This window comes from Staphylococcus sp. GDB20D11A (assembly GCF_016893255.1).
In the GTDB taxonomy this organism is placed as follows: Bacteria; Bacillota; Bacilli; order Staphylococcales; family Staphylococcaceae; genus Staphylococcus; species Staphylococcus aureus.
In genome coordinates this window covers 1-115,343 of record NZ_JAFEPJ010000009.1, presented here as the reverse complement: position 1 = coordinate 115,343, position 115,343 = coordinate 1, and the positions used below count along the sequence as shown (strand labels likewise).

109 protein-coding genes, 2 pseudogenes and 2 riboswitches (1 of these 113 running past the window's edge) are annotated in these 115,343 nt (G+C 32.3%); of the genes and pseudogenes, 40 read left to right on the top strand and 71 right to left on the bottom strand.

The features are described from left to right. A protein-coding gene (locus JV528_RS07065; RefSeq protein WP_000160435.1) for a CBS domain-containing protein crosses the window boundary here: on the bottom strand, nt 1-233 show its 5' end (the start). 1,066 nt of this gene lie to the left of the window's left edge; the window shows 233 of its 1,299 coding nt (coding positions 1-233); the start codon lies at nt 231-233; the stop codon falls past the left edge of the window. A gap of 204 nt (nt 234-437) precedes the next feature. Between JV528_RS07065 and JV528_RS07060 the strand changes: the two genes are divergently transcribed. After that, complete coding sequence (locus JV528_RS07060) at nt 438-851, top strand: universal stress protein (RefSeq protein WP_000277602.1); 414 nt, start codon at nt 438-440, stop codon at nt 849-851. 445 nt (nt 852-1,296) lie between these two features. On the opposite strand, the gene JV528_RS07055 is transcribed toward JV528_RS07060, so the two are convergent. After that, nucleotides 1,297-1,986 carry a metal-dependent hydrolase gene (locus tag JV528_RS07055; protein WP_000777191.1) on the bottom strand — a complete coding sequence of 230 codons (690 nt, stop codon included), beginning with the start codon at nt 1,984-1,986 and terminating at the stop codon, nt 1,297-1,299. A 174-nt stretch (nt 1,987-2,160) separates the two neighbouring features. Here JV528_RS07055 and JV528_RS07050 point away from each other — a divergent pair, with 174 nt between their 5' ends. Then, nucleotides 2,161-3,216 (top strand): M24 family metallopeptidase, encoded by a 1,056-nt coding sequence (locus JV528_RS07050; RefSeq protein ID WP_000161665.1) that lies wholly within the window; start codon nt 2,161-2,163, stop codon nt 3,214-3,216. A 78-nt stretch (nt 3,217-3,294) separates the two neighbouring features. Here JV528_RS07050 and JV528_RS07045 read toward each other — a convergent pair whose 3' ends face one another. Together JV528_RS07045 and ald are read right to left on the bottom strand one after the other, a co-directional pair. Further along, the gene (locus JV528_RS07045) at nt 3,295-3,408 is read right to left on the bottom strand and encodes a hypothetical protein (RefSeq protein ID WP_041201407.1); all 114 of its coding nucleotides are present in this window, start codon (nt 3,406-3,408) and stop codon (nt 3,295-3,297) included. 123 nt (nt 3,409-3,531) lie between these two features. Then, nucleotides 3,532-4,650 (bottom strand): alanine dehydrogenase, encoded by a 1,119-nt coding sequence (gene ald / locus JV528_RS07040; protein WP_000690011.1) that lies wholly within the window; start codon nt 4,648-4,650, stop codon nt 3,532-3,534. Nucleotides 4,651-4,790: 140 nt separating this feature from the next. On the opposite strand from ald, the gene JV528_RS07035 reads away from it, so the two are divergent. Then, nucleotides 4,791-5,291, top strand: coding sequence for a universal stress protein (locus tag JV528_RS07035; RefSeq protein WP_000634176.1), 501 nt, complete (start codon nt 4,791-4,793; stop codon nt 5,289-5,291). Nucleotides 5,292-5,536: 245 nt separating this feature from the next. On the opposite strand, the gene JV528_RS07030 is transcribed toward JV528_RS07035, so the two are convergent. The 7 genes from JV528_RS07030 to ezrA all read right to left on the bottom strand — a co-directional run bounded on the left by JV528_RS07030 (nt 5,537) and on the right by ezrA (nt 13,694). Further along, on the bottom strand, nt 5,537-6,739 hold the full coding sequence (locus JV528_RS07030; RefSeq protein ID WP_000040069.1) for an acetate kinase: 1,203 nt from the start codon (nt 6,737-6,739) through the stop codon (nt 5,537-5,539). Nucleotides 6,740-6,826: 87 nt separating this feature from the next. Beyond that, a complete protein-coding gene (locus JV528_RS07025) occupies nt 6,827-7,774 on the bottom strand; it encodes a class I SAM-dependent methyltransferase (RefSeq protein ID WP_204177432.1) in 948 nt (315 codons plus the stop codon). Between the two features lie 122 nt (nt 7,775-7,896). After that, nucleotides 7,897-8,391, bottom strand: a complete 495-nt coding sequence (gene tpx, locus JV528_RS07020) for a thiol peroxidase (RefSeq protein ID WP_000136262.1) — start codon at nt 8,389-8,391, stop codon at nt 7,897-7,899. 97 nt (nt 8,392-8,488) lie between these two features. Next, the gene (locus JV528_RS07015; protein WP_000365324.1) at nt 8,489-9,259 is read right to left on the bottom strand and encodes a sulfite exporter TauE/SafE family protein; all 771 of its coding nucleotides are present in this window, start codon (nt 9,257-9,259) and stop codon (nt 8,489-8,491) included. 43 nt (nt 9,260-9,302) lie between these two features. Beyond that, entirely contained in the window at nt 9,303-10,526 is a 1,224-nt protein-coding gene (thiI, locus tag JV528_RS07010; RefSeq protein WP_000872667.1) for a tRNA uracil 4-sulfurtransferase ThiI, read from the bottom strand. Further along, entirely contained in the window at nt 10,526-11,674 is a 1,149-nt protein-coding gene (locus JV528_RS07005; RefSeq protein ID WP_078061152.1) for a cysteine desulfurase family protein, read from the bottom strand. The genes thiI and JV528_RS07005 overlap by 1 nt, the downstream gene beginning before the upstream one ends. Before the next feature lie 325 nt (nt 11,675-11,999). Continuing rightward, nucleotides 12,000-13,694, bottom strand: coding sequence for a septation ring formation regulator EzrA (ezrA, locus tag JV528_RS07000; RefSeq protein WP_000244863.1), 1,695 nt, complete (start codon nt 13,692-13,694; stop codon nt 12,000-12,002). Nucleotides 13,695-13,830: 136 nt separating this feature from the next. On the opposite strand from ezrA, the gene JV528_RS06995 reads away from it, so the two are divergent. Both JV528_RS06995 and rpsD read left to right on the top strand, forming a co-directional pair. Further along, nucleotides 13,831-14,295, top strand: coding sequence for a GAF domain-containing protein (locus tag JV528_RS06995; RefSeq protein WP_000207847.1), 465 nt, complete (start codon nt 13,831-13,833; stop codon nt 14,293-14,295). Between the two features lie 243 nt (nt 14,296-14,538). Next, nucleotides 14,539-15,141 carry a 30S ribosomal protein S4 gene (gene rpsD / locus JV528_RS06990; protein WP_000090512.1) on the top strand — a complete coding sequence of 201 codons (603 nt, stop codon included), beginning with the start codon at nt 14,539-14,541 and terminating at the stop codon, nt 15,139-15,141. Nucleotides 15,142-15,356: 215 nt separating this feature from the next. Here rpsD and JV528_RS06985 read toward each other — a convergent pair whose 3' ends face one another. After that, complete coding sequence (locus tag JV528_RS06985) at nt 15,357-16,100, bottom strand: glycerophosphodiester phosphodiesterase (RefSeq protein WP_000174276.1); 744 nt, start codon at nt 16,098-16,100, stop codon at nt 15,357-15,359. A 79-nt stretch (nt 16,101-16,179) separates the two neighbouring features. Between JV528_RS06985 and JV528_RS06980 the strand changes: the two genes are divergently transcribed. The 4 genes from JV528_RS06980 (at nt 16,180) to JV528_RS06965 (ending at nt 19,681) form a co-directional block, all read left to right on the top strand. After that, nucleotides 16,180-16,626 (top strand): OsmC family protein, encoded by a 447-nt coding sequence (locus JV528_RS06980; protein WP_000553924.1) that lies wholly within the window; start codon nt 16,180-16,182, stop codon nt 16,624-16,626. 114 nt (nt 16,627-16,740) lie between these two features. Continuing rightward, nucleotides 16,741-17,901 (top strand): pyridoxal-phosphate-dependent aminotransferase family protein, encoded by a 1,161-nt coding sequence (locus tag JV528_RS06975; RefSeq protein ID WP_204177433.1) that lies wholly within the window; start codon nt 16,741-16,743, stop codon nt 17,899-17,901. Continuing rightward, a complete protein-coding gene (gene serA / locus JV528_RS06970; protein ID WP_000808840.1) occupies nt 17,888-19,492 on the top strand; it encodes a phosphoglycerate dehydrogenase in 1,605 nt (534 codons plus the stop codon). The genes JV528_RS06975 and serA overlap by 14 nt, the downstream gene beginning before the upstream one ends. A gap of 93 nt (nt 19,493-19,585) precedes the next feature. Next, nucleotides 19,586-19,681: a hypothetical protein gene (locus tag JV528_RS06965; protein ID WP_031761395.1), complete on the top strand. Its 96-nt coding sequence runs from the start codon at nt 19,586-19,588 to the stop codon at nt 19,679-19,681. Here JV528_RS06965 and JV528_RS06960 read toward each other — a convergent pair. From JV528_RS06960 to JV528_RS06950, 3 genes are all read right to left on the bottom strand, one after another. Beyond that, nucleotides 19,642-20,772, bottom strand: a complete 1,131-nt coding sequence (locus JV528_RS06960) for an HAD family hydrolase (RefSeq protein WP_000721713.1) — start codon at nt 20,770-20,772, stop codon at nt 19,642-19,644. The genes JV528_RS06965 and JV528_RS06960 overlap by 40 nt on opposite strands. A gap of 106 nt (nt 20,773-20,878) precedes the next feature. Next, on the bottom strand, nt 20,879-22,345 hold the full coding sequence (gene nagE, locus JV528_RS06955; protein ID WP_000276354.1) for an N-acetylglucosamine-specific PTS transporter subunit IIBC: 1,467 nt from the start codon (nt 22,343-22,345) through the stop codon (nt 20,879-20,881). A gap of 127 nt (nt 22,346-22,472) precedes the next feature. Next, nucleotides 22,473-23,090, bottom strand: coding sequence for a lysophospholipid acyltransferase family protein (locus JV528_RS06950; RefSeq protein ID WP_000287588.1), 618 nt, complete (start codon nt 23,088-23,090; stop codon nt 22,473-22,475). A 171-nt stretch (nt 23,091-23,261) separates the two neighbouring features. Between JV528_RS06950 and JV528_RS06945 the strand changes: the two genes are divergently transcribed. After that, nucleotides 23,262-24,536: a S1C family serine protease gene (locus JV528_RS06945; protein WP_001279341.1), complete on the top strand. Its 1,275-nt coding sequence runs from the start codon at nt 23,262-23,264 to the stop codon at nt 24,534-24,536. 93 nt (nt 24,537-24,629) lie between these two features. Here the strand turns inward: JV528_RS06945 and tyrS are convergent, their stop codons facing one another. Next, nucleotides 24,630-25,892 (bottom strand): tyrosine--tRNA ligase, encoded by a 1,263-nt coding sequence (gene tyrS / locus JV528_RS06940; RefSeq protein ID WP_204177435.1) that lies wholly within the window; start codon nt 25,890-25,892, stop codon nt 24,630-24,632. A 380-nt stretch (nt 25,893-26,272) separates the two neighbouring features. Here tyrS and JV528_RS06935 point away from each other — a divergent pair, with 380 nt between their 5' ends. Beyond that, nucleotides 26,273-27,178, top strand: coding sequence for a transglycosylase domain-containing protein (locus JV528_RS06935; protein ID WP_000184373.1), 906 nt, complete (start codon nt 26,273-26,275; stop codon nt 27,176-27,178). Here JV528_RS06935 and JV528_RS06930 read toward each other — a convergent pair. Together JV528_RS06930 and harA are read right to left on the bottom strand one after the other, a co-directional pair. Further along, nucleotides 27,158-27,250, bottom strand: a complete 93-nt coding sequence (locus JV528_RS06930) for a hypothetical protein (RefSeq protein WP_041201409.1) — start codon at nt 27,248-27,250, stop codon at nt 27,158-27,160. The genes JV528_RS06935 and JV528_RS06930 overlap by 21 nt on opposite strands. A 133-nt stretch (nt 27,251-27,383) precedes the next feature. Further along, the gene (harA, locus tag JV528_RS06925) at nt 27,384-30,056 is read right to left on the bottom strand and encodes a haptoglobin-binding heme uptake protein HarA (RefSeq protein ID WP_001032784.1); all 2,673 of its coding nucleotides are present in this window, start codon (nt 30,054-30,056) and stop codon (nt 27,384-27,386) included. Between harA and JV528_RS06920 the strand changes: the two are divergent. Then, nucleotides 30,055-30,144: pseudogene (locus JV528_RS06920) on the top strand (hypothetical protein). The gene harA and the pseudogene JV528_RS06920 sit on opposite strands and share 2 nt — an antisense overlap. Nucleotides 30,145-30,388: 244 nt before the next feature. Here JV528_RS06920 and JV528_RS06915 read toward each other — a convergent pair. Together JV528_RS06915 and acsA are read right to left on the bottom strand one after the other, a co-directional pair. Next, entirely contained in the window at nt 30,389-32,056 is a 1,668-nt protein-coding gene (locus JV528_RS06915; protein WP_000149395.1) for a formate--tetrahydrofolate ligase, read from the bottom strand. 439 nt (nt 32,057-32,495) lie between these two features. Beyond that, entirely contained in the window at nt 32,496-34,202 is a 1,707-nt protein-coding gene (gene acsA / locus JV528_RS06910) for an acetate--CoA ligase (protein WP_204177436.1), read from the bottom strand. A 168-nt stretch (nt 34,203-34,370) separates the two neighbouring features. On the opposite strand from acsA, the gene JV528_RS06905 reads away from it, so the two are divergent. Both JV528_RS06905 and JV528_RS06900 read left to right on the top strand, forming a co-directional pair. Then, complete coding sequence (locus JV528_RS06905) at nt 34,371-35,003, top strand: N-acetyltransferase (RefSeq protein WP_204177439.1); 633 nt, start codon at nt 34,371-34,373, stop codon at nt 35,001-35,003. Nucleotides 35,004-35,027: 24 nt separating this feature from the next. After that, nucleotides 35,028-36,197: an acetoin utilization protein AcuC gene (locus JV528_RS06900; protein ID WP_065315680.1), complete on the top strand. Its 1,170-nt coding sequence runs from the start codon at nt 35,028-35,030 to the stop codon at nt 36,195-36,197. 97 nt (nt 36,198-36,294) lie between these two features. Here the strand turns inward: JV528_RS06900 and ccpA are convergent, their stop codons facing one another. The 12 genes from ccpA to JV528_RS06840 all read right to left on the bottom strand — a co-directional run bounded on the left by ccpA (nt 36,295) and on the right by JV528_RS06840 (nt 49,831). Beyond that, complete coding sequence (gene ccpA, locus JV528_RS06895) at nt 36,295-37,284, bottom strand: catabolite control protein A (protein WP_204177441.1); 990 nt, start codon at nt 37,282-37,284, stop codon at nt 36,295-36,297. Nucleotides 37,285-37,356: 72 nt separating this feature from the next. Beyond that, nucleotides 37,357-37,470, bottom strand: coding sequence for a hypothetical protein (locus tag JV528_RS06890; RefSeq protein ID WP_001803513.1), 114 nt, complete (start codon nt 37,468-37,470; stop codon nt 37,357-37,359). Between the two features lie 353 nt (nt 37,471-37,823). Further along, nucleotides 37,824-38,915, bottom strand: a complete 1,092-nt coding sequence (locus JV528_RS06885) for a bifunctional 3-deoxy-7-phosphoheptulonate synthase/chorismate mutase (protein WP_000066380.1) — start codon at nt 38,913-38,915, stop codon at nt 37,824-37,826. 457 nt (nt 38,916-39,372) lie between these two features. After that, nucleotides 39,373-39,456: a hypothetical protein gene (locus tag JV528_RS06880; protein WP_031789490.1), complete on the bottom strand. Its 84-nt coding sequence runs from the start codon at nt 39,454-39,456 to the stop codon at nt 39,373-39,375. A gap of 155 nt (nt 39,457-39,611) precedes the next feature. Further along, complete coding sequence (locus tag JV528_RS06875; RefSeq protein WP_204177443.1) at nt 39,612-40,976, bottom strand: hypothetical protein; 1,365 nt, start codon at nt 40,974-40,976, stop codon at nt 39,612-39,614. 73 nt (nt 40,977-41,049) lie between these two features. Next, entirely contained in the window at nt 41,050-41,541 is a 492-nt protein-coding gene (locus JV528_RS06870) for a DUF948 domain-containing protein (RefSeq protein WP_000383814.1), read from the bottom strand. A gap of 73 nt (nt 41,542-41,614) precedes the next feature. Further along, nucleotides 41,615-42,928, bottom strand: coding sequence for a UDP-N-acetylmuramate--L-alanine ligase (gene murC, locus JV528_RS06865; protein ID WP_000150169.1), 1,314 nt, complete (start codon nt 42,926-42,928; stop codon nt 41,615-41,617). A 23-nt stretch (nt 42,929-42,951) separates the two neighbouring features. Beyond that, nucleotides 42,952-46,776, bottom strand: coding sequence for a DNA translocase FtsK (locus JV528_RS06860; RefSeq protein WP_065315678.1), 3,825 nt, complete (start codon nt 46,774-46,776; stop codon nt 42,952-42,954). 20 nt (nt 46,777-46,796) lie between these two features. After that, on the bottom strand, nt 46,797-47,393 hold the full coding sequence (ytpR, locus tag JV528_RS06855; RefSeq protein WP_001048371.1) for a YtpR family tRNA-binding protein: 597 nt from the start codon (nt 47,391-47,393) through the stop codon (nt 46,797-46,799). Between the two features lie 28 nt (nt 47,394-47,421). Next, nucleotides 47,422-48,279 (bottom strand): DUF1444 domain-containing protein, encoded by an 858-nt coding sequence (locus JV528_RS06850; RefSeq protein WP_065315677.1) that lies wholly within the window; start codon nt 48,277-48,279, stop codon nt 47,422-47,424. Nucleotides 48,280-48,378: 99 nt separating this feature from the next. Continuing rightward, nucleotides 48,379-48,690, bottom strand: coding sequence for a thioredoxin family protein (locus JV528_RS06845; RefSeq protein WP_000811163.1), 312 nt, complete (start codon nt 48,688-48,690; stop codon nt 48,379-48,381). Nucleotides 48,691-48,754: 64 nt separating this feature from the next. Then, nucleotides 48,755-49,831: a M42 family metallopeptidase gene (locus JV528_RS06840; protein ID WP_001024574.1), complete on the bottom strand. Its 1,077-nt coding sequence runs from the start codon at nt 49,829-49,831 to the stop codon at nt 48,755-48,757. An 86-nt stretch (nt 49,832-49,917) separates the two neighbouring features. On the opposite strand from JV528_RS06840, the gene JV528_RS06835 reads away from it, so the two are divergent. After that, nucleotides 49,918-50,229 (top strand): PepSY domain-containing protein, encoded by a 312-nt coding sequence (locus JV528_RS06835; protein WP_165624795.1) that lies wholly within the window; start codon nt 49,918-49,920, stop codon nt 50,227-50,229. Between the two features lie 124 nt (nt 50,230-50,353). On the opposite strand, the gene JV528_RS06830 is transcribed toward JV528_RS06835, so the two are convergent. The 8 genes from JV528_RS06830 to JV528_RS06795 all read right to left on the bottom strand — a co-directional run bounded on the left by JV528_RS06830 (nt 50,354) and on the right by JV528_RS06795 (nt 59,207). Continuing rightward, the gene (locus tag JV528_RS06830; RefSeq protein ID WP_000689582.1) at nt 50,354-51,196 is read right to left on the bottom strand and encodes a YtnP family quorum-quenching lactonase; all 843 of its coding nucleotides are present in this window, start codon (nt 51,194-51,196) and stop codon (nt 50,354-50,356) included. Between the two features lie 467 nt (nt 51,197-51,663). Further along, nucleotides 51,664-52,308: a tRNA (guanosine(46)-N7)-methyltransferase TrmB gene (gene trmB, locus JV528_RS06825; protein WP_001266157.1), complete on the bottom strand. Its 645-nt coding sequence runs from the start codon at nt 52,306-52,308 to the stop codon at nt 51,664-51,666. 14 nt (nt 52,309-52,322) lie between these two features. Further along, nucleotides 52,323-53,114, bottom strand: coding sequence for a phosphotransferase family protein (locus JV528_RS06820; protein ID WP_000434769.1), 792 nt, complete (start codon nt 53,112-53,114; stop codon nt 52,323-52,325). A gap of 550 nt (nt 53,115-53,664) precedes the next feature. Further along, entirely contained in the window at nt 53,665-54,513 is an 849-nt protein-coding gene (gene dat, locus JV528_RS06815) for a D-amino-acid transaminase (RefSeq protein WP_000411089.1), read from the bottom strand. A 3-nt stretch (nt 54,514-54,516) separates the two neighbouring features. Then, complete coding sequence (gene sapep, locus JV528_RS06810; protein ID WP_000265407.1) at nt 54,517-55,926, bottom strand: Mn(2+)-dependent dipeptidase Sapep; 1,410 nt, start codon at nt 55,924-55,926, stop codon at nt 54,517-54,519. A gap of 488 nt (nt 55,927-56,414) precedes the next feature. Further along, the gene (locus tag JV528_RS06805) at nt 56,415-56,837 is read right to left on the bottom strand and encodes a YtxH domain-containing protein (RefSeq protein WP_001051855.1); all 423 of its coding nucleotides are present in this window, start codon (nt 56,835-56,837) and stop codon (nt 56,415-56,417) included. 16 nt (nt 56,838-56,853) lie between these two features. Then, nucleotides 56,854-57,549: a pseudouridine synthase gene (locus JV528_RS06800; protein ID WP_001217116.1), complete on the bottom strand. Its 696-nt coding sequence runs from the start codon at nt 57,547-57,549 to the stop codon at nt 56,854-56,856. Further along, complete coding sequence (locus JV528_RS06795) at nt 57,546-59,207, bottom strand: putative polysaccharide biosynthesis protein (RefSeq protein ID WP_000004344.1); 1,662 nt, start codon at nt 59,205-59,207, stop codon at nt 57,546-57,548. Before JV528_RS06795 ends, JV528_RS06800 begins: the two co-directional genes overlap by 4 nt. Nucleotides 59,208-59,613: 406 nt before the next feature. Between JV528_RS06795 and JV528_RS06790 the strand changes: the two genes are divergently transcribed. Continuing rightward, nucleotides 59,614-60,882: a BaiN/RdsA family NAD(P)/FAD-dependent oxidoreductase gene (locus tag JV528_RS06790; protein ID WP_000284996.1), complete on the top strand. Its 1,269-nt coding sequence runs from the start codon at nt 59,614-59,616 to the stop codon at nt 60,880-60,882. Between the two features lie 116 nt (nt 60,883-60,998). On the opposite strand, the gene sasC is transcribed toward JV528_RS06790, so the two are convergent. The 4 genes from sasC to JV528_RS06770 form a co-directional block, all read right to left on the bottom strand. Further along, nucleotides 60,999-67,556 carry an LPXTG-anchored aggregation protein SasC gene (gene sasC / locus JV528_RS06785; RefSeq protein ID WP_204177684.1) on the bottom strand — a complete coding sequence of 2,186 codons (6,558 nt, stop codon included), beginning with the start codon at nt 67,554-67,556 and terminating at the stop codon, nt 60,999-61,001. A 327-nt stretch (nt 67,557-67,883) separates the two neighbouring features. Then, nucleotides 67,884-68,195 carry a rhodanese-like domain-containing protein gene (locus tag JV528_RS06780; RefSeq protein ID WP_000836469.1) on the bottom strand — a complete coding sequence of 104 codons (312 nt, stop codon included), beginning with the start codon at nt 68,193-68,195 and terminating at the stop codon, nt 67,884-67,886. 21 nt (nt 68,196-68,216) lie between these two features. Next, complete coding sequence (leuS, locus tag JV528_RS06775) at nt 68,217-70,634, bottom strand: leucine--tRNA ligase (RefSeq protein ID WP_014532646.1); 2,418 nt, start codon at nt 70,632-70,634, stop codon at nt 68,217-68,219. Between the two features lie 287 nt (nt 70,635-70,921). Further along, nucleotides 70,922-72,103: an MDR family MFS transporter gene (locus tag JV528_RS06770; RefSeq protein WP_204177685.1), complete on the bottom strand. Its 1,182-nt coding sequence runs from the start codon at nt 72,101-72,103 to the stop codon at nt 70,922-70,924. Between the two features lie 109 nt (nt 72,104-72,212). On the opposite strand from JV528_RS06770, the gene mnmL reads away from it, so the two are divergent. After that, entirely contained in the window at nt 72,213-73,166 is a 954-nt protein-coding gene (gene mnmL / locus JV528_RS06765) for a tRNA modification radical SAM protein MnmL/YtqA (protein ID WP_086039760.1), read from the top strand. Continuing rightward, nucleotides 73,163-73,726: a tRNA 5-(aminomethyl)-2-thiouridylate-methyltransferase MnmM gene (mnmM, locus tag JV528_RS06760; protein ID WP_204177686.1), complete on the top strand. Its 564-nt coding sequence runs from the start codon at nt 73,163-73,165 to the stop codon at nt 73,724-73,726. Before mnmL ends, mnmM begins: the two co-directional genes overlap by 4 nt. A 119-nt stretch (nt 73,727-73,845) precedes the next feature. Here the strand turns inward: mnmM and JV528_RS06755 are convergent, their stop codons facing one another. The 3 genes from JV528_RS06755 to JV528_RS06745 all read right to left on the bottom strand — a co-directional run bounded on the left by JV528_RS06755 (nt 73,846) and on the right by JV528_RS06745 (nt 75,766). Next, nucleotides 73,846-74,247, bottom strand: coding sequence for a transcriptional regulator, SarA/Rot family (locus tag JV528_RS06755; RefSeq protein WP_000757543.1), 402 nt, complete (start codon nt 74,245-74,247; stop codon nt 73,846-73,848). Between the two features lie 569 nt (nt 74,248-74,816). Continuing rightward, nucleotides 74,817-75,644, bottom strand: a complete 828-nt coding sequence (locus JV528_RS06750; protein ID WP_000266096.1) for an alpha/beta fold hydrolase — start codon at nt 75,642-75,644, stop codon at nt 74,817-74,819. Nucleotides 75,645-75,646: 2 nt separating this feature from the next. After that, nucleotides 75,647-75,766: a hypothetical protein gene (locus tag JV528_RS06745; RefSeq protein ID WP_014937042.1), complete on the bottom strand. Its 120-nt coding sequence runs from the start codon at nt 75,764-75,766 to the stop codon at nt 75,647-75,649. 111 nt (nt 75,767-75,877) lie between these two features. Between JV528_RS06745 and JV528_RS06740 the strand changes: the two genes are divergently transcribed. Further along, complete coding sequence (locus JV528_RS06740) at nt 75,878-76,879, top strand: proline dehydrogenase family protein (RefSeq protein WP_001196355.1); 1,002 nt, start codon at nt 75,878-75,880, stop codon at nt 76,877-76,879. Nucleotides 76,880-77,000: 121 nt separating this feature from the next. Here JV528_RS06740 and ribH read toward each other — a convergent pair whose 3' ends face one another. The 5 genes from ribH to JV528_RS06715 form a co-directional block, all read right to left on the bottom strand. Then, entirely contained in the window at nt 77,001-77,465 is a 465-nt protein-coding gene (ribH, locus tag JV528_RS06735) for a 6,7-dimethyl-8-ribityllumazine synthase (RefSeq protein ID WP_001008551.1), read from the bottom strand. Nucleotides 77,466-77,477: 12 nt separating this feature from the next. Continuing rightward, on the bottom strand, nt 77,478-78,659 hold the full coding sequence (gene ribB, locus JV528_RS06730; RefSeq protein ID WP_001159035.1) for a 3,4-dihydroxy-2-butanone-4-phosphate synthase: 1,182 nt from the start codon (nt 78,657-78,659) through the stop codon (nt 77,478-77,480). Between the two features lie 10 nt (nt 78,660-78,669). Continuing rightward, on the bottom strand, nt 78,670-79,302 hold the full coding sequence (locus JV528_RS06725; RefSeq protein ID WP_000493886.1) for a riboflavin synthase: 633 nt from the start codon (nt 79,300-79,302) through the stop codon (nt 78,670-78,672). A 6-nt stretch (nt 79,303-79,308) separates the two neighbouring features. Continuing rightward, on the bottom strand, nt 79,309-80,352 hold the full coding sequence (gene ribD / locus JV528_RS06720) for a bifunctional diaminohydroxyphosphoribosylaminopyrimidine deaminase/5-amino-6-(5-phosphoribosylamino)uracil reductase RibD (protein ID WP_000077341.1): 1,044 nt from the start codon (nt 80,350-80,352) through the stop codon (nt 79,309-79,311). A gap of 126 nt (nt 80,353-80,478) precedes the next feature. After that, nucleotides 80,479-80,614, bottom strand: a riboswitch (FMN riboswitch). A gap of 221 nt (nt 80,615-80,835) precedes the next feature. Beyond that, on the bottom strand, nt 80,836-82,335 hold the full coding sequence (locus JV528_RS06715; RefSeq protein WP_001261686.1) for an FAD/NAD(P)-binding protein: 1,500 nt from the start codon (nt 82,333-82,335) through the stop codon (nt 80,836-80,838). Between the two features lie 521 nt (nt 82,336-82,856). Here JV528_RS06715 and JV528_RS06710 point away from each other — a divergent pair. The 3 genes from JV528_RS06710 to arsC are packed head-to-tail and all read left to right on the top strand — an operon-like array spanning nt 82,857 to nt 84,876. Further along, the gene (locus JV528_RS06710) at nt 82,857-83,171 is read left to right on the top strand and encodes an ArsR/SmtB family transcription factor (RefSeq protein WP_000221190.1); all 315 of its coding nucleotides are present in this window, start codon (nt 82,857-82,859) and stop codon (nt 83,169-83,171) included. Then, entirely contained in the window at nt 83,171-84,463 is a 1,293-nt protein-coding gene (gene arsB, locus JV528_RS06705; protein WP_000989108.1) for an arsenite efflux transporter membrane subunit ArsB, read from the top strand. Before JV528_RS06710 ends, arsB begins: the two co-directional genes overlap by 1 nt. Nucleotides 84,464-84,480: 17 nt before the next feature. Further along, on the top strand, nt 84,481-84,876 hold the full coding sequence (gene arsC / locus JV528_RS06700; RefSeq protein ID WP_000163240.1) for an arsenate reductase (thioredoxin): 396 nt from the start codon (nt 84,481-84,483) through the stop codon (nt 84,874-84,876). Between the two features lie 349 nt (nt 84,877-85,225). Here the strand turns inward: arsC and sagB are convergent, their stop codons facing one another. Together sagB and JV528_RS06690 are read right to left on the bottom strand one after the other, a co-directional pair. Then, a complete protein-coding gene (gene sagB / locus JV528_RS06695; RefSeq protein WP_204177687.1) occupies nt 85,226-86,080 on the bottom strand; it encodes a peptidoglycan release complex glucosaminidase SagB in 855 nt (284 codons plus the stop codon). Between the two features lie 275 nt (nt 86,081-86,355). Next, nucleotides 86,356-86,580, bottom strand: a complete 225-nt coding sequence (locus JV528_RS06690) for a hypothetical protein (protein ID WP_000384171.1) — start codon at nt 86,578-86,580, stop codon at nt 86,356-86,358. A gap of 198 nt (nt 86,581-86,778) precedes the next feature. Between JV528_RS06690 and sigS the strand changes: the two genes are divergently transcribed. After that, on the top strand, nt 86,779-87,249 hold the full coding sequence (gene sigS, locus JV528_RS06685) for an RNA polymerase sigma factor SigS (protein WP_000671045.1): 471 nt from the start codon (nt 86,779-86,781) through the stop codon (nt 87,247-87,249). Between the two features lie 112 nt (nt 87,250-87,361). Next, a complete protein-coding gene (locus JV528_RS06680; protein ID WP_001153740.1) occupies nt 87,362-87,805 on the top strand; it encodes a competence protein ComK in 444 nt (147 codons plus the stop codon). Here JV528_RS06680 and JV528_RS06675 read toward each other — a convergent pair. After that, nucleotides 87,792-88,235 carry a hypothetical protein gene (locus JV528_RS06675; protein ID WP_001030469.1) on the bottom strand — a complete coding sequence of 148 codons (444 nt, stop codon included), beginning with the start codon at nt 88,233-88,235 and terminating at the stop codon, nt 87,792-87,794. The genes JV528_RS06680 and JV528_RS06675 overlap by 14 nt on opposite strands. A 297-nt stretch (nt 88,236-88,532) precedes the next feature. Between JV528_RS06675 and sdpA the strand changes: the two genes are divergently transcribed. Beyond that, entirely contained in the window at nt 88,533-89,168 is a 636-nt protein-coding gene (gene sdpA, locus JV528_RS06670; protein ID WP_001168909.1) for a CPBP family intramembrane glutamic endopeptidase SdpA, read from the top strand. Between the two features lie 436 nt (nt 89,169-89,604). Here sdpA and JV528_RS06665 read toward each other — a convergent pair whose 3' ends face one another. Beyond that, on the bottom strand, nt 89,605-90,318 hold the full coding sequence (locus JV528_RS06665) for a transaldolase (protein WP_001096494.1): 714 nt from the start codon (nt 90,316-90,318) through the stop codon (nt 89,605-89,607). 257 nt (nt 90,319-90,575) lie between these two features. On the opposite strand from JV528_RS06665, the gene JV528_RS06660 reads away from it, so the two are divergent. From JV528_RS06660 to JV528_RS06650, 3 genes are all read left to right on the top strand, one after another. Beyond that, a complete protein-coding gene (locus tag JV528_RS06660) occupies nt 90,576-90,878 on the top strand; it encodes a hypothetical protein (protein WP_000091445.1) in 303 nt (100 codons plus the stop codon). 255 nt (nt 90,879-91,133) lie between these two features. Then, nucleotides 91,134-91,499: a fluoride efflux transporter CrcB gene (gene crcB, locus JV528_RS06655; RefSeq protein ID WP_001200552.1), complete on the top strand. Its 366-nt coding sequence runs from the start codon at nt 91,134-91,136 to the stop codon at nt 91,497-91,499. After that, complete coding sequence (locus JV528_RS06650) at nt 91,496-91,849, top strand: fluoride efflux transporter FluC (protein ID WP_000623483.1); 354 nt, start codon at nt 91,496-91,498, stop codon at nt 91,847-91,849. The genes crcB and JV528_RS06650 overlap by 4 nt, the downstream gene beginning before the upstream one ends. 249 nt (nt 91,850-92,098) lie before the next feature. Here the strand turns inward: JV528_RS06650 and JV528_RS06645 are convergent, their stop codons facing one another. The 3 genes from JV528_RS06645 to metK form a co-directional block, all read right to left on the bottom strand. Next, nucleotides 92,099-92,932: an aldo/keto reductase gene (locus JV528_RS06645; protein ID WP_000453296.1), complete on the bottom strand. Its 834-nt coding sequence runs from the start codon at nt 92,930-92,932 to the stop codon at nt 92,099-92,101. Nucleotides 92,933-93,143: 211 nt separating this feature from the next. Beyond that, nucleotides 93,144-94,052, bottom strand: a complete 909-nt coding sequence (locus JV528_RS06640) for a nuclease-related domain-containing protein (RefSeq protein ID WP_000366165.1) — start codon at nt 94,050-94,052, stop codon at nt 93,144-93,146. A 124-nt stretch (nt 94,053-94,176) separates the two neighbouring features. After that, nucleotides 94,177-95,370, bottom strand: coding sequence for a methionine adenosyltransferase (gene metK, locus JV528_RS06635; RefSeq protein WP_000933822.1), 1,194 nt, complete (start codon nt 95,368-95,370; stop codon nt 94,177-94,179). 105 nt (nt 95,371-95,475) lie between these two features. Next, nucleotides 95,476-95,586, bottom strand: a riboswitch (SAM riboswitch). Between the two features lie 154 nt (nt 95,587-95,740). Here metK and pckA point away from each other — a divergent pair. Further along, nucleotides 95,741-97,333 (top strand): phosphoenolpyruvate carboxykinase (ATP), encoded by a 1,593-nt coding sequence (pckA, locus tag JV528_RS06630; RefSeq protein WP_000109907.1) that lies wholly within the window; start codon nt 95,741-95,743, stop codon nt 97,331-97,333. A gap of 294 nt (nt 97,334-97,627) precedes the next feature. Here pckA and JV528_RS06625 read toward each other — a convergent pair whose 3' ends face one another. Both JV528_RS06625 and ytkD read right to left on the bottom strand, forming a co-directional pair. Continuing rightward, nucleotides 97,628-98,374 carry an alpha/beta hydrolase family protein gene (locus JV528_RS06625; RefSeq protein WP_014532648.1) on the bottom strand — a complete coding sequence of 249 codons (747 nt, stop codon included), beginning with the start codon at nt 98,372-98,374 and terminating at the stop codon, nt 97,628-97,630. A gap of 4 nt (nt 98,375-98,378) precedes the next feature. Then, entirely contained in the window at nt 98,379-98,852 is a 474-nt protein-coding gene (gene ytkD / locus JV528_RS06620) for an RNA deprotection pyrophosphohydrolase (RefSeq protein ID WP_000672018.1), read from the bottom strand. Nucleotides 98,853-98,917: 65 nt separating this feature from the next. On the opposite strand from ytkD, the gene yidD reads away from it, so the two are divergent. Next, a complete protein-coding gene (gene yidD / locus JV528_RS06615; RefSeq protein WP_000718107.1) occupies nt 98,918-99,175 on the top strand; it encodes a membrane protein insertion efficiency factor YidD in 258 nt (85 codons plus the stop codon). Here the strand turns inward: yidD and menC are convergent. From menC to JV528_RS06600, 3 genes are all read right to left on the bottom strand, one after another. Beyond that, a complete protein-coding gene (menC, locus tag JV528_RS06610; protein WP_000778510.1) occupies nt 99,172-100,173 on the bottom strand; it encodes an o-succinylbenzoate synthase in 1,002 nt (333 codons plus the stop codon). The two genes, yidD and menC, sit on opposite strands and share 4 nt — an antisense overlap. A 4-nt stretch (nt 100,174-100,177) precedes the next feature. Next, nucleotides 100,178-101,656 carry an o-succinylbenzoate--CoA ligase gene (gene menE / locus JV528_RS06605; RefSeq protein ID WP_000348386.1) on the bottom strand — a complete coding sequence of 493 codons (1,479 nt, stop codon included), beginning with the start codon at nt 101,654-101,656 and terminating at the stop codon, nt 100,178-100,180. 158 nt (nt 101,657-101,814) lie between these two features. After that, nucleotides 101,815-102,270, bottom strand: coding sequence for a DUF4909 domain-containing protein (locus JV528_RS06600; RefSeq protein ID WP_072460539.1), 456 nt, complete (start codon nt 102,268-102,270; stop codon nt 101,815-101,817). Between the two features lie 302 nt (nt 102,271-102,572). Here JV528_RS06600 and JV528_RS06595 point away from each other — a divergent pair, with 302 nt between their 5' ends. The 6 genes from JV528_RS06595 (at nt 102,573) to JV528_RS06570 (ending at nt 107,268) form a co-directional block, all read left to right on the top strand. Next, a complete protein-coding gene (locus JV528_RS06595) occupies nt 102,573-103,223 on the top strand; it encodes an excalibur calcium-binding domain-containing protein (protein ID WP_078061111.1) in 651 nt (216 codons plus the stop codon). Nucleotides 103,224-103,303: 80 nt separating this feature from the next. Then, nucleotides 103,304-104,299: a DUF4352 domain-containing protein gene (locus tag JV528_RS06590; protein WP_000070664.1), complete on the top strand. Its 996-nt coding sequence runs from the start codon at nt 103,304-103,306 to the stop codon at nt 104,297-104,299. A 75-nt stretch (nt 104,300-104,374) separates the two neighbouring features. After that, entirely contained in the window at nt 104,375-105,001 is a 627-nt protein-coding gene (locus tag JV528_RS06585; RefSeq protein WP_000669034.1) for a hypothetical protein, read from the top strand. A 40-nt stretch (nt 105,002-105,041) separates the two neighbouring features. After that, nucleotides 105,042-105,383 carry a DUF3969 family protein gene (locus JV528_RS06580; RefSeq protein ID WP_000627544.1) on the top strand — a complete coding sequence of 114 codons (342 nt, stop codon included), beginning with the start codon at nt 105,042-105,044 and terminating at the stop codon, nt 105,381-105,383. A 100-nt stretch (nt 105,384-105,483) separates the two neighbouring features. Then, nucleotides 105,484-106,056, top strand: coding sequence for an SAV1803-related protein (locus JV528_RS06575; protein ID WP_000414210.1), 573 nt, complete (start codon nt 105,484-105,486; stop codon nt 106,054-106,056). Between the two features lie 375 nt (nt 106,057-106,431). Continuing rightward, on the top strand, nt 106,432-107,268 hold the full coding sequence (locus JV528_RS06570; protein WP_204177690.1) for an ATP-binding cassette domain-containing protein: 837 nt from the start codon (nt 106,432-106,434) through the stop codon (nt 107,266-107,268). 806 nt (nt 107,269-108,074) lie between these two features. On the opposite strand, the gene JV528_RS06565 is transcribed toward JV528_RS06570, so the two are convergent. Then, nucleotides 108,075-108,521: a DUF1433 domain-containing protein gene (locus JV528_RS06565; protein ID WP_000747806.1), complete on the bottom strand. Its 447-nt coding sequence runs from the start codon at nt 108,519-108,521 to the stop codon at nt 108,075-108,077. Nucleotides 108,522-108,971: 450 nt separating this feature from the next. On the opposite strand from JV528_RS06565, the gene sprA1 reads away from it, so the two are divergent. Beyond that, on the top strand, nt 108,972-109,067 hold the full coding sequence (gene sprA1 / locus JV528_RS06560; RefSeq protein ID WP_001801861.1) for a type I toxin-antitoxin system Fst family toxin SprA1/PepA1: 96 nt from the start codon (nt 108,972-108,974) through the stop codon (nt 109,065-109,067). 122 nt (nt 109,068-109,189) lie between these two features. Next, the gene (locus JV528_RS06555) at nt 109,190-109,291 is read left to right on the top strand and encodes a hypothetical protein (RefSeq protein WP_001791232.1); all 102 of its coding nucleotides are present in this window, start codon (nt 109,190-109,192) and stop codon (nt 109,289-109,291) included. Here JV528_RS06555 and JV528_RS06550 read toward each other — a convergent pair. The 4 genes and pseudogenes from JV528_RS06550 to JV528_RS06535 form a co-directional block, all read right to left on the bottom strand. After that, nucleotides 109,277-109,456: pseudogene (locus tag JV528_RS06550) on the bottom strand (transposase); the annotation flags it as partial. The gene JV528_RS06555 and the pseudogene JV528_RS06550 sit on opposite strands and share 15 nt — an antisense overlap. A 187-nt stretch (nt 109,457-109,643) precedes the next feature. Then, entirely contained in the window at nt 109,644-110,018 is a 375-nt protein-coding gene (locus tag JV528_RS06545) for a DUF1433 domain-containing protein (protein WP_000695817.1), read from the bottom strand. Next, a complete protein-coding gene (locus tag JV528_RS06540) occupies nt 110,008-110,388 on the bottom strand; it encodes a DUF1433 domain-containing protein (protein WP_001035978.1) in 381 nt (126 codons plus the stop codon). The genes JV528_RS06545 and JV528_RS06540 overlap by 11 nt, the downstream gene beginning before the upstream one ends. A 207-nt stretch (nt 110,389-110,595) precedes the next feature. Beyond that, nucleotides 110,596-111,036 (bottom strand): DUF1433 domain-containing protein, encoded by a 441-nt coding sequence (locus tag JV528_RS06535; protein WP_000759945.1) that lies wholly within the window; start codon nt 111,034-111,036, stop codon nt 110,596-110,598. Nucleotides 111,037-111,080: 44 nt separating this feature from the next. Here JV528_RS06535 and JV528_RS06530 point away from each other — a divergent pair, with 44 nt between their 5' ends. Both JV528_RS06530 and JV528_RS06525 read left to right on the top strand, forming a co-directional pair. Beyond that, nucleotides 111,081-112,694, top strand: a complete 1,614-nt coding sequence (locus JV528_RS06530; RefSeq protein WP_204177692.1) for a lipase — start codon at nt 111,081-111,083, stop codon at nt 112,692-112,694. A 14-nt stretch (nt 112,695-112,708) separates the two neighbouring features. Next, nucleotides 112,709-113,008 (top strand): WXG100 family type VII secretion target, encoded by a 300-nt coding sequence (locus tag JV528_RS06525; RefSeq protein ID WP_000095391.1) that lies wholly within the window; start codon nt 112,709-112,711, stop codon nt 113,006-113,008. A 236-nt stretch (nt 113,009-113,244) separates the two neighbouring features. On the opposite strand, the gene JV528_RS06520 is transcribed toward JV528_RS06525, so the two are convergent. Both JV528_RS06520 and JV528_RS06515 read right to left on the bottom strand, forming a co-directional pair. After that, nucleotides 113,245-114,423: a restriction endonuclease subunit S gene (locus JV528_RS06520; RefSeq protein WP_000072562.1), complete on the bottom strand. Its 1,179-nt coding sequence runs from the start codon at nt 114,421-114,423 to the stop codon at nt 113,245-113,247. Beyond that, nucleotides 114,416-115,343: type I restriction-modification system subunit M (locus JV528_RS06515; RefSeq protein ID WP_204177694.1), on the bottom strand; the 928-nt coding region annotated here is incomplete at its 5' end. The genes JV528_RS06515 and JV528_RS06520, both read right to left, overlap by 8 nt.

Below are 115,343 nucleotides of genomic sequence, written 5' to 3'. Positions count from 1 at the left end.
TTGACAATTTCATTAAAAGTTAAATGTTCAATTTCATTACGATTACGTTTTTCGATTCGAACCGTACCAACACGATCTATCGTTGCGACCATGCCCATTTTATCAGCATCTTTAATTGCACGATATGCTGTCCCTTCGGATACGTTTAAAAATTTAGCGATTTTACGCACCGAAATTTTAGAGCCTATAGATAACGATTCAATATAATCTAAAATTTGTTCATGTTTTGTCATTCTTTACCTCTTCTTTTCGAACAGTATTAACTACATTATAACTTTATTTTGGATAAAAAGCATTGAAGTGAAATGAAATAATGATCGTTTCACCTATTTTATTTTTTGAAAATATACAACAAACACTAAGATCACAAAATCTTTAATTTTAAATGGAAAAATCCATTATTATTTATTAGAATGTAAGTGAGGAGGGATGTACTAATGTATAAAAATATATTACTTGGTGTAGACACTCAGTTAAAAAATGAAAAAGCACTAAAAGAAGTGTCTAAATTAGCTGGCGAAGGTACAGTCGTAACAGTTTTAAACGCAATCAGCGAACAAGATGCTCAAGCATCAATTAAAGCAGGTGTTCATTTAAACAAACTTACTGAAGAACGAAGCAAGCGATTGGAAAAAACACGCAAAGCTTTAGAAGATTATGGTATTGATTATGACCAAATAATTGTTCGTGGTAATGCAAAAGAAGAACTATTAAAACATGCTAATAGCGGTAAATACGAAATTGTTGTTTTAAGTAACCGTAAAGCAGAAGACAAAAAGAAATTTGTACTTGGAAGTGTCAGCCACAAAGTAGCAAAACGTGCGACTATCCCTGTATTAATCGTTAAATAAAATTTTTATCCAGAATCACAAATAATCTTTCAATCATGATGCAGTCTCAAACGACTGAGTAAACACAAGAAATGATTATGACTGTGGTTCTGGTTTTTTTATATTATTCACTAACTAACCAACAACTTGTATCAAACAAAACCATTTTGAACCAAAAACATAATCAATATCATAACCCAGCAGGAGTTGACTATAGGGCCCCAACATGGAGAATTTCGAAAAAGTCAGCTTACTATAATGTGCAAGTTGGGGTGGGCCCCAACATGGAGAATTTCGAAAAGAAATTCTACAGACAATGCAAGTTGGGCTGGGTCCCAACATAGAAGCTGACGGAAAAGTCAGCTTACAATATCAGTAGAATATAAAAACACTCACTAAAAATATGCGGACGATAACTTCCACATAGATTAGCGAGGTGTTTTTTAGTGTAAAATCTATATTCTATTTAAAACTGAACAGATTCACCTGGTTTTAAAATTTGCACGTCCCCTACATTAACAGCATCTTTAAATTGTTGTGGATCTTGTTCGATTAATGGGAATGTATCATAATGAATCGGTACAGAAATTTTTGGTTTAATAAATTCATTAATAGCATAACTTGCATCATCAATACCCATCGTAAAATTATCTCCAATTGGTACAAAACATACATCAACTGGATGACGTTTCGCAATAAGTGACATATCACTAAACAGACCTGTATCACCAGTATGATAAATTGTTTTTCCTTCAACTTCAAACACGATACCCATTGGCATACCTAAATAAACTGGAATACCATTTTCATGTGTAAAACTTGAACTATGAAATGCTTGAACAAATTTAACGCTTCCGAAATCAAAGTTTGCTTTACCACCAATATTCATACCATGAACATTTTCAACACCGTGATATGAAGAAAGATAGTCAGCCATTTCTGCACTTCCAATTACTGTTGCTCTTGTTTTCTTTGCTAGTTCCACAACGTCACCAAAGTGATCAAAATGACCGTGCGTTAAAACGATATAGTCTACCTGCACTGTTTCAATATTCAAATCACACTTAGGGTTATTTGATATAAACGGATCTACGATAACCTTTTTGTTGTTCCCTTCTAAATAAATCGTTGATTGACCATGAAATGATAACTTCATTTGAGCATCCTCCTATCAATTGCTATATAAATTTAGTACCCTTTTGCCACTTAATTATAACAAATTCTCAAATTTTAAAAATTGAAAATCTAGTTAATGTATTAGCTCGATTTTGAAATCTAATAATAATTGGCATAAAATGTAAGTAATATTATGTTGAGGAGTGTTTATAAAATGACAAAAATATCAAAAATAATAGACGAACTGAACAATCAACAAGCTGATGCAGCATGGATTACAACACCGTTGAATGTATATTATTTTACTGGATACCGTAGCGAACCCCATGAAAGATTATTTGCATTATTGATTAAGAAAGATGGTAAACAAGTACTATTTTGTCCAAAAATGGAAGTCGAAGAAGTCAAAGCATCACCTTTCACAGGTGAAATCGTTGGATATTTAGACACTGAAAATCCTTTTTCACTTTATCCTCAAACAATCAATAAATTACTAATTGAAAGCGAGCACTTAACAGTAGCACGCCAAAAACAATTAATCTCTGGTTTCAATGTCAATTCATTCGGAGATGTTGATTTAACAATCAAACAATTGAGAAATATTAAATCCGAAGATGAAATTAGCAAAATACGTAAAGCTGCTGAGTTAGCAGATAAGTGTATCGAAATAGGTGTTTCTTATTTAAAAGAAGGTGTGACTGAACGTGAAGTAGTCAACCATATTGAGCAAACTATCAAACAATATGGCGTCAATGAAATGAGTTTTGATACGATGGTTTTATTTGGAGATCATGCCGCATCACCCCATGGCACACCAGGAGATCGCAGATTAAAAAGCAATGAGTATGTACTATTTGATTTAGGTGTAATTTATGAGCATTATTGTAGCGATATGACACGTACCATCAAATTTGGTGAACCTAACAAAGAAGCACAAGAAATTTATAATATTGTATTAGAAGCAGAAACATCTGCAATCCAAGCAATTAAACCTGGAATACCTTTAAAAGATATCGATCATATCGCTAGAAATATTATTTCAGAAAAAGGTTATGGTGAATATTTCCCTCATCGCTTAGGTCATGGTCTAGGATTACAGGAACATGAATATCAAGATGTTTCAAGTACTAATTCTAATTTGTTAGAAGCTGGCATGGTTATTACAATCGAACCAGGTATTTATGTACCAGGTGTTGCAGGTGTAAGAATTGAAGATGACATACTTGTCACTAATGAAGGATACGAAGTATTAACACATTACGAAAAATAAGGAGTGGGACAAAAATGAAAAGCTTGTTACAAGCGCATTCTCATTCAGTCAAACACTGCCAATACAACATTGTAGCGCCTAGGACATAAATTTTTGTCCAAGTCTAAATGCAATATATAACAAACAAGCTAGAAACACATATGCAGGTACGTTCATCAGTAACATGTAATGAATCAAATCAATATCATTCATGTTCGATGAATTCTTCGCATTGTTTCTAGCTTTAATGTATCATTATTTAATTTTAATAACCAAGGAGATGATAACGTCATTCTTTAGTACGCTGTAATCCATTCCCTTTTCATTAAATTCAAATTATAATTGTAATGCTTCTTCTACAGATTTATATTCCATTTCAAATGCCTCTGCAACACCTTTATTGGTTACGTGACCTTTGTAAGTATTTAAACCTAATGATAATGGTTGATTTGATTTAAATGCTTCTCTATACCCTTTATTAGCTAGCATGAGCGCATAAGGTAGCGTAGCATTATTTAAAGCTAACGTCGAAGTACGCGGTACTGCACCTGGCATATTTGCAACTGCATAATGAACCACACCATGCTTAATATATGTAGGATCATCATGTGTCGTAATTTTATCAGTTGTTTCAAAAATACCGCCTTGATCAATAGCAATGTCAATAATAACTGACCCATTTTTCATTTGTTTAATCATGTCTTCTGTTACAAGTCTTGGCGCTTTAGCACCTGGAATTAAAACTGCACCTATTACTAAATCACTTTGTTTAACATACAACTCAATATTCAACGGATTTGACATAATTGTATGTACACGTCCACCGAATAAATCATCTAATTGTTGTAAACGCTTTGGATTAACATCTAAAATCGTAACATCTGCACCTAGTCCTAGTGCAATTTTAGCTGCATTTGTTCCTGCTTGACCACCACCGATAATAGTTACTTTACCTTTAGGTACTCCTGGAACGCCACCTAGTAGAATTCCCATACCACCATTAAGTTTTTGTAGGAACTCTGCGCCAACTTGAGCGGACATTCTTCCTGCTACCTCACTCATTGGTGATAACAATGGTAAAGATCGGTCTGGTAACTGCACAGTCTCATATGCAATACTAATTACTTTTCTATCTATCAAAGCTTGTGTTAATTTTTCTTCATTTGCTAAATGAAGATAAGTGAATAATACAAGCCCTTCTTTAAAATATGGATATTCAGATTCAAGTGGTTCTTTAACTTTAATAACCATATCCACATCCCAAACTTTTGCTTGTTCAGGAACAATCTCAGCACCTGCTTCTTTGTAATCTACATCTTCAAAGAACGATCCTGAACCCGCATTTGTTTCCACTAAAACAGTATGCCCACTTTCTACTAAAGCGTGCACACCACTTGGTGATAAACCAACACGATTTTCATTATTTTTAATCTCCCTTGGTATACCAATTTTCATACCATCCACCTCCATAATCATCTTAACGCGAACATTTTGAAAGCGCAATCAAAAATCCACAAAATTGTAAAGGTTATTACACTGACTTTTCCGAAAATTGTGGTAAAATATAATTAAGAAAGAACAAGGAGGCACTTACTATGATTACTTACAAAAATATTTTAATCGCAGTTGACGGTTCACATGAAGCGGAATGGGCATTTAACAGAGCAGTTGGTGTTGCTAAACGTAACGATGCGAAGTTAACAATTGTGAATGTAATTGATTCAAGAACATATTCTTCTTATGAAGTTTATGATGCTCAATTTACTGAAAAATCTAAGCATTTTGCAGAAGAATTATTAAATGGTTATAAAGAAGTAGCTACTAACGCTGGTGTTAAAGATGTAGAAACGCGTCTAGAGTTTGGCTCTCCTAAATCTATCATTCCTAAAAAGCTTGCACATGAAATTAATGCAGACTTGATTATGAGTGGTACATCAGGCTTAAATGCCGTGGAAAGATTTATTGTTGGTTCTGTATCAGAATCTATCGTTCGTCATGCATCATGTGACGTGTTAGTTGTTCGTACTGAAGAGTTACCAGCAGACTTCCAACCACAAGTTGCAACAACTCAATTACGTGAAAAATATCAAAATTAAATATAGATGATCATTAGATAACTACTTGATCATTATGAACCAAGTGCAACTGTCTGCACTTGGTTTTTTTATTGTTTATAAATAAAACTCATTTAATAATGTTTTCATAATCTTCTTTGACTACTCAATTTTTAAGATATTTGTGAAAAGAGACATTACACTAGTTAATTTTCAAACAATACAAAAAGCGTCTACCTCCTACATATAATTGTAGCGGAGATAGACGCTTAATATTTATTAAAAAATTATTTTAAACCACCGAATGTCATAACATCACGGGCAATCATGCTTTCTTCATCTGTTGGAATAACGACAACTTTAACTGGTGAATGAGGATAGTTAATAAATCCTTCTTTACCACGTAGTAAGTTTTCATTTTTCTTAGGATCCCAGTAAACACCCATAAATTCTAAGCCTTCAAGAACTTTCGCACGAATTTCAACTGAGTTTTCACCGATACCTGCTGTAAATACGATAACATCAACACCATGCATTCTCGCAGCATATGATCCAATATATTTGTGAATTTTAGAAGCAAATACATCTAAAGCCATTTGTGAACGTGCTTTACCTGATTCAGCTTCTTCTGATAAGTCACGTAAATCACTAGATGTACCTGATAATCCTAATAAACCTGATTCTTTGTTTAAGATTTCCAATACTTGTTCAGCAGTTTTACCAGTTTTTTCCATTATAAATGGAATTAAAGCAGGGTCAATATTACCAGAACGAGTACCCATTGTTACACCAGCAAGTGGTGTGAAGCCCATTGATGTATCAATAGATTTACCGCCATCGATAGCTGCAATTGATGCACCATTACCAATGTGACATGAAATAATACGTAAATCTTCAATTGGCTTATCTAACATTTCTGCCGCTCTTTGTGATACAAATTTATGGCTTGTACCATGGAAACCATACTTACGAATGCCATAATCTTTATAATAATGATATGGCAAGCTATATAGATATGCTTTTTCAGGCATTGTTTGATGGAATGCTGTATCAAAAATTGCCACATGAGGGATATTTGGTAATAATTTACGGAAAGCACGAATACCCATCAAGTTAGCTGGGTTGTGAAGCGGTGCTAATTCGCTTAATTCTTCAATTTCCTTTTCAACCTCATCAGTAATAGCTACTGATTCAGGGAATTTTTCACCACCATGTACAACACGGTGACCTGTTCCATCGATATCGTTAATATCATTAATAATATTGTGCGCTTTAAAAGCATCCAACATGATATCAACTGCCTCAACGTGATCCTTGATATCTTGTACTGTTTTAACTTTTTCCCCGTTGACTTCAATTGTAAAAATTGAATCCTTCAATCCGATTCTTTCTACTAAACCTTTTGTTACTAATTCCTCTTCAGGCATTCTAATTAATTGAAATTTTAATGATGAACTACCAGCATTGATAGCCAAGATTAATTTTGACATAAGTAATGATCCTCCATCGTTTGCTTTTTATACTATTTCATTTCTCATTTTATCATTCATACAGTTTTATGACTATACTATTACAGATTATTTTTTAGGACGATTTGTGTCCATCCACTGATTTAACTCTGTCATAAATCCTTGAAATTGTGAAGGATTTTTGAAATCAGGAATATTTGCCAATAATACTTCAACTGGCTTTGTTTCACCCGATTTTTTCTTTTGTAAAATTAATATAGATTTTCGCGCTTTTTCATTTTTAAATAAAGTTGGTGGTAAATTTAAAAATGCTTGCATCTCTGTCTCTGTTGCAATATATTTTTCAAGCTGTTTTACATGCTCGCCTGTAAAAATATTACTTGGTACCACTAGAAAGGCATATCCAGCATCTTTTAATGCATTTATTGCTTGTTCTATTAATAAATAATGTGAATAACTATGTCCTTCTTCGAAACCTAGCTTAAACTCCTTACTTCTTTCATCAATTGGATAATAGCCTACTGGAAAATCACCAATAACGATATCTGCTTCTTCTAACGGTAGTGGCATAATGGCATCTTGAGGATACACATCGAAAGGAATTTCTAAGAAGTTTGCTAAATGTACACTAACACGTGATAAAACTGGATCAACTTCAATTAAATGATGCATAACCGCAATTTCAGGTAACACTTCTTTTACAGTAGCACTTAAATGACCGGCACCACTTGCAATATCAACAATATGTAATTCTTCTTGGTTGTTCATAAAACGCTCAACTAAAAATCCTAGTATCAAGCCAATTGAATCTGGTGTAATTTGATGATTTGCTCGTATCTTTTCTTCCTGCATTAAACTTAAATATGCAAATTGGAATGCTTTACGTCGATCTTGTAACGTCGATTGTTCTAACAATCCTCTTTCATTGGTATATACTTGTTCCATTGCTAGTCCAAGATTTTCAATAAAACTTTGGCCATTTTCATTATTTAATGTTTTAGCTTTTTCATCTAATGTATGAAACAAGCGTTCCATAATTGTTTGTTGTTCTGCCATATTCGTCCCTCTCCAATAAAAAGTGCCCATAGGTCTTAGCAATCATAGAAAACAATTCTATTTTAATGCTGTTGACAACGATGGACACGATGTATACATTTTAAGATTTATCTCTTTAATGATTAAATATTTTTGTATGCAGTTAAAGCAGCATCAAAATCAGGGAAATCAGTACCTTCACTAACGATTTCTTTATAAACCACTTTATTATCTGCATCTAATACAAATACTGCACGAGCTAATAAGCGAAGTTCTTCCATAACAACGCCATAGTTTTCACCAAATGATAAGTCACGGTGGTCACTTAATGTAATGACATTGTCTAAACCTGCTGAAGCGCACCATCTTTTTTGTGCGAATGGTAAGTCTGCTGAGATTGTAAGCACAATCCCCTCTTCTTTAGAAGCTTCAGAGTTGAATTTGCGAGTCTGCTGATCACAAACACCTGTATCAATTGATGGTACCACACTAATTAATTTCTTTTTACCAGCATAATCTGCTAATGTTACTTGATTTAAGTCATTATCTAACACTGTAAAATCAGATGCAAAATCACCTTCATTAATTTGTTGACCTTTTAAGTGGATTGGTCCACCTTTGAATGTTATTTCAGTCATATACTTGACCTCCTGCATTTTAAAATTCTAACTACATCATACGACAATTTATGGTTTGATTACAATTTTCATGCTTTAATCAAAAGCAAATTTAATTTTATACAAATTGTTGAATATAATCAAAAGCATTTTTTAAAATTAAAATCGCAGTAATAATAATAAATAATACTTTTACATAGCCAACACCTTGTTTGATAGCAAAATGAGCCCCAGTATATGACCCAGCAATCATGCTTGTAGCCATAATTAAGCCTATTACATAATCTACTTGTCCTAATACCATAAATAATACAAGCGCACCTATATTAGAAGCAAAGTTCAAAACTTTAGCATTTCCTGCAGCACTTAAAAAATCAAAACCAAAGACTAACAATACAAAAAGCATAAATGAACCTGTTCCCCCACCTACAAATCCATCATAAAAGCCGATTAATATAAAAAGTGCTGCAAATAGTATGGCTTTCTTAAATGTAAATTGAGTAAACGTACGTGTATTGCCCCAATCTTTTTTAAGTAATGTGAATATAAACACCGACGAAAGTGCAATAATGATTAAAGGTTTCAATATTTGTGACGGAACCATCGTTGCAATATATGCTCCACATGCAGATGCCAAAAATACAAAACCAAATAATTTGGCAACAACATATAAGTCCACTTTACCGGACCTTATAAACTTTATCGTACTAGTTAAAGAACCAAATGAACTTGCCAATTTGTTTGTACCTAAAGCCACAGATGGTGGTAGACCGATTGCTAATAATGCTGGCGTAGAAATTAAACCTCCACCCCCTACAACCGAATCTATAAACGCCGCGATAAAACCAAATAAAATTATGATTATAATCATCGTTAAATTCAAATCCATAGTTTAACATCCCCTTATGTTTAAATTTACTCTAGGATTTTATTTATAAAAAGTCGTTTATTAATTGGTTTGTTTGCTGTTCTTTAATAGTTTTATAATCACTTGTTATTTCAAGTGTTTCAATATTTTCAACAGCACGATTAATCATCTCTTCAAAATCAAAGACACTTTCATATTGAACTACCTTTTCAAAGTTTGGTTCGGTTACTGGATTTTTAGGGGTGAAAATTGTACAACAATCTTCAAAAGGTTGAATAGATGTTTCAAATGTACCAATTTCTTTCGATTTAATAATAATTTCTTCTTTATCGTAAGTTAATAAAGGGCGTAATACAGGGGTAGACGTTACATTATTAATTGCATACATGCTATGAAGTGTTTGACTTGCTACCTGCCCTAGGTTTTCACCATTTACAATAGCTAAAGCCCCTATTTGATGTACTAATTTATCAGCAACACGCATCATCATACGTCTCGTTGAAGTCATTGTATATCTTGGATGTACAACTTTATTTACCTGTTTTTGCAATTCTGTAAATGGTACAATATGCAATTTAATTGGTCCAACACGTTCAGCTAAAATACGTGTCAATTCAATAACTTTTTCTTTTGCTTGATCACTTGTAAATGGTGGACTATGGAAATGAATCGCTTCAATTGTTACACCACGTCTCATCACTTCCATCCCAGCAACTGGTGAGTCTATGCCTCCTGAAAGCATTAGCAACGTTTTACCACCTGTACCTACTGGTAAACCACCAGCACCAGCTACCACTTCTTCATACATATAAATTGCATCTAATCTAACTTCTACTCTAATTTCATGATCTGGTCGTTTAACATTCACTGAAATATTGTCGAAGTGCTTCAATACTGCACCACCCAATTCACGTTGTAATTCATACGTATCCATTGGGAAATTTTTATCGGCACGCTTCACATCAATTTTAAATGTGCTGTTTTCTTCAAATTGCTGCGCAAATTTAATTGCCGCTGCACTCATTGCCTCTAATGTTTTTTCTACTTTTAATACCGGACTAATAGATTTGATACCGAAAATTTTTGATAATCGATATGTTATTTCATTTATATCTGCATGGTCTTCAAGTTCAATATACATACGATCTCGTTTGCCTTTAACGACAAACCCATCAAGTCCTTTTAATGACTTATTTACATTATTTCTTAATTGATTTACAAATTTCTTTCTATTTGAACCCTTTAATGTTAACTCCCCGTATCTAACAAGCAAGTGATCATACTTCATTATTTTAGCAACTCCTTAATTTCCTCATAAATGATGATAAATATTTCTTTAAACCTTGCTATATCTTCTTTGGTTGTAGTAGCCCCAAATGATAATCTTATACTACCTTCAATAGACTTGTCTGATAATCCCATTGCAGCCAATACTTCATTTAATTTATTACGTTTAGATGAACAAGCACTTGTTGTAGAAATCATAATATCGTATTTTGAAAATGCATTAACTAATACTTCACCTTTTACACCAGGAAAACTAATGTTTAAAACGAATGGTGAACCTGAAGTTGAAGAATTAATATAAACTCCATGATATTTATTTAAAAATTGACGGACGTCATTATTTAACTCAGTAACAAATGCATTCAATGCTTCAAGGTTTTCACTTGCCATTTTCATCGCTTTAACCATAGCAATATCATTTGGCAAATTAACTGTTCCACTTCTAACGCCATATTCTTGACCGCCACCTTGAATGATTGGCTCAATATTTTGAATATGATTAACAAGTAAGACGCCTTGACCTTTTAACCCATTAAATTTGTGGCCACTTAAACTCACGCTATCTACATTTGTTAAATCCATAGCTACTTTACCAAACGCTTGAACCGCATCTACATGAAAATGTGCTTTAGGATAATTTTTTAACGTTTCAGCCATCTTTGGAATGGGTTGAATTTGACCTGTCACATTATTTACATACATACATGTTACTAAACCGACTTTATCGGACATTAAATCGTTAAAATGTTGCAAATCAATCGTGCCATCTTTTGTTACATCAACATATTTAACTTTAAAGCCTTCGCGCTCTTCCAAATATCTGACAACTTCTAAAACAGACGGATGTTCTAAAACAGATGTAATTATTTCTCTTGCTGTATCAAATTTACGATAAGCCACACCTTTAAGCGCGATATTGTTAGATTCCGTTGCACCACTAGTGAAAACAACATCATATGTCATATTAGTATTGACCATACCATTTATTTGAGCTTTTGCTTGCTGTAATAATTGATCTGCTTGCAAACCAGCTTTATGCGGACTATTAGGATTAACATACATTGATTGATTTACTTTCACATAAGTATCCAACACTTCATCAAATGCTTTCGTCGTTGCCGCATTATCTAGATATATCAAAATAAACACTTCTCTTTCATTAATCATCAATCGTTAAAATTGTTTTACTCAAGCATTATACTATTATCCGGCAAAAAATAAAGGTTATAGCGCAAAATAATCTTATTTCTACTTATTAAATAAGAATTAGACTATTTCACTCTATGCATACAGCTGTGGAACGATGCATTTTCGCTACCTACATTAATTCAACGATCACATTGAATGACATTTATCTTTAAACGATTGCTAAATTGATTCTCCCTATCATATATCCATATAAAAAAAGAAGCTAGACAACATACAGTTGGCTAACTCCTATCACTTCGTAAAATACGATTAAGTTTAATAAATGCTATTGCTTAATAACTTCTTCTTCAATATGTTTAGTGACACCTGGCTCAACACTTTCAAGAGCTTGCTCTGCAATTTCAATCGCACGCTTATAGCGATTATTTTTAAATAATCGTTCAGCTTCATTTAAGCTCTTATCAACATTGCTATAGTCCTTACGATATCTATTTCCATATTGAATTAATTTCTCTGCATAAACAGCATTAACAAGAACATCATTTGCTTCATCTTCAAATGTATTCATTTGAATCAAAATTTTAGATACTTTATCTTTTAACTGTTTAACGTGTATTGGACGTTCACTAAATTGTTCGTTAACATCACGAACTTCATGATCAATTTCATTTTTCATGATGATAAATCTTTCAGGAACACTTGTTAAGTTAGAAGCAAGTAATCGACGATACACTTCTTCTTTCTTCGATTGTACTCGTAACAGATTGTCTTCTGCTTCTGCTTCATCTTCACGTAATTGAATCAGATGATTTTGTAGCTTTTCTTGTTTGTCATTAATGACTGTGACATGATCTTCTAAATATTGTAAATTATCCTGAACCTCGCTATATCGTACAGCAGATTTAGACATTTCTTTTAAAATATCATCATATACAGAAATTAAACTTTGAATTTCATTTTCAAATTGACGAACACTTTGAGCATCAGATTCATTTATATAGTAGTTTTCACGTACATATTCAATTTCTGTTTGCAATGTATAATTCATGTCTTTAGCTTTGAATAAGTTATCCGTAATGATATCTTTTGTTTCTTCGACATCATTTTTAGCTTTAACTTCATGTTCAATTAAATCATACATGTCATCTAACTTATCATTGATATTAGCTAGCTTATCATTAGCTTCTTCTAATTCTAAGCGGCTAATTAATGGCTCAACGAAACTAAGCTCTGTTTTTAAGCTTTGTAATGTACTGTCTACTTTTACGTGATCCAGATCATACCCTTCAACTTTAAGATCACGGCAACCATATTTTAAATCTTGGAATTGACCAGGTAATTCTTTTTGAGTTTCTCTAATTAATTCTGGTATTTCTTCCATATAAGATCTTAGCTGTTTCATTTGTTCATTCAAGGCAGCTATATGGTTGTGCGCTTGTACATAATTACCATCAGCTTTTAGTACTTCATATTGCTCTAACCTTGGCTCGAATTTTTCAATTTCAGTTTCAAGAAGACTTGCTGCCTCACCAAATTGATGACGATTTGCTAAAACATCACGTTTCATTTCACGATAATCAACCTTACATTTGTCATATAATTCATCATTATCTTTGTATAACGCAATAATTTCATTTACATCTTCTAATTGTTGCTGATAGCTTTGTTCGTAACTATCCATCAACTCATTTGCATCATCAATTTCACTTTGAGATGCGTTGAAACTAAATTTATCTAATAAAGCCTCAGCATTATGGATTTTTTCTTCCACAGGAGCTAGATACTTATTTGTACTTTCTACGTTGTCCTTTTTCATTGCATCGTATTTCGTTTTTGTTTCACCTTTTAAATTCAACTTAGATAATTGTGCAAGGTTTTGATCAAAAGGTAACGTCTCAATTTCATTTTTACGTTCGATTGCTTTTTCAATAATTTGTCGTTTATTTGAACGTAAATAGAATAATACACCTACAGCAATCAATATAATCACAATTATTGCCAAAATGATATATAACACCATATGCTTCTCCTCCTAATTTATCATTACTATTATAACGTAATTTTGCTTAAGGATAAATTATAAAATGAATTTATTGCCATAATATTTTCGAAATTCTATACTATTATAAAATCTATGAAAATAAGAGGTTTTAAATATGACAACAATTAACCCAACAAACTACACATTATTAAAGAAACAAGCAGCAAGCCTTATTGAAGATGAACATCACATGATTGCTATTTTAAGTAACATGTCTGCCTTATTAAATGATAATCTAGATCAAATTAATTGGGTCGGCTTTTACTTATTGGAACAAAATGAACTTATACTTGGACCTTTCCAAGGACACCCAGCTTGTGTCCACATTCCAATTGGAAAAGGTGTATGTGGTACAGCCGTTTCAGAACGTCGTACACAAGTTGTAGCTGATGTCCATCAATTCGCAGGACATATCGCTTGTGATGCTAATAGTAAGTCTGAAATTGTCGTTCCAATTTTCAAAGATGATAAAATTATCGGTGTCTTAGATATCGATGCCCCTATAACGGATCGATTTGATGACAATGACAAGGAACATCTTGAAGCAATTGTTAAAATTATTGAAAAGCAACTCGCATAAAAGGACATCAGCATTTTCAATAAAGTGTTGACAGTTAGCAGGAAAATGTTACAATAAACTTTGTGTGAATTAACGAAAGTAGCAGTTGTATATTATTGAGCGCTATGTTGTTCCCAATGCGGACGTGTCACGTAACTGTCGCTATAAGGTGAAGACACATAAAACAATATATCTTAGTAAGCATGCAACACTCTTTTTTGTTTATTCATAACAACAAAAAAGAATTAAAGGAGGAGTCTTATTATGGCTCGATTCAGAGGTTCAAACTGGAAAAAATCTCGTCGTTTAGGTATCTCTTTAAGCGGTACTGGTAAAGAATTAGAAAAACGTCCTTACGCACCAGGACAACATGGTCCAAACCAACGTAAAAAATTATCAGAATATGGTTTACAATTACGTGAAAAACAAAAATTACGTTACTTATATGGAATGACTGAAAGACAATTCCGTAACACATTTGACATCGCTGGTAAAAAATTCGGTGTACACGGTGAAAACTTCATGATCTTATTAGCAAGTCGTTTAGACGCTGTTGTTTATTCATTAGGTTTAGCTCGTACTCGTCGTCAAGCACGTCAATTAGTTAACCACGGTCATATCTTAGTAGATGGTAAACGTGTTGATATTCCATCTTATTCTGTTAAACCTGGTCAAACAATTTCAGTTCGTGAAAAATCTCAAAAATTAAACATCATCGTTGAATCAGTTGAAATCAACAATTTCGTACCTGAGTACTTAAACTTTGATGCTGACAGCCTAACTGGTACTTTCGTACGTTTACCAGAACGTAGCGAATTACCTGCTGAAATTAACGAACAATTAATCGTTGAGTACTACTCAAGATAATACCGTTCAATACAAACACCCACAATTGTGGGTGTTTTTTTATTAATTTAAAAATGATAGATTCAAGATTATATGGAGCTCCCCTATTTTACAATCAACTTAGAATTTACAAGTCTTATTTGTTGAATAATCTATAATATTTCATCATTAGTTTTTAAAATTATCAATTGCGATATACGAAACCTCATCCCTCTATCAAATTACCATTCATCGTCTCACTTAATAAATAATTTCGGATTATCTGTAATTAATCCATCTACACCCATTTGTCTTAATTTTTCTCCAGTTTTCAATTTATTAACTGTGTATGGCATAACCTGTAATTGATGATGATGTGCTTCATCAACAAATTTTCTGGTCACTAATGCATAATTAGGATTAACATAACTAGCAATTTGAGCAATTCTTGAAAAGTTTGGCTTTTTATACCAATACTTACGTTTACTACAAAGCACACCTAATTCATATATACTGCCTAATGTGTTTAACTTTTCGATGCATTCGATATCAAAAGATTGTATAACTACTTGTGTCGCATCGACTTTCTTTTCTTCCAAAAATGCCAGCAATTTACATTCTATTCCTGGATATAAATTCGGACTTTTCAATTCGATCAATAGCTTTTTATCAAACTTTAAGCATAATGAAAGTACTTCATCTAACGTGGGTATTCGTTCTCCCTTAAAAGCAACATCTTTATAACTACCAAAATCAAATGATTTTAATTGCGATAATGTGTAATCAGCAATACGCCCCTTACCATCCGATGTTCTATCAATTGTTTCATCATGTATCACAACAAAATGTTGGTCTTTGGTCAAATGAACATCTATTTCTAACATAGCAACATTGAGTCCCATTACCTCTCGATAACCGACCATTGTATTTTCAGGAAAATCACTCGGCAATCCGCGGTGCGAAACAATTTGTAATTCATCTTTCAGTTTATTCAGAGTCATTGATAAGTCACCTTTCTGTTAAACTTTGATAAACTATTCTAAAATTAAACTATCACAATTATATTGGAGGTTAAAGCAATTGCATCAACATGACTTTAAAGTCCAAACTTCTTGGCAAGGTGGTCGTAACAATGTCGGAAACGTTCAAGGCGACATACTTTCAGAGAATATTTCAATACCTGCTTCTTTAGGTGGTGTTGGTATAGGAACAAATCCCGATGAAATGTTAGTATCAGCCGCTTCATCATGTTATATCATCTCATTAGCAGCTACTCTTGAACGTGCAAAGTTCACAGATATTTCAATTGAACAACAATCGATTGGAACAGCTTGTTTAAATAATGGAAAATTCAGTATGTCAAAAATTGTGCACCATCCTCACATTGAAATTCCAAGTGATCAAATAGCACAATTAGAAAAGCGATTACCAAAATTGATAACAATTGCAGATAATAATTGCATGATTTCAAATGCTGTAAGAAATAATGTGGACATAAAAATCTATCCCATCATTCAGGCCAAATAAAATCGTTAAGTGATAACATTTGTTCGACAATATAGCGTTATCACTTTTTTTAGGCTTTTAAATTTTCAGAAAATTTGCTAAAATAGTGAAATCTTATTTATAGGAGGCATATAAATGTATTATCATCAACCGTTGTTATTAACACCTGGCCCAACCCCTGTACCTGATGCCATTATGAGAGAAATTCAAGCACCTATGGTTGGTCATCGCTCTAAAGATTTTGAAGACATCGCACAACAAGCATTTCAAGGTCTAAAGCCAATATTTGGGAGTCAAAATGATGTACTTATTTTAACATCTAGCGGTACAAGCGTCTTAGAAGCTAGTATGTTGAACATTGTAAACCCTGAAGATCACTTCATTGTCATTGTTTCAGGTGCCTTTGGTAACCGATTTAAACAAATTGCACAAACTTATTACAAAAATGTGCATATTTATGACGTAACATGGGGAGAAGCTGTAGATGTCAAAGATTTCATCAATTACCTTTCAACTTTAAATGTTGAAGTTAAAGCAGTATTTAGTCAATATTGCGAAACATCTACGACAGTGCTACACCCTATTCACGAGTTAGGAAATGCCATCAATCAATTTAATAGTAATATTTATTTTGTAGTTGACGGCGTAAGTTGCATTGGTGCTGTTGATGTTGACATTAACAAAGATAAAATTGATGTACTTGTTTCTGGTAGTCAAAAAGCAATTATGTTACCTCCAGGATTAGCTTTTGTAGCTTATAGCCACCGTGCAAAAGAACGTTTCAAAGAAGTAACTACACCAAAATTTTATCTAGACTTAAATAAATACATTTCGTCACAAGCTGACAATTCTACACCGTTCACACCAAATGTGTCTTTATTTAGAGGTGTAAATGCATACGTTGAAACCGTAAAAGCAGAAGGTTTCAATCACGTAATAGCACGACACTACGCAATTAGAAATGCATTAAGAAGCGCCTTAAAAGCATTAGATTTAACTTTATTAGTCAATGATAAAGATGCATCTCCAACGGTTACGGCATTCAAACCTAACACAAATGATGAAGTGAAAATAATCAAAGATGAGCTTAAAAATCGCTTAAAAATAACAATTGCTGGTGGTCAAGGCCATCTTAAAGGTCAAATTTTAAGAATTGGTCATATGGGGAAAATTAGTCCTTTCGATATTTTATCGGTAGTTTCTGCTTTAGAAATTATTTTAACTGAACACCGTAAAGTTAACTATATCGGTAAAGGTATATCAAAATATATGGAGGTTATTCATGAAGCAATTTAATGTACTCGTTGCAGATCCTATATCAAAAGATGGTATCAAAGCATTATTAGATCACGAACAATTCAATGTAGATATTCAAACTGGTTTGTCCGAAGAAGCATTAATCAAAATTATACCTTCATACCATGCTTTAATCGTTCGTAGTCAAACTACGGTTACTGAAAATATCATAAATGCTGCTGATTCTTTAAAAGTAATCGCACGCGCCGGTGTTGGTGTAGATAATATTAATATTGATGCTGCAACATTAAAAGGTATTTTAGTTATTAATGCCCCAGATGGTAATACGATTTCAGCTACTGAACATTCACTAGCAATGTTATTATCAATGGCTCGAAATATTCCTCAAGCACACCAATCACTTACAAATAAAGAATGGAATCGAAATGCATTTAAAGGTACTGAGCTTTATCATAAAACATTAGGTGTCATTGGTGCTGGTAGAATTGGTTTAGGTGTTGCTAAACGTGCGCAAAGTTTCGGAATGAAAATACTAGCTTTTGACCCTTACTTAACGGATGAAAAAGCAAAATCTTTAAGCATTACGAAGGCAACAGTTGATGAGATTGCCCAACATTCTGATTTCGTTACATTGCATACACCACTAACACCTAAAACAAAAGGCTTAATTAATTCTGACTTTTTTGCCAAAGCAAAACCTAGTTTGCAAATAATCAATGTGGCACGTGGTGGTATTATTGATGAAAAGGCGCTAATAAAAGCATTAGACGAAGGACAAATTAGTCGGGCAGCTATCGATGTGTTTGAACATGAACCTGCAACTGATTCGCCTCTTGTTGCACATGATAAAATTATTGTTACACCTCATTTGGGTGCTTCAACAGTCGAAGCTCAAGAAAAAGTGGCAATTTCTGTTTCAAATGAAATCATCGAAATTTTAATTGATGGTACTGTAACGCATGCAGTGAATGCACCTAAAATGGACTTAAGCAATATAGATGATACTGTAAAATCATTTATCAATTTAAGCCAAACAGTTGGTGAATTAGCTATTCAATTAATGTACAATGCACCAAGCTCTATTAAAATTACGTACGGTGGCGACTTAGCCTCTATTGATAGTAGTTTATTAACACGTACAATTATTACTCATATTTTAAAAGATGATCTTGGTCCTGAAGTCAATATTATCAATGCTCTAATGCTGTTAAATCAACAACAAGTGACATTAAATATTGAAAATAATAAAGCAGAGACAGGTTTTAGTAACTACTTAGAGGTAGAACTATCAAACGATAGCGATTCCGTTAAAGTTGGCGCTTCTGTCTTTACAGGTTTCGGTCCAAGAATTGTTAGAATTAATAATTTTTCTGTAGACTTAAAGCCAAATCAATATCAAATTGTGTCATATCATAATGATACTCCAGGTATGGTAGGTAAAACTGGCGCATTGTTAGGTAAATACAATATCAACATTGCATCTATGACTTTAGGTAGAACTGAAGCGGGCGGAGATGCGCTAATGATTTTATCCGTTGATCAACCTGTTTCAAACAATATAATTGATGAACTTAAACAAGTTGGTGAATACAATCAAATTTTCACAACTGAATTGACGGTACAGTCATAAACAATTTATGTAAATTCAAAATGCCAAGAAGACATTGGATTACTTCCATTGCTTCTTGGCATTTTTTCATTATTAATTTCATTGTAACTCAATATGAAACCTTTGGTTCAATCATTCACTTCAAGTTATGCTGTCAAACAACAATCAAATTACAAATTATCTAGTACACCTCTAAGTTCACCTAAATGATTAATAACATAGTCGGCATGATGCGCTTCTAACTCACTTGCAGCATCCTTACCTTTTAAACCTGTTAATGTTCCAATAAACGTTGCACCTATTTTTTGAGCACTTAATAAGTCAGCTAACGAATCGCCTACTATAAATACGTCATCTTTATTTACAATGTTATCTTGCTTATTGATATAAGATTCATATTTATCGCGATTATTACCATATAAAGCTGCGATATAACTAAAAGGATTCGGCTTTCCTAATGGTCGTGCTTGCGGATACATATTCTCTGCTTCTAAAACATCACTTGCTGTTGCAATAAAATCAGCTTCAAAATATGGTAACAATCCTAAATTTTCAAATGGCACAACAGTCTCAGTATAAGGACGACCTGTTGCAATACCTAATTCGAAACCAGCACCTTTTAAATCATTCAGAAGTACCTTAACTTCATCTACTGGTCTCAAAATAATTTCTTGATAAATATAACCTGTCTTAAAAGTAGTTCGTGCTATTTTCTTTTCAACCTCTTCATACAACTTCGATCCTAAATACCATTCTTGATAAACTTCTTGCGCTAACGTCCATAATGCACCCTTCAAACTAAATAAATTAGCATCCGAAACATGTAACTCTGTTGTTGCAAACTCTTCCAAAGCAGCATAAATATTATTTTTACCAACTTTTACATTATCCAAAAATTGTAAAGGTAGTTGTTCATTTAAATTAAAACGGTCTGCTAAGTTTGTGCTTATATTTTGCAACTTCAATTCGACAGGCTCATCTTGATACATGAATGCCTCAATTTCATCATGTGATAACTTTTTCAAAATATCAATTAAATGAATACTAAAAACGATAAATAACATATCCCAATTTGAATTCAGCCCTAGCGATTTTAATTTGTTTAAAATCTTATCTTTTTGAAAAATTCGATTCCTAATGTCTTGTATATCGTTATCAGTCAAAGTTTCCCAATCTATATGTGAATGAAGACCTAAATAACACTTATCCATTAATAATTCATATACCGTTAATGCAGAGACATCGAAACAACGTTCTTCACTTAAAAAAACGCCATCAACATCAAATAAAATTTTCTTCACAATCCCCACTCCATTTCTGAAAATTCAGATATAAATCATTCTACTATTTGACTAAAAAAAGCGCAAACCCTATTGAAGTTAGATTTGCGCTTTAGTTGATTAAATTTTATAAATGTTTTTCAATTTCATCAGCAACCTGCTGTACGTGTGTACCGACAATAACTTGAGTTGAATGTTTGCCATTAACAGTAACACCAACTGCACCGGCGTTTTTAATCTTCTGTTGATCAATAATAGATGTGTCTTTTAACTCTAGACGCAACCTTGTTGCACAATTGGTTAAATTAACAATATTCTCTTGACCACCTAAACCTTCTAATATTTGTATAGCATGATTATGATATTTACTTTGTTTAATATCATTTTCACCAGGAGCAATATTATCTTTTACAACTGTTGGATCAACTAATTCATTTTCACCTCTACCAATCGTATTTAAGTTAAATACTTGGATGACTACACGGAAAATCACATAGTATAAGATGAAGAATACAACACCTTGAACAAGCAACATCAATGGATGATTTGATACCGGATTAATTAGTGATAACACATAATCTATCAAACCTGCACTAAATGAAAATCCAGCTGTCCAATGGAATGTAGCTGCGATAAATAAAGATAATCCTGTTAATAACGCATGAACAACATATAAGATTGGCGCAACAAACATAAATGCAAACTCAATCGGCTCTGTAACACCAACGAAAAATGCTGCAACTGAACTCGCTAGGAACCAACCGTAAACTTGTTTTTTCTGAGTAGTTTTAGCTGTATGATACATTGCTAACGCAGCCGCTGGAATACCGAACATCATGATTGGGAAGAATCCCGCTTGATAGCGTCCTGTAATACCTTTTATAGCATCTTTGCCACTTTGGAATTTACCAATATCATTAATACCAATCGTATCAAACCAGAACACACTATTCAGTGCATGATGTAATCCTGTAGGAATTAATAATCTGTTGGCAACACCATATACGAAAGCACCAAATGATCCTAAACCAACTATAGATTCACCAAATTTTACAATCCATGAATAAAGTAGTGGCCATAAAAATAACAATATGACAACTAAAAATGTACAGTAAAATGCAGTCATAATTGGAACTAAACGTTTACCACTAAAAAATGATAATGCTAATGGTAATTCTGTTTCACTAAACTTATTGTATGCATAAGCTGCTATTAAACCTATTACAATACCTACAAAGACATTGCCATTATTCATCTTTTCAAAAGCTGAATTTATTTCAGAAGCTTTCATTCCTAATAAAGGCGCTAATTTCATTGGTGATAATACAACTGTAACTAAAAAATATCCTAACGCAGCTGCAAGCGCGACTGCACCATCATTTTTCTTTGCCATTCCTATAGCTACACCAATTGCAAATAAAATACCTAATTGCTCTAAAATCGTAGTACCTACCGTAGTAAAGAACATTGCGATTTTCGGCGCCGCATGAAGTGCATTTAACGTATTACCAATTCCGGCAATAATTGCTGCAGCCGGTAAAATGGCAACTGGTAACATTAACGAACGCCCTAAATTTTGGAAAAATTTATACATTGAATGTCATCCTTCTTAAAATAAGGTAGAAATATAAAGATTACTAATGTAACTAGAATAACTACTTCGATACTCCGTTATAGTCACCTAGGCTTACTAACCAGCTATATTTCTACCTCAAGTTATTTTATAAACTTTTTACAATTTCATGCAATTCTTGTTGTAACTTTGCTGTTCGTGTTTCAATCTCTTTTGTAATATAATCGATACGCTCGTTTCGTTTTAAATCTTTAGGTAAATCGTTAATATCGATTGGTTTACCGATATTTATGTATGCTTGTCCTGTTAAAAGACCATGAATCTTAGTAGGACCAACATAAGCAACAGGTAATATTGGTGACTTACTTAACATTGCAATTGTTGAAGCACCACGTTTCAAAGGTGCACCTTCTTGCGATGTGCGAGAACCTGTTGGGAAGATACCAACTGTCTTATTATCTTTCAACAAATTGATTGGGCGTTTTAAAGTACTAGGTCCTGGATTTTCACGATCTACAGGAAATGCATTTAAAGACGTTAAAAATTTACCAATCCATTTATTTTTGAATAATTCTTTTTTAGCCATATAATGAATTTGATTAGGATATAATGCCATACCTAGCATAATGACTTCGTTATAACTTTCATGCGTACAAGTTACGACATATTTACTATCCTTAGGAATATTATCTTTACCGATTACGTATAATGATTTTGACATTTTAACTAAAATGAAATTCAAAATCTTACTAATCACTGAATACATTGTGCCACCTACTTAACTTATTTGTTTATAACAACTAGATTTTATCACTATATTTTTACTAGAACAAGATAGTCTGAAAATACATCTAAAGTTGTATAGTGTATTACTAGCAATAATTATAAAAAAAAGACATAATTAAAGCATATATAAATCATATAATGGAGGTTAAGTATGTCAGATTTTAATCATACAGATCATTCTACAACAAACCATAGCCAAACACCTAGATACAGAAGACCTAAATTTCCATGGTTTAAAACAGTCATCGTTGCATTGATTGCTGGAATCATTGGTGCACTTCTAGTACTTGGTATAGGCAAAGTATTAAATAGTACAATTTTAAATAAAGATGGTTCAACTGTCCAGACAACAAATAATAAAGGTGGCAATCAATTAGACGGTCAAAGCAAGAAATTCGGTACCGTTCATGAAATGATAAAATCTGTCTCCCCTACAATTGTTGGAGTTATTAACATGCAAAAAGCATCAAGTGTAGACGACTTATTAAAAGGCAAATCATCTAAACCATCTGAAGCCGGAGTAGGTTCAGGTGTCATCTATCAAATAAACAACAATTCAGCTTATATCGTTACAAACAATCATGTTATTGATGGCGCAAATGAAATTAGAGTCCAATTACATAATAAAAAACAAGTTAAAGCGAAATTAGTTGGTAAAGATGCAGTAACTGATATTGCTGTACTTAAAATTGAAAATACAAAAGGTATTAAAGCGATTCAATTCGCCAACTCTTCAAAAGTACAAACTGGTGATAGCGTATTCGCAATGGGTAACCCATTAGGATTACAATTTGCTAACTCTGTAACATCTGGTATCATTTCAGCAAGTGAACGTACTATTGACGCTGAGACAACTGGTGGCAATACAAAAGTCAGCGTTCTTCAAACAGATGCTGCTATTAACCCAGGTAACTCAGGTGGCGCATTAGTAGATATTAATGGTAATTTAGTTGGTATTAACTCAATGAAAATTGCTGCGACACAAGTTGAAGGTATCGGGTTTGCCATTCCAAGTAATGAAGTTAAAGTAACAATTGAACAACTTGTAAAACATGGTAAAATTGACCGCCCTTCGATTGGTATTGGTTTAATTAATTTGAAAGATATTCCTGAAGAAGAGCGCGAGCAACTTCATACTGATAGCGAAGACGGTATTTATGTCGCAAAAGCTGATAGTGATATTGATCTTAAAAAAGGTGATATTATTACAGAAATTGATGGCAAGAAAATTAAAGATGATGTTGATTTAAGAAGCTATTTATATGAAAATAAAAAACCTGGTGAATCAGTCACTGTTACCGTTATCCGTGATGGTAAAACAAAAGAAGTTAAAGTGAAATTAAAACAACAAAAAGAACAACCAAAACGTCAAAGCCGATCAGAGCGTCAATCACCTGGCCAAGGCGATAGAGATTTCTTTAGATAATTTACAGACAGAAAAGTACATTAAGAGCCTACTCATATTCATTCCTAAGAATGTAATGAGTAGGCTCTAATTTATTTAGCTATGCAATTATATTTATTGATAGTTAACCATGAAGTATTTTTTCTTACCGCGACGAATAATCGTAAATTCGCCATCAATTTTATCTTCTGGTGCTAAAGCATAACTAACATCTTGTTGTCTCTCACCATTAATATAAATCGCACCATTGTTAACATCTTCACGTGCTTGTCGTTTAGAAGGAGAAATGCCTGTTTCAATAAGGACTTCAACGATATTTGTTGTGTTATTTGATAATGTCACTTGAGGCACATCTTTAAATCCATCTTTTAATTCTTTCGCTGATAATGATTTTAAATCACCACTAAATAATGCTTGTGAAATACGGATAGCATCATTTAATGCATCTTCACCATGAATAAATTTAGTTACTTCTTCAGCTAATGTTTTTTGAGCTTCACGTAAATGCGGTGCTTCATTTTTAGATTGTTCTAAGCGATCAATTTCTTCTTTTCCTAAGAAAGTAAAGTATTTTAAGAATTTAATTACATCTTCGTCTGATTGATTAATCCAGAATTGATAAAATTCATAAGGACTTGTTTTTTCAGCATCTAACCAAACAGCACCTGACTCAGATTTACCAAATTTCTTACCATCTGATTTAGTTACAAGCGGAATAGTTAAACCGTATGCGTCTGTTTGACCATACATACGACGCATTAATTCAATACCACTTGTGATATTACCCCATTGATCTGATCCACCTACTTGAATCTTACAATTCAATTCTCTATTCAAATGACCGAAATCAATAGCTTGTAAAATCGTGTATGTAAATTCTGTATATGAAATACCATGTTCTAAACGACTTTGAATTGAATCTTTACCTAACATGTAATTAACACCGACGTATTTACCATAGTCACGTAAAAAGCTAATTAATGAAATTTGTCCTAACCAGTCTCTATTATTAACAAGCACTGCACCATGGTCTGTTCCAAATTCAAAAATATTATGCATTTGCTTACTAATACCTTCGATATTTTTATCTACTTGTTCTTCTGTTTGTAGCACACGTTCTTCTGATTTACCCGATGGATCACCAATCATACCTGTACCACCGCCAATTAAAACGATAGGACGATGTCCATGTTCTTGAAATCTTCTTAATGTTAAAAATGGTAGTAAGTGACCAATGTGTAAGCTATCTGCCGTTGGATCAGCACCGCAGTATAACGTCACTTGTTCTTTATTTAATAAATCTTCAATACCTTGTTCATCAGTTTGTTGATAAATAAGACCTCTCCATTTTAAATCTTCAATTAATACATTCGTCATTATTATTTCCTCCTATTTATAATTATTTAGTGAATACTTGTTAAAATACTTTAAAGCTTTTTGAACGTAAAAAAACCCTTACAACAAATATGTAAGGGCGCGATTGCACGTTACCACCAAACTTAAACATAATCATAAGATAATGTTCACTCTATTAATGATACGTTCATTAATAAACGTAGGACATGTTAGTTATAAAGGTGTATTCATATTATTAAAAACACTAGTTCACAGCGACCACTAGCTCTCTGATGATTTCAAATAATATTACTTGTCCTTTTATCCTATTCTTTATGCATTTTCCCTAATTATAATTAACGTTAAAATAAAAGTCAAATTGCTTAAATATGGTATACTATACGTAATTTAGGAGGTTAAAGATGACGAATCAAGACAACAATCATCAATTGAATCATCGTATATATCATTTTGAAAAGATATATAAAGCTATCAAACATGTCATTGTTTTTATATTTATGATTTTCATTGCCATCGTTGCTATCGCTGTGATTGCGATGTCTTTATATTTTCATCATTTAACTAAAACGTCCGACTCATTATCAGATGATGCTTTAATAAAAAAAGTTCGACAAATACCTGGCGATGAATTATTAGATCATAATAACAAAAATTTGTTATATGAGTATAACCATTCTCAAAACTCACTCATTATAGGCCCTAAAACATCAAGCCCAAATGTCATTAAAGCATTAACGTCATCTGAAGACACTTTATTTTATAAACATGATGGCATCTTACCAAAGGCGATTTTAAGAGCAATGATACAAGATATTTTTAATACTAATCAAAGTTCAGGTGGTAGCACAATTACACAACAACTTGTTAAAAATCAAGTTCTTACCAACGAAAAAACATATAGTAGAAAAGCAAATGAACTTCGCCTAGCAATTAGATTAGAACACCTACTCTCAAAAGATGAAATTATATATACATATTTAAATATAGTTCCCTTCGGTAGAGATTATAATGGCGCTAATATTTCCGGAATTGCATCCGCTTCATATAGTTTATTTGGTATTCCACCAAAAGATTTATCAATTGCACAATCTGCATACCTTATCGGTTTGTTGCAAAGCCCATATGGCTATACACCCTACGAAAAAGATGGAACGTTAAAATCAGATAAAGATTTGAAATATAGTATTCAAAGACAACATTATGTATTAAAGCGTATGTTAATCGAAGATCAAATCACTGAAAAAGAATACAACGACGCATTAAAATATGATATTAAATCACATTTGTTAAATCGAAAAAAGCGTTAATTGATGTTCACTTTTTAAAGTAACCACAACAATGCATCCAGATATTAAAAACAGCAGTAAGATTATTTTCAATTAGAAAATTTCTCACTGCTGTTCTTTATTTTAAATACTCTAAAGGAAAGCCATTAAACCAATCAATAGTTTATAATTTAATTGCTTTCACATTGTCTACAAAGTTAATCATACATATGCTATATCCAGTTAATTATTTAGATTCTTTTCTGAATTTAGGAATGAATAAAGCTAACATACCTAGTAACGCATATAAGCCCCACCATGATTGGCTTGAAGTTGTTTCTCCAGTTTTTGGTAGCATTTTAGATTGACTAAGTTTGTTTTCTTTCGATGGTGTGCCGGCCTTTTCTTTTGTTTTCACTGTTTTGTCTACAGTTTTATGAATATCATTCGATGGATGTTCGGTTGTTTTTTTGTAAGTAACTTTGTCTGTATTATTATAATTTTGTCTCACACCATCAAGCTTTGCTGCTTTTCCAGTATGATTTTTATCGGCAATATGAGCAAGCTGTATGACTTTGTCTTTATTTTTATTAGAGTCTTTATCAGTATCGACATTAGATGACATACCAACGCTATTATCAACACCCTTATCAGTGTCTTTAGCAATTTGAGTATCCATTTCTTTTAAATCATACTTATCGAAGTGAGTGTTACCCGACATATCGGATAAATGATCAACATCATGATGCGCATCTTTGTCAACACTACTATCAGTATCTTTAACCATGTCAGACTCTGGTTCTATCAAATCTACTTTATCAGTTGCCTCACTTGGAGTTGTTTCAATACTGTTATTTGTAGCTGTATCCGTTGCAGTAACATTATCTTCTTGTCCTGTTTGTACATTTAGCGGTTCACTCGTGTTATTTTGTGATGTGTCATCATCTTGTGTCTTGATATCCTGATTTATAATTCTGACATGATATTGACCTTCATAACCAATGTTTGCCACAACTACTTTAACAATCGCATTGTAAACTGCTTTGTCAGGTATATATGGGAAAATCAACGTTCTAGAATTATTTTTAGTATCTTTAGAAACAGTTGTGACACGTTTACCTTCTACAATTAAATCTTTCCAGTAACTGTCATCCTTTGTTTTCATCACTACATATTTTTGACCATTTAAAGTTGCTGTATAGAATGGATGTTCAACAAATCCATCCATGACTGACTCACTATTTTCTTCACTTTCAAAAACAACAAAATGAGCCTCTTGTACATCTGTTAATTGATCATTAGTAGGTGTAACATTTTCAAATTCTGTCACTGCAGACTTAACTTGATCGGCTAACTCAACTCTCGTTTGGTCTAATTTCTTTTTATATTCTGCTTTATATTTTTCCGGCAATTTCTCTTGTAATTTTTCTAATTCATAAACTTGTCTTTCTAACGTTTTGGCTTTGTGATACGGAGCTAATAATTTTTGTAAATTGTATGTTTCCTCATCCACATAGTCGTCTGGGTTATTAGTAATAGGCTGTGCAAAGACCATTAGCGTATAATCATAGTCTTCATGGATGTTCTCACCATATTCAATAGATGACACAATTTTAACTTCTCTCGTACCATTAGATACTGGGAAACGAATATAGGCATAATCTTTATCAGAATCATATGATACTAATTCGACTGGTAACTTTTTGTCACCTTCATAAACTTCAAATTTCTTCCATGTTGAAGCTGTCTTTAAACCTAATTCAATTATTGGTCCTGTTTTTGTAAAAATGACAGTTGCTGGTTCAACAGTACTAGCATAATGATAGAACTGTCTTTCACCTTTATCATTTTTCATTTGAAAATCAATTGGTCGCCAATTATCAGCTGTATGTTCTTTATCGATGATAGCCGGGTTTTTAATTGCATCTTGTAGCGATTCATCTGCTGGTGGATACTGTTGATTAACATCCGACTGATTACTTGACTCATTCGTTTTATCGTTAGTATTACCATTAGAATTTGTTTCATGAGCTGGTTGGCTTGACGCTTGATCTGCATTCGCAGACGATTTTGGTTGTGCAGGTTGACTCATATCGGTCGTTGCCTGCGGTTGATTATTAGCATTGTTGGTCGTTGATGTATTTTGATTAGATGTATTCGTATTTGTTTGATTACTTGCATCTGAACTTGATTGATCATTCGTTGCTAATGCATCATTTGTATCTGATTTTACAAGTGAAGGATCGTTATAAATAGGTTTAGCAAATACTAATTTAGTATAATCATAATTTGTTTCAGGTTCATCATCAATTTGAGTTGAAGAGACAATTTTCAGCTCTTGCGTACCATCTGAAACAGGGAATCGAATATAGGCATGGTCTTCTGGAACAGGACTATACGATACAAGTCTCACTGGCAATTTTTGATTGTTTTCATAGACTTCAAACTTCTTCCATGTTGAAGCAGTATTGATGTCTAATTCAACCTCTGCTTTCTTTTTAGTGTAATATACATCTGCTGGATCTTTGATACTGAAAAAGTGATAGTACTGCGTTTCATTGTTTTTATCTAATAATTGAAAATTAACTTGTTCTCTTGGACCAATATCATGTTCTTTATTTTCTACTGCAGGATTTTTAATTGCATCTTTAAGTGATTCATCCGCTGCAGGATAGGTTTTCGCAGTGTTTGCTGGTTGAGTAGCAGGTTGTGTTTGATTTGTATCCTTTGGTGGCTGAGTTGTAGTTGCATTATTATTTTGATTTTCCGAGATTTTATCTGAAGTATTTGTATTTTCTGCTGCTTGCGCTTGATGTTGAGAAGTAATTAAAAATAGTGTACTGACAATGACCGATGCAACGCCTAGAGTTGATTTTCTAATAGAATAGAAAGACCTTAATTTTGGGTGATGTTTGTTCATGTTGTTAACAACTCCTATAAGATAGTATTTAATTGATAATAATTATCAATATCAATTATTAGTGTTAATTGTAGCGCACCCCAATTAAATATTGCAACCTATTTTATCAAATTTTTTTAATATGAATATTCATTGTATCGCTTTCCTATTCTTCAAGCCCACTTTTTATCTTCGAACACATTAATTAACTACCTTCAAACATTGCCGTTAGATTTGCCAAATTGAATCTATTTTTAGCACAGCAAAAAACCGAACTGCTGAAATAATGCATCTCCAACAGTCCGGTCTATTAAACTATTTACTTATCTTTATTAAACAATTGCCATGATATATTAGAATAACCCAATTGCATGACCATCGTCAGTAACATCCATGTTTAATGCTGCTGGTTTTTTAGGTAAACCAGGCATAGTCATGATCGCACCTGTCAATGCTACGATAAATCCTGCACCTGTTTTCGCTTCTAATTCACGAATTGTAATTTCAAATCCTGATGGTGCACCTAACAACGTTTGATCATCTGAGAATGAATATTGTGTTTTCGCCATACATACTGGGTAATTATCCCAACCATTTTCTTTAAATTGTTTTAATTGTTTTTGCGCTTTACTGCTAAACGTTACTTTTGAACCACCATAGATTTCAGTCACAATCTTTTCAATCTTTTGCTCTAATGGTAATTCTAATTCATATAAAGGTTTAAATGAATTAGGTTGATCAATGACTTCTAATACTTCATTTGCTAAGTCAACGCCACCTTTACCACCTTTTTCCCAAACTTCAGTTAAGGCAATTCGTACGTTATTTTCTTTAGCCCAAGATTTTACATATTCTACTTCTGCATCGGTATCATGTATAAATGCATTAATTGCAACAACCGGTTCTACACCGAATTTTTTAATATTATTAACATGACGCTCTAAATTAACAATTCCTGCTTTTACTGCTTCTACATTTTCTTCTTTTAAATTATCTTTTGCTACACCACCATGCATTTTTAATGCACGAATCGTTGCTACAACTACAACTGCTGCTGGGTCGAATCCAGCTTCACGTGCCTTAATGTCCATGAATTTTTCAGCGCCTAAGTCTGAACCAAATCCAGCTTCCGTTACAACGATATCAGCTAAATCACGTGCTGTTTCAGTTGCTAAAATTGAGTTACAACCGTGTGCGATATTCGCAAATGGTCCACCATGAACTAATGCTGGTGTCCCTTCAATTGATTGTACTAAGTTTGGTTTAATTGCATCTTTTAAAATCATTGCAAGTGCACCTTGCACTTTTAAATCTGCAACTGTAACTGGCTTGCGATCTCTAGTGTAACCAATAGTAATACGACTAATTTTATCTTTTAAGTCTTTAATACTTCTACTTAAACATAAAATCGCCATAATTTCAGACGCTACTGTAATATTAAAGCCATCTTCACGTGGTACACCATTTGTAGGTCCACCTAACCCAACGTTTACATGTCTAAGTGCACGATCATTCATATCTAATACACGTTTCCATTCAATACGTCTTTGATCGATTCCTAATTCATTACCTTGGTGAATATGATTATCTATAAACGCAGACAATGCATTATTAGCAGTTGTAATCGCATGGAAATCCCCATTAAAATGTAAGTTGATATCTTCCATTGGTAAGACTTGCGCATAACCACCACCAGTTGCGCCACCTTTAATACCGAAAGTTGGTCCTAAGGCAGGTTCACGTAACGCTACCATAACATTCTTCTTCAACTCATGAAATGCGTCAGCTAAACCAACAGTAACTGTTGATTTACCTTCACCTGCTGGTGTTGGACTCATCGCAGTTACTAAAACAACTTTCCCTTTGCTATCTCTTGGCGTAATTTTATTAATGTCGATTTTAGCTTTGTAATGACCATAAGGTTCTAATGCATCCTCTGAAATGCCTACCGATGCAGCAATATCCTTAATTGGTTGTAGTGTTGATTGATTCGCAATATCTAAATCTGATAAATGAGTCAACTTTTTTCGCCCCTTTTTGTTTAATTTATGCATTTTAAATATGTAAGTTGTAGCTAAGAAATTTTTACTTACATTCATATAATAACGAACTGTTAAAAACTTGTCGACTAAATCGGGTTAGCGCTTTCATTTTTGCAATAAATTCACTTATTAAAGTTTTGTATTATACAACTTTTAGCGCTTGATACTATTGATAACTATATTTTTCTATTATTTAAAATAGTCATCTTTCAAAGGTCATATTAAAAATAAAAAGCAATATAAAGATATACCATTATTGTTATGTCATCATTTTCAAATGCTTTCTACGAAATGATATGACACAAGTTAACAGCTCTTTATATTGCTTATCATAAAGTAAACTAATATTTAAACATTAATATGAAATATGTTGTCTCCCTTTATTCTTCGAAAGAAATCTTCAATAACATTCATGTCATTATTCCATTGTACTTAAATCCCCTGCATCTAAATTTAATTCCCAAGCTTTTAATACACGTCTCATAATTTTACCTGAGCGTGTTTTAGGTAATTTATCTTTAAATTCGATTTCACGTGGTGCTGCATGTGCCGACAAACCTTCTTTAACAAATAAACGAATTTCTTCTTTTAATTCGTCTGTTGGTTCATATCCTTTTCTCAGTGCAACAAACGCCTTAATTATTTCACCGCGAACCGGATCAGGTTTACCAATAATTCCTGCTTCGGCAACTGCTTCGTGTTCAACCAATTTAGACTCAACCTCAAATGGTCCAACTCGTTCACCAGCTGTCATAATTACATCATCAACACGTCCTTGGAACCAGAAGTAACCATCTTCATCTTTATATGCCGAATCACCAGATACATACCAGTCTCCAATAAAATATGACTTATATTTTTCTGGATTCTTCCAGATACGATACATCATTGATGGCCAGCCTTTTTTTATAGCAAGGTTGCCCATTCGATTTGGTGGTAATTCATTACCTGCATCATCGATAATTGCAGCTTGAATACCAGGTAATGGTTTGCCCATTGAGCCAAGCTTGACGTCCATCGTTGGATAGTTAACAATCATATGTCCACCTGTTTCTGTCATCCACCAAGTATCTAACACCGTTAAACCGTATACTTTTTTCGCCCATTTTATAACTTCAGGATTTAAAGGCTCACCTACTGATAGAATCGAACGTAACGATGACAAGTCATATTTCTCAACAATATCGTCACCAGCACTCATTAACATTCTTAAAGCTGTTGGTGCCGTATACCAAATCGTCACTTTAAAATCTTCAATCATACTATACCACTGTTCTGGTGAAAAGCGACCACCAGCTATACAATTTGTAGCGCCATTTAACCATGGTGCAAAAATACCATAAGATGTTCCTGTAACCCAACCTGGATCTGCTGTACACCAATAAACATCATCTTCTTGTAAATCTAATACATATTTTCCAGAAATATAATGCACTAACATTGCTTGTTGAACATGCAATACACCTTTAGGTTGCCCAGTAGAACCTGATGTATAATGTAAAATCAAACCATCATCCGACTTTAACCATTCAATGTCAAATTCATCGCTAGCAGTTTCCATCAAACTAATAAAGTCTATGTAATTGTCTTCTACATTCTCATCTACAACAACAATTTTTTTCAAGTTCGGTAATTTATCTACAGGTACTCGAGGTAACAATGCCTTATTAGTAATTAACACTTTAGCTTCACTTTTCTCTAATCTATCCGCAACTGCCTTTTCCATAAATGCTTCAAATAACGGCCCAACAATTGCACCAATTTTTAAAACACCTAACAACGCAAAATATAGTTCAGGTGTACGCGACATAAATATAAATACTCTGTCACCTTTGTCAACTTCTGCATGTTCAGACAAAACATTCGCTGCTTTATTAGATAACCGTTGCATATCTTTATAAGTATACGATTCTTTTCTGTGCTCATCTTTGTAATTTAACGCTATTTTATCCCCTGATCCTTGATCTACATGGCGATCTATACATTCATATGCCATGTTCATTTTTCCAGTTTCACTCCAAGAAAATGCTTGTTCTACGTCTTTCCAATCAAAAGTATTATATGTTTCTTCATAATCTTTAAGATTATGTTTGCCTTGCGCTCCTTTATATACTTCGACTTTCATTTGAAACTCCCCCTTTGTTATGTGAAAACGCTTTCTTTCTCAATATTATACATAACATTTCTAATTATTCAAAATTTTTACTTTTATCCTTTTTCTAGTATTAATTATTGTAAATTTTCTATATAATGAATTTAATACAATCACGACGTCGATTGAGGAGTTGAAAATATGAATCATTTAAAGACGTATCAATCCGAAGATTATTACATTCATGACAAGCAATTTGTTATTGAAGGTCCTTTAACACACGAAGATTTGAAAGCGCTTACTTTCGATGCGCATTTAACCACATTTAGAGACGCTGAAGATCAGTATGAAGCTTTGTTAGAAATTACAACATTACCAGAAGGTAGAATTTATGTTGCTCGCCAAGATCAACTCATTGTGGGTTATGTCACTTTCCACTATCCTGATGAAATTGAGCGCTGGTCTACAGGTAACCTTCCATATTTAATCGAATTGGGGGCAATTGAAGTCAGCATCAATTTTAGGCAATTACAACTTGCAGAAAAGCTGATACAACTTAGCCTTTCTGCACCAGAATTCGAGGATTATATCGTTATAACTACAGAGTATTACTGGCATTGGGATTTAAAAAATTCAAAGTTAGATGTATTTGACTATAAAAAATTAATGCAGCGGTTAATGGCAACTGGTGGACTTGAAATATTCGCTACAGATGATCCAGAAATAACAAGTCATCCAGCTAATTGTTTAATGGCAAGAATTGGCAAAAATATTACATTAGAACAGCAACAAGCGTTTGATGATATTCGTTATATGAATCGGTTTTTCTTTTAATTTTTGGAATATCGGAGGGATTATATGCAACAACATTTATCAAAAACTGCATATGTTTATTCAGATAAGTTATTACAATATCGATTTCATGACCAACATCCCTTCAATCAAATGCGTTTAAAATTAACAACAGAGCTACTTTTGAATGCAAATTTATTGTCTCCAGAACAAATAGTACAACCTAGAATTGCAACAGATGACGAATTAATGTTAATTCATAAATATGATTACGTCGAAGCTATTAAGCATGCTTCACATGGCATTATCAGTGAAGATGAGGCTAAGAAATATGGATTAAATGATGAAGAGAATGGTCAATTTAAGCATATGCACCGCCATAGTGCCACAATTGTTGGAGGCGCTTTAACTTTAGCAGATCTTATTATGTCAGGCAAAGTATTAAATGGTTGTCACTTAGGTGGAGGTTTGCATCACGCTCAACCTGGTCGAGCAAGTGGTTTTTGTATATACAATGATATTGCAATTACCGCACAATACTTAGCTAAAGAATACAACCAACGCGTTTTAATCATAGATACCGATGCACATCATGGAGATGGTACACAATGGAGTTTCTATGCCGATAACCATGTTACTACTTATTCTATCCATGAAACCGGAAAATTTCTTTTCCCAGGCTCTGGTCACTATACTGAGCGCGGTGAAGATATCGGCTATGGACACACTATTAATGTCCCACTTGAACCGTATACAGAAGATGCATCATTTTTGGAGTGTTTTAAATTAACAGTTGAGCCTGTCGTAAAGAGTTTTAAACCTGATATTATTCTAAGCGTAAATGGTGTCGATATACATTATCGTGATCCACTAACTCATCTAAATTGTACGTTACATTCATTATATGAAATTCCATATTTTGTAAAATATTTAGCTGATACTTATACGAATGGAAAGGTAATTATGTTTGGTGGCGGAGGCTACAATATTTGGAGAGTCGTACCACGTGCATGGAGTCATGTATTCTTAAGTTTAATTGATCAACCAATTCAAAGTGGTTATTTACCGTTAGAATGGATTAATAAATGGAAACATTATTCATCTGAATTATTACCTAAAAGATGGGAAGATCGTTTAAATGATTATACCTATGTCCCCCGCACAAAAGAAATTAGTGAAAAAAATAAAAAATTAGCTTTACATATAGCGAGTTGGTACGAATCTACTCGTCAATAAGTCACCTAATCTGCAACGATTTTAAAAGATAAATAAAAGGCATTCTTCCAATACCCGTATAAGTCGGGTCGTTAGATGAATGCCTAATTTTGTGAATTTATTTTGTAGTTCCTCGGTATTCAATTCTGTGTGGTAAAACTACATTTGGTTCTTCTATCTTTTCATCGTTCATATATTTTGTTAATAAGCGCATCCCTACTGCACCGATATCATATAATGATTGAATAACACTAGAAAGTTGTGGTCTAACCATCTCAACTAAGCGTGTATTATTGAAACTAATAATTTGTAATTCCTCTGGAACTTTAATACCAGCATCCATTGCACTATGCATGATACCAATAGCTTCTTCGTCACTGATACATAATATAGCATCTGGAAGATTACCTTTCATTTTAGCAAAAGCTTTTACGCCTTCTTTATAACTTTCAGCACCAGAACAATTCAATGTATCACCTAATTGAAGGCCATTTTTATTTAACACTTCAGTTAAACCTGCTAAAACATCTTCTTGAGCTTTTTTAGAATGTTCTCCACCTACTAAAGCAAATGATTTAGCGCCTTTTTCAATTAATTCTCCCGTAATTTCTTTCGCAGCTTCAGTAAAATCAATATTAACAGATGCTATATGTGCATCCTTACCATTTGTTCCTGATACTACTACAGGTACAGATGATTGATTTATCAATTCTTTCATTTCTTCAGTAATTGTACCACCAAGGAAAATAATACCATCAACTTGTTTACTTAATAAGTTATTAAAAATTTCTTTTTCCTTTTCAGGATCGTTATCTGAATTTGAAATAATTGAGTGATATTTATACATTGTTGCAATATCTTCAAGTCCACGAGCAAGTTGTGAATAATAGATATTAGATATATCTGGAATGATCACACCTACTGTTGTTGTCTTTTTACTAGCTAAACCTCTAGCAACAGCATTTGGACGATAATTCAAACGCTTAATGACTTCGTTAACTTTATTTTTAGTTTCTGCTTTAACATTTTGGTTCCCATTAACAACACGCGACACTGTGGCCATAGAGACACGCGCTTCTCTTGCTACATCATATATAGTAACTGTCATAATTTCCTCCTTGTAAACGTTTTATTCATTATAATAACATGTTTTCATTTCATTTTCATAGTTTACCATATTTTAATTTACAGTAACATATTTTTGTTTGGAAAAATTTAGCGAAAAGCTTGAAATAAAAACAACCGCTAAATGATAACGAACGATATATTTTAATTTTATATAAACTTTTTTCATTTTTAATTGTAATATTTTGAGAAAGCCTTTTCAAATATCAATTACATTTGTTGAAAAATGTTCACATTTCAGTAACAAATGTGTGAATCTATTATATTTACAGATAATTCATAGTCATACTTTTAATTACTGCTATCAGTCATAGTCTTTAATAATTGTGAAATTGGATAAGTGTCGAAATATTATAACAATCGTTAAGTGTAGTATAGCCTTTATTTCTATACAAAAAATAATAGCCACTCTAAAAGTAATATACTCTTAGAATGGCTACTAGTTTAAAATTGTCGATTCAAAGATAATATTCTACTTCAACATGACATATTAGTTAAGTAGTCTATAGTTTCCTTGGAATATTATTTTAACTTTTTAGCGTTATATAAATCAGCTAAAGGCTTTAATTCATCATAAAATGTTTGGAATTCATCTAAATCCATTTGTTGACCCGCATCACTAAGTGCAACAGATGGATCTGGATGCACCTCAGCCATAACACCATCAGCACCTACTGCTAATGCTGCTTTCGCAGTTGGTAACATGATATCTTTACGACCTGTACTATGCGTAACATCTACCATGACTGGTAAGTGTGTACCTTGTTTTAAAATTGGTACTGCTGAAATATCTAAAGTGTTACGTGTCGCCTTTTCATAAGTTCGGATTCCACGTTCACATAAAATAATGTTTTGATTACCTTGTGAAGCAATGTATTCAGCTGCATAAACAAACTCTTCGATTGTAGCAGATAAACCACGTTTTAATAGAATAGGCTTTTTCGTACGCCCAGCTTCTTTTAATAACTCAAAGTTTTGCATATTACGTGCACCAATTTGGAATACATCTAAATATTCGTCGGCTACTTCAAAATCATTAGGATTTACAATTTCACTAACTACATTTAAATCGTATTTATCTTTAATCTGTTTAAGTATTTTAAGTCCTTCAACACCTAGGCCTTGGAAGTCATAAGGCGATGTACGTGGTTTAAAAGCACCGCCACGAATAAACTTTTCACCTTTGGCATGTAAATTTTTAGCTACCGCTTCTACTTGTTCAAATGATTCAACAGAGCATGGCCCAAATACAAATGATTTATTGCCGTCTCCAATAATGCCCCCATTATCAAATGTCACAATCGTATCTTCAGGTTTCAACTTACGTGATACATATAAATGTTTTTCATTTTCAGATTTTTGTAAATCTGTAGAGGCTTTAAAAATTTCTTTAAATAATTGCTTAATTGTATTATCGTTAAATGGTCCTTTGTTGCTATCAATTAAGTCGTTAAGCATTTCTTTTTCGCGTTGTGGATCATAGATACGTGTACCTTGTTTTAATTTTTCTTCACCAATTTTTTGAGCTAACTCGCCACGTTTAGACAATAAATCTAAAATTTGATGATTAAGTGATACAATCTCACTTCTGTATGATTCTAATTTATTACTCATCCTTACTCACCTCTACTAATTATTTCAAGTATATTCCACTTTAAAGCAATAAAATATAATGTTAAAAAATATTCTAACAATATCATATGTATAGTTCAACCCTAAATTGACAGAAAATAATCAATTTTCTAACTATATGATTCAAGACTACCATTTTATGTTTTTTTTGGCTTTTGTTGGAAAATTTTTATTCTATTTTGATATTAAATACCCAATGATGATTGATTTAATTTGTGTTACCATTATAGCTTATTTTGAATAGACATTTATGCTTTTAAGAAAAATTTTCGTTTCTGATGTCTATTATAAATCTAAAAATCTAATACTTACAACCTAACGCTTAATAAAAATTAAAAACCTTTGTATATTAATATAAATCTATAGTGAACATCACTCACCAACATATTCGGCTATATTTGAATTAGTGAACATCATTGTACCTTCTAAGATTCATTGTTTATTTGATTATCGAATATTTTTCCATCTTCAGCTTAAAATGTGCAATATCACTATTATAATCTAACGATGTTACAAACAACATAAATACATGGAATGATCGTGTTGCCTTTCAAAATAAACTGATGATATCAAAAAAGGTAAGCACCTGAATGCCTACCTTTTATTTTGAAATTCAATTTTTAAAAATATAATACATAGCTTACTGCTATGATTGATAATTAAACGATTTTAGTATTCTTAGTCATTGAATGTACGTTTCTCTATTTTACTTTTAGCTTTTTCAACTTTTGCATTTGATTTTTTTGATGCATTTGATGATTTAGCATTTGTTATTTTTGAATTCTTATTACTAGTTTGATTATTCTTTTGAGTTGACTTACTTGAACTACTTTGTTTCTTTGCACCTTGTGATGATTTCTTATTATGTTGCTTTTTCTGACTTGAAGTTTTATTTGTAGATGCTTTTGATGCATTTCGTTTATTTGAAGGTGTTGTTTTTTTAGATTGTTTACCTGATTTCTTGTCAACAGCTGTATTATTAGTTGTTTTTTCATCAGCTTTACGTGTAATAACACCATTTTCAAATTTAGCTTCTTTTTGTTTAACAGTGTCCTTATTATCTGTATTAACTGTCTCTGTCTCTGATACGTCATTCTTTTTAGTAACTAATTGAGGAATTTCTTTCAAGTCATTTTTAGCAACTGGCTTTTCTGCAAATAACGCTTCAGTTAATTGACTCTCTTTTGAACCTGGTGTTAATTTAGCTTGCTTCTGTTTTGCAGCGTTTGCTAATCTTTCAGCTTGTGACTCTTCTTTCGATACGTTTAATGTCGATGCTTTTGGTTCTTCATTTGATACAGCTGCACTTTTATCTGTTTCTGCTTGTGCTTCTTTTTTAGCTTCTTGGATCTCTTGTGCCTCTTGTGATGTATCACTTAAATTATTTGCACTTGCTTCTTCTTTTATCGCTGCTTGTTGTGCTTTCAATGCCACTGCTTTTGATTCTTCATTTGATACTTCTGCACTTTTATCTGTTTCTGCTTGTGCTTCTCTTTTAGCTTCTTGAATCTCTTGTGCCTCTTGTGATGTATCACTTAAATTATTTGCACTTGCTTCTTCTTTTATCGCTGCTTGTTGTGCTTTTAATGCCGCTGCTTTTGACTCTTCCTTTGATACAGCTGCACTTTTATCTGTTTCTCCTTGTGCTTCTCTTTTAGCTTCTTGAATCTCTTGTGCTTCTTGTGATGTATCGCTTAAATTATTTGCACTTGCTTCTTCTTTTATCGCTGCTTGTTGTGCTTTTAATGCCGCTTGCTCATTTTTAGATTTGTTTAAAAATCCTTCAACACGTTCTTTTGTAAAGGCAACCGTTTCTTCAAGTTGCGTTTTTCTTTCTTCAAACTTTTGCGACAGTTCTTGTTCTTTGACTTTTAAATCATCTGCTTTTTGATAAACTTTATTTTTAAAATACAAGCCTAAAGCTGAACCAACAAGCGCGCCAGTTATAAAACTAACAACAAAATCTTTACGGTTCGGTAGTGGTTCATTTTGATAAGTGTGTTTATTTTTTAATGTTCTTTTATTATTTTGTTGCTGCGTCATTTGTATATCCTCCTATAACAAATGCACTTAAATAAGTAACAACCTCATTTAAGTGCATTTGTTTAATTATTAATTATTTATCTACTCGAGAAGTATAGCTATGATTTGCATCAGTTGCTACATTATTAGCTTTGTAATTTGCACTTCCACGACGGTAGTGTCTATTTTGCCATTTGTCTGCAATTTCCATTGCAACATTTGACCATTGAACAACTTGTGAGATTTTATCTTCATTTTGAGAAATATTATGTGTAATTGAATTTGTTACACGATCTACAGAGCTGTTTAACGTTTGTACTGAGTCACCGATACCTTTAACAGCATCTACAACTGAGTTTAAACGATCTACTTTACCTTGAATATCCTCAGTTAAACGGTTTACTTTATGAAGTAAATCTGTTGTTTCACGAGTAATACCTTGAACTTGACCTTCTACACCATCAAGTGTTTTTGCAACATAATCTAAGTTTTTCTTAACAGAATTTAATACAGCTACGATACCGATACATAAAATTAAGAATGCAATCGCAGCGATAATTCCAGCAATTGGTAAAATCCAATCCATTAAAAACGCCTCCTAATTAACATGTAATAATGTCATTAATAATAAATACCCATACTACTCTATTATAAACATATTAAAACGCATTTTTCATGCCTAATTTATCTAAATATGCATTTTGTAATTTTTGAATATCACCTGCACCCATAAATAAAACAACAGCATTATCAAATTGTTCTAATACATTAATAGAATCTTCATTAATTAACGATGCACCTTCAATTTTATCAATTAAATCTTGTATCGTTAATGCGCCAGTATTTTCTCTAATTGATCCAAAAATTTCACATAAGAATACACGATCTGCTTTACTTAAACTTTCTGCAAATTCATTTAAAAATGCTTGTGTTCTAGAGAAAGTGTGTGGTTGAAATACTGCAACAACTTCTTTATGTGGATATTTTTTTCGTGCTGTTTCAATTGTAGCACTAATTTCTCTTGGATGGTGTGCATAATCATCTACGATAACTTGATTTGCAATTGTAGTTTCATTGAAACGACGTTTAACACCACCAAACGTTTCTAATGCTTCTTTAATATTTGTAACATCTAGCTTCTCTAAATAACTAATCGCAATTACAGCTAATGCATTTAAAACTGTATGGTCACCATATTGTGGAGACAGGAAGTGATCATAAAACTCACCATCCACATACACATCAAAAGCAGTACCTTTATCCGTAATTTGAATATTTTGAGCATAAATGTCATCCGAATCTTTAAATCCATAGTAATAAATTGGAACATCTGCTTCAATTTTACGTAGATGTTCATCATCACCCCAAGCAATAATACCTTTTTTAACATTATGTGCCATTTCTTGGAATGCATCAAAAACATCATTAATATCTTTGAAATAATCAGGATGATCGAAATCAATATTTGTCATAATTGCGTAATCAGGTTTATAACTTAAAAAGTGACGTCTATATTCACATGCCTCAAAAGCGAAATAATCACTTTCAGGCAATCCCATACCTGTGCCATCACCAATTAAAAATGAAGTCTTTTTATCACCATTCATAACATGTGATAATAAACCTGTTGTAGAAGTTTTACCATGTGCACCAGTTACAGCTACTGAAGTATATTGATCAATAATCTGTCCTAAAAAATCATTATAACTTACAACATCTAATTTCAATTGATGTGCACGTACTATTTCTTCATGGCTACTCGCGAATGCATTACCTTGTATAACTACCATATCTTCTTTTATGTTATTAGCATCAAATGGTAATATTTTTATCCCCTTATTTCTAAGAGCAACTTCTGTAAATACGTAGTTCTCAATATCCGATCCTTGAACTTCATGTCCTAAATCATGCATGATTTGTGCTAATGAACTCATGCCAGAACCTTTAATTCCGACAAAATGATAGTGTGTCATTATATAAAACTCCTTACTCATAATTATTCTTTATTTAAATCTGCTTCCGTAACATAAACATCCCTTGGTTTTGAACCATTAGCACTCGAAACATAACCGAGTTGCTCTAATTGATCGATAATTCTTGCTGCTCTATTATAGCCAATTTGGAAATGTCTTTGGATTAATGATGTTGAAATATGTCCTTCATTAACCATAAATGCACAAACATCATCAAATAATTCATCTTGTGATTGTGTTTGTGTTTTTTTCAACAATTCTTTTTCTTCAAATAGATAGTCCGGTTCTCTTTGTTGTTTGATAAAATCAACAACATCATCAATTTCGTCATCAGAAACAAATGTACCTTGAACTCTAATCGGTTTATTCATACCGCTACCAAGATATAACATATCGCCATATCCTAACAAGCGTTCTGCTCCACCACTGTCTAATATCGTTCTCGAATCTACACTTGATGATACCATAAATGCAATTCTTGTTGGTATGTTGGCTTTAATTAAACCTGTAATTACATTGACAGATGGTCTTTGCGTAGCTACTAACATATGAATACCACATGCTCTCGCTTTTTGAGCAATTCTAGCAATAGACTGCTCAACTTCTTGCGGAGCCATCATCATTAAATCAGCCAACTCATCAATTACTATGACAATTTTTGGCATTCTTTCATCATATGGTGCTTTTTTGTTAAATGCTGTTATATTACGTACATGGTAATGTGCAAATAACTTATAACGTCTTTCCATTTCTTCTACGGCCCATTTTAAACTCTGTGTAGCTGCTTTGACATCTGTAATTACCGGTGCAACTAAATGTGGCAAACCATTATAAGGAGCTAATTCAACCATTTTTGGATCGATAAGTAATAATCTTAATTCCTCAGGGTGATTTTTATATAGTAAAGACATCAAAATACTATTGATACAAACTGATTTCCCTGATCCAGTTGCACCTGCAATTAGTGCGTGTGGCGTTTTAGCAATATCCATAAGTAATGGTTCATTATTAATTCTATACCCCATCGCAACTGTTAATTTAGATTCAGCATTTTTAAAACTTGGAGATTCAATAATAGAACGTAAGTTGACTGTCGTTGGATTTTGGTTCGGAACTTCAATACCAACACGACTAGTTCCTGGAATTGGCGCTTCTATACGAATATCTTTCGCTGCCAATGCCATTTTAATGTCATCTTGTAATGCCGTAATTCTTGAAACTTTAACACCTTTTTCAACTGATAATTCAAATCTTGTAACACTTGGACCTTCAGTTACATCTTGTACTTCTGCAGGTACATTAAAGTAAAATAATGCGTCATTAAGTTCTTTCTTTTTATCTGTAATCCAGTCCTCATCCGGCTCAATAACTAGTGGTTCTTCTAGTAATGAAACACTTGGCAATTTAATATTTGGGCCTTTACGAATCATCGGCTTAGATGTTTGTACAGCTTGATTTGTTGCAACATCTTGCTGATTCGTCCGAGTTCTATTTTCATTAGCTGTATCTTCATTTTGATTTGAAAATGAAGGCTTTAAATCTTTTTGTTGATCATCATTATCTTGTTGTCCACTAGTATTGTTTGGATGTGTTGTTTCTTCGCTTTCTTCAGTTATGTCGCTTACTTCTGAAACTGAAGACGAAGTTGATTGATCAACTTGCTCATTTTCCAATTGATTATCATCTTGGCTTTCTTCAAATATTTCCGTTTGAGTTGAATCAGCAGAAGGTTTCTGCTCTGAATATTGTTGTGCATTTTGATAATCATTTTCTGTTTCTGCATGACCAATAAGTTGATTGTTCTCAACATTGTTTGATGTCATATTATTTGTTTTATATGCATTTGTGTTTGACTCTTGTGAATCAGTGCTTGATGATGGTGTGGCTTGACTCGCAGTCTTGCTTTCGCTCACAGCTTGCTTACTTTGTACAGGCTTTAATTCAGGCACATTGACTTTTGAATGCTTTTTACGATCCATCATACGCTTTTTATCAGATGGCGTCATGACAACATTAAATGGTCTTTTACTTAAAGTTGAAACCTTTTCAGTCTGTTTCTTTGGATTTACGTTTTCAATAGTTTTCTCTTCAACATTTTGTTCACTTTCAGCTGCTTCGTTTTGCACATTTTCTGTAATTTCTGCGTTATGCTTTTCTATTTCATTCATGCTTGAATCTTCCACAACATGACCATCATTCACATCATTCGTTTTCAATGAGTTGACACTTAAGTTTGTTTGGTCATCTTTTTTATGACGCGGCGCTAATTCAATTTCATTATCAACCGTTTTATCGATATTATTAACTTGAGATTCAGTTACTGCGTGCTCTTGCGTTTTAGGAGCGTCTACATGCATTTCAGACGCGTTTCTATTGGTATTATCTTCGCTATTTGAAGTAGTATTCTCATCTACTTCTGTATCATTTAATTCATAAAACTCTGCATCATCGATTTGACTTCCTGAATATTCTTCTTTATTCGTTGCTCCATCTTCTTCTGAATCAGCAATTAATCTTGATTGATTTTTTAGTTCATCTTGATCATTTACTTCAACGTTATGTTGTAGTGCTGATTGACGTTGAGACGTTACATCCGAAACCGTAACTTCATCATCTGACAATTGTTGTGTTGTCGATACTTGATTCAAACTAACTTCCTCATAATTGTATGGACTTTCATCTACATGAGTGTCATCAGTGTCTTCATTTTGTATTGACGCTTGTTTATTTTCATCATTTGATACAGCTTCATTCTCTATGCCATTTGTATGAAGCTGACTAGCCTCTGTACTATTATCTGTTAAGTCACTATCATCATTTAATGAACTATCACCAACATAGCGTTCCGCTTGTTTAGCATACATTTCATCAATTGCACGTTGTATTGCATCTTGCTCTTCGTTTTTATGTTCTTCACGCTTTTGTTGCAACGCTTTTTTAAATCGACGCTTTTGAAGCACTTTACGTTCTCGTTCACGTCTAATTTCTTCAACAATTTGTGAAGCATAAATATTTTCAATTTTGATAGTATTATCAACTTTTGAATAATTAGGCGTTGATTTTGTTGTTGATGATACATTTTCATCTAATGATTTAGATGCAGTTCCTTGTTTGACAACACTATCATTTTGTTTCTCTTGTTCTAAATGTTTATTTTGAGACGTTTGCGTCTTAGCTACATATTTATCATATTTTTGTTTATCTGACTCAACTTTTTCTGAAGGTTTACTTACAGGGATACGACCATTTTCTAACTTTTTAGGTTTCATTGTGCCAAAAATAGCTGACGGTACCTCTGAAGTCTTGAAACTTTCTTTGTGATAATCTGGAGTTGAATCTTTAGCACGATGATTTGTATTATTAGAATACATATTGTGTGTTTTTGACTTGTGCGTTTCCTTCTCAATACCATTAATTGCAGAAACATATGTACCTGGCTTATTCGTATGGTAATGTGAATGATCTTTATATTTTATACTTTGCTGTGATATTTTAGAATTCCCACGTTGTTCACTATAATTTTGTTCTTCAGTTGTTTGATTTCTTCTACGGCGATGTCGTTTTTGTGAACGAGAATCGTGGCTTTGTTTGCGATAGTCTCGATGGTATTGTTCTTTTTCATCTGAAATAGTATCTGCAGATTGTTCAACATTTTCATTTTCATAAGCTACGCTCATAGGAAAACGGAATTTCCCCCTCGGACGACTATAAATATCATTATTTTGAGGCAGTAATGAGTCATGATCGTTATCTATATTTTGTGATTCTTGACGTCTTTTTTTCTTTCTATGAATCAAGTCATCATTTGAATCATTATCTTCGCCGAATAATTTATCAAACCAGCTCATATTTTCACTACCTTCCTTAATTATTCAAAAAATGCTTGTCCAATTTCATAGCTGTCATTTAATACCATAATACCTTTTTCTTCAGGTGCATTAGGTAAATTCAATTCTTTCATTGAACAAATCATACCGCTTGAGGCAACACCACGTAATTCAGCATCTTTAATTACCATACCGCTAGGCATCACTGCACCTACTTTAGCAACAACAACTTTCTGTCCAGCTTCAACGTTAGGCGCGCCACATACAATTTGTAATGTGTCATTTCCAACGTTTACATTTAGTACACTTAATTTATCTGCATCAGGATGTTTGTCTTTAGTTTCAACGTAGCCAACTACAAATTTCGGTGATAGATCAGCATTTAATTTATAATCAAAACCAGCTTCTGAAATACGCTTTTGGAATACATTTACAAGTTCATCAGTTAATTTAATATGACCTGTTTCTTCAATTGTTATATCTTTTGAAATTTCAAAAATATTATAACCTACAACATTACCTTCATTAGTAATTTCAACAACGTTACCTTTTTTATTGTAGTTTAATTCACCTTCAACTGGTTCAATTTGTAAAAATGCGACATCTCCTACATATTTAGGATTGTAAAATAAATTCATTATGACAAAACTCCTTATCCAATTATTTCTATTTATCTTTATTAAATTTACGACGATTTGCTTCTAAACGCTGAATCACGTTTGGATCTCTTTTTTGTTTATTATTTTTACCTAAAATAAATATCGGTTCAAGATGACCCTGTTTATATCCAAAGGATAATGATGTAATTGGAACTAGACCTTTAGTGAAAAATTCCATTGTTAAATGTGCCATCACATCATATCCTGTTTTATTGCGTATATCTGCAATAATTAACACATCTTGGTGTGGCACTGCTACGAGCATTTCGCCTTGACATTGTGCCTCAATTTCATTTAAAAATGCAGTATTTAGTATCCTACTTGCATCATACCCGTCATTTGAGTTAATAAAATAAAAAATATTACCTTTTACTTCATCAGTCGTATATGAATTTGACAATTTTCTAACATTAAACAGAGACATTTCTCTTATTTGTTGTTCAGTTAACTTCAAATCCTCTAACATGCTTTCATCAATTAAACGATATGATTTCCCTAAATCGACTGCATAATAAACTGCTGTTTCTGCAGTATGCTCATCATAGATAAAAGGAACACCTTGTTTAGTTTTTTTATCAAAGCTAGTCGCTCTAATGACAGGCATAATTTGACTAGATGATATACTCTCAAGGGTTTTATCTGCCATTTGTGCAATAGCTTCATCAACGTAATAAACAATTTCATCTACAATTTTTTCTTTTTTATCTTCATATTTTGCGACAATAGCGTTAAGTTTAATCGTGATACCTTTGTTATTATCTGTTCGATAAATACGCAAAGTTTCTTCTTCACGATTAAATTTAAAATCAACGTTTAAATGGCTTAAACGTTCCTTTAATTTATCTCTCATTTGAAAGGTATTCATATGTAACACTCCTAATTTCGCACCTTATAATAGTTTACAATAAATCAACACATAGTAACAGAGAAAAACGAGTATTACCCCGTTTTTCTCTAGTCTAAATTACACGTATTGAGCTAAAAATGCATCTATCTGTTCAATTGATTTTCGTTCTTTTCCAATATAACTTCCAAGCAGTTCTCCATTTTTATATACTAGAAAACTTGGAATCCCCATAATACCATTTTCAATACAAATATCCATAAATTTATCACGGTCTACTGATACGAAGTCAAACATAGGATATCTCGCTTCTAATTCCGGTAAATCTGGCTCTATCACTCTACAATCTGGACACCAGCCTGCAGTGAATTCAAATACTGTAGCACCTTGTTTTAAAGATTCAAATTGTTGTTCTGATTCAAGTTGTTTCATTTTTATGTCTCCTTAATTAATGATTATATATAACTATTTAGAGATAATAGTTGTTATTACCCGATTATTTATATTGTAATGTTTCTATTTGATTATTATCTAAATTACAAATGGCTTCTGAAAGTAAAGATCTAGCTGCAAAATAGTCTCTTATATCAAATACTGAGTCTGTACTATGAATATATCGTGCACATACACCAATAACTGCAGTCGGAATACCAATATTAGCTTTATGAATTTCTCCACCATCTGTTCCACCTGGTGACATATAGTATTGATGTTCAATGTCATGTGCTTCTACTAACTTTAATAAATAGTCTCTAAATGCAGGCTTTAAAATCATTGTACCGTCTTTTATGCGAATTAACGTACCTTTACCAAGTTCACCGGATAATGGTTGGTTACCTTTAACGTCATTGGCAGGTGAACAATCGACTACAAATGCAACGTCTGGGTCTATCATCTCTGCAGATGCTTTCGCACCTCGTAATCCAACCTCTTCTTGAACATTTGCGCCAACATACAAGTCTACATCTAATTCTATATCTTTTAATAATTCTAGTATTTCAATTGCCAAGACACAACCATAACGATTATCCCATGCTTTAGCACTATAACGATGTTCAGATAACTGTGTGAATGGCGTGTGAGGTACAATTGTATCTCCTATATCTATTCCGCGCTCACGCACTTCATCTTCATTTTGAGCACCTATATCTAATGTTAAATCTTTAATTTCCGGTGCACCTTCACTACCAGTACGAAAATGTTTAGGTATATTAGAAACAACACCGATAATTTTATCGCCATTTCTATTTTTAATTACTAAGCGTTGTCCTTGCCAAATATCATTTGCAACACCACCTAAATTTGTGAATTGAATCATTCCATTTTTAGTGATGTTTGTAATCATAAATCCAATTTCATCCATATGTGCTGCAATCATTACACGTTTTGCATTTGGATTTTTAGATTTTTTCACACCAAAAAAACCACCCATACGATTTTCAATAAACTCATCTACGTACGGCGCCATTTGCTGAGTCATATAATTTTTTACTTCTTCTTCAAAACCTGGTGCCCCATGAAGCTCAGTTAACGTTTGAATTCGTTGTAATGTTACTTTTTTATTTATGTTCATAAAAGTTCTCACTCCTTATAAGTTATTATATCATCTTCAATATGGTAAACTAATGATATGAATTTGAAATCAAGGGAGCATAAATGATGACTAAACTGAAATATATAATTCCAACAATAATTGCAGTAGCCATTGTAATTATTTCTATCATTTCAATCATCCAATTTATTAATCGTAAACGCTATAATCCCGTTAAAGTACTTAATGAAGTAAAATCATATTTTATGAATGTCAAAGGCTCATATATCGTTTATGAACCATTCGTTCATCCTGAAACTGATAAATACCGTTTAGTTTATCAAGGTGGAATTACAACTATTAAAAATGGTCAAAATATTCATTATGATTTTTATGCAGATGCATATACTGGTGAAGTCATTAACATTGTAGAGCGTTAATACGAATTTTATCCATATTTGATTTGGATCGTAAAACTTAAAAATGAGCCACACCCTAATTAGTAAGATAGGATGTGGCTCAATTTTTTATTCTTGAAAATTTGTTTAGTAATACATCTTTATTTTAGTTATTATCAACTAATGTTTCACGTAAAATATATGCATCTATGTTTTCACCATCATCGCTGTATTTTACAGCAAAATAGTTTTCATCATGATAAAACAAGAACCAATATTGTTGCTGGATAAAATATGGTATCATGCGTTCCTTTTCACGAATCGATTGCATAGGATAATCATCATATGCCGTTACCCATAGAGGATTTTTATGTGCAGTAGTCGGGAATATATCACCCATATGAACTGCTTTATCTCCTTGACTTTCAATCGTAATGATTGTGTGCCCAAAGCTATGACCTCCACTATGTTGCATCTTGATACCCGGAACCGGTTCAAAATGTTTTTCGAATAAAATCAACTTGTTACTATAATCGCCTTTATTCTTATCCCAGTAAGTTGATTTACTTCTTATATTAGGTGCAATAAACTCATGCCACTCATCTTGTTGCACAACATGAATCGCATTTTCAAAAATTGCATGTCCCGCTTGATCAGTCAAACCGGCTGCATGATCAAAATGCATATGTGTCATTAGCACGTAATCAATATCCTTTGGCGTTAAATTATAATTTGCCAAATCAGCAATTATATGACTTTCTTCATCTACTCCAAAATTACGTAATTGCTTTTCAGATAATTTACCATTACCAATACCCGCATCTATAATCAAATTATATTGAGCCGTTTGAATCAAAATTGGATGTGTCGGTAAATTGATTTGATTTCGTTCATTTGCATTGTATTGCTTTGACCACAACGGCTTCGGAACAACACCAAACATTGCACCGCCATCCATTTTTGTATTGCCGCCATTTAGATAATGAATAGATATATCCCCGATTTTCATAACATCACCTATTCTTTCTGTATTCGTTATTACAATTAGCATGTGTTTATTACATCATATCACTATTCATAAATGCGAACAAAAACGAAACGCCCCACACTAATGCACTTCCAACTACTTATAAAGATTAATGCAATCATATTATATGTAAATGCATCATAACCATCGGACTGTAATTTTAAATTAATAATTAAAATTTCCAAGTAAAATGCAAGATTTATACTTTTAAATCAAAGGTATTTAGTATAACATTGTTCATAGACGCATTATCTCCTTTAGTTATTTGTTTAGTCACTTTTAATTATAGAGATAATTGCGCTTTTTTTATATTCAACATCAAAAAATCGGACAGATGAAAAGTAAATACTTTTTCCATCAGTCCGATTTATTATAGAACCTTTTTCTATAGAACCATTATAGTACAAAAAACACTTATGATTGTATGTGTACATATCCTCATAAGTGTTTTATTTTTGTGAATGGAATTTCGCTTCCATACGATAAATACGTGACCCTTTATCCGAAAATTTCTTTTCATATTCTGTTAAAATATTACTGCCATCGTCTTCTTGATGTAAATTTAGATTTATTTTTGTAAAATACATTCCAAATTGAGACATACTTTCTAAACTGTAGGCAAATAGTCCTCTGTTATCAGTTTTAAAATGTAAATCTCCTTCATCATTTAAGATTTGTTGATACAACGCTAAAAACGTATGATACGTTAAACGTCGTTTTGCATGACGATTTTTTGGCCATGGATCTGAAAAGTTCAAATAAATACGCGAAACTTCGCCGTCTTTAAAATATTCATTTAATTCAATGGCATCATTACAAATAATCTTTAAATTTGTTAAACCCATCTCTTTAACTTTATCCAATACTTTATAAACGATACTTTTCTCACGTTCCATTGAAATATAGTTAATATGAGGATTTTGAGCAGCTAATGTTGTAATAAACTGCCCCATTCCCGAACCAATTTCAATGTGTATCGGTTGCGTTTTATCAAACCATTCAGTCATTTTCCCTGCATGTTGACCGTCCATGTCAACCAATTCAGGATGATCTTTTAAATAATCTTCAGCCCATGGTTTGTATCGAACTCTCATATTTTATTCTCCTCTTAAATAAACATGTTACTATTCATAACTTCATTTAGGAATTTAAGCCAAGTGTTCATATCCTTATATCTTTTTTGCTCTTCATACCATTGAACAAGACCTATAGATTGAATTACCGTATACCATTTCATACGTTTATTTAAATTCAAGCTCTCTTGAACACCATATGTTTCAAGCCATTCAGACCATTGTTGTTGTGGAACATAGTTGTAAAGCAGCATTCCGATATCAATTGCTGGGTCTGCAATCATTGCGCCTTCCCAATCGACTAAAAATAGTTCATCACGATCAGATAATAACCAATTATTATGATTCACATCACCATGTACAACTGTGAAAAAACGTGAATCTAAACTCGGCATATGCTCTTCCAAATAAGTTAATGATTTTCTCACAATATGATGTGTTAAAACTTCTCTTGATAAAGAGGCATTAATTTTATTAAGCATAATCTCAGGAGTAATGGGTTCCATTTCCATACGCTTTAACATACTTAATAAAGGTCTAGAATTGTGTATCTTCTTTAATAAATGTGCAACTCTTGTTTGCTTCATTTCATTTGAAGATAGTTCACGGCCATTTTTCCAATGTTGTGCTGTAACAACCTCGCCTGTTTCTATGCGTTTCGTCCATACTAATTTGGGCACAATACCTTCTGCTGATAATGCCGCAATAAATGGATTTGAATTTCGTTTTAAAAACAACTTTTGTCCATCTTGTTCAGCCATATATGCTTCGCCAGATGCACCACCTGCAGAATCAAGTGTCCACCCTAATTGATAAAACTGCTCCAACTCGTCCACCTCACTTTCAATTAGAAAATGGCTCTAGAAATAGGTTTTTCAAGAGCCATATATTCTAATTTATAACACCATACTGGTACAAATATTATGTCCAGATAATTATTGTAAATCCTTAACTAATGCCTACATTACACGACTAAATTTAAATCGTAATGTCTGTCATTGACACCATACATTCTATAGTCACTTACTTGACATAAAATGTTACCGTGTCTAAAACTACATGTTTTTGTAACTTTTGTAGGCGATAAACTCTAGTTTTCAAAATAATTGCTATCCCATTTTCATGGTTAGCATAAATTTATGAACTGTAACATTTACGTACTTAGTAAAATATGATGCACATCATATTTGTAACTCATAGAAAATTTTATAATTTTTATCATTATATTTCAACTGAAAATGAGAAACAAAATGGCACTTTTTACTAATATGTGTTTTCTAAACAACACTTTTAAGCTTCGTTTTAAATTATAACATAATTCACTTACGAAAGTTGATAAATTTAAGTAATTTAATCTAAAAATATGATGAAAGAATTTTAAATACTGTTTGACTCTATATACTTTTCAAATCCTTCTTGTAGTTGACGCGTAATTGGGCCAACTTTACCATCATTAACTGGTTCACCATCTAATTTAATAACAGGTGTAACCTCAGCTGAAGTACTTGAAACAATAACTTCATCTGCGTTTTTCAAGAAATCTACAGTAAACGTTTCTTCTTTAAATGGGATATTATAGTCTTTGGCAATTTTTTTAATTACAATTCGTGTAATACCATTAAGAATATAGTTGTTAATCGGATGTGTATAAATCACACCGTCTTTAATTGCATAAGCATTACTTGAAGATCCTTCAGTTACAGTTTCGCCTCGATGTTGAATTGCTTCAACTGCATTATATTTCACAGCATATTCTTTTGCTAATACATTTCCTAATAAGTTCAAGCTTTTAATGTCGCAACGTAACCATCGGATATCTTCAACGGTAACACCATTCACACCATTTTCTAAATGATCATAAGGACGATCATAACTCTTTGTATAAGCAACAATTGCTGGTTCCACTTCAGGTGTCGGGAAGCTATGATTTCTTTCAGCTACACCACGCGTTGCTTGAATATAAATTGCCCCAGTTTCAATTTGATTCATATCAACTAATTTACGAGATAGTTCAATTAATTCTTCTACAGAATAATTTAAATCTAAACCAATCTCATTGGCACTACGTAAAAATCTTTCATAATGTTCTGTTACTGTAAATAACTTACCATTATATACTCGAATGTATTCATAAATACCATCGCCAAATACGTATCCTCTGTCGTTGTATGAAACCTTTGCTTCACTTGGACTTACAAACTCACCATTTAAAAAAATTTTTTCCATATATTATTCCTCCACGCATAATGAATAAATTGCTTCTAAGTAAATACTAGTTGCGTTAAATAACTGTTTTTTAGTGATATATTCATTTTTCTGATGCATTAAATCTTCAGAATCACTAAACATTGCGCCAAATGCTACACCCTTGTCTAAGTTTCTCGCATAAGTACCGCCACCTATAGTATAAGGTTCAGTCATATCATTTGTTTGATTTCTATATGCAGTAACTAACTTTTGTACAAAAGGATCATTTTTATCAACATAATGTGGTGGTTGGACTTTACCTAATTTCACTTCAAAGCCATATTGTTGAATCTCATTTGCAAAACGATCCATAGCTTTTTCAAATTCAAATCCCTCTGGGTAGCGTAAGTTGATACCGAAAAGACCCGCATTTTCATTATCATATGTAATAACACCAATGTTAGTTGTCACATCACCCATGACATCTGTATGGAATTTCATTCCCATCTTTTCACCAAAATCTGAATTAAATAAGTAGCGATTACTAAATGCTACAAACGCTTGTGCATTATTATCAAGATTTAATGATGCTAAGAATTTTAGTAAGTAAAGACCCGCATTCACACCGATAGATGGATCCATACCATGAACCGCTTTACCTTCAACTGTTAAAACTAGAATGCCACTATCAACAGTACTATCACCTTGTAAATGATTTTGTTCTAAAAAGTACTCAAAGTCTTGAATAACATCTGTCATATTTTCTTTAACAAGCACTCTTGCTTCTGCATGATCAGGTACCATGTTGTAACGTTCACCAGATTTAAAAGTTATTAATTCATAATCAGGTTCATCTTGATCTTCAGCAAGCTTATCTTGAACTAAGTCAAATGTTGTAATGCCTTTTTCACCATGAATACACGGAAATTCTGCATCTGGTGCAAAACCTAATGTTGGCATTTCTTCTGTTTTAAAATAGCGATCCGTACATTTCCAATCAGATTCTTCATCCGTACCAATAATCATATGAATACGTTTCTTCCAATCCACATTCATATCTTCTAATATCTTAATTGCATAATAAGCAGCAATTGTTGGACCTTTGTCATCAAGTGTACCTCTAGCTATGATAGCATCTTCTGTTACGACCGGTTCAAACGGGTTACTATCCCATCCATCACCAGCAGGAACAACGTCAACATGACATAAGATACCTAATACGTCATTTCCTTTACCTGCCTCAATTCTTCCTGCAATATGATCCACATCATGTGTTGTAAATCCATCTCTATGTGCAATTTCATACATGTAGTCTAATGCCTTACGAGGACCTGGACCAACTGGTGCGTCTTCTGATGCTTTTGCATCATCTCTCACACTTTCAATTGCTAATAATCCTTTTAAGTCATTAATGATTTGATCTTCGTATTGTTGAACTTTTTCTTTCCACATTCGAAATCGACTTCCTTTTTTCTATAAGTTAAACTCTATTTTACATGAAATGATATAAAAACTACAATAAGATGTCAGAAAATAATAAAAAGGAACAAAACGATGCTATCGATATGACACAAATCATTAATAGCTGCTTTGTTCCTTTTTTAATTTATATATTTAAATCAAGAGCTCGAGAAATAAGTCAATGCGCTAGGCACACAATTTAACATTAACTGTAATTAACTGAACGAAAATGCGCCCTGGGGCCCCAACACAGAAGCTGGCCAATAGTCAGCTTTCAATAATGTGCAAGTTGGCGGGACCCAACATAGAGAATTTCGAAAAGATAAAGAAATACGCTTTCTTTAGATATTAGTATTTCTTATGCATGAGTTTCACTCATGTATTCTTCTTTCTAAATACATTTTAGCTATGACTAAAGATAAAGAACCACTATATAATAAATCATAGTGGTTCTTTATCATTTCTGTCCTACTCACATCTTATTCTTTATCAGACAATGCATTTTTATTCTTTTTTAAATCTTCTTCAGTGACGATACGTAAATTATTATTTGGTGCTGCGCCACCTTCATCATCAAATTTACCTTTTTCAATACTTTCGTCAGTCTTATTGTCAAATTCGGTAAATTTTGATTTTTCTTCTTCGAAAAATGCTTTTGGATTATTTTTTAATCTATTAGCATATTCTTTCGGATTTGTTTTTACTTCTTTAATTGTTTCATTTGCAATTGTTCCTAATTGCGTCGCTTTATCCTTAGCATTATCTTTATAGCTTTGAGGATCTTGTTTATATTTATTATATTCTGCTTTCAGCTTGTCACGACTATCTTTACGTGTAACAAGTACAGCTGCTACAGCGCCACCTATACCTAAAATCGCTTTAAATAAATTACCTTTTGCCATATCAATCGTCTCCCTTTTATTTATAATTTAATTTGTCAAAATCATTTTCAGTTAATAAACGATATTCTCCTGAATCTAAATTGCTGTCCAATTCTAAATCAGCAATTTTGATACGTCTTAAATGTAATACCTCATTTTGAATGCTATGAAACATTCGTTTAACTTGATGATATTTTCCTTCATAAATTGTTACGTGCGACGTTTGATTATCAATATAAGTTAATATTGCAGGCTTAACCTTGCCATCAGACAGTTTCACACCCTCTTTAAAAGCTTGAATGTCGTCTTCAGTGATAGGATTTGCTGAAATAACTTCATATTTTTTAGAAACATGTTTGTTTGGACTCATTAATTCATGATTAAAATCACCATCATTCGTTATCAATAAAAGCCCTTCTGTATCTTTATCAAGACGACCAACCGGAAAAATATTTAGATGTTGGTATTCAGGTATTAAATCAATAACGGTTTTTGAATGATGATCTTCAGTTGCCGATATATAACCTTTTGGCTTATTTAACATAATATAGACATTTTCAACGTATTCTATTAATTCTCCACGAACTGATATCTTATCGTTTTCTGGTTCTATATGTGTTTTTGGTGATTTAATTACTTGTTCGTTGACATTTACAAGGCCTTTTTTAAGTAACTGTTTGACCTCATTACGTGTACCGACGCCCATATTTGCTAAAAATTTATCTATTCTCATCGTAAAAACCTAACTCTACGTCTTAATTTTTCAGGAATTTCACCTAAGAATTCGTCCGCAAGACGCGTTTTAATAGTGATTGTACCGTAAATTAGAATACCTACTGTAACACCTAAAATAATAATGATTAAGTAACCAAGTTTAGTAGGTTCTAAGAATAGATTTGCAAGGAAGAATACTAATTCTACACCTAGCATCATAATAAATGAATACAAGAATATTTTTGCAAAATGAATCCAACTATAGCTGAATTTAAACTTCGCATATTTTTTAAGAATATAGAAATTACATCCAATTGCAAATAATAATGCGATACTAGTACTTAAAATTGCACCAGGTGTATGGAATAACATAATTAATGGATAGTTTAACGCTAACTTGATAACTACAGAAGCTAAAATAACATAAACTGTTAATTTCTGTTTATCTATACCTTGTAACATTGACGCTGTTACACTTAATAGTGAAATTAGTATTGCTACAGGCGCATAATAGAATAATAAGCGACTACCATCATGGTTAGGGTCATGACCTAAAACAATTGGATCGTAACCATAGAAAACTGTGAATAATGGTTGTGCCAAGGCCATAATTCCAATACTAGCTGGAACAGTTATAAACATTAATACACCAATAGATGTTCTAATTTGATGATGCATTTCATGTAAGCGACCTTCTGCAAATGTTTTTGTAATATAAGGAATTAAACTTACTGCAAAGCCAGCACTTAATGATGTCGGAATCATTACAATTTTATTAGTTGACATATTTAGCATATTAAAGAATATATCTTGTAACTGTGAAGGTATACCAACTAAAGATAAAGCACCGTTATGTGTAAATTGATCTACTAAGTTAAATAATGGATAATTCAAACTTACAATAACGAACGGAATACTATAAGCAATAATTTCTTTATACATCTTGCCATATGACACATCTATATCTGTGTAATCAGATTCGACCATACGATCAATATTATGCTTACGCTTTCTCCAGTAATACCAGAGTGTGAATATACCAATAATCGCACCAACTGCTGCTGCAAAAGTAGCAATACCATTGGCTAATAAAATAGAACCATCAAAGACATTAAGTACTAAATAACTTCCGATTAATATAAAAATCACGCGTGCAATTTGCTCAGTTACTTCTGACACCGCTGTTGGCCCCATAGATTTATAACCTTGGAATATACCCCTCCATGTCGCTAATACAGGAATAAAGATAACAACCATACTAATGATTCTTATAATCCAAGTAATATCATCGACTGACCAACCGTTTTTATCATGAACGTTTCTAGCTAATGTTAATTCAGAAATATAAGGTGCTAGGAAATACAGTACCAAGAAACCTAAAACACCGGTAATGCTCATTACAATAAAACTCGATTTATAAAATTTCTGACTGACTTTATATGCCCCAATAGCATTGTATTTCGCAACATATTTCGAAGCTGCTAAAGGTACACCTGCTGTCGCAACTGCAATTGCAATATTATATGGTGCATAAGCGTATGTGAACGGCGCCATATTTTCTTGTCCACCAATTAAATAGTTGAATGGAATGATAAAAAGTACGCCCAATACCTTGGTAATTAATATACTAATGGTAATTAAAAAGGTTCCACGCACCATTTCTTTACTTTCACTCATTACGAATCTCCCTATCTCATGTTTATTAAAGTTTTGTAAACTAAAAGCTATTTCTCTGTAAAATCATTTTTCATTATTATGAATATATCACAAAACTTTATTTCATTGTCGTATATTCAATGAATTATCATAACAAAATTATCAACGCATTGTCATTGAATACTCGATTTTGATTAGAATATTACGAAATTTCATATGAACATTATACTACTATTTGAGATGAACATCGCATAACAGTAGAAAAATCATTCTTATCATACACATACATCTTCAATTTTTATGAAGTTCACATTATAAATATATTCAACATAATTGTCATCTCATAACATAAGAGATATAGCAAAGTTTAAAAAAGTACTATAAAATAGCAATTGAATGTCCAGTAACAAATTTGGAGGAAGCGTATATGTATCAAACAATTATTATCGGAGGCGGACCTAGCGGCTTAATGGCGGCAGTAGCTGCAAGCGAACAAAGTAACAATGTGTTACTCATTGAAAAAAAGAAAGGTCTAGGTCGTAAACTCAAAATATCTGGTGGCGGTAGATGTAACGTAACTAATCGATTACCATATGCTGAAATTATTAAGAACATTCCTGGAAATGGGAAATTTTTATATAGTCCCTTTTCAATTTTTGATAATGAATCCATCATAGATTTTTTTGAGTCTAGGGGTGTTAAATTAAAAGAAGAAGATCACGGGCGTATGTTTCCAGTCTCCAACAAAGCACAAGACGTGGTTGATACATTAGTGACAACTATCGAACGCCAACATGTAACGATTAAAGAAGAAGAAGCTGTTAGTAGAATCGAAGTTAATACAGACCAAACTTTCACTGTACATACTCAAAGCAGCAGCTATGTAAGTCATTCACTTGTGATTGCTACAGGTGGTACAAGTGTCCCTCAAACAGGTTCAACTGGTGATGGTTATAAGTTCGCACAAGATTTAGGTCATACCATTACAGAGTTATTCCCGACCGAAGTTCCAATTACATCAGCTGAACCTTTCATCAAATCAAATCGTCTAAAAGGTTTAAGTTTAAAAGATGTTGAATTGTCAGTACTTAAGAAAAATGGTAAAAAACGCATCAGTCATCAAATGGATATGTTATTTACTCATTTTGGTATCAGTGGTCCAGCTACATTAAGATGTAGTCAGTTTGTTTATAAAGAACAAAAAAATCAAAAGACACAGCATATTTCTATGGCAATCGATGCATTTCCTGAATTAAACCATGAACAATTAAAACAACACATCACATCATTATTATCGGACACACCAGATAAAATCATTAAAAACAGCTTGCATGGACTAATTGAAGAGCGCTATTTACTGTTCATGCTGGAACAAGCTGGAATCGATGAAAATACCACATCACATCACTTATCAAATCAACAATTGAACGACTTAGTAAATATGTTTAAAGGGTTTGTATTTAAGGTAAACGGGACATTACCTATAGATAAGGCATTTGTCACAGGCGGTGGTGTGTCACTTAAAGAAATTCAACCTAAAACAATGATGTCTAAATTAGTCCCGGGATTATTTTTATGTGGTGAAGTATTAGATATTCATGGTTATACTGGTGGTTATAATATTACAAGTGCACTCGTAACAGGACATGTCGCTGGATTATATGCCGGTCATTACTCACATGCATCAATGGAATAATAGTATAAAATTTGGTTCGATTCTCTTTAGTAGATTAACTTTTTCATTCAATTAAAAATGACCTTAATATAACTGAGTCACTAAAAAGTGTCGTTATATTAAGGTCATTTCGTTAATTATGATTCTTTTTCGTTTTTAGTACGTCTTCTAGCTAACAAAGCCGCACCTGTAATCAGTGCAAATTCTTTCAATGGTAAATCCATTCCTTCAGAACCTGTATTTGGAAGTTCTTTTTCAACTTTGCGCGATTCATGTGTCTCTTCTTTTTTAATAGGCGTACAAACTTTTGGAGCTGACTGAATTACTTTTGGTGATACTTTCGTCGCTTCAGCTGGTAATTTAATTGCTAAAATTTCATCAACAATGAATTGCGTATGTTGTTTGATGTCATTTAATGTCGCATCTTCATCAATCATTCTATTGCCATCTGTAACATATTGATCAATTAATGCTTTTACTTTAGCTAATTGTTCTGGTGTTGCGATCGCTTTGAATTTCGCATATGTTTGTTGAGCAATGTTATCAATGCGCAGTAAGCTATTTTCTTTTTCAGTAATTACTGCTTCTATATCGCCTAATGCAACATTAAATCGTTTTAAAACTGCATCAACATCAGCATTAGTGCGTGCTGTTTTTAATTCTTCATCCATTTGTAATTTTAATGCAGTTATAGCTTTTAATGCATCAGCCTTATTACGATCACTTACTTTTCGATAATTTTGCACTAAATGTGTAACACGCGCAAGATCATCATTAATCGTTTTTTCAGCATCTGGCTTCTTAATAGGATGTACATCTAAATCATGTATTGTTTGTAGATTTAATGATGCTGTTTTATCAACTTGTGCATTGCTACGATCTTGATCAATTTGTCCAATAGCAGTGTCATAAATGTTTTGTAACTGAGCTAAAATACTATTTCTTTCTTCTACCGTTGCTTGAATATTCGCTTCAATTGCTTGTTTCTTATCATTGAGCAATGTTGTTAATTGTTCTCGAGCAGACGCTTTTCTGTTAATAACAGGTTCGATTTCACGAATTTCATTTTTTCCATCATGCAATAAATATGCCACATCAGCATTCGTCACTGCACTAGCAATTTGTTGTTTAGCTTTAATTAACTCTTTTTCAACTTGTGCTATTGCAGCATTTTGTTCTTCATCTGTCGCTTCGTTATTTGCTTTAATTAAATTAATTTTATTTGTAGCGATATTTTGAATTTGTTGTAATGCTGTTGCTTTAACTGTTGTCGCTGGTTTTATTTTTGAAATAATATTTTGAGCATCGATACTATTTTGATTAACTTGCACAGTTTTATCTGCATGATTGATCTGATCAATAGCCTGATTAAGTGCTTGTTCTACTAAATGTTTAGCAGCTAATCTTTCTTCTTCGGTAGATAAATCACTTTGATCAATAAGTGCATTTTGAGCTTCAGCTTTTGCGCTGACAGATTGACGCGCTGCTGGTTTAACTTGAACTTTAGGTAAAATCACTTTAATGTTGTTGTTACCATCAGCCTCAGTTTGATCCACTTCTGCATTCGTTTTGTTTTGTGCAATATCATTTTTAATTGCATTAACAATTTTATTTAACGTATCAATAGCAACATTTCGTTCATCTTGCGTAGTATCTAACGTATTTCGGATTGCATCGAGTTGGTTATTATTACTTTCATCAATGTTATCCAACGCTGCACGTTTACGTCTAACTTTCGGTTTAATTTGTTCGATTGCCTTAATTGTTTGATTTCTAACATCATTTACAGCTGCATCTTGTGTCGTATTGTCTATATCTTGTTGCGCTTTTTTGAGCGTGTCGCTAATTAATTGATTCGCTTCATCTAATTCATCAACTGTTGCATGTGGTGTATCTTTTATTAATTCTACTTGATTTTCTGCACTTGCTTTTATTGCTTGTTGTGCTTCAGGCTTAATTACAATATGAGGCTGTACACCTTTTAGTGTAGCAATGCCATTTGTTTCAACACGTTTCACATCATTATTCGTTACTGCTTGATTGATGTTTTGTAATGCAAGTTTTTCATTATTCGCTAATTGATTTAAAGCAACTTGTTTTTCTTCATCAGTCGCATGTTCAGCTTGCTCAATTTCTTGCTTTTTAGCTTCATATTGTTGCTTAACTGCATCTCTAGCACCAGCTCTAACAATATGTTCAGGCGTTACTAAAGCAATGCTATCAAGCGCTTGACTAGTTGTATCATCAACTTGTTGATTTGTTCTATTATTCGTAATATCTGTCATGGCTTGATTTACAAATTCATTGATTTTATCTAGTGCTACTTGTCTTTCTTCTGCTGTTGCTTCTTTATCCTGATTAATCTTCGCACGTAATTCATTCGCTTTTTGATTGATTTTTTCACGTGCAGCTGGTTTAACTTTAGTTTCAGGTTGAATAATTTTAATTGCTGATACACCATTTGTTGCTGCTTGATTCACCTGACTGTTCGTTTGAGCTTGGTCAATAGCTGCAAGTGCTTTTTCTTTTTCTTTAGTTAATGCTTGTGAAGCAACTTCTTTCTCATTATCTGTTGAATCAAGACTATTATCAATTTGCTGTTGCTTTTCTTTAACAGCTTTTTCAATATCTGCAATTGCCTTTGGTTTAATTACTACTTCGGCTTCAACATTATCTATAGCATTTACCGCTTGATTTGTAGTTGCGTCTACTTGATCATTTGTTTGGTTTTGATTAATTTGATTAAATCCTTGATCTTTAAGTTGATTGATTTGATTAACAGCAGCCTGCTTTTCTTCATCAGTTGCATTAGGTGTTTGTTTAACCGCTTCAATACGCTTCGCCACTTCAGCAGTGATTTTATCTCGCGCTGCTTGTTTTTTTACTACGTCAACTTGAACAGCATCGATATTATTCTCTGCCACTGTCGCAGCTTGGTCTACTTCCGCATTTGTGTTAGCTTGTTTAATACTTTCAATAGCTTGTTGTCTGTCTTGATTTAAAGTATTAATCGCAGCATTTTTCTCATCATTCGTTGCATCTGGTGTAGCATTGATTTCAGCTAATTTAGTATTATAATGCTGATTGATTTGTGCTAGTGCTGCAGGTTTTTTAACAATATTTGGCTGAATCGCATTAATTGCTTTTGTACCTAATTGTTGCGCTTGATCTACTTCCGCATTTGTATCAGCTTGATTTATATTATTAATTGCCGTTGCTAATTCTTGGTCTACTTGATTTAATGCTACTTGCTTTTCTTCAGTGGTTGCATTTGTATTTTGATTAATTTCTTGTTTTTTTGCAGTTGCTAAGTCAGTTAATACACCTGTAGCAGTTTGTTTCTTCGTTACATGCGGTTGAACTGCGCCGATTTGATTGACTGCATCGTCTCTAATACTATTGACCATCGCAGTAGTAGACGTCACACCAATATCAGTTAATGCTCTATTTTTAAGTGTATTGACACGATTTATCGCTTCTTGTTCCTCTTCTCGAGTCGCGCCAGGTGTAGCATTGATATTTGTTATCGCCTCTCGCGCTTTATCATTTACAGCATTGCGAGCATCCGTTTTAACTTGTGTTGCCGGTTGAATCACAACTATATTTTGTGTGCCTTGATCTTTTGCTTGTGCAACTTCTTGATTCGTATCTGCTGCATTAATATTTTGCTTCGCTGTGGCTACAGCTTGATCAAGTAATTGTTGTGCTGCTTGTTGTTCTTCGAGCGTCGCATCATTATTATTAAATATCGTATTATGTTGCGTTTCCGCACTTTTATCGATGGCATTTTTTGCATCTGTTTTTACTTTTGTAGCTGGTGTAATTGCTTGTATTCCTTGAATCGCATTTGTCTTTACTTGTTCAACATCAGCATTGGTATTAGCGTTTAAAATGTTTGTGTTTGCTGCAGTTACAGCAGCATTCACTTTGTCAATTGCTGCTTGTCTTTCTTCTTGAGTCGCATCAGGATTAGCATTAATCTCTGCGATATGTTGTTGTGCATCATGTGATACGGCATCCCTTGCAGCTTGCTTAACAACAGTTACAGGAGCAATTGGATTAATGGCATTTAGACCATCTCCTTTGGCGTTATCAACATCAGCATTTGTTGTTGCTTGATTGATTTGTTCTAAAGCATGGTTGGTTGCTTGAGTTAATTCGTTCAATGCTGCATTTTTCTCTTCCTGAGTTGCTTCTCTATTACTATTTATTTGTTGTCTTTTCGTTGCTGTTGCTTGGTTAATTGCATCTCTTGCAGCTTTTTTATGAGTTACTTGAGGAACAACTGCTCCAATAGTATTGATGCCATTATTTTTAGCTGTTTCTACGTCAGTATTTGTAGTAGCATTCGTAACATTATCAATAGCATCTGTTTCATCCGTAGCTAATTGATTTAGTGCATCTTGAATCTCGTCTTCAGTAGCATCTGGTGTTGCATTGATAATTGCCCTTTGTTTCGTTGCTTTATCACGTATTGCTTTTTTAGCATTTGGTTTAACAACCGGTGTTGCAGTATCCCCACTTAATGTCTGTATACCTTGATCTTTGATTCTAGTAACGCCATCATCAGTCGTTTGGTCACCAATATTACCAATAATTTCATTTTTATGTTCCTCGATAACTTGTATTGCTGCTTGTTTTTCTTCATCTGTCAGTTCATCATTTTGGTTTACTAAATCTTCCATTTGGTCAACTTTTTTATTAACTGCATTTTCAGCATCAACACTTCGAATTAACGTGTGTTGCATTTGATTAGTTAATGAATCAATATCTGCTTGAGAAACTCTTTTATTTAATGGTACATTGTTACGATTTTCATCTAAAATCGTTTGTGCGCGTCGTTTCAGACCATTAAAAATATCTAATGATGCAAATGTATAATCAGCTTGTTGAATACGTCTGTCAACTTCGGCTTGTAATGCATCTTTATTCATTATGATATCGATTGTATATGGATTTGTACTTACAGTATGACTTTCAGCAGCTGAATTAATGAAATCTTGTGTATATGTTTTATACGTTAATGTCTCGTTAAATGTTACTGTTCTTGGTGTCGGCACATTATTTACACGTAATTTATATCTTAAATCGAGTATTTTATCAGGCATAAGTCGTGCCGGAGAGTTTGCTGTACCTCCTCCAGTACTTTTAATTGTTATCACACGATTTGCTGCATCATATGTAACATTCATATCATTAACATCAACGCCTGAATTGTTACTTGGAAAATCTTTAGTCAATGAATTGTTCACATATTCAACACCTTCAGGTAATTGAACTTGATATACAAAGTCATTTGTATCTAGAGAAGCACCAGAATTACCATTATTCTTTAATGATGTTGTTACAGTAAACTCTTTATTATTTGTTGCTGTTGGATCCATTGTTCGTCTTTCAACATAAACATGTGACTCAGAATGAAGTCCGATAGAGTCAACAAAGCTGTAGTATTTGTAACCATCTTTTAGTTGATAAATGCCACGCGCATCTGTTATTGCGTCATTTTTAGGTACAAATTGAATTTTGAGATTTCTCACATTATCAGGTACTTTAAATAAACGCAAAGTTGGACCGCCTTCAACAGTCTTTTCAGCAATCGTATCATTAGTATCAGCATTTTTGATAATAACATTTGTTGCGCCTTGACCGTTTTTAGTAGACATTGTATTAAATTCAAAGATTAATTCAGAATTCGGATTTACTGTTAATGTTTTCTCGATACCATTAAAATCGCCATGGTCATTCGTATCAGTTCCATGTATACGACCTAATGCAATTACATTTCCTTGTGCTTGATAGTTCTTATTATCTCCTGAATCAAACATGCTCGTTCTTACCATTGCATGACTAAACACCCCTACTTTACCACCATTGATTAGTGTGAAGCCCGGCAAGTTATTAACAACGTTTACTGTTGGCACAGAGCTGTTGGTACTTGGTCTAATACCATTGTCATCAAAAGACAGCACTTCGTTAGGTGCATTTTGTCCTGCATTATTGGCATTGGGATCTGTTGTTGGCGTGTATGGCGCTGTATTTCCAGCTGGCACAGTGCCATTAGCCGCTGCAGCCGCTGGATCTGCTGGAGTTGCATTAGGATCTGCCGGTGCGGCACGTCTACTTCTCTTTTTCGGTCTATTAGATGCCTGTTCAGCAATTGCAACTAGCTCTGGTTTATCTGAAGAATGACGAACATCTTCTTGAATTTCCTTTAAAGTTAGATGTCCTCCTGAACCATTTTCATTTGTTCTATTTGGTACATTTAATGTGGTATTATTCGACACTACATCATTATTATTAGCGTTTGACACTGTCTCTGTTGCTGTTGAATTAGCATCAGAATGATTATTATTTTGCGTAGGCGACGCGCTAGGCTGTATTGGAGCTGGCGTAGCTTGATTTGCTATACTACCATTATTATGATTAACCAATGCTTGATTCGTTGATTGATTAGTTGTTGCAGATTGATTAGGTGTATTCTGCGCACTATTTGCTAAACCTCTATTATTAGCAACATTTGTATCTTGTGAATTTACAGGTGTTGCTTGATTAGTATCGCTTTGTACATTATTATCCGTAGTTAAGGCTTGTGCACCATTTGGGTTTGAAAGTAATAAAACTGTTCCGATTAAAGTAGAGAATATGCCTACTTTATACTTCCTAATACTATATTTATTTTTCTTTAACAAATTCATTTCATTTTCCTCCTGGTTGTCTGTTCTCTGCTGTGTTGTTTAGAATTATGCTAAAAATATACGTTCCCTCACATTATGTTTATAGCTATATTATTTTGTACAATATTTTAAGTTCACTCAATTTTATCATCATCATTTTATAAAATAAAGTTTTATTTTATTACAATTTAGTTTCCGTTTTGTAATTAAAATCTTAATAAAACATAACAAGAACGCTTTAGATTGTTTTGTAACAGAAAGCAATTCATACCAAAAAAAACACCAAGCAACCGAAAAGTTACTTGGTGTCATTACAAATGTAATATTATTTTAAATTATGTCACTACTTTAAATACTTTTTATTTCCAAACCTTCATCGCCCCAAGCGTGCATGCCGCCTTCGACATTTACGGCATCAATGCCATTTGCCTCTAAATATTCTACAACTTTGGCACTACGAACACCGCCAGCACAAACAATATAGTAGGTTTCATTTTTATTAAATACGTCAAGATTGTCTGGAATGGTATCCATTGGAATTAACTTTGCATTAGGAATATATCCCATTGCTGTTTCTTCATCAGTACGAACATCAACAATTTGAACTGGGTTTGATTCTAAAAGTTTGTTTTTTAATTCATCTGTAGTAATTGACTTCATTTTAAAGTCCTCCTTAAAACATTATTTAGCTACAATATTGACTAATTTTTGAGGAACAGCGATGACTTTCATGATGTCTTTACCTTCAATACTCGCTTTTACATTGTCATTAGATAAGGCAATTTCTTGCATTTCTTCTTTTGATGTATCTTTAGCAATTTTAATTTTAGCTCTCAATTTACCATTAACTTGAACAACGATTTCTACTTCATCATCTACAAGTAGTGCTTCGTCATAAGTCGGCCAAGGTTGGTACGTAATAGACTCTTCATGTCCTAATTTTGACCATAATTCTTCACCGATATGTGGTGCAATAGGTGCTAACATTTTAACGAAGCCTTCAATGTAAGGTTTATAAACTTCATCAACTTTATAACACTCATTAATAAATACCATTAATTGACTAATAGCAGTATTAAATCCTAATGTTTCAAAGTCTTCTGTTACCTTTTTAACAGTTTGATTATAAACTTTATCTAAAGATTTATTATTTGTAGTAACAATTTTTGAACTTAATGTACCGTCTTCATTAACAATTAAACGCCATACGCGATCTAAGAATCGACGAGACCCATCTAATCCTTTTTCACTCCATGCAATTGCAGCATCTAAAGGTCCCATAAACATTTCGTAAAGACGTAAAGTATCTGCACCATGAGACTGTACTATATCATCAGGATTGATTACATTTCCTTTAGATTTACTCATCTTCTCATTACCTTCTCCTAAAATCATACCTTGGTTAAATAATTTTTGGAAAGGTTCTTTAGTAGGTACGATACCCAAATCATAAAGGACTTTATGCCAAAATCTTGCATATAATAAGTGAAGAACCGCATGTTCTACTCCACCGATATATAAATCAACAGGTAACCAATGTTTTAATTTTTCGGGATCTGCTAACATATTTTCATTTTTAGGATCGATGTAACGTAAATAATACCAACAACTACCTGCCCATTGTGGCATCGTATTTGTTTCACGACGTCCTTTCATACCAGTTTTTTCATCTATAACATTTACAAATGAATCAATATTAGCTAGTGGAGACTCACCAGTCCCTGATGGCTTGATTTCATCTGTTTCAGGTAACAACAATGGTAGCTCTTCTTCAGGAACAGTTGTCATTGTTCCATCTTCCCAATGAATGACAGGAATTGGTTCACCCCAATAACGCTGACGACTGAATAACCAATCTCTTAATTTGTAATTAACTTTCTTTTCGCCAGCACCTTTTTGATCTAATAATTGAATAGCTTTAGTAATTGCCGCTTCATTTTCTAAACCATCAAGTTCACCAGAATTAATATGTTTACCTTCACCAGTGTATGCTGCTTCTTCAACATTTCCACCTTCAATGACTTCAATGATTGGCAAATCAAACTTTTTAGCAAATTCAAAATCTCTGTCATCATGCGCTGGTACTGCCATAATTGCTCCAGTACCATATGTTGATAATACATAATCAGCAATCCAAATTTGTACTTTTTCACCAGATAAAGGATTAATTGCATATGCACCAGTAAACACACCTGATTTATCTTTTGCTAAATCTGTACGTTCTAAATCTGACTTTTTAGAAGCTTCTGTTTGATAAGCTTTTACTTTTTCTTTATATTCATCAGTTGTAATTGAATTAACTAATGCATGTTCAGGACTTAAGACTAAGAATGATGCACCATAGATTGTATCTGGTCTAGTCGTAAATACTTCTACTTTTCCTTCCGCATTATCAACATCAAATGCAACTTTGGCACCTTCTGAACGTCCAATCCAGTTACGTTGCATATCTTTTAAAGACTCAGGCCAATCTAAATCATCTAAATCTGCTAATAATTGATCTGCATATTCTGTAATTTTAAGTACCCATTGCTTCATTGGTTTACGATAAACTGGGTGACCGCCACGTTCAGATACACCGTCAATCACTTCTTCGTTAGATAAGACAGTACCTAATGCAGGACACCAGTTAACTGCAACTTCGTCAACATATGCTAAACCTTTGTTATATAACTGTATGAAAATCCACTGTGTCCATTTATAGTATTCTGGATCTGTTGTATTAACTTCACGATCCCAATCATAACTGAACCCTAATTCTTTAATTTGTCGTTTAAAAGTTTGGATATTTTTCTTTGTAAATTCACGTGGGTCGTTGCCAGTGTCTAAAGCATATTGCTCTGCTGGTAATCCGAATGCATCCCACCCCATCGGATGTAACACATTATATCCTTGCATTCTCTTATATCTTGAAATGATATCTGTTGCTGTATAGCCTTCAGGATGTCCAACATGTAAACCAGCACCTGATGGGTATGGAAACATGTCTAAAGCATAAAATTTCTTTTGACCTAAGTTATCATTTGTTTTAAATGTTTTATTTTCGTCCCAATAGTCTTGCCATTTCTTTTCAATTTGATTGTGGTTGTAATTCAACACATTTCCTCCTATTCAATAAAAAAGACACCTCTAACTATTCTATTTACATAGGGACGACATTTGCCGCGTTACCACCCTATTTCACAAAAATTGTGCACTCATTTTAATAGTAAGAGATGTCATTCATTCAATTTAAAATTAATACGATTTACATTTAGTCCTTAACACTAGCTCTCAGCATCACTAGCTTTCTGTAGAAAAGCTCCAAACGAAATTAAATTATACAAATTAATATTATGTTATAACGACATTTATTTCAAGTCTATAACGTTAATTCTATTTACTCATTATGCATCTAATTTTTTAGGTTGCGTATTATTCTCCTTGAAAACCATTAATAATATTAATGCATATACAAGTAGTAGCATCATACCGATAAACATCATGCGCATATTAAAAGCATCAACTAATACACCACCAAGAAATGGACCGAATGCTTTTCCTACTGTAGCAGCTGAATTCACAAAACCTTGGTACTGTCCTTGCTTACCATCTGGCGCTAACTGATTGGCTATAGTTGGAACTGCTGGCCATACAAACATTTCTCCAAAAGTTAAAATAATCATACCGACAACAAATATTGTAAAGTTTTCGGCAAAGCTCGTGACAAAGAACGACAACATAAAAATGATGATGCCGACAAACATTTGTTTCTTTAAGTTTCCTTTTAACAGATAGAGAATCGGTTTAATTAATGGTTGTGCTACTAAAATCATTATTCCGTTAATTGTCCATAAAACACTATATTGTGCCATTGAAATATTAATAGTTTGTGTAAATGATGCGATTGTAGACTCCCATTGAATATACGCAACCCAACAAATTGCAAACATTGCACAAATTAGTACTAATGAAATAAATCTTGCTTTATTCTTTTTACCAGTAATATCTAAATGAGTTGGATATTTAACTTTCGCATTAATTTCAATATTAAATTGCGTTACCGCGACAAGTGCAAACACAACATACATAATAAGATTGGCTAAAAAGATATAGTTAAAGCTAAATTCTACGACAAAGCCGCCCATTGCTGCGCCGACAGCAACACCAATATTTTGCGCTAAGTATATCGCATTAAACGTTTGCCTTCCGCCATTCGGCCACACTGCTCCAGCCATTGCGTATATCGCAGGAATAATCATTCCGCCACCAAAGCCTAACATTACAAGCCATACAGCATACCAAGGCCACCCGTGAAAGAAATTAAGTAGCGTTGTACTACAAAGACAAGTGAAAGTTCCAATTAAAATCGTCTTGTATCCACCTAATTTATCAAATAGTGAACCACCTAATAAGTTTCCAATAACCATGCCAAATGAATTTATCATTAGCACTAAACCAGCAACAGTTAAACTTTTTCCAAGTTCTTGTTTCATATAAATTGTATTTAAAGGCCACAAAAAACTGGAACCAGTAATATTTAACGCCATGCCAATTACTAGCCACCAGACTGATTTAGGTATATTCATATTTCATAGTTCCTCTCTCTTTTTTGTCAAACTATAATAAACACTATAACATTAAAATATGTTAAAATCTGTACTTAGAACTCTTTTTTTATAGAAAGGAAAATGACATATGGGCAATCATTTCCAATACGCTTTTGAAAACAAACGTTATCACACATGGAATTACCATTTAAAAAATAAATTTGGACAAAAAATATTTAAAGTTGCATTGGATGGCGGGTTTGACTGTCCTAACCGCGATGGCACTGTAGCACATGGTGGATGTACATTTTGTTCTGCTGCAGGTAGCGGAGACTTTGCAGGTAATCGTGCAGATTCAATCGCAGTACAATTTAAAGAAATTAAGGAAAAGATGCATGAGAAATGGCACGAAGGAAAATATATTGCTTATTTTCAGGCATTTACAAATACACATGCACCAGTTGAAGTATTAAAAGAAAAATTCGAACCTGTACTTAAAGAACCGGGTGTTGTGGGATTATCTATTGGTACGCGTCCTGACTGTCTACCAGACAATGTTGTCGAATATTTAGCAGATTTAAATCAACGAACATACTTATGGGTTGAATTAGGACTACAAACAATCCATCAATCAACATCTGATTTAATCAATCGTGCCCATGATATGAAAACTTATTATGATGGTGTGGCAAAATTACGTAAGCATAATATCAATGTATGTACACACATCATTAATGGCTTACCTGGCGAAGACTATGACATGATGATGGCTACTGCCAAAGAAGTTGCACAAATGGATGTACAAGGTATTAAAATTCATTTACTTCATTTGTTAAAAGGTACACCGATGGTAAAACAATACGATAAAGGTTTATTAACTTTTATGACTCAAGAAGAATACACAAACCTAGTTGTGGATCAATTAGAAGTGATTCCCCCTGAAATGATCGTTCACCGAATTACCGGTGATGGTCCAATTGATATCATGGTCGGTCCAATGTGGAGTGTTAATAAATGGGAAGTATTAAATGGCATCGATGCCGAATTAGCACGTAGAAATTCTTATCAAGGGTTGCGTTACAAGTCTAAGGTGAAGCAATGAAATTAGAACGTATACTCCCTTTTTCAAAAACACTTATTAAACAACATATAACACCAGAAAGTATTGTTGTAGACGCAACTTGCGGTAACGGCAATGACACTTTATTTTTAGCCGAACAAGTACCAGAAGGACATGTTTATGGTTTCGACATTCAAGATTTAGCTTTGGAAAATACACGTGATAAAGTTAAGGATTTCAATCATGTTTCTTTAATAAAAGATGGACATGAAAATATTGAACATCATATAAATGATGCACATAAAGGTCATATTGATGCAGCCATCTTTAACCTAGGTTATTTGCCTAAAGGTGATAAATCTATCGTGACAAAGCCTGACACGACAATCCAAGCTATTAATTCATTGCTATCATTAATGTCAATTGAAGGTATTATCGTACTTGTTATATATCATGGTCATAGCGAAGGACAAATTGAGAAGCATGCATTGCTTGATTACTTGAGTACTTTGGATCAAAAGCATGCGCAAGTTTTGCAATATCAATTTTTAAACCAACGTAATCATGCTCCATTCATTTGTGTCATAGAAAAAATTTCTTAAGCATTTGCTGCGCTATACTATTTATAATTTAGGATTGATTAGTCAACATTTGAAAAATTAATATCAACAACAAAAAGAGGTTTTCAACTTAATGAAAACCTCTTTTTATGCTATTAAACTTACACAGCAATAATTGCATTTAAACTATTTTGCATTGCTGTTGCTCTACTTGCAATCGCATCACTGATGAAATTCAACAACTCTACTTTCTCTTGTTGTAACTTTTCATTGAAATGAATAATAACTGTTCTTTCATCGTCAACAGGACGCTCTTTGTAAATCCATTCTAATTCAACTAAATTATTATACGTTCTCGTACGCTTATACGGTTTAACTTCAACAAATCTGTCCATTTCTTTAAGCGTCATAGAACCTTTTTGCCATAAAGTTAGTAAAATTAAAATTTCTTCTCTAGACATTTTGTATTCGCTTTCAATCTCGCTGAAAATTGAGTTAATGTCACCCAAAAGTGTTTCTAATTGCAAAATCCCAAATACAGTGTCGTTATTTACTTTTTTCATGCTAAACATCTCCCAATTAATAATCACATATTTAGCTACCATACAAGTATTAACAAACATCCCAACAATCCCAAAACTTGTATGTGCTAACTTATGCATAAAACTACAAGTGTAAATAAACTTGCTTTCTATTCAATTGTCAAAGTTGAATAAAATTAAATAAGTATAAAAACCAATAATCAATAGAGTTAATATTTAGAAATAAGATAATAGTACATAAAACAAATCACTCTATTACATATTAATTTTATAATTTATATACAAAGAAAATATATCAATATTACCATTAAATTGCAACAATTCTACATATATTTCTTCAAAAAAGATACGCATTGAATTTTTATTACATATAACTCTCATGAAAATTGATTAAACTAAATTAATTAGTTAGCCTTAAATTTAACAAATTAAATCAAACCGAATGAGGCTAAATTGGTTATTTTTCAAGATATGATTTGTATAAATCAAAACATTTCTTACAAATCAAATGTGTATAAAATGTGATATACATTCTCAACCTTAAAAAAGTAAAAAAAGATGAGCATCTACTGTCTCATCTTTTTAGAATATTAAATTTCTACAATTTCGTCATCTTCAACAATAAAGCCCATTGTATTGACGCTATTATTTAAGAAAGTCAGAATATAACGCATTACTTCATCGCGTTCTGGCTCATTGTGAACCTCGTGGTAAAAACCTTGCCAAGCTTTAAAATATAATTCAGGTGTTTGATATTTTTCTTTAAACTCATCAATTGCCCTAGTATCAACAATTAAATCCTTCGTTCCATACATTAATAGTGTTGGCATTGGTTGAATGTCATGAATATGAGCCATCGTATCTTTCATCGTCTCATTAATTGTATTATACCAATGATACGTTGCTTTTTTTAACATTAAACCATCGTTAACTGTTTCTTCAACAATTTCTAAATTACGTGTTAAATCTTTTGGTTCTACACCAACATTAAAACGTGTGTCTTTTGAAATTTTACCTATATTTGAAACAAGTTTATCTTTACGATTTTTTCCATTCTTTTGAAGTTCTAGCATAGGAGAAATTAACATCATCCCCTCGATTGGCAATTCTACTTTTTCAAGTAAATTTAATAAAATCAAACCGCCAAGTCCTACCCCTAATACATAAGTAGGAATTTTATATTCATTAGCTATCTTTAACCAGTCTAGCAAACTTTCGTGATACGTTTGAAAGTTTTCAATTTGTCCTTTATTAGCTCTTGAAGTTTGACCTTGACCAGGCAAATCTCCCATAATCACATGATAGCCATTTCTTCTTAACATCGTAATAACATATGCATATCTTCCCGTATGTTCTAATATATTATGAGCAATAACAACGACGCCTTTCGCATCATTTTCAGCTTCCCACTTCCACATTATTATACTGCCCCTTTTTCATTAATCTTCAATAACATAATTATAGCAAATTCACTATGTAGATTTCTATTTATAGTATTATTGTTGTCCATATTATTATATACAAATGAAATCAACATCAATAATAGTGTAATTATACATAATTATTTTTGATTGTTTTTGATGAAAACGCTTTCTCGAATATTTTTTTCATGCTAAACTTATTGTAAACACAAGGGTTTGGAGGAGTAGCAATGGCACTATTAAAGAATTTTTTTATCGGATTATCTAATAATAGTTTTTTAAACAACGCAGCAAAAAAAGTGGGCCCACGTTTGGGTGCCAATAAAGTCGTTGCCGGAAATACAATTCCAGAGTTAATTAATACAATCGAATACTTAAATGACAAGAATATCGCTGTTACGGTAGACAATTTAGGGGAATTTGTCGGTACAGTTGAAGAAAGTAATCATGCTAAAGAACAAATTTTAACTATTATGGACGCGCTTCATCAACATGGCGTAAAGGCACATATGTCTGTTAAATTGAGTCAGTTAGGTGCAGAATTCGACTTAGAATTAGCTTACCAAAATTTAAGAGAGATTTTACTTAAAGCAAATACTTACAACAATATGCATATAAATATTGATACTGAAAAATATGCTAGCCTGCAACAAATTGTTCAAGTTTTAGATCGATTAAAAGGCGAATTTAGAAATGTTGGTACTGTAATTCAAGCATATTTATACGATAGCCATGAATTAGTTGATAAGTACCAAGATTTACGATTACGTTTGGTTAAAGGTGCATATAAAGAAAACGAATCAATTGCATTTCAATCTAAGGAAGACGTAGATGCAAATTACATCAAGATAATTGAACAACGTTTGTTAAACGCACGCAATTTCACTTCAATTGCAACACATGACCATCGCATCATTAATCATGTAAAACAATTTATGAAAGAAAATCACATTGAAAAAGATCGTATGGAATTCCAAATGCTCTATGGTTTTAGATCAGAGTTAGCAGAAGAAATTGCAAATGAAGGATATAATTTCACTATCTATGTACCTTATGGCGATGATTGGTTTGCGTATTTTATGAGAAGATTAGCAGAACGCCCACAAAACCTATCTCTTGCTGTAAAAGAATTTGTGAAACCTGCTGGCTTAAAACGTGTTGGCATAATTGCAGCTTTAGGAGCTACAGTTATGTTAGGTTTAAGTACAATTAAAAATTTATGCCGTAAATAGAACATGGCATAAACAATAATTTAGGAGTCTGGAACAATAATCAATGTTCTAGGCTCCTAAATGTTATATAGGCAGTTCTGAATCATTTATAAATCTTTGATTATGAACTCACTACAGCGCTCTATGCTTTTATAGATTTTAATAAATTAGCCATTTCAATTGCACTTACTGCTGCTTCGGCACCTTTATTGCCAGCTTTAGTACCTGCTCTTTCCACAGCTTGTTCAATACTTTCAGTCGTTAAAATACCAAATATGACTGGTACATTAGTTTGATCATTTACTTTAGAAACACCTTTCGCGACTTCATTACAAACATAATCATAATGAGACGTAGCACCGCGAATTACGCATCCTAATGTAATTACTGCATCATAATTTCCTGATGAGGCTAATTTTTTAGCTACTAAAGGAATTTCAAACGCACCCGGAACAAATGCTACATCAATATTGTCTTCATTAACATCATGTCGAATCAAAGTATCTTTTGCACCTTCAAGTAATCTTCCAGTGATAAAATCATTAAATCGACTAACTACGATTGCAACTTTCAAATCTTTTCCAATTAATTTACCTTCAAAATTCATGTTAAAGTCCTCCTATATTAAATGACCCATTTTTATTTTTTTCGTTTCCATATAATCATGATTATGTACCGTTTCTGGTACGATAACTTCAATTCTTTCTGCAATATCAATGCCATATTGTTTTAATCCCTCAAATTTACTTGGATTATTACTTAATAAATTGATATGTTCGATGTTAAAATATTTTAAAATCTGTGCAGCAATATGATAATCTCGCAAATCTTCATCAAAACCTAATGCTAAATTTGCAGTTACTGTATCATATCCTTGCTCAATTAATTCATATGCGCGTAATTTGTTTAACAATCCTATGCCACGACCTTCTTGAGGTAGATAAATAATCATGCCGCCATGTTCATTGATATACTTCATAGACGATTCAAGTTGAGCACCACAATCACAACGCTGACTATGGAAAATATCGCCTGTAAGGCACGCAGAATGTAAGCGTACATTTTCATGTTGTCGAATTGCACCTTTTGTCAGTACAACTATCTCTTCATCTGTGTAAGTCGCTTTAAAACCATACATATCAAATGTTCCGAAATCTGTAGGCATTTTCACTTTTGCCTTAAATTCAATTTCTGGTTCTAATTTTTTACGATATTCAATTAAATCATCAATCGTAATCATCTTTAATTGATGTTTTTCTTTAAACTTTTGTAAATCTTGTCCTTTCGCCATCGTGCCGTCATCATTCATAATCTCACAAATGACACCAGCGGGCTTGGCACCAGTAAGTTTAGCTAAATCAACAGCCGCTTCTGTGTGTCCATTTCTAGCTAACACCCCTTTATCTTGTGCCACTAATGGAAATAAATGACCAGGACGATTAAAATCTTTAGCTTCACTACTAGGATCTATGAGCTTTTTGGCAGTCAATGTACGTTCATAAGCGCTAATTCCTGTTGTTGTATCTACATGATCAATACTCACTGTAAATTGCGTACCAAAGATGTCGGAGTTATCATCAACCATTTGTACCAAATCCAAACGTTGTGCAATATCTTTAGACACTGGTGCGCATATTAATCCCCTTGCTTCTTTCGCCATAAAATTAATGGTATTATCGTTCATCCATTCAGTGACCGCTACTAAATCACCTTCATTTTCACGATTCTCATCATCTACTACAATAATTGTTTCTCCATTTTTTAAAGCCATTAAAGCACTGTCAATATTATCGAATTGCATGCTACCCCTCCTAAAAACCAAATGCTCTTAATTTATCTACAGATAATTGGTCTTTATCTTTATTTAAAATATTTTCAACATATTTAAACAAAACGTCTGTTTCTAAATGTACTTTATCTCCTAATTTTTTGGATGATAAAATCGTTGAACGCCTCGTTTCTGGAATAAGATGAATGTCAAAACTGTTATCATGCTTATCAAATACCGTTAGACTTACACCATCCACAGTAATAGACCCTTGCTTAACTAACTGATTATTAATATGTTGGCTACATTGAATAGTAATAATTTTGGCATTGGCTGTTTCATTTATTTTTGAAACTGTTCCTAGTTCATCTACATGACCGAGGACAAAATGTCCACCAAACCTACCGTTACCACTCATGGCACGCTCTAAATTCACTTCTGATTGTCGCTTAACATCTGCTAAATAGGTTTTATTTTCAGTGCCTTTAATTACTTGAACAGTAAAAGATGTCTGATCAAAATCAATCACTGTTAAACATGCACCATTAACACTGATGGAATCACCAATATGCATATCTGCCGTAATCTTATGCGCTTCGATTTCAATCGTCCTGACTGATTGACGAATTTGAACACTTTTAACGACACCTATTTCTTCAACGATGCCAGTAAACATGCATCATCACTTCTTTCGTAAAGTTAATTTAACATTTTGATTTAATAACTCGGAATGAACAATTTCAAATTGGTTCGCATCTGGTATCTCAATCACATCATTTGTTTGATAAAATTGATAATTTCCAGATCCGCCAATTAATTTCGGGGCATAATAGAGAATAAATTCATCTATATAATTAGATTGGAGAAATTCTGATGTAGTGGTTGGACCTGCCTCGACTAGCAAAGTACCAACTCCTCTTTTATATAAATTGTGAAGAATTGTTGTTAAATCACAAGACTTCAAGTAAATAATTTCAATATGTGTTTGATTGGTTGTTAAATTTGGATTTTCTGTATATATCCAAATTGGTGTTGATTCATCTTGATAAATTTGCTGATTAAAATGAATATTCCCAGACTTAGACAATATTACTTTTATAGGGTTTTTTCCATCTTGAATACGTGTAGTATATTGTGGATCATCTAATTCAACTGTACGTCTTCCAGTTAACACTGCGTCGTGTCGATGTCTTAACTTATAGACATCTTGTTTAACCTCTTTGTTAGTAATCCATTGACTTTGTCCATTATCATTCGCTTGTTTACCATCTAAACTTGCAGATACTTTCACTGTAATTTGTGGCAGTTGCTTTGCTTTTGCTTTAAAAAAGTCTTGGTATAATTGTGATGCACGTTCATCATCAACGCATTCAACCTCAATACCGTGATCCCGTAACGTATCATCACCATGTGTATCTAACGAATTGTCTTTTGTTGCGTAAACTACTTTAGCTATCTTACAATCAATTATTTTGTTAACACAGGGTGGTGTTGAACCAAAATGACTACATGGCTCTAACGTAATATAAATCGTCGCACCTTCAGCATTTTGTTGTGCCATATCAAGTGCTTGAACCTCCGCATGCTTGTCACCTTTTCTCAAGTGTGCACCAATACCGACAATCCTACCTTCTTTAACTACAACAGCGCCAACGGGTGGATTAACACCTGTTTGACCTTGTACCATATTTGCAAGTTGAATCGCATAATCCATAAATTGACTCAAATGATCACCTCTATAAACAAAAATCCTCACATCATGAATTAAGATGCAAGGAGAAAAATTTATCGTTAAATAAGCCTATTTGTACACATTTTTACAAATACGCTACATTATCTTTGTCGATAATTAACATTCTTTCTCCCATCCAGACTTTAACTGTCGGCTCTAGAATCTCACTAGATCAGCCACTAATATGAAACATATTAGCAGGTCGCAGGCTTTATTTACTGCCGGTTGGGAATTTCACCCTGCCCCGAAAGAATTATATATGAAATTGTTATAGATTATTTGAGTACGTAGTATGTCAACTACATTTAAAATGATACTATATGTTTTCTGAAAAAACAATTAATGACGGTTTTAATTTAATATAATCTGACTACTATAGGCATCTCATTGATATGATTCTTACTAACAGACATTAAAAGCAAACCTTCAATTCGTCTCTATAGAGCGTTCTCTTTATTATCTTCTAGTTACAAATTATTAATTGTCACTGTGCTGTTGTTGCTCATTCGATTCTAAAGCATCATATAATTGAGATACTGTATGCGCAACTTGTTCTACTATCATTTTCACACCATTTCGTAGTTTATTAACACCGTTTGTCATTTGACCTATCGCAATCATATTTGTTAATGTTCCAAACCTTGGACTAATAACTTGATTGGTTTCAGGTATGATTTGTATGCCTCCCATTGGATGTGCTTGTACAATTTGTCTATTTTCAAGATTTTTAATTAATTGATCATCTTGATCCAATTCATTTAAATGACTTTTTGCACCTGTCGCGTTAATGACAACATTATATATGTCTACTGATTCTTGGTTTTTGTATGAAAAATAATACAACTTGCCATCATGTTTCACATCTTCTAAATCTTTTTTCAAAATTAAAGACTTATTTTCTATTAATTCAATAATTAGTTCAGCAGTTCTTGGAGGCATTGGATTTGAATTTAATTGAATCATCTTTGAGTATTTTTGATTAAATTGATGTTGGTCTTCAATACTTAAGCTATTCCATATCCAATTTAAATTCTCTTTCAAATGTTCAATCATACTTTGGAAAATGCCCATTTCTGTTGGACGCGCTAAATCATACTTCAAATCTGCAATATGATTTCCTGTACGTCTATGTACTAATTTTTTAAAATCAATGTCATATTCAGCACATTCTTTTAAAAATAAAGAAACTAAAGTATCAAGCGGTGCATTTCCGAAATGATGTTTTTTAATGTCATTTAATTTGTCTTTAGTTAAGTACTTGAATGTCACGTCTATCATAGTACCTCTTACACTTGGTAAATTTGCAGAACGACTCGTCATAGTAATTGGTAATTTCGGATGATGAGCAGCAACATAACGAACAACATCTAAGCTGGCAAGGCCTGTACCAATAATCGCAATATCGTCCTGTTCATTTACTTCGTCTAACGTATTATATGTTGGATAAGGCGTAGCGATATATCCTTTTTTACCCTTTAAGTTATATGGATCATGGTAGGCAAATGTACCACATGTTAAAAATACATAATCGTACGCTTGCCATGATTGTTCTGAATTTGTAGTACATATGTAATAAGTTAAATTCGTTTCATCAATATTAGAATTTGTATAAATCTCTTGAACTTTATTATAAATAGTTGATATATTTGGATATTTTTTCGTGAACATAGATAAATAAGATTTCATATAATGTCCGAATACAAATCTCGGTAAATATGTAGGCTCATCAAAATTAAAATCAGTTTGTTGTTTATACCACTTCCAAAATTCAGTCTCATCATCTAAATTTAAACTCATCTTTTTCGAAGGCATATTAATTAGCAGCTCAGAACTATCATTTTGAAATGGTACGCCCTGTCCCATATTTACTTTATCATCGTATAAATCTATATCTAATTGATTAAATTTCGGGTGCTTAACTAACTCTCTCAATACACTTACACCAGCAGTTCCCATGCCTATTATTGCTACTCGCATATATCATCCATCCTTTTGTAATTCAAAATATTATATTTAAACTATTACCTATAATTATAGCAATTTGGTATTTTTAATAAAATTTATTAAGGTAAGCTATTATTTCACTTTCACAACCACTAAACCATTTAAAACTTTTCATTTAATATCAACCTTAGTGTTTGTGTTAAAATATTTTTAACGAGGTGAATTAAATTGAAATTTATAGCAAAGATATTAATCTCATTAGTAATTCTATTTATGATTTTTAGTCGTAAAAACAAAGCTTCTTAATCAATACCCTTGATTACAAAATAAATTCAACTAAGGTGATTGGTCATACACTCAAGATATGGCTAATCACCTTTTTCAATGCAAAACAAAGAGTATAATTTGCAAAATCAATATCTATATTTATCTTTAATACCCTTTTAATACTAAAACCAAATTTAGATTACATAGTCATATCATGTAATATACCAGAGAAACATAGACATTCATCTATATAGATGATAATCTATTTAACGTCTAGGAGGTATGTTATGACGTATAAAGAACTAGCAACATATTTAAAAGTTTTATCAGATTCAAGCAGATTAGAAATACTAGATTTACTTTCTTGTGGAGAGTTATGTGCTTGTGATTTGTTAGAACATTTTCAATTCTCTCAACCCACACTTAGCTATCATATGAAAGCATTAGTAAAAACCAACTTAGTTACGACACGAAAAATCGGAAATAAACATTTATACCAGCTTAATCATAATATTTTTGAGTCCGTAATTAATAACTTGTCTAAGGTTCATACCTCTAACCAACGATGTATTTGTCATAACCTTAAGACTGGTGAATGCTAATGATGACAACTTTAGCGACACTCATTTTTCTAGTAACTTTATTATTTGTATTATGGCAACCTAAAGGCCTAGATATTGGCATTACCGCATTAACTGGTGCCTTTATTGCTATTATTACTGGTGTTGTAAGTTTTTCCGATGTTTTCGAAGTAACAGGTATTGTTTGGAATGCTACTTTGACTTTTGTCTCAGTCATTCTTATTTCATTTATATTAGATAAAGTTGGATTATTCGAATGGTCAGCTATTCACATGCTTCATGCTTCAAAAGGCAATGGTTTAAAAATGTTCGTTTATATCATATTATTGGGTGCCATTGTTGCTGCATTTTTCGCAAATGATGGCGCAGCGTTAATCTTAACGCCTATTGTATTAGCGATGGTTAAAAATATTGGATTTAATAAGCGCGCAATATTTCCATTTATTATTGCAAGTGGTTTTATTGCTGATACAACGTCTTTACCTTTAATTGTAAGTAATCTAGTGAATATTATATCTGCTGATTATTTTCATGTAGGATTCGTTCGATATTTTAGTAGAATGATTATACCTAATTTATTCTCACTTTTAGCAAGTATTATAGTATTGTGGATATATTTTAGAAAAGCGATACCTAAAACGTTTGATGATAATAAAATAAAGCGTCCTAAAGATGCCATTAATGATTTAAAGCTATTTAAAATTTCATGGATTATGCTAGTTATATTACTTTTCGGCTATCTAATCAGTGAATTTACTAAAATTCCGGTATCAATTTTCACTGGAATCATTGCTTTTATATTTCTAATGTTGGCTCGTAAATCAAATGCTGTAAATATTAAGGAAGTCATTAAGGGCGCACCTTGGAATATAGTATTATTTTCAATTGGTATGTATATCGTCGTATTCGGCTTAAGAAATGCTGGCATTACTTTAATATTGGCTAAAATATTAGAATATATTTCCAATTACGGTCTATTTAGCACCATTTTGGGAATGGGCTTCATTTCAGCATTTTTATCATCAATAATGAATAATATGCCTACAGTTTTAATAGATGCGATTGCTATTGGTCAATCAAATGTCCATGGCTTGTTAAAAGAAGGCCTAATTTATGCGAATGTTATCGGTTCTGATTTAGGTCCAAAAATTACACCGATAGGCTCTTTAGCTACATTACTGTGGTTACACGTCTTAACACAAAAAGATGTTAAGATTTCTTGGGGCACATACTTTAAAACTGGTATCATCATTACAATTCCAGTACTATTTATAACACTCATAGGGTTGTATCTAACACTTATCATATTTTAATTAATTAGGAGATTGTTATGACTAAAAAAACAATTTATTTTATATGTACAGGCAACTCATGTCGAAGTCAAATGGCTGAAGGTTGGGCTAAACAAATCTTAGCGGAAGATTGGAATGTATATTCTGCTGGTATCGAAACACACGGTGTTAATCCCAAAGCGATAGAAGCTATGAAAGAAGTAGGCATTGATATATCAAATCATACATCAGATTTAATCGATAATAATATTATTAAAAATTCAAATTTAGTTGTTACATTATGTAGTGATGCAGACGTAAATTGCCCTTCTTTACCAACAAATGTTAAGAAGGAACATTGGGGATTTGATGATCCTGCAGGCAAGCCTTGGTCAGAGTTCCAACGTGTGAGAGATGAAATTAAAATCGCAATTGAAAATTTCAAATCACGATGAGAGTGGGACAGAAATGATAAAAAACACTAATGATTTATTATGCAGTGGCTCTTTATCATTAGCTATAGCTAATGTGTACTTAAAAATAGGAATACATGAGTAAAACTCATGCATAAGAAATACTAATTTCTAAAGAAAAAGTAATTCTTTATTGATGTCCTGCCCCAACTTGTATTGCCTGTAGAAATTGGTGTTCCAATTTCTCTATGTTGGGGCCCCGCCAACTTGCATTGGCGGAATTATCAATCAATATCTCTCTTTAATATAAAAAGACGCTTTCTATCAAAACAAGATAGAAAGCGTCTTTTTAGTATGTCCGAGTCAAAAAAACAACTCATAGCTTATCAAATTACTTATTCAAATGTTTACTGTCATCTTTATACACAAAGTATTTGAAGTATTTTCCTTCAGTCTTCATGTTCTTATAAAAGTCAGCGATAATTGTTGCATTACTTTCTGCCCACTTAATATCAGTAGCATATTGATGTTCTCCTGGATTTTTTGGATTCCATCTCATACTATACAATGTATTTTGATCTGTGCTTGATAAGAAGTGCTTATGAATGAAATCAGCACCGCCTGAAATAGCTTTTTCAGGTGTATCCCAACCATGCTTTTTAGCATATTCTGCACCTGTTTTAATTGGGTCTTTATCAAGGGCTCCTACTCCATAGAAATTGTAGTATTTTTTGCCATCAATTTCGACTCCATTAGCTAATTCACTTTTAACTGCGCCAGTTTCTAATAATGCATGTGAAATTAAATAAACTTCGTTAACGTGCTTATCTTTAGCAGCTTTTAAGAAATCATCCGTATGTTTCAATAACGTTGGTCTATCTACTAACATACGTTTAATTCTATTTTTATCAATCCCTTGATACTTTGATAAATCTAAAAATTGATATTTTTGCTTTTCATTATCGATAAAAGTACCGCTATCCATTGTACTTTTAATTTCAGTTGCAGATGCATCTCTCCATGCATCATTCTTTTTATTTGATACCTGTTGACTCGTATAATTATTTATTTGTTTCTTTGCTGCATCGTTTAATGTAACATTTAACTTTTCAATCTTAATGTCTGATTTAACATGTTTGAAAAATATCTGATCGGATATCATTGAGAAAAATAAAAATGAGACAACAGCAAATATGACAACAAGTCCTATTATTCCAAAAATAGAACCTTTCTTGTGTTTATTCATATCCACACCTCTTAGGTCATTGTTGTTATACATTCAGTTTGACTACGATAATAAAGTTTAACATTATTAAAACCGTTTAACAATTTTATCTATGCATTGTTACATATTCATAAATAAACAGTAATGTAAATGAAACGTTTTAAACGATTTATCAATATTACTTTACGTTGATCTACGAATCATAAATGTTTTATCTTTTTGTATAACCTTTGAAAACCTTTATATCAATAATCTTATTATTCACGTATTAAAAAACAAAAAATTCTCTTGTTCGTTTACTTAGTTTCTTTTTTATAATCCATCATAATAAAACTTGCTGCATTTGATCTATTTTTATAATAGTACTGATTTAAATCAATCGTACCTTCAATTTGACCATCACGATACATCATTTCATTAGTGAAGTTATTTATCATCACGAAATCAGCACGATCTCTAATAACATCTAAATCGTCGTTTCGTGCAAAAAAATGTTCTAAATTTAAATGTGCGTAATCCATTGTTACCTCCCGATTACAAATTTTGTTCTATCTACTATTTAGCAAAGTAATAATACATCATATCACATTAAATTAATTACTTATGTCTTATATTTAACACTTAATTTAGCGATTACGCAAATGAATGATTTTTCTAAATATTTTATTCTAACTTTATCCGGAAATATTTGTTATACGTATAACTTGGAGAATGACTACTTGAAATTTAATGACGTATACAACAAACACCACAAAATCATACACCATCTTTTAAAAAAATATAATATTAGCTATAATTATGATGAGTATTATCAACTACTCTTGATAAAAATGTGGCAATTGAGTCAGATATATAAACCCTCAAGCAAGCAATCTTTATCCTCTTTTTTATTCACTCGATTAAATTTTTACCTTATCGATTTATTCAGACAACAAAATCAATTAAAAGATGTCATTTTATGTGAGAATAATTCACCAACATTAACTGAACAACCAACATACTTTAATGAACATGACCTTCGTTTACAAGATATCTTCAAGTTTTTAAATCATAAAGAAAGACTATGGCTCAAACTATACCTTGAAGGATACAAGCAATTTGAAATTGCTGAAATCATGTCATTATCGCTTTCAACGATTAAATTAATTAAGACATCCGTTAAGCGTAAATGCCAACATAATTTTAAATAGTTTATTGTGAAATTTCGGTCGATGTGTTAATGATGTTGAAACACCCTAACATCTTCATATAAATTTATTTTAACCATTAAATTAACAACTTATTATACGAGGAGTACTATATTTGCAAGACAATTCTACTAAATATCTACTTTATATCCAAACTGCTACTTCAAACCATCTCGAAACAAATTGTGTCTTTTTACATTGTGATTACATTCTTAAAGTTCCAATTAACAAACTCGTTTCATATTATGCGAAATTGCATTTATCATCACAAAGTGTGCTAATTGAGACTGCAAAAAACATACTAAATATTAATAAACTGGTTCCCATTTACATCAACGCAAAAACTATACTTTTTCCGTTAAAACATAAACGTGCACCGATACAAATTTATATCAATGCACATTATATTGTTGGTATGACTGCCATAGAGAATTCAACATTAATACATTTTCAAGAAGGCATTCAGCTAGAAGTTGATGAGCCATTTTCTCTAGTTTCAAAAAAATGTCATGAAAGTTTAGCTTTGAAGCACTTCATTGAAAATACTATTTCGAATTAAATTTAATTTCTAAAAGTTTCTTAGTAAAGTATGATGTCACAATTTTTATAAAATATATGCTAACAATCATTAATAAAATCGCTCCAATAATTGTTAAAATAACAACAGTTGTAGATAAATCTACCTTAGGACTAACGAAAAATTGTACGCCAGATAGACTTGTTATTAGCCCAAATAAAAACAAGCCTAATAAAGCAACATAAGCAAACATCATCACTACTAATGTAACAAACATACTATAACTTTTTGTTTCTTTATTTCGAAATACATTTTGTCTTAAGTAAGCATTAGCAAAGGTAACAGGCTTATTTAAGTTAACGCTGTCATCATCAGATATAGAAGACAATCGTTGATCTAATGCTTGTTTCTCCTTCTTGTTCAAAAACCATAATTGCTTTTTAACTTTTTTATCAAATGATGCTTTATTCATAATTAAGGATTTCTCTCCTTTATAATATTGACGTAATTTTAAACATTAGCGTCAATTGAAAGTGTATTTTATATATTTTACAGAAATATATGTATCAAATCTACAAAAATCCATATTACAATTTCATTTATGTTGATTTGACGCTAAAATACAGTCTGCTAATTTTTTCAAACTAATGCTTTTTAGGTAAGTACAATGATAAATTTTAATCGTATAAATGTTTCATATATAATGAATCTAGCCTTAACCATATTGCATTCAAAATTAATTTTAAAAAATGAAAAGAAAGGATTTAGCATGCAAAAATTCAAAGACTTTTTTTACGATGATTTATCGGTTACACGAGGAAATTATTTTTTAACTTTAATGGCAGCATTTTTTATTACTATCATTTTATTTATCGGCATAGTTGTCAGTGAAGTACATTTACTTTATAGCATGCTGATTGTATTAGTAGGTTTAATTCTATTGAGGCTATTCAAAATCAATTTATTCTCTTTTAAAAAATTAACATTGTATCAAGTTATTTATATTATAGGTGGTGCACTATTAATTTATGGGTTAGATAATCTTTATTTATATTTTCATGACGTACCGGCAAATGAACAACAATTAGAGCATGAAATACGAAATACACCATTCTATATTTCTATTTTCACTGTTACCATCATCCCCGCTATTGTGGAAGAAATTGTTTTTCGCGGTATGATAATAAGGGTTATATTCAGAAAACACTTGTTTTTAGGGTTACTTGTGTCTAGTTTAGTTTTTGCATCATTACACGAATCTGACACTTGGATTGGTTATTTACCTTACTTATATTCTGGTTTGATTTTTGGCCTAATTTATATAAAAACAAAACGATTAGAAGTGGTAATATTCATGCACTTCTTAAATAACTTATTAGCTCTGCTCTTTATAATATGGGGATAATTTTGAGATAACCTTTCATATTATTTTCAAATTATCTATCTAATATTTATTTTATTGAACTTGAGTCACCACTTAAACTCAAAAATACATGTCATCAAGTGCAAAATAATTTAGAACTAATACAAACATAACAACTTTTACTTTACGCTTAAAATCAAAAGTCACATACCTATATATAAGTACAACTTGTATATTTTGTACTCTATAGGTATGTGGCTTAAATAATATTTTATTCTTGAGTTGCATATAGTAATTGTTTTTATTCATTTTCTAAAATACGCGAGACTAATTTCCTTTACTACTTCTGTTGAATCAATTTAGACTTTTTATAACTCGAGCTTTTACTTAGCTGAATTTTGACTTCAACTTCATTAATAACTATGATGGAAAACCCCCATAAGCACAATGCCTATGAGGGTTTAAATATATTTATATATTATAGAATAGAAAGACCTGAAGATTGAATATCTTTCGCAAAGCCTTTAACTGTATCTACTGATAATTCGTTAATATCGCGACCTAAGTTTGTATTCACTTTTTTCACAACATCTGCTGGGCATGTAATAATATCTGCACCAATTTCATCAGCTTGAATCACATTGAATAATTCGCGGCAACTTGCCCATAATAATTTAACGCCGTCTTTACTATGCGTAACTTTTACAGCCTCTTTCATTAATGGTAATGGATCTACGCCTGTATCTGCAATACGTCCTGCAAATACTGAAACATATGTTGGCACACCTTCAGTTACTGCTTCAGTTATTTCTTTAACTTGTTCAATTGTGTAAACAGCCGTAACGTTTAATCTCACATTGTCAGCTGAAAGTTTTTTAATTAAAGGAATCGTTGATTCACCTTTTGTATTTACAATAGGAATTTTAACAAATACATTTTCGCCATATTGTTTTAAAATTGCTGCTTCTTTTTCCATAGTTTCTAAATCGTCTGCAAATACTTCAAATGAAATTGAAGCATCTGGAATTTCTTTCACAGCTTCTTCAGCAAAAGCTTTGTAATCTGTTACGCCCGCTTTCGCCATTAAACTAGGATTTGTTGTAAAACCATCCACTTGTTTGTTTTTATAAGCTGCTTTCATTTCTTCAATATCTGCACCGTCCGCAAATACTTCTACATTTAGTTTAGCCATATAATATAGCCTCCTTGATTCTTATTAAAATTTAACAACATCTGCATGTCTTTTTCTTACAACCATTTGTAAAAAATGATTTTTATTTCTTTGTTATATAAAACATTTATATCACGCTTTTATAATATATAGCTAATTTTTTGCCTATATTTTTTAAAAATGACTTTAGCAACATTGTGTCAACAAGGTAATTAAACTATTGTTTTATGATTGTTTATGATACGATATGTAAATGATAACCATCCAGGAGGTCTAGCATGTCTCGTTCAAAAAAATACTTTTACTTATCTAGCTTAATGATTATTTTAAGCTTTTTCTTTAATACAAATAACGTTTTCCTAAGCGGACTTTTTAATTCTTTTATTAAATTAATACTTTTCTGCAGTGTTATTAACTCCATTGTACTAATTTTGTCTATAATTTTTGCAGATCGTTCAATTAAATCACTAAAGCCTGATGCAGATTGGATTAGAATTGCGAGTAAAAGTTTGCCATGGATTATTCTAATCGTTATTTTAGTACATATCTTTTCAATTGTTCGTACATTCGGCTTTATTTAAAAAAGATTAAATGTCAATGTAGCCTTAATACAAAACAATACAATGTATCACGCCATAATAAGTAATTCAATTTGATGACGTTGTTGCGTATAAAAAATATTAGATTTTCGAAATCATAACTATACATCTAATCGCTATAGTTATACAACAAGATATAACATATAATGAGGTTTGATAATGCATCGACAATTTTTGTCGTCGCGTTGCCAAAACCTCTTTTTTAAATTCAAACTACTTCTTTTCGAGGTGAAGCAAATGCAATATGTATATATTTTTATCGGTGGTGCTTTAGGCGCTTTATTACGTTACCTCATTTCTTTTCTGAATACTGACGGAGGTTTTCCAATCGGAACACTGGTAGCCAATTTGACTGGTGCCTTTGTAATGGGATTGCTAACAGCCTTAACAATTACATTTTTTTCAAACCATCCGACCCTAAAAAAAGCTATTACGACTGGTTTTCTTGGTGCTTTAACGACTTTTTCAACATTTCAATTAGAATTAATACATATGTTTGATCATCAACAATTTATAACTTTACTACTATATGCTATAACAAGTTATGTCTTTGGTATTTTGTTATGTTACGTCGGTATAAAACTAGGTGGTGGTTTATCATGATATCAATCATTTTAGTCATGATTGGCGGCGGTTTGGGTGCAATTGCTAGAAGTGCCATTACGGATTATTATAATCATAAATTTACTTCAAAGTTACCTATCGCAACATTGATAGTAAATCTTATTGGTAGTTTTTTAATTGGTTTAACTATAGGCTTATCAATTTCAATCTCATGGTTCCCTGCGTTCTTTGTTACCGGTTTTTTAGGTGGCTTAACAACTTTCTCAACGTTAGCCAAGGAACTTACACTAATGATGACGCCAAAATTTAATATTAAGCTTTTTCTCAATTATTCACTTTTACAATTCATCATTGGATTTATAGCTTGTTATATTGGCTATCATATTTAAAAATAAAATGCTTCATTCAGCAAATAGGTAAATTACGACACCTTCCTGACCGAAGCATTTTTTAATTTTCATGCAAATTTTTTAGCACCATATAATGCCTACCAAAATTCAATAATCTTTGTTGCCGTTTAAATAATGTGAATGTCAATAAATTCTCCAAACTAGTCGAAAATAAAAACGTTAAGCAATATTGCTATTACCTAACGTTGACAATTCATCTAACCTTTTCATCAGTTAAGCGATTTTAATCTATCCTTCAAAAGTTTTTGGATCAGGTCCAATTCTCTTATCTTGATTTAAACCATCAATTCGCGTCATTTGTTCATCTGATAATTCGAAATCAAATATTTGGAAGTTTTCAGAGATTCTGTTTGGTGTTACCGATTTAGGGATTGTAACCACACCATGTTGCACATTCCATCTTAAAACAACTTGGGCAGGTGACTTTCCTAATTCTTGAGCAATGTCTTTAATTGTCTCATCATTTAAAATTTGTGCATTCATCAATGGTGACCAAGATTCCATCACGATATGTTGTGCTACCAAATATAATTTCAATTTATGTTGCGTTAAATATGGATGATATTCAACCTGATTAATTACAGGTTTAATTGACACTTGTGCCAACAAAGCTTCCAAATGTTCAGGTTCAAAATTGCTGACACCTATATTTTTAACTTTATTATTTTTATATAAATCTTCCATACCTTTCCATGTATCAACCATTACGGCTTCGTTCGTACCTGGCCAATGAACTAGATACAAATCTAAGTATTTTAAACCTAATCTAGATAAACTAGCTTCGTAAGCAGCTGCTACATTTTCACGACCAAAATCCTCAAAATATAATTTTGAAGTAATAAATAAGTCTTCTCTAGCAATACCAGTTGATTCCAATCCGGCACGAATGCCAGCACCTACTTGTTCTTCATTCCCATAAACTTTTGCGGTATCAATACTACGATATCCTTGTTCAATGGCATACTTAACACTTTCCATGCAATTTTCATCATTTTCCACACGAAATGTCCCTAAACCAATTTGTGGCATCGCGTTTCCATTATAAAATGTTTTAACCTCCATAAATATCGCCTCACCTTTTTGATGTATTATACCCTGTTATCATAACAAATCTGAGTTGAATACATGAGAAAAAACACTTATAGCAATCAACCACTAAAATTCTAGTAATATCTCTCAAATATTAATCAAATTGTAAAAGTAATTCTGTTTAATTTATGACAAACTAAAAAAGCCGAAGTAACAACATATAGTCATCACTTCAGCCTAACATTTAATTGAATGATTCAATTTTATCCATCATTTGTTGTAAGTCTTCCACGTTGTATTGAATACGACCATGGAATACAAATTTGTTAAAGAACTCGTCTAATTGTTCAGCACCAACAAGCACTTTGACAGCACTATTTTGATTATAATTTGAAATCGTTACATCACCTTCATTTTTAGGATTAAAGTATAAAATTGAAGTCGGTGTATATTTAGCACCTAAATGTTTTTGTAAGTCTTCAGCCAATTGTTTAATCGCCTCAATTTGATCTGAATAATTTACAAATGATAATGAACGTTTGTCATCATTTTGATCCATCACAATAGTTTGCGGTCTAGATTTATCTAAATCTAATGTATCAAATACTTGTTCCATTGGTGGTAAATCTTTAAATTGACCGCCACTAATACCATTATAAACATGACCTTTTAACAATTGAGAATCAATAATATAAAGACCAGTTCTTGTTAATACTAAATGACTAATTCGTTCAATATTATTAAAGCCATCCTTTGGTAAAAAGATATTTGCCATAATGTGCATATCTTCTGGTCGAATTCGTTTTTCTTTAACTAATCTTTCACGAATACCAATTAATCTCATGTCCGTTACATATTCACTATGATTTTTCGAGAACAATTTTAATGCGTCAATCTCACGATCTTTTGTACTAACCATGTGATTATAATCTTCTTGTTGTTTTGTAATTGTCTTTTTATTTTGAATACGCTCTTTCTCTAAAGCTTCTTCATGAGACTTTTTAATGTTTTGTTCTTGTTGTTCATACTTTTCTTCTGTTTGTCGCTTAACTTTTTTCTTACTACCTAAGGCAACTAAGAAAAGGACAAAAAAGATTAATGCAATGACTACTGCAATAATGAGTCCAATGACTACCGGTGAAGATAAATCCATCACAACAACGCTCCTTTTTAATATATGAATAACTTTAATTATAATAGAAAAGCTAAAGATTTTCGATACATATTATCATTTATATACCGAAAATCTTTTATTTAGCTATATTCAATTCATCTTATTATTTTACTGCGTCTTTTAATTCTTCCACTTTGTCTAATTTTTCCCATGGGAATAAGACATCTGTACGTCCAAAATGACCATAAGCAGCAGTTTGTTTGTAAATCGGTTGTTTCAAATCAAGCATTTTAATAATACCTGCAGGTCTTAGGTCAAAGTGTTTTCTAACTGCTTCGACAAGTTGTCCTTCAGAAACTTTACCTGTTCCAAATGTATCAATTGCAATTGACACTGGTTCTGCAACACCAATCGCATATGCCAATTGTACTTCACATTGATCTGCTAAACCTGCTGCAACAATATTTTTAGCCACATAACGTGCAGCATATGCAGCTGAACGGTCTACTTTTGTAGGATCCTTACCACTGAAGCATCCGCCACCATGACGTGCATAGCCACCGTACGTATCAACAATGATTTTACGTCCTGTTAATCCTGCATCACCTTGAGGTCCACCAATTACAAAGCGTCCTGTAGGATTGATGTAGAATTTAGTTTGTTCATTAATCAAGTTTTCTGGAACAGTTGGATAAATGACATGAGCTTTAATGTCTTCTTGAATTTGTTCAAGTGTCACATCCTCAGCATGTTGTGTTGATACGACAATCGTATCAATACGTACAGGGTTATCATTTTCATCATATTCAACAGTGACCTGAACTTTACCGTCTGGTCGTAAATAATTTAACGTACCATCTTTACGCACATCTGATAAACGTTTTGCCAATTGATGTGATAAATAAATTGCTAGAGGCATATACGTTTCTGTTTCATTCGTTGCGTAACCAAACATTAAACCTTGGTCACCTGCACCTGTTGCTTCAATTTCTTCTTCGCTATCTTTATCACGATACTCTAATGCTTTATCCACGCCTTGTGCAATGTCAGGTGATTGTTCATCAATCGCAGTTAAAATTGCCATTGTTTCATAATCATAACCATATTTTGCTCTTGTGTATCCAATTTCTTTGATTGTTTCTCTAACAACTTTCGGAATATCAACATATGTTGTTGTAGAAATTTCGCCGGCGATCAATGCCATACCTGTTGTAACAGTTGTTTCACAAGCTACACGTGCATTTGGGTCGTCTTTTAAAATAGCATCTAATATTGCATCTGACACTTGGTCAGCGATTTTATCTGGGTGTCCTTCTGTAACAGACTCTGAAGTAAATAATCGTTTGTTATTTAACATAGTTTGCTCCTTTAAATTTATATTACGAAAATTCTCTCTCTGTGAGCTAAATAAAAAAGACCTTCTAACTATTAATATAGAGAGAAGGCCTAATACGTCCATTCGCTCTTATCGTTCAGACCTATTTGTCTGCAAACGGTTTGGCACCTTTCTTTTATAAAAAAGAGGTTGCTGGGTTTCATTGGGTCCATGTCCCTCCACCACTCAGGATAAGAGAATCCGTTAAAAATAATAGTACCTAATTAATGAATTAATGTCAATTTTTCACAAATAAATTTACAGTAAAATATTGTAGATTAATTATGTTAATGTGTTATACTAATTAAATGTAAAGGCTTACATTTAAATTATCGCTTTGGAGGGATTTAGGATGTCAGTAGACACATACACTGAAACAACTAAAATTGACAAATTACTGAAAAAACCAACGTCACATTTTCAACTTTCGACGACACAACTTTATAATAAAATCTTAGACAATAACGAAGGGGTATTAACAGAACTTGGTGCTGTTAATGCAAGTACTGGAAAATATACTGGTCGTTCGCCTAAAGACAAATTTTTTGTCTCTGAACCTTCATATAGAGATAACATTGATTGGGGAGAAATTAATCAACCTATCGATGAAGAAACTTTCTTGAAGTTATACCATAAAGTACTAGACTATTTAGATAAAAAAGATGAACTATACGTATTTAAAGGCTACGCTGGTAGCGATAAAGATACAATGTTAAAACTTACAGTCATCAATGAATTAGCATGGCATAATTTATTTGCTAAAAATATGTTTATTAGACCTGAATCAAAAGAAGAAGCTACAAAGATTAAACCTAACTTCACTATCGTTTCTGCCCCACATTTTAAAGCAGATCCAGAAGTTGATGGTACTAAATCTGAAACTTTTGTCATTATTTCATTTAAACACAAAGTCATTTTAATCGGCGGCACTGAATACGCTGGTGAAATGAAAAAAGGTATCTTCTCTGTAATGAATTATCTCTTACCGATGCAAGATATTATGAGCATGCATTGCTCAGCAAACGTTGGTGAAAAAGGCGATGTTGCATTATTCTTTGGTCTATCTGGCACTGGTAAAACAACCTTATCGGCTGACCCACACCGTAAACTAATCGGTGATGATGAACACGGCTGGAATAAAAACGGGGTCTTTAATATCGAAGGTGGCTGCTATGCAAAAGCAATTAATCTTTCCAAAGAAAAAGAACCACAGATTTTTGACGCAATCAAATATGGTGCAATCCTAGAGAACACTGTAGTTGCAGAAGATGGTTCAGTGGACTTTGAAGACAATCGTTATACAGAAAACACGCGTGCCGCTTATCCAATTAATCACATTGACAATATTGTAGTACCATCAAAAGCAGCACATCCAAATACAATTATTTTCTTAACTGCGGATGCATTTGGTGTTATTCCACCGATTTCAAAGTTAAATAAAGACCAAGCAATGTATCATTTCTTGAGTGGTTTCACTTCTAAATTAGCTGGTACAGAGCGTGGTGTGACAGAACCTGAACCATCATTCTCAACATGTTTCGGCGCACCGTTCTTCCCGTTACACCCTACTGTTTACGCTGATTTATTAGGTGAACTTATCGATTTACATGATGTTGATGTTTATCTTGTTAATACTGGATGGACTGGCGGAAAATATGGTGTAGGACGTAGAATCAGCTTACATTACACACGTCAAATGGTAAACCAAGCGATTTCTGGCAAATTGAAAAATGCAGAATATACAAAAGATAGTACGTTTGGTTTAAGTATTCCTGTAGAAATTGAAGATGTACCGAAAACAATTTTAAATCCAATTAATGCTTGGAGCGACAAAGAGAAATATAAAGCACAAGCAGAAGATTTAATTCAACGTTTTGAAAAGAACTTCGAAAAATTTGGTGAAAAAGTTGAACATATTGCCAAAAAAGGTAGCTTCAACAAATAAATTTGAATACTAATTAAAGAGCCAACCGTTGTTATATTTTAACAATGGTTGGCTCCTCTTATTTTAATTGGTAAAAAATTTATAGGCAATTTTATTACAACAATGCACATTTAAGGTGACCTTCATGCCAAACTCGCATCACTCATTCAATGGAAGCAGCACGTCTTCACATAAAGTACCGATCCCTTACGCTATGCATGTTGCCCCACTTTGCATTAAATACCGATTCCTCATTCAACGTATATCACACATCTTCAAAGATTGATAGTTCCCATGCGCACACCACGTATCATACTAGCTATGCGACTCAACTTGGTTCATAAACTCTTTAATATAAGCCAATGTTTCAACCATCGCTGGAGGTCTTGGCACATGTCCTTCTGCCATTTGATAAAATGTTTCATGTATGGCCCCTTTTAACTCTAGTTGATCCGCTAAATAATACGCATGATGAATACCAACTTGCTGGTCTTTCCCTCCATGTACAATTAATATTGGTGGACTGTTTTCATTAATGTTTGGAATCGCTTGGCGTGCCTCATATGCTGCTCGATCTTTTTTTGGATGACCAATCATTCTTCGTAGCATACCTCTTAAATCAACGCGCTCTTCATACATCAAATCAATATCTGAGACTCCACCCCAGATGATATAACTATTTACAGGTAAGTCTTGAAATGTCAACAACCCTTGTAGTCCACCTCTTGAAAAACCAACCATATGAATAAAAGCTTGCGGATATTTATCATGTAGCAATCTTAATAGTTGCGTCACATCATTTAAATCGCCACGATAAAATTCATCTTTACCTTCACTACCATTGTCACCTCGGTAGTATGGCCCAATCACTAAAGTTTGACTATCTGAAAATTGCATTAATCTACCTGCGCGCACACGTCCTACTTGACCTTTGCCACCTCGCAAATATACTACAATGCGTTTTACTTCATGATGTGGTGTCATCATTAAAGCTTTTACTTGTAAATCATCTGACAAATATGTAATTTCTTCGAATTGATGCGTAAAAGATTCAATTGGCATTCGTTTACGTTTGATAAAATCCAAGTGATTGCACCCTCTCTACGCATTTTAAAATGGTACTATCTTGCAGTAAGAAACTCCGTTGTGCGAGTTCAATATCATTGATACAGTTAAACAACACTGGCCCTGCTGTTTCTAAATAATCGTTCTTGCTTACCAATGATTCAACTTCGATAAAATATACATCTTTTACAAAATCAGTTTGATCATGTGTTTCAATGCTATATTGTGCTATGTAATGAATATTTTTAACTTTGGCGCCTGTTTCTTCATATAATTCACGGGTAACTGCTTCAGCACTACTTTCCCCGCGTTCCCTTTTACCACCAGGAAATTCAATACCCCGTAAATTATGTTTGGTAAAAAGCAATTGATTTTTAAACGTTGGAATAGCTAGCACATGATTGCCATCTGCTATCTCATTATTCTTTTTAAATGTCAAATTAACTTGACGATTATCTTTATCCCTAAACTTCACGCGCATCACATCCCTACATTGTATGTTAATATAATAGTTAATTACTATCGTTGGAGGCATTAATTATGAAAAAGATATTCTTGGCGATGATTCATTTTTATCAACGTTTCATTTCGCCACTCACTCCACCAACTTGTCGTTTTTATCCTACATGTTCAGAGTACACTAGAGAAGCGATTCAATACCACGGTGCTTTCAAAGGCCTTTATTTAGGCATCCGTCGTATTTTAAAATGTCATCCGCTTCATAAAGGTGGCTTTGACCCTGTTCCGTTAAAAAAAGACAAGTCAGCAAGCAAGCATTCACATAAACATAACCATTAATATGGTTGTAATTGAGTTATATCTACTAAAGGGGGGCGAAATTCAAGTCGCCCCTCTTTTAATATGCCTGAATACGCCACCACATCTTGTTCAAAATAATAACCTGCTGGTGTAACATCTCCTGGATAATCACCTTTACGAGCAAGCATCGCTGTAAAATAACGGCTTAAACCATATTCGTACATGCCGCCAATAACCACTTTTACACCATGACTTTTCAAAGTATCAATTGCCGTTTGCACTTTATCAATGCCACCTAGACGAAATGGTTTTAATACAACAACTTTCACATTGTATAATTCTATCAAATTAATTATGTCCGATAGTGATGTCGCCTTTTCATCAAGGGCTATTGGAGGTATTGTTCCATCCACTACTTCATCAAGCATTGAGATATCTTTAAATGGCTCTTCGATATAAAGAATATGTTCGCGCGCTAATAACTGTAACTGTGTGAAATCTTGACGATCCAAGGACTCATTTGCATCTATAACCAATTGAAAGTGGAAGTCTAATTCCCGTAACACTCTAATTTGATGCATGATTTGAGGTGTCCATTTTAATTTAATTCTGGTCGGCTTTGTTGCTTTCAATGACTCTAGTTGTTTATTTGATAAGCCGCTCGCTGTCGCTCCATATGCTACTGAAAATGAAGGCAGTACATGAAACATTTGATACAATGCCATGACAATAGTTGCCCTTGCAGCAGGCGTATTTTCCAATGAATCTACTAATTTAAGTGCTGCTTCATACGTTTCAAATGATTTATTTCTTTTATCTTCGAACCATTGCTCAATCGCATGTTTTACTGAAGCAATTGTTTCATGATCATACCAATCTGTTTGAAAAGCGTTACATTCCCCGAAATATGCATTTCCTTTATCATCAATCAATTCGATAAACAAACAATCACGATGCGTTAAAGTGACTTTCGGTGTTACAATTTGTGACTTAAATGGCTCACTATATTTATAAAAATGCAAAGCTGTCAACTTCATCAAATCATCCTCTATACAACTTATTTCTTTGTAATTTACCTGTTGATGTATAAGGTAAAGTATCAACCTTTTCAAAGTGTTTCGGCACTTTATATTTCGCTAAATGTTGTGATAAATATGCAATCAATTGTGCCTTTGAAATGTCACTTTCACTGACAAAATATAATTTAGGCACTTGACCCCAAGTATCATCAGGATGCCCTACACATACTGCGTCACTGATACCTGGAAATTGCTTCGCTACCGTTTCAATTTGATATGGATAAATATTTTCACCGCCACTAATAATTAAATCTTTACGTCGGTCATAAATCATGACATAACCTTCATGATCTATTTCAGCAATGTCACCCGTATTAAAATAACCATTTTCAAACGTACCCGTTAAATCTGTTGGATACAAATATCCATTCATCACATTGGCGCCTTTAATCATTAATTCTCCATGACCTTCTTTATTAGGATTTTTAATTTTTATGTCAACATTGGCACTTGGCACCCCTACAGTGTCAGGACGTGCATGCAACATTTCCGGTGTTGCTGTTAAAAATTGTGAACATGTCTCAGTCATACCAAATGAATTATAAATTGGCAGGTTATATTGTAATGCCGTCTCTATCATAGTGGCAGATAATTTAGCACCGCCAAGTAATATTTTTTGTAAATCATAAGGTTCATGTAAACCTTGTTGCATAAGCCAATTTAAAGTTTGTGGCACAAGCGAAATGTGTGTGATGCGTTCATTTTTTATCATCGTTAAAATTTGTTCGGCATTAAATTTATCAACAATGCGCACAGTAAACCCTTCAATAACAGCTCTTAAAAGTACACTGAGACCCGAAATATGATAAATCGGCAAGACAGATAGCCAATTAGTATCACGATCAAATCCCAAGCTCTCTTTACATCCGATTGCACTGGCATAATGATTACGAAACGTTTGTGGCACCGCTTTTTGAGGGCCAGTTGTCCCTGATGTAAACATAATCGATGCAATGTCATCTAAATTAAATGATGTATTTAATATGTTGGGCGGCGAATCTTTCGGCACCACAGTTTCATTCGATGTATCATATTGGATGTCCAATGTGTTGTCCATTAAATCGTTCATTGTAATATCCGTTCCAGCGAATTCAATATCATCCAGCGATACAATTTGAAACTCTCGCAATTCCAGTGGCAAGGTACAAAAAATCAATTGTACATCGATTGACCTCATCTGATTCGTCATCTCATTAGGTGTCAACCTTGTATTAATCATCGCAATTTCAATATTTGCCAACCAACAAGCATGTATTAAAATGATCGATTGAATCGAATTATCTATGTATAGCCCGACACGAGATTGTTGATAAGCCTTGAGTCTTTTAGCCAATAGACTCGCTTCACAGTATAAATTTTGATAAGTATAAGATTTTTGACCGTCTGTTATCGCAATATGATGTCCATTTTGTTGTGCTTGTTTATATAACCAAAAGTCCATGCGCTATTCCTCCAAAATCATTTACATTATAATTATAACGATTTTATGACATTCTAGCAGTGGTTATGTTTAAAAATATAAAAAAGTAGACGAATTGATTCATTGATATGATTGTTATAATGCTCAATACATATCGTTATATCATTCGTCTACTATTATCAGTTATTTTTATTTAATTTTAGTGTCATTCTATCATTTTGATGTGGTGATTTACCCATTGTTGCCACATCATCTGCAATGTCAATTGGTATACGATTCATGTCTTGTAATGCACTTAAATGGAATACTTCATCATCTAAATTTTCAATGAGATATACATAATATGTTACCTTGTCCTTTTTATATTTTAACGTTTTCCAAAAGTCCGGCTTGCAATTCAATACATTATCCGGAATATATTCAATAAATAAGTAACGTTTGCTGCCTACTTTGTCTACAAAATATTTTACAGTGCCTTTTTCTATACCTCTTATATGTGCATAGTCTGCTGAAAAGTAAATACTACCTATTGTTTCATTATGTTGTTGTATTTCAAATCGTTGGCCTACTATTTTATTATTTGTGCCACAACTACTTAAAAAAATCAGTAGATATAGCATTAAACAAATTTTCATCCCCTTGAATTTTACAAACTTTTTCAAAAGCAACACCTCTAAAAATAAATACAATATATTATAGCAAATAGAAATTATTATTTTATTAAATTATGTTGTCATGTTCGTGTCATTTTGAGTTGCAATACAACTTTACAATTATTAAATTAACACTTCTACAACCCAAAAATATTTTTAAAGTTTTGAAAAAAATTAAAGTATTTCTACTACTAATTTGGTAAAATATTATTATGTGATATAGTGAAAGCGTTTTACACTTAATAACTCCCTCTTAAATGCATCCAGGTTTTATGTAGTAAATCATGAAAATAACATATAAATATAGAGGAGATTTACCTTTGAATACAGAGAACAACAAGAATCAAAACCAATCTGCTAAAAATTCTGAAAGACGTGGCATGTTAAAAGGATGCGGCGGTTGCCTTATTTCTTTTATTTTATTAATTATCTTATTATCAGCCTGTTCAACGATGTTTAGTAATAATGACAATTCCACTAGTAATCAATCATCAAAAACGCAATTAACTCAAAAAGACGAAGATAAAAGTGAAAATATGCCTGAAGAAAAATCAGAATCAGAAACAGATAAGGATTTACAATCAACCGAAGAAGTACTCGCAAATGAAAATACTGAAAATAATCAACATGAAATTGATGAAATAACAACAACAGATCAATCAGATGATGAAATTAACACACCAAACGTTGCAGAAGAAGAATCACAAGATGACTTGAAAGATGATTTAAATGAAAAGCAACAACCAAGTGACCATCATCAATCCACTCAACCTAAGACTTCACCATCAACTGAAACAAACAAGCAACAATCATTTGCTAATTGTAAGCAACTTAGACAAGTATATCCGAATGGTGTCACTGCCGATCATCCAGCATATCGACCACATTTAGATAGAGATAAAGATAAACGTGCATGTGAACCTGATAAATATTAAACAACAAGCGAATTGAATTCAAATTGTATTTAGCTTTATGCACTAATCACATAGTAAATAATGAGGGAGATTTTTTAGGCATGAGCAATCAATTCAAAAGCGAAGAAGAGCGAAGACAATGGGAACAATTCCAAGCTTTCCAAAATCAACAAAACCAACAGAACCAGCAATACAGACAAAAGAAATCTAAAAAAGGATGGTTCTGGGGCTGTGGTGGTTGTCTAGTATTATTTATTTTAATTATCATCGGTATTTCAGCTTGTACAGCTGGTATTACAGGTAACCTTGGCGGAAATAGTTCTAAAGAAACGAACAAAACCCATAAAATCGGTGAAACTGTTAAAAATGGCGACCTTGAAGTCACTGTAAATTCAGTGGAAACTATGAAATCTGTAGGACCATCTCTTGCACCAACAAACGCTAAAGGTATATTTGTCGTTGCTGATGTGACGATTAAAAACAAAGGTAAAGAAGCATTAACAATTGATAGTTCAATGTTTAAGCTAAAATCCGGTGATAAAACATTTGAAGCAGATAATACAGGTTCAATGTCTGCTAATCAAAGTGACAATGGTAGTATAGAAAATTCATTTTTCTTACAGCGTATAAATCCTGATAGCACTGCTCAAGGTAAAATTGTTTTCGATGTGTCAGAAAACATAGCCAACGCAAAAGATAAAAAATTAGAAGTTATTTCTAGTTTATTTAGCGTCAAGAAGATTACATTTGATTTATCCGATGCTAAAAAAACATCAAAAGCTAAAAAAGACAAGCAAGATACAGAAGTAGCTGTTGCGAGTTCAAATAGCGATAATGTAAATTATGAAGCTTCGGCTACTACACCTGCTACAACTTCTAGTGCGGATACTGATTCTGAAGATAGCGAAAAGTCTAGTAAAGATGAGGATAAGCAGAATGCGTCTAAAAGTGATAAATCTAGTGTAGAAAAAAGTGAATCTAACGAGGAAACTGCTCCTGTAGAGCCCATGCCCCAGAGCAAACCTACCACTAGTGAAGCATCACCTAGTCAAAATATTCACAATGAAGATAGCATGAACGACGCTTCAACAGAATAAAATTTCAGGGTAGCTCGGCTACCCTTCTTTTACGGAAAAATTAATTATACATAATCAAATCAAGGAGATAAAAAAATGAAATTCAAAGCTATCGTTGCAATCACATTATCATTGTCACTATTAACCGCCTGTGGTGCTAATCAACATAAAGAAAATAGTAGTAAATCAAATGACACTAATAAAAAGACGCAACAAACTGACAACTCTACACAGTCAAATACAGAAAAGCAAATGACACCACAAGAAGCCGAAGATATCGTTCGAAACGATTACAAAGCAAGAGGCGTTAATGAATATCAAACATTAAATTTTAAAACAAATCTTGAACGAAGTAATGAACATGAATATTATGTTGAACATTTAGTCCGCGATGCAGTTGGTACACCTTTAAAACGTTGCGCTATTGTTAATCGACACAATGGTACGATTATTAATATTTTTGATGATATGTCAGAAAAAGATAAAGAAGAATTTGAAGCATTTAAAAAGAGAAGCCCTAAATATAATCCAGGTATGAATGATCAAGCTGAAATGGATAATGAGCCGGAAGACATTCAACATCATGATATTGACAATAACAAAGCCATTCAAAATGACATACCAGATCAAAAAGTCGATGATAAAAACGATAAAAATGCTGTTAATAAAGAAGAAAAACACGATAACCGTGAAAATAATTCAGCAGAAATTAAAGTTAAATAAGGGTATACTTTGATTATTCGTAATTTTTAGGAGAATCGCTATGATAACATTTGAAAATATACAACAACTTGAAAAATACACCTTAATGACTATGCATGGTCTTTTTAATCAACTTAAACTCGGTATTATTTCAATCGACAATGCAGAGCATACGCTCTTTACACCTTATATGATGGAAACACTCTCTTCCCTAGGTGTGAAACCAGACATTATCGATTTAATTCACAAAGGGACAGAGTTAGAAGACTTTGCAGCATTTAATTTATCAATTGATGATACAGTTACAGTCTGTTTACAAAGAACTGAAGAACTATTAAAACAATACAAAAATGTAGAATTCAATGACAAAATATTAATCAATTGGCGCATTATGCAAAAGTAATAGACATATAAAAGTCGAACGTAACTATGTGGGTATTGATTTTATTCTTTCTAAGTTACAAGTATTTCATTTTATAAAGTTTGAAAAGAGGTTTATTGAAATGGAGAAAAACGAATATACAGCTAAATATAATGAATATAGTCAATTATTAGACGCTACTTACTCGCAAGCTGTAGCATACCTTTTAAATAAATATGGCGCTGTAACCGATGACTATTATAAGGAAAAATCATACATGCGATTTTTAAATGGAGAAATCAAAAGTATTTCAAAAGGAAAATACACTAGAGCTAGTGAAGGATTATATTGTCATCACATAAGCGAGGACAAATTCCAAAACTTATCTGACCTAAGATTCATTTCCGAATTTAAGTACTCATACAACTATCAAAAGAAAGAAAACTTAGTTTACTGCGATTTAATCGAGCATTTAATTTTACATGCAATTATTACAAAAGAATCCAATGGCCAATTTGGTGTGGCTGGATTATGTCAAATGATCAAACCAACAGTCATTGATTGGTACATTGGCGAATATAATCCAAAACCAGCATGGATGCAAGCCACCAAAGCACGTGCCTATTTGCCTGGAATATTAGTAGAGAAATTACTCATTAAAATTGACGATATGTTAAAAGGAATAGAAATATATGATTTCCTTGAGTCTAGATAAATGATTAATGGATATTTATTTTTTGCTGTTGAGATTTTGTTATAGATATTTAAACCTGTAATTAAATATATTTTATAAAAATAAACCACGCATACCTATCTATAAACGGACAATGTTTATAAATGAGTTTGCATGGTCTTGAATTGTATTCCCTTAATTAGAATTAACATTTAAGTTTTAATCAATTATATATATCAATTACCCATTATTTTTTAATAGATAATATATTTTAAGCCTTTGTTAAATCATTAAATATAATACCTTTTTGTTGTATCTATTTTGAATTTTTGTAACTATAGATTTAAGTACTTTACTTTTCAACTTTTTATTCATTTTCAAGTAATAGCAGTCTAGAATTAAATGGAGGTTTTTTAATTGGCTACGGGAATTGTTATTTTAAATAATGTAAAAAAAGCAATTAACGGAAATACTATACTTAATAATCTAAATTTAACTATACCCAAAAATTCTATTACATTAATTGATGGATATAATGGATCAGGAAAAAGTGTAACATTGAAATTAATTGCCAATTTATATAAACCAACTAGTGGAAAATTAATATCTAATGGCGTAGTGAATTTTGCACCAGATCAATTTCCTATCTCTATAAACCTGACTTTAGATGAATACTTTAATTATTTGAAAAAAATTTATAAATTACCTTCAAATTCAAAACTAATTAGTCATCTCGTTTCAAATTTCAGTCTTAAACAATTTTTAAATTTCAAAGTAAAAAATTGTTCTAAGGGTACTCGACAAAAAATTAATATAATCCAATGCTTAGTTAAACCTGCGGATATTTACATTTTGGACGAACCATTTTCAGGACTAGATAAAGATTCCATTGACTTTTTAGCTAATTATTTGTGTGAGATTAAAAGTAAAGCAACTATTATCATCTCTTCTCATGAATACGATATAAACAAAAAAATTATTACTCATACATTCGACTTAAAATCCAATGCTTTTTCTAAGCAATATTTTAATAAAACAACAGAGGTTACTATTATCGACTTTTCAAATGCAGACTTTGAAAAAGCAATTCAAACATTAAACTTTAGTTTTCAAATAACAAAAGAAAATGAAAATAATAGAGCAAAAATTATTGTACCTTTTTCTAAAACCAATATTACATTGTTAACACTAATTAAAAATAATTTAACTGTTTATAAAGTAATAAGTAAGGATGAGAATCTATGCCATTTATAAAATATCAAAATATAAAATTATTTCGATCTTATTCGTTCATCCCTCCGTACGCTTTTTTTATCATTGTGATAATGCTTTTTTATTTTTATAAAAACCAGATGATATTGCCTAGTTATGCTAGTTCAATGATATTACTTTATGCCACTTTATCCTGGCTAACAATTATAAATTTCAATTTAGATTCTATACAAGAAAAACATATGCTTTTTATTCAATTAGACAGTAAATTAAAATATCTAAATTACAAAATGTTATTTTCTTTCCTGTCATCAATCCCATTGGTTATGTTTTCAATTTTATATCCAATTATTACTAATAGTTTTTCAGAATCATTTGATCTTTATACCATAATACTCAGCATTTATTTACATTTAATTATAGTAATGATTGATGTATTAGTTGCTTCATTTATTACTGTTCAAAAGTTCTTTTCACAAAAATATAGTTGGTTATTATTAGTCTTGATTTATGTTATATCAATAATTAAATTTGCGATAGTTCAAAGCTATCCAGTGCTAAAGTTCTTGCTGTTTTTTATACCGCCTGTTGGAAATTTCCTAAATCTATTTAATAAGTCGACATCTGATATATGGTCAAAAGAGTTTATTTTATTAAATTTAGAGATTGTTCTGTTTATCTGTATAGCAATAGTTTTAATCAATTATATATACAAAAAAAGCGAGTATTATTAATTTTGGTATTCGTAATACTCACTTTTTGTATGTTATGTAATGTTTTTTTTAATACTCTTGTCCTTTAATGATTGTGAGGATAATAATAATTTTTATTACACCATACAACCGAATCTAATCCAGCGATCCTGAAAAGAAAAACAACGGCGGTTCGGCTTCATATTCATTTTTGTCTAAGTGTTCTTTTTCAATTATTTCATCCACTGTTAATCGGTCTTTAGCATCTTTCTCTTTCAATAATCGCCCTATTTTTTCTTCCTTATATCCTATGCTACTATTAAACTGATTTCCTTCATCTCCTGTATTTATATATGCCTGAAATTTATATTGTTTATCATTATTTATATATCCTTTAATAAAGTAAGCATTCACCGGGCTTTTTTGAAACTTTGTTATTTTCATAGACTTATAGTGATTCAGGTTATGCTTAAAATACAAATCGATTCGTTTTTCTTGTGTCTCAATATAATGTTCTTTTTTACTTTTGTGAAACGTGTATGCAATAACAATTAGTACTATTAATAATGCAACAACTACCACAAATACATATCTCTTTTTCATTTTAACCCCCATAGTTTAGTATTTATTTCTTATAGATTTTAGATTTCAAAAAACAATTAACTTTGACATGCTATCTTTTTTCTATGTTCCGTTTACGCCCCTCATGAAACGTTGTTTCAAAATACTTTTAAAAATTATTTGCTTGACATAATTATAAATACATAAAATAACCCTGTTATATATGGGTTTATAAAATGTAGGAAAATGGCGAAATGAAAATGCTGTTTTTCCTAACGTCAAAGGTGTTAAATCATACTCGCGTATAATTTCATTTCTTGGCTTACCATTTTCATATAATCTAACCATTTATAACTTAAACTCTGAACTAAATGATCTTCTTTCTTAAATTAACAAAATCTACTCTCATAGAATTTGTCCAATTAGATGATATAATAGTAGAGTCGCCTATCTCTCAGGCGTCAATTTAGACGCAGAGAGGAGGTGTATAAGGTGATGCTTATTTTCGTTCACATCATAGCACCAGTCATCAGTGGCTGTGCCATTGCGTTTTTTTCTTATTGGCTAAGTAGACGCAATACAAAATAGGTGACATATAGCCGCACCAATAAAAATCCCCTCACTACCGCAAATAGTGAGGGGATTGGTGTATAAGTAAATACTTATTTTCGTTATCTCAATTATACTGCTGATTTTTCTTTTTGTAAAATATGCAAGGTTTTAAAGAGAAACATCAAGAACTAAAGAGTGCTCTATGTCAAATTGGACTGATGCGTTCAATATCGGAAGTTAGACAACTAAACATTGCTTAACTTAACTTCCTTTTTACTTTTTGGAGCGTAAAGTTTTGAACATAATAATATTCGATTGCGCAAATGATTGTAACTTCCATAACCAAAAGATGTACGTTTAATTAATTTTATTTTGTTGTTTATACCTTCTAATGGACCATTTGATAAATTGTAATAATCAAAGGTTACACTATTAAAAGTGTCACAAATTCTTATGAATCTGGCATAAACTTTGAATTAACTAAATAAGTAAGAAAACCTCGGCACTATATCATTTTAATAGTGTCGAGATTTTTATAGATACTACAAATATTTATAACATGGTTAATTTCATCTAATGACTTATATTTTTGTTTCATCTCAGTATGAACAATTATTTATTGGACGTATTTTGCTCTTTCTTAATTTCGGAAACTGACTTAGGATTTTTAATAAATTTTCTACCCAATTCATTTGTATAAGAAATATCGGTATCAAATTGAAAATCATCAATAGATCTTATACCAGCTGTAAATGATAACTTTTTATCATTATTTATATAACCACTAATAGAATAACCATCCATTGGGTTTTCTTTAAAATTAGTAAAGCTTATATTTTTATAACCTTTCACATTGTGCTTCATATAAATCGTTATTCTTTCTTTTTGCTCATTATAGTATTGTTCTTTTTCATCATGTCCTATTTTCAAATATAAAGCAAATACTATAATTATTAATATTACTGTAACTAAAACTTTAATTTTCATCTTTTTTATTTATCTTCTTCTTTAATTCTGAAACTGTTTTTTCATCTTTTATCATCATTCTATCCAGTTTATCACTATATGATGAAATGTATTCAAATTGATAATTATCTTCAGACCACATATGCGCTGAAAAAGTATTAGTCTTGTCATTATTTATATAACCTGTAATAACAAATCCATCTAAAGGGTTTTCTTTTTGTTCCTCGAATTGTATTTCTTTAAACCCTTTAACATTATACTTCATATAAATTATTATTCTTTCTTTTTGTTCATCATAATATTTCTTTTCATCGTATTTCATCTTCAAAAAGATTCCGCCTAGAATCAACATTATAATTATATATACAGTCATAAGAGGTTTTTTATTCAAAAAATCAATCTCCTTTTCATTGGATTTATTGACGATTATTTTAAATTAATGAAGCATACTGAGTTTAACGATGATTGTAAAATCGTAGCAACCCAAATGACTGTTGGTTTTACATTAGTAGATTTTTCTTTCTTATAATCTTAAATCATGATTTGATTTACTTTAAAATTTAAATAATTATATTTTTATCCATTCTATTCATAACATTTATTCAATTGGACCTGAAAAGAAAAATAACGGTGGCTCGGCTTCATATTCACTTTTATCCAAGTGTTCTTTTTCAATTATTTCATCGACTGAGAGTTTATATTTAGGGTCTTTTTCTTTGAATAATTCACCTATTTTATCCTCTTTATAACCTAAATCTCCTTTAAATTGTTTATTAGTATCAGAAAATATCACGGCATCAAATTTATAATTTTTTTTATTATTGACAAATCCTTTTATAAAATATCCACCCATTGGATTCTTTTTAAAACTTGTAACTTTCATTGAATGATAATTGTTAAGATTATATTTAAAATACAAATCTATACGCTTTTCTTGCGTCTCAATATAATGATCTTTTTTACCTTTGTGTAACAAATAGCCTACTATTATTAAACATGTTATAATTAATATAATAATTAGTTTGATATATTTTTTCATTTTTATTATTACCTCTTTTTTATTATTTTTAAGGAGTGTTATACATGTTATTAAGAGATAGCGAAGCAAGAATATTATCCGAAAATTCATATGATAACTTATCAGTAAATGAAGTATATACATTTTCAAATAATAAACAATACAAAGTCATCGAAAAACGCGACGATACCCAGAATGGGTTTAGAGCATATGTTTTCGCTCCAGTAATCAAAGGTAAAGTTGATAAGAGTCAACTTTTAATAGGTTACGCTGGCACTAACCCATTTAGTCTAAATGATATTCGTACTGATTTACAACTTCCCATTCATCATAACACAAATAATCTAAAAATTAATAATCATTATAAAGATTTAAATAACTCAACTATTAACAAAAATTACAATACAATAAATGATAAAAATGACCTATTTAGTTTTTCTTCTGTGTTATATACTAAAGCCCTTATCGGTGGTCGAACACCTGCTAAATTTGCACCGTCTCAAATGGACGAAAGTGATGCTTTTACTGAATCAGTAAAAAAGAAATATCCAGATAGTGAGATACACCCAATAGGACATAGTTTAGGTGCATTTTTAGCTCAATATAATTTAATAAAACATAATCTAGCAAACGGTACAACATATGCAGCACCTAACGTATACCATTCATTTACTGGCGACTTTAAAAAAGACATTGATAATGGTGTCTATGATTCAAAAATACGCAATATTGGCCATTTTGATGATCCTATTAATAATTTGAATTTTTTTAATCCTCGTATTGGCAAAAATATTACATCAATGCCACATTATGATGGATTTATAACTGACCTTCCTTTCATTGGTCAACACACACTTGAATCTTACAATGATTTTGATGCAGATGGTAATGTGAAGGAAATGCCAGAACTTGAACAATTTAATGATGACCTATCTCTTAATAACAGATTTCAATTATTTGACCCATTTGGTATAAAAAGCAGATTTTTCGACTCTATTAAAATCGATAGTTCTATATTAAATAGAACAAGTGAAAATGATTTTGATCCTTTTTCTATTCTCAATAAAAAAGATAAATTATTCGAATCAAATGATCTTGATATAGAAGGATTTAATAATAAACAAAAAGAAGATTTAAGCATTGATTTAAATCCTTTTGATGATGAACTAAATGATGAGGACGAACCATTAATTCCCAAAAGAGGCGATAGTAAAAAATTAAAAGCAGAAAAGAAAATCTCTGTTAAAAAAACCAAAAGTGGTTCCGAAAATCCAGGTAAAAAAGTAAAGATTCAGCCTGATGAAGTGCGTAATATCGCTAGCACAATTCGTGATAGACTATTTTTATATAATCAAATCATTAATGCCTTGGATGAATATAGAGAAGAAACAATATCAGGTGCTAATCGCATTTTAGATAAATATCAATCGGAGCTTCTAAGCGGTTCACATGAATTTATAACACCTTATGATCTTGAACAATATATGGAAATTTTATCAGTTGAAGGAAGTTCAGGTAATTTCAAGTTTTATAATAGTGGTTTAATGGATGACTTAATTCAGGAATTAGATCAAAACAAGAAAGACTTGCTACAATTTGCTGAAAAACTAGAATTTGCTGCAAATAAATTCGAAGAAAAAGATTTAGAAGAAAGCGATGTTTTTGGACTATTTAGTTAAAGAGGGTAATTTATATGAGCTCAAAAGATGCAAAGAAAAGTCAAGAAGAAGCTAGATTACAACAATTAAAGCAAGAAATGCGTAATAGTACTGATAATATGGTTAGCAATGCTAAAAATAATGTAGCATTAAAATCTCAAACATTAAATGAAATTATTGAAACAATTAATAACTCTTCTCAAAATTTAGAAGGTACATTCGAAGGAAAAGCAAGCGAAGCAGCCCAACAAAGTATAAATAAACTCAAAAACAATAACGAAAATCTTAAAGAAAAATTTGAGACCCTTTTAAATACAATGAAGATAAATGGATGATATTGAGAAATTATTAATTTATCTGTACTTTTTTATACATAACGAAAATCCCCTCGCTAAACTAATAGTGAAGGGATTTTAATTTAGTTGTTTGTATTTATTAAAATGATTATTACTGAATTTTTAATCTGCTGTTTGATATTAAATAAAACTTTAAAAATATGAGTAATTATCATTATGTCACTGAGCAATATATTATTATAAAATCTTCTGATTTTTCTATTGCTAATCTAAATTTAAACAAATAACTTTTGAAGAAATCCTTGTTTACGATTTTTTAGACTTTCAATCTTTTTTTCAGATTGTTCAATACGTCGATTTATAATATGTATAAATTGACTAATTTTATCCTGTTCAAACTTTACAGGTAATGGAAATGGGATTAATTTCAATTCTTTTACAGGCACTAAATTGGTTATTGCCGACCCAGGATTTGCCTCTAGGATTTTTCTTTGCATTTGATTGCTCCTCATAAATATCAAAAAGAATTCACTTCTAATTTTATGGTTAGTTCTAAATCTAATAAGCGCTTGGTTTATAATTCCCTTTGTATAATTATGAGGAATGAGTGCTAATCTTCCAATAGTACCTGAGCAACTCATTATTATATCATTTGGTTGAACCGAAAATGATTGCATTTCTTTATATTTATTTTCGTTTATATAATATCTAAAGTTACTTATATCATAAATTGCATTCCTTTGTTCATAAACTGCATAACCGCTTTCTACAAATATATCTTTCTTTAATGCTCCTCCAAAAGGTCCTCTCTTTATACCTTCAGTTTTGTCTTTCAAAACTTTTTGAAGCATTACATTTTCCCACTCCGGATAATCATTACCATTCTCATCCTTGAATCGCAATTCCTGTGAGAAAATTTTCTGCATATAGCCTTTTTTCTGTTGTTGAAGTAATTCAAGTTTTTGTTCTTGTAGTTCAATTTGTCGGTCAAGTTTGCTGAAGAACTTGCCTATTTTTTGCTGCTCTTTATTTGTAGGGACAAATCTATTTATTTTATTAATGGTTTGTTTACTTAAGCTTGGCACACCTGTTGATTCATCGTATACTTTCCAATTTATTTTTCTAAATAAACTTAATATAAATAGTATGTCTGTTTCTTTTTTAGGTGTACAATAAAATAATGTATCCACCGTCCAAAACGGCGCCTCAAGCAAATATGGTTTGTTTATAGTCCCTTTTCTCCCAATACCAACAGCATCAATTTCACTTAGTGGTTCTGAAACACTTGTCATATAACCGCCAGTACCATAGACTGGTATATCGCCTTTATCCAAATGTTTATAATCTTTTCCAGAATTAACTTTTATAATACTTTCTAGCTTCTTTTCTTCCCATTCGCCTTCAAACCCTGGGAACCTCAATTCTGGCACATTTTTCTTTTGTGTATTACTCATCTTTCAACACCCCAAGTTCTTTCAGGTATGCATTGATTTCTTGTTCAACTTCTGCGATTTCTTTGTCGATATTTTTCAAATCTTGTTGGACTTGATCTAAATCAATCGGTGCTTCTTCTTCGAATGTATCGACATATCTCGGTATGTTTAGGTTGTAATCGTTATCGGCGATTTCTTGTAGTGTCGCGCTGTAGCTATATTTATCAATCGTTTCTTTACTCTTATATGTGTCTATAATACGTTCGACTTGGGCATCGCTTAAATGGTTTTGATTTTTTCCTTTTTCAAAATCATTGGATGCATCGATAAATAGTACGTTGTCGTCTTGTTGGCGACATTTTTTAAATACTAAAATACATGTTGGAATACTTGTCCCATAGAAAATATTCGCTGGTAAGCCAATCACGGCTTCTAAGTAGTTCTTTTCTTCAATTAAATAACGACGAATGATACCTTCTGCGGCACCACGGAATAAGACACCATGTGGGAGTACAACTGCCATGGTACCTTCATCGTCTAGGTAATGTACCATGTGTTGAATAAAGGCAAAGTCTGCTTTAGACTTTGGCGCAAGTTTGCCGTAACCACTGAATCGTTCGTCATTTTCAAATTTTGAATCTGCTGTCCATTTCGCACTATATGGTGGGTTCGCAATAACCGCATCAAATGTATGGCCTAAAAAGGCTGGATTTTCCAACGTGTCATCATTACGGATATCGAAGTTCTCATAACGCACATCATGTAATAACATATTCATACGCGCCAAGTTGTATGTGGTATTGTTACGTTCTTGACCGAAATAACGATACACTTGCGTTTCTTTACCAACACGTAACAATAATGAACCTGACCCACATGTTGGATCATACACGTGACGTAATTTATCTTTACCGTCTGTAACAATCTTCGCCAGTATCTTA

Bases quoted from the DNA above. Each gene is read 5' to 3' on its own strand.
- JV528_RS07060 (WP_000277602.1), top strand. From the start codon at position 438: ATGTATAAAAATATATTACTTGGTGTAGACACTCAGTTAAAAAATGAA.
- JV528_RS07055 (WP_000777191.1), bottom strand. From the start codon at position 1,986: ATGAAGTTATCATTTCATGGTCAATCAACGATTTATTTAGAAGGGAAC.
- JV528_RS07050 (WP_000161665.1), top strand. From the start codon at position 2,161: ATGACAAAAATATCAAAAATAATAGACGAACTGAACAATCAACAAGCT.
- JV528_RS07045 (WP_041201407.1), bottom strand. From the start codon at position 3,408: ATGAATGATATTGATTTGATTCATTACATGTTACTGATGAACGTACCT.
- ald (WP_000690011.1), bottom strand. From the start codon at position 4,650: ATGAAAATTGGTATACCAAGGGAGATTAAAAATAATGAAAATCGTGTT.
- JV528_RS07035 (WP_000634176.1), top strand. From the start codon at position 4,791: ATGATTACTTACAAAAATATTTTAATCGCAGTTGACGGTTCACATGAA.
- JV528_RS07030 (WP_000040069.1), bottom strand. From the start codon at position 6,739: ATGTCAAAATTAATCTTGGCTATCAATGCTGGTAGTTCATCATTAAAA.
- JV528_RS07025 (WP_204177432.1), bottom strand. From the start codon at position 7,774: ATGGCAGAACAACAAACAATTATGGAACGCTTGTTTCATACATTAGAT.
- tpx (WP_000136262.1), bottom strand. From the start codon at position 8,391: ATGACTGAAATAACATTCAAAGGTGGACCAATCCACTTAAAAGGTCAA.
- JV528_RS07015 (WP_000365324.1), bottom strand. From the start codon at position 9,259: ATGGATTTGAATTTAACGATGATTATAATCATAATTTTATTTGGTTTT.
- thiI (WP_000872667.1), bottom strand. From the start codon at position 10,526: ATGAAGTATGATCACTTGCTTGTTAGATACGGGGAGTTAACATTAAAG.
- ezrA (WP_000244863.1), bottom strand. From the start codon at position 13,694: ATGGTGTTATATATCATTTTGGCAATAATTGTGATTATATTGATTGCT.
- JV528_RS06995 (WP_000207847.1), top strand. From the start codon at position 13,831: ATGACAACAATTAACCCAACAAACTACACATTATTAAAGAAACAAGCA.
- rpsD (WP_000090512.1), top strand. From the start codon at position 14,539: ATGGCTCGATTCAGAGGTTCAAACTGGAAAAAATCTCGTCGTTTAGGT.
- JV528_RS06985 (WP_000174276.1), bottom strand. From the start codon at position 16,100: ATGACTCTGAATAAACTGAAAGATGAATTACAAATTGTTTCGCACCGC.
- JV528_RS06975 (WP_204177433.1), top strand. From the start codon at position 16,741: ATGTATTATCATCAACCGTTGTTATTAACACCTGGCCCAACCCCTGTA.
- serA (WP_000808840.1), top strand. From the start codon at position 17,888: ATGAAGCAATTTAATGTACTCGTTGCAGATCCTATATCAAAAGATGGT.
- JV528_RS06965 (WP_031761395.1), top strand. From the start codon at position 19,586: ATGAAACCTTTGGTTCAATCATTCACTTCAAGTTATGCTGTCAAACAA.
- nagE (WP_000276354.1), bottom strand. From the start codon at position 22,345: ATGTATAAATTTTTCCAAAATTTAGGGCGTTCGTTAATGTTACCAGTT.
- JV528_RS06950 (WP_000287588.1), bottom strand. From the start codon at position 23,090: ATGTATTCAGTGATTAGTAAGATTTTGAATTTCATTTTAGTTAAAATG.
- JV528_RS06945 (WP_001279341.1), top strand. From the start codon at position 23,262: ATGTCAGATTTTAATCATACAGATCATTCTACAACAAACCATAGCCAA.
- tyrS (WP_204177435.1), bottom strand. From the start codon at position 25,892: ATGACGAATGTATTAATTGAAGATTTAAAATGGAGAGGTCTTATTTAT.
- JV528_RS06935 (WP_000184373.1), top strand. From the start codon at position 26,273: ATGACGAATCAAGACAACAATCATCAATTGAATCATCGTATATATCAT.
- harA (WP_001032784.1), bottom strand. From the start codon at position 30,056: ATGAACAAACATCACCCAAAATTAAGGTCTTTCTATTCTATTAGAAAA.
- acsA (WP_204177436.1), bottom strand. From the start codon at position 34,202: ATGAAAGTCGAAGTATATAAAGGAGCGCAAGGCAAACATAATCTTAAA.
- JV528_RS06905 (WP_204177439.1), top strand. From the start codon at position 34,371: ATGAATCATTTAAAGACGTATCAATCCGAAGATTATTACATTCATGAC.
- JV528_RS06900 (WP_065315680.1), top strand. From the start codon at position 35,028: ATGCAACAACATTTATCAAAAACTGCATATGTTTATTCAGATAAGTTA.
- ccpA (WP_204177441.1), bottom strand. From the start codon at position 37,284: ATGACAGTTACTATATATGATGTAGCAAGAGAAGCGCGTGTCTCTATG.
- JV528_RS06890 (WP_001803513.1), bottom strand. From the start codon at position 37,470: ATGAAAAAAGTTTATATAAAATTAAAATATATCGTTCGTTATCATTTA.
- JV528_RS06885 (WP_000066380.1), bottom strand. From the start codon at position 38,915: ATGAGTAATAAATTAGAATCATACAGAAGTGAGATTGTATCACTTAAT.
- JV528_RS06880 (WP_031789490.1), bottom strand. From the start codon at position 39,456: ATGTTGTTTGTAACATCGTTAGATTATAATAGTGATATTGCACATTTT.
- JV528_RS06875 (WP_204177443.1), bottom strand. From the start codon at position 40,976: ATGACGCAGCAACAAAATAATAAAAGAACATTAAAAAATAAACACACT.
- JV528_RS06870 (WP_000383814.1), bottom strand. From the start codon at position 41,541: ATGGATTGGATTTTACCAATTGCTGGAATTATCGCTGCGATTGCATTC.
- murC (WP_000150169.1), bottom strand. From the start codon at position 42,928: ATGACACACTATCATTTTGTCGGAATTAAAGGTTCTGGCATGAGTTCA.
- JV528_RS06860 (WP_065315678.1), bottom strand. From the start codon at position 46,776: ATGAGCTGGTTTGATAAATTATTCGGCGAAGATAATGATTCAAATGAT.
- ytpR (WP_001048371.1), bottom strand. From the start codon at position 47,393: ATGAATTTATTTTACAATCCTAAATATGTAGGAGATGTCGCATTTTTA.
- JV528_RS06850 (WP_065315677.1), bottom strand. From the start codon at position 48,279: ATGAATACCTTTCAAATGAGAGATAAATTAAAGGAACGTTTAAGCCAT.
- JV528_RS06845 (WP_000811163.1), bottom strand. From the start codon at position 48,690: ATGAAACAACTTGAATCAGAACAACAATTTGAATCTTTAAAACAAGGT.
- JV528_RS06840 (WP_001024574.1), bottom strand. From the start codon at position 49,831: ATGAACATAAATAAAAAAGTAACATTACAACGAATTCAAACGTTAACT.
- JV528_RS06835 (WP_165624795.1), top strand. From the start codon at position 49,918: ATGACTAAACTGAAATATATAATTCCAACAATAATTGCAGTAGCCATT.
- JV528_RS06830 (WP_000689582.1), bottom strand. From the start codon at position 51,196: ATGAAAATCGGGGATATATCTATTCATTATCTAAATGGCGGCAATACA.
- trmB (WP_001266157.1), bottom strand. From the start codon at position 52,308: ATGAGAGTTCGATACAAACCATGGGCTGAAGATTATTTAAAAGATCAT.
- dat (WP_000411089.1), bottom strand. From the start codon at position 54,513: ATGGAAAAAATTTTTTTAAATGGTGAGTTTGTAAGTCCAAGTGAAGCA.
- sapep (WP_000265407.1), bottom strand. From the start codon at position 55,926: ATGTGGAAAGAAAAAGTTCAACAATACGAAGATCAAATCATTAATGAC.
- JV528_RS06805 (WP_001051855.1), bottom strand. From the start codon at position 56,837: ATGGCAAAAGGTAATTTATTTAAAGCGATTTTAGGTATAGGTGGCGCT.
- JV528_RS06800 (WP_001217116.1), bottom strand. From the start codon at position 57,549: ATGAGAATAGATAAATTTTTAGCAAATATGGGCGTCGGTACACGTAAT.
- JV528_RS06795 (WP_000004344.1), bottom strand. From the start codon at position 59,207: ATGAGTGAAAGTAAAGAAATGGTGCGTGGAACCTTTTTAATTACCATT.
- JV528_RS06790 (WP_000284996.1), top strand. From the start codon at position 59,614: ATGTATCAAACAATTATTATCGGAGGCGGACCTAGCGGCTTAATGGCG.
- sasC (WP_204177684.1), bottom strand. From the start codon at position 67,556: ATGAATTTGTTAAAGAAAAATAAATATAGTATTAGGAAGTATAAAGTA.
- JV528_RS06780 (WP_000836469.1), bottom strand. From the start codon at position 68,195: ATGAAGTCAATTACTACAGATGAATTAAAAAACAAACTTTTAGAATCA.
- JV528_RS06770 (WP_204177685.1), bottom strand. From the start codon at position 72,103: ATGAATATACCTAAATCAGTCTGGTGGCTAGTAATTGGCATGGCGTTA.
- mnmL (WP_086039760.1), top strand. From the start codon at position 72,213: ATGGGCAATCATTTCCAATACGCTTTTGAAAACAAACGTTATCACACA.
- mnmM (WP_204177686.1), top strand. From the start codon at position 73,163: ATGAAATTAGAACGTATACTCCCTTTTTCAAAAACACTTATTAAACAA.
- JV528_RS06755 (WP_000757543.1), bottom strand. From the start codon at position 74,247: ATGAAAAAAGTAAATAACGACACTGTATTTGGGATTTTGCAATTAGAA.
- JV528_RS06750 (WP_000266096.1), bottom strand. From the start codon at position 75,644: ATGTGGAAGTGGGAAGCTGAAAATGATGCGAAAGGCGTCGTTGTTATT.
- JV528_RS06740 (WP_001196355.1), top strand. From the start codon at position 75,878: ATGGCACTATTAAAGAATTTTTTTATCGGATTATCTAATAATAGTTTT.
- ribH (WP_001008551.1), bottom strand. From the start codon at position 77,465: ATGAATTTTGAAGGTAAATTAATTGGAAAAGATTTGAAAGTTGCAATC.
- ribB (WP_001159035.1), bottom strand. From the start codon at position 78,659: ATGCAATTCGATAATATTGACAGTGCTTTAATGGCTTTAAAAAATGGA.
- JV528_RS06725 (WP_000493886.1), bottom strand. From the start codon at position 79,302: ATGTTTACTGGCATCGTTGAAGAAATAGGTGTCGTTAAAAGTGTTCAA.
- JV528_RS06715 (WP_001261686.1), bottom strand. From the start codon at position 82,335: ATGCGAGTAGCAATAATAGGCATGGGAACTGCTGGTGTAAGTGTATTG.
- JV528_RS06710 (WP_000221190.1), top strand. From the start codon at position 82,857: ATGACGTATAAAGAACTAGCAACATATTTAAAAGTTTTATCAGATTCA.
- arsB (WP_000989108.1), top strand. From the start codon at position 83,171: ATGATGACAACTTTAGCGACACTCATTTTTCTAGTAACTTTATTATTT.
- arsC (WP_000163240.1), top strand. From the start codon at position 84,481: ATGACTAAAAAAACAATTTATTTTATATGTACAGGCAACTCATGTCGA.
- sagB (WP_204177687.1), bottom strand. From the start codon at position 86,080: ATGAATAAACACAAGAAAGGTTCTATTTTTGGAATAATAGGACTTGTT.
- JV528_RS06690 (WP_000384171.1), bottom strand. From the start codon at position 86,580: ATGGATTACGCACATTTAAATTTAGAACATTTTTTTGCACGAAACGAC.
- JV528_RS06675 (WP_001030469.1), bottom strand. From the start codon at position 88,235: ATGAATAAAGCATCATTTGATAAAAAAGTTAAAAAGCAATTATGGTTT.
- sdpA (WP_001168909.1), top strand. From the start codon at position 88,533: ATGCAAAAATTCAAAGACTTTTTTTACGATGATTTATCGGTTACACGA.
- JV528_RS06665 (WP_001096494.1), bottom strand. From the start codon at position 90,318: ATGGCTAAACTAAATGTAGAAGTATTTGCGGACGGTGCAGATATTGAA.
- JV528_RS06660 (WP_000091445.1), top strand. From the start codon at position 90,576: ATGTCTCGTTCAAAAAAATACTTTTACTTATCTAGCTTAATGATTATT.
- crcB (WP_001200552.1), top strand. From the start codon at position 91,134: ATGCAATATGTATATATTTTTATCGGTGGTGCTTTAGGCGCTTTATTA.
- JV528_RS06650 (WP_000623483.1), top strand. From the start codon at position 91,496: ATGATATCAATCATTTTAGTCATGATTGGCGGCGGTTTGGGTGCAATT.
- JV528_RS06645 (WP_000453296.1), bottom strand. From the start codon at position 92,932: ATGGAGGTTAAAACATTTTATAATGGAAACGCGATGCCACAAATTGGT.
- JV528_RS06640 (WP_000366165.1), bottom strand. From the start codon at position 94,052: ATGGATTTATCTTCACCGGTAGTCATTGGACTCATTATTGCAGTAGTC.
- metK (WP_000933822.1), bottom strand. From the start codon at position 95,370: ATGTTAAATAACAAACGATTATTTACTTCAGAGTCTGTTACAGAAGGA.
- pckA (WP_000109907.1), top strand. From the start codon at position 95,741: ATGTCAGTAGACACATACACTGAAACAACTAAAATTGACAAATTACTG.
- JV528_RS06625 (WP_014532648.1), bottom strand. From the start codon at position 98,374: ATGCCAATTGAATCTTTTACGCATCAATTCGAAGAAATTACATATTTG.
- yidD (WP_000718107.1), top strand. From the start codon at position 98,918: ATGAAAAAGATATTCTTGGCGATGATTCATTTTTATCAACGTTTCATT.
- menC (WP_000778510.1), bottom strand. From the start codon at position 100,173: ATGAAGTTGACAGCTTTGCATTTTTATAAATATAGTGAGCCATTTAAG.
- menE (WP_000348386.1), bottom strand. From the start codon at position 101,656: ATGGACTTTTGGTTATATAAACAAGCACAACAAAATGGACATCATATT.
- JV528_RS06600 (WP_072460539.1), bottom strand. From the start codon at position 102,270: ATGAAAATTTGTTTAATGCTATATCTACTGATTTTTTTAAGTAGTTGT.
- JV528_RS06595 (WP_078061111.1), top strand. From the start codon at position 102,573: ATGAAAATAACATATAAATATAGAGGAGATTTACCTTTGAATACAGAG.
- JV528_RS06590 (WP_000070664.1), top strand. From the start codon at position 103,304: ATGAGCAATCAATTCAAAAGCGAAGAAGAGCGAAGACAATGGGAACAA.
- JV528_RS06585 (WP_000669034.1), top strand. From the start codon at position 104,375: ATGAAATTCAAAGCTATCGTTGCAATCACATTATCATTGTCACTATTA.
- JV528_RS06580 (WP_000627544.1), top strand. From the start codon at position 105,042: ATGATAACATTTGAAAATATACAACAACTTGAAAAATACACCTTAATG.
- JV528_RS06575 (WP_000414210.1), top strand. From the start codon at position 105,484: ATGGAGAAAAACGAATATACAGCTAAATATAATGAATATAGTCAATTA.
- JV528_RS06565 (WP_000747806.1), bottom strand. From the start codon at position 108,521: ATGAAAAAGAGATATGTATTTGTGGTAGTTGTTGCATTATTAATAGTA.
- JV528_RS06555 (WP_001791232.1), top strand. From the start codon at position 109,190: ATGCAAGGTTTTAAAGAGAAACATCAAGAACTAAAGAGTGCTCTATGT.
- JV528_RS06545 (WP_000695817.1), bottom strand. From the start codon at position 110,018: ATGAAAATTAAAGTTTTAGTTACAGTAATATTAATAATTATAGTATTT.
- JV528_RS06535 (WP_000759945.1), bottom strand. From the start codon at position 111,036: ATGAAAAAATATATCAAACTAATTATTATATTAATTATAACATGTTTA.
- JV528_RS06530 (WP_204177692.1), top strand. From the start codon at position 111,081: ATGTTATTAAGAGATAGCGAAGCAAGAATATTATCCGAAAATTCATAT.
- JV528_RS06525 (WP_000095391.1), top strand. From the start codon at position 112,709: ATGAGCTCAAAAGATGCAAAGAAAAGTCAAGAAGAAGCTAGATTACAA.
- JV528_RS06520 (WP_000072562.1), bottom strand. From the start codon at position 114,423: ATGAGTAATACACAAAAGAAAAATGTGCCAGAATTGAGGTTCCCAGGG.